This is a genomic window from Erythrobacter sp. JB3-1 (assembly GCF_057364995.1).
In genome coordinates this window covers 1,217,582-1,330,528 of sequence record NZ_CP200289.1, presented here as the reverse complement: position 1 = coordinate 1,330,528, position 112,947 = coordinate 1,217,582, and the positions used below count along the sequence as shown (strand labels likewise).

Annotated in this window: 108 protein-coding genes, 1 tRNA gene and 2 pseudogenes (2 of these 111 only partly in view); 50 read left to right on the top strand and 61 right to left on the bottom strand. The window is 58.3% G+C overall.

Annotation, left to right across the window (positions count from 1 at the left end; translation table 11 throughout):
- The 3 genes in view from AC0V6M_RS06315 to AC0V6M_RS06305 are tightly spaced (at most 54 nt apart) and all read left to right on the top strand, a layout consistent with a single transcriptional unit that may run on beyond the window.
- Positions 1-245 carry the 3' portion of a hypothetical protein gene (locus AC0V6M_RS06315; protein WP_486137986.1) on the top strand. The gene continues 304 nt to the left of window position 1, outside the view, so 245 of the gene's 549 nt are visible here — the last part of the coding sequence; its start codon lies beyond the left edge, outside the window; the stop codon is at positions 243-245.
- 39 nt (positions 246-284) lie between these two features.
- On the top strand, positions 285-986 hold the full coding sequence (gene trmB, locus AC0V6M_RS06310) for a tRNA (guanine(46)-N(7))-methyltransferase TrmB (protein WP_486137985.1): 702 nt from the start codon (positions 285-287) through the stop codon (positions 984-986).
- 54 nt (positions 987-1,040) lie between these two features.
- On the top strand, positions 1,041-2,282 hold the full coding sequence (locus AC0V6M_RS06305; protein WP_486137984.1) for an S-methyl thiohydantoin desulfurase family protein: 1,242 nt from the start codon (positions 1,041-1,043) through the stop codon (positions 2,280-2,282).
- Positions 2,283-2,341: 59 nt separating this feature from the next.
- On the opposite strand, the gene AC0V6M_RS06300 is transcribed toward AC0V6M_RS06305, so the two are convergent.
- Positions 2,342-4,603, bottom strand: a complete 2,262-nt coding sequence (locus AC0V6M_RS06300; protein WP_486137983.1) for an NADP-dependent malic enzyme — start codon at positions 4,601-4,603, stop codon at positions 2,342-2,344.
- Positions 4,604-4,720: 117 nt separating this feature from the next.
- On the opposite strand from AC0V6M_RS06300, the gene mutS reads away from it, so the two are divergent.
- Both mutS and AC0V6M_RS06290 read left to right on the top strand, forming a co-directional pair.
- Positions 4,721-7,357 (top strand): DNA mismatch repair protein MutS, encoded by a 2,637-nt coding sequence (mutS, locus tag AC0V6M_RS06295; RefSeq protein ID WP_486137982.1) that lies wholly within the window; start codon positions 4,721-4,723, stop codon positions 7,355-7,357.
- Between the two features lie 27 nt (positions 7,358-7,384).
- On the top strand, positions 7,385-7,780 hold the full coding sequence (locus AC0V6M_RS06290) for a hypothetical protein (protein WP_486137981.1): 396 nt from the start codon (positions 7,385-7,387) through the stop codon (positions 7,778-7,780).
- Positions 7,781-7,879: 99 nt separating this feature from the next.
- Here the strand turns inward: AC0V6M_RS06290 and AC0V6M_RS06285 are convergent, their stop codons facing one another.
- From AC0V6M_RS06285 to gluQRS, 4 genes are read right to left on the bottom strand one after another with little or no spacing between them, the layout of a single operon-like run.
- The gene (locus AC0V6M_RS06285; RefSeq protein WP_486137980.1) at positions 7,880-8,749 is read right to left on the bottom strand and encodes a 3-hydroxyacyl-CoA dehydrogenase NAD-binding domain-containing protein; all 870 of its coding nucleotides are present in this window, start codon (positions 8,747-8,749) and stop codon (positions 7,880-7,882) included.
- Positions 8,750-8,807: 58 nt separating this feature from the next.
- Positions 8,808-9,383 (bottom strand): cob(I)yrinic acid a,c-diamide adenosyltransferase, encoded by a 576-nt coding sequence (locus tag AC0V6M_RS06280; RefSeq protein WP_486137979.1) that lies wholly within the window; start codon positions 9,381-9,383, stop codon positions 8,808-8,810.
- A gap of 24 nt (positions 9,384-9,407) precedes the next feature.
- Positions 9,408-9,638, bottom strand: a complete 231-nt coding sequence (locus AC0V6M_RS06275) for a hypothetical protein (protein WP_472640395.1) — start codon at positions 9,636-9,638, stop codon at positions 9,408-9,410.
- Positions 9,639-9,647: 9 nt separating this feature from the next.
- Complete coding sequence (gene gluQRS / locus AC0V6M_RS06270; protein WP_486137978.1) at positions 9,648-10,481, bottom strand: tRNA glutamyl-Q(34) synthetase GluQRS; 834 nt, start codon at positions 10,479-10,481, stop codon at positions 9,648-9,650.
- 133 nt (positions 10,482-10,614) lie between these two features.
- Here gluQRS and AC0V6M_RS06265 point away from each other — a divergent pair, with 133 nt between their 5' ends.
- Complete coding sequence (locus AC0V6M_RS06265) at positions 10,615-11,235, top strand: HNH endonuclease (protein ID WP_486137977.1); 621 nt, start codon at positions 10,615-10,617, stop codon at positions 11,233-11,235.
- 36 nt (positions 11,236-11,271) lie between these two features.
- On the opposite strand, the gene AC0V6M_RS06260 is transcribed toward AC0V6M_RS06265, so the two are convergent.
- The 4 genes from AC0V6M_RS06260 to dksA all read right to left on the bottom strand — a co-directional run bounded on the left by AC0V6M_RS06260 (position 11,272) and on the right by dksA (position 14,280).
- The gene (locus AC0V6M_RS06260; protein ID WP_486137976.1) at positions 11,272-11,688 is read right to left on the bottom strand and encodes a DUF4112 domain-containing protein; all 417 of its coding nucleotides are present in this window, start codon (positions 11,686-11,688) and stop codon (positions 11,272-11,274) included.
- Positions 11,689-11,706: 18 nt separating this feature from the next.
- Positions 11,707-13,098, bottom strand: a complete 1,392-nt coding sequence (locus AC0V6M_RS06255) for an ABC transporter substrate-binding protein (RefSeq protein WP_486137975.1) — start codon at positions 13,096-13,098, stop codon at positions 11,707-11,709.
- Between the two features lie 138 nt (positions 13,099-13,236).
- Positions 13,237-13,614, bottom strand: coding sequence for a PilZ domain-containing protein (locus AC0V6M_RS06250; protein ID WP_486137974.1), 378 nt, complete (start codon positions 13,612-13,614; stop codon positions 13,237-13,239).
- Between the two features lie 207 nt (positions 13,615-13,821).
- Positions 13,822-14,280, bottom strand: coding sequence for an RNA polymerase-binding protein DksA (gene dksA, locus AC0V6M_RS06245; RefSeq protein WP_486137973.1), 459 nt, complete (start codon positions 14,278-14,280; stop codon positions 13,822-13,824).
- Positions 14,281-14,592: 312 nt separating this feature from the next.
- On the opposite strand from dksA, the gene AC0V6M_RS06240 reads away from it, so the two are divergent.
- Complete coding sequence (locus tag AC0V6M_RS06240; protein ID WP_486137972.1) at positions 14,593-14,922, top strand: SEL1-like repeat protein; 330 nt, start codon at positions 14,593-14,595, stop codon at positions 14,920-14,922.
- Here the strand turns inward: AC0V6M_RS06240 and AC0V6M_RS06235 are convergent.
- The 5 genes from AC0V6M_RS06235 to AC0V6M_RS06215 are packed head-to-tail and all read right to left on the bottom strand — an operon-like array spanning position 14,919 to position 18,204.
- Positions 14,919-16,055 carry a GNAT family N-acetyltransferase gene (locus AC0V6M_RS06235; RefSeq protein ID WP_486137971.1) on the bottom strand — a complete coding sequence of 379 codons (1,137 nt, stop codon included), beginning with the start codon at positions 16,053-16,055 and terminating at the stop codon, positions 14,919-14,921. The two genes, AC0V6M_RS06240 and AC0V6M_RS06235, sit on opposite strands and share 4 nt — an antisense overlap.
- Positions 16,052-16,780: a glycerophosphodiester phosphodiesterase family protein gene (locus AC0V6M_RS06230; protein WP_486137970.1), complete on the bottom strand. Its 729-nt coding sequence runs from the start codon at positions 16,778-16,780 to the stop codon at positions 16,052-16,054. Before AC0V6M_RS06230 ends, AC0V6M_RS06235 begins: the two co-directional genes overlap by 4 nt.
- Positions 16,773-17,234: a RidA family protein gene (locus AC0V6M_RS06225; RefSeq protein ID WP_486137969.1), complete on the bottom strand. Its 462-nt coding sequence runs from the start codon at positions 17,232-17,234 to the stop codon at positions 16,773-16,775. Before AC0V6M_RS06225 ends, AC0V6M_RS06230 begins: the two co-directional genes overlap by 8 nt.
- Positions 17,231-17,860: an HAD family hydrolase gene (locus tag AC0V6M_RS06220; RefSeq protein ID WP_486137968.1), complete on the bottom strand. Its 630-nt coding sequence runs from the start codon at positions 17,858-17,860 to the stop codon at positions 17,231-17,233. Before AC0V6M_RS06220 ends, AC0V6M_RS06225 begins: the two co-directional genes overlap by 4 nt.
- Complete coding sequence (locus AC0V6M_RS06215; protein WP_486137967.1) at positions 17,857-18,204, bottom strand: DUF3572 domain-containing protein; 348 nt, start codon at positions 18,202-18,204, stop codon at positions 17,857-17,859. Before AC0V6M_RS06215 ends, AC0V6M_RS06220 begins: the two co-directional genes overlap by 4 nt.
- On the opposite strand from AC0V6M_RS06215, the gene AC0V6M_RS06210 reads away from it, so the two are divergent.
- From AC0V6M_RS06210 to spt, 3 genes are all read left to right on the top strand, one after another.
- On the top strand, positions 18,198-18,560 hold the full coding sequence (locus AC0V6M_RS06210; protein ID WP_472643588.1) for a response regulator: 363 nt from the start codon (positions 18,198-18,200) through the stop codon (positions 18,558-18,560). The two genes, AC0V6M_RS06215 and AC0V6M_RS06210, sit on opposite strands and share 7 nt — an antisense overlap.
- A gap of 187 nt (positions 18,561-18,747) precedes the next feature.
- The gene (locus AC0V6M_RS06205) at positions 18,748-18,990 is read left to right on the top strand and encodes an acyl carrier protein (protein WP_472640382.1); all 243 of its coding nucleotides are present in this window, start codon (positions 18,748-18,750) and stop codon (positions 18,988-18,990) included.
- Positions 18,991-19,004: 14 nt separating this feature from the next.
- On the top strand, positions 19,005-20,234 hold the full coding sequence (gene spt / locus AC0V6M_RS06200) for a serine palmitoyltransferase (RefSeq protein WP_486137966.1): 1,230 nt from the start codon (positions 19,005-19,007) through the stop codon (positions 20,232-20,234).
- 3 nt (positions 20,235-20,237) lie between these two features.
- On the opposite strand, the gene AC0V6M_RS06195 is transcribed toward spt, so the two are convergent.
- Entirely contained in the window at positions 20,238-20,882 is a 645-nt protein-coding gene (locus tag AC0V6M_RS06195) for a YqaA family protein (protein ID WP_486139579.1), read from the bottom strand.
- Between the two features lie 264 nt (positions 20,883-21,146).
- Between AC0V6M_RS06195 and AC0V6M_RS06190 the strand changes: the two genes are divergently transcribed.
- The 7 genes from AC0V6M_RS06190 (at position 21,147) to AC0V6M_RS06160 (ending at position 27,464) form a co-directional block, all read left to right on the top strand.
- A complete protein-coding gene (locus AC0V6M_RS06190; protein WP_486137965.1) occupies positions 21,147-21,608 on the top strand; it encodes a hypothetical protein in 462 nt (153 codons plus the stop codon).
- Entirely contained in the window at positions 21,605-22,444 is an 840-nt protein-coding gene (locus tag AC0V6M_RS06185; protein ID WP_486137964.1) for a phage BR0599 family protein, read from the top strand. The genes AC0V6M_RS06190 and AC0V6M_RS06185 overlap by 4 nt, the downstream gene beginning before the upstream one ends.
- A complete protein-coding gene (locus tag AC0V6M_RS06180; RefSeq protein WP_486137963.1) occupies positions 22,441-22,863 on the top strand; it encodes a hypothetical protein in 423 nt (140 codons plus the stop codon). The genes AC0V6M_RS06185 and AC0V6M_RS06180 overlap by 4 nt, the downstream gene beginning before the upstream one ends.
- Positions 22,863-25,034: a phage tail protein gene (locus AC0V6M_RS06175; protein ID WP_486137962.1), complete on the top strand. Its 2,172-nt coding sequence runs from the start codon at positions 22,863-22,865 to the stop codon at positions 25,032-25,034. The genes AC0V6M_RS06180 and AC0V6M_RS06175 overlap by 1 nt, the downstream gene beginning before the upstream one ends.
- Positions 25,035-25,052: 18 nt before the next feature.
- Entirely contained in the window at positions 25,053-25,463 is a 411-nt protein-coding gene (locus tag AC0V6M_RS06170; RefSeq protein ID WP_486137961.1) for a DUF2793 domain-containing protein, read from the top strand.
- 227 nt (positions 25,464-25,690) lie between these two features.
- Complete coding sequence (locus tag AC0V6M_RS06165; protein WP_486137960.1) at positions 25,691-26,818, top strand: OmpA family protein; 1,128 nt, start codon at positions 25,691-25,693, stop codon at positions 26,816-26,818.
- A gap of 85 nt (positions 26,819-26,903) precedes the next feature.
- Positions 26,904-27,464 carry a superoxide dismutase family protein gene (locus tag AC0V6M_RS06160; protein WP_486137959.1) on the top strand — a complete coding sequence of 187 codons (561 nt, stop codon included), beginning with the start codon at positions 26,904-26,906 and terminating at the stop codon, positions 27,462-27,464.
- Positions 27,465-27,472: 8 nt separating this feature from the next.
- Here AC0V6M_RS06160 and AC0V6M_RS06155 read toward each other — a convergent pair whose 3' ends face one another.
- From AC0V6M_RS06155 to AC0V6M_RS06125, 7 genes are all read right to left on the bottom strand, one after another.
- Entirely contained in the window at positions 27,473-29,083 is a 1,611-nt protein-coding gene (locus AC0V6M_RS06155) for an MFS transporter (RefSeq protein ID WP_486137958.1), read from the bottom strand.
- A 29-nt stretch (positions 29,084-29,112) separates the two neighbouring features.
- The gene (gene queC, locus AC0V6M_RS06150) at positions 29,113-29,808 is read right to left on the bottom strand and encodes a 7-cyano-7-deazaguanine synthase QueC (RefSeq protein ID WP_486137957.1); all 696 of its coding nucleotides are present in this window, start codon (positions 29,806-29,808) and stop codon (positions 29,113-29,115) included.
- Between the two features lie 60 nt (positions 29,809-29,868).
- A complete protein-coding gene (locus AC0V6M_RS06145; protein WP_486137956.1) occupies positions 29,869-30,282 on the bottom strand; it encodes a hypothetical protein in 414 nt (137 codons plus the stop codon).
- Between the two features lie 85 nt (positions 30,283-30,367).
- The gene (gene hslO / locus AC0V6M_RS06140; protein ID WP_486137955.1) at positions 30,368-31,279 is read right to left on the bottom strand and encodes an Hsp33 family molecular chaperone HslO; all 912 of its coding nucleotides are present in this window, start codon (positions 31,277-31,279) and stop codon (positions 30,368-30,370) included.
- A gap of 56 nt (positions 31,280-31,335) precedes the next feature.
- Positions 31,336-32,268, bottom strand: a complete 933-nt coding sequence (gene argF, locus AC0V6M_RS06135; RefSeq protein ID WP_486137954.1) for an ornithine carbamoyltransferase — start codon at positions 32,266-32,268, stop codon at positions 31,336-31,338.
- Entirely contained in the window at positions 32,268-33,467 is a 1,200-nt protein-coding gene (locus tag AC0V6M_RS06130; RefSeq protein WP_486137953.1) for an acetylornithine transaminase, read from the bottom strand. Before AC0V6M_RS06130 ends, argF begins: the two co-directional genes overlap by 1 nt.
- 141 nt (positions 33,468-33,608) lie before the next feature.
- The gene (locus AC0V6M_RS06125; protein WP_486137952.1) at positions 33,609-34,403 is read right to left on the bottom strand and encodes a cold-shock protein; all 795 of its coding nucleotides are present in this window, start codon (positions 34,401-34,403) and stop codon (positions 33,609-33,611) included.
- Positions 34,404-34,709: 306 nt separating this feature from the next.
- On the opposite strand from AC0V6M_RS06125, the gene AC0V6M_RS06120 reads away from it, so the two are divergent.
- Positions 34,710-35,150, top strand: coding sequence for a protein tyrosine phosphatase family protein (locus AC0V6M_RS06120; protein ID WP_486137951.1), 441 nt, complete (start codon positions 34,710-34,712; stop codon positions 35,148-35,150).
- Between the two features lie 14 nt (positions 35,151-35,164).
- On the opposite strand, the gene AC0V6M_RS06115 is transcribed toward AC0V6M_RS06120, so the two are convergent.
- Complete coding sequence (locus tag AC0V6M_RS06115; protein ID WP_486137950.1) at positions 35,165-36,589, bottom strand: amidohydrolase; 1,425 nt, start codon at positions 36,587-36,589, stop codon at positions 35,165-35,167.
- 59 nt (positions 36,590-36,648) lie between these two features.
- On the opposite strand from AC0V6M_RS06115, the gene AC0V6M_RS06110 reads away from it, so the two are divergent.
- The 3 genes and pseudogenes from AC0V6M_RS06110 to AC0V6M_RS06100 all read left to right on the top strand — a co-directional run bounded on the left by AC0V6M_RS06110 (position 36,649) and on the right by AC0V6M_RS06100 (position 39,631).
- Positions 36,649-37,056, top strand: a complete 408-nt coding sequence (locus AC0V6M_RS06110) for a hypothetical protein (RefSeq protein ID WP_486137949.1) — start codon at positions 36,649-36,651, stop codon at positions 37,054-37,056.
- Positions 37,057-37,066: 10 nt separating this feature from the next.
- Positions 37,067-38,020: a sterol desaturase family protein gene (locus AC0V6M_RS06105; protein WP_486139578.1), complete on the top strand. Its 954-nt coding sequence runs from the start codon at positions 37,067-37,069 to the stop codon at positions 38,018-38,020.
- 26 nt (positions 38,021-38,046) lie between these two features.
- A pseudogene (locus AC0V6M_RS06100) lies at positions 38,047-39,631 on the top strand (GMC family oxidoreductase).
- A gap of 176 nt (positions 39,632-39,807) precedes the next feature.
- Here AC0V6M_RS06100 and amt read toward each other — a convergent pair.
- The 6 genes from amt to AC0V6M_RS06070 form a co-directional block, all read right to left on the bottom strand.
- Entirely contained in the window at positions 39,808-41,157 is a 1,350-nt protein-coding gene (amt, locus tag AC0V6M_RS06095) for an ammonium transporter (RefSeq protein WP_486137948.1), read from the bottom strand.
- 12 nt (positions 41,158-41,169) lie between these two features.
- Positions 41,170-41,508 carry a P-II family nitrogen regulator gene (locus AC0V6M_RS06090; protein ID WP_486137947.1) on the bottom strand — a complete coding sequence of 113 codons (339 nt, stop codon included), beginning with the start codon at positions 41,506-41,508 and terminating at the stop codon, positions 41,170-41,172.
- 183 nt (positions 41,509-41,691) lie between these two features.
- On the bottom strand, positions 41,692-42,249 hold the full coding sequence (locus tag AC0V6M_RS06085) for a pyridoxamine 5'-phosphate oxidase family protein (RefSeq protein ID WP_486137946.1): 558 nt from the start codon (positions 42,247-42,249) through the stop codon (positions 41,692-41,694).
- Positions 42,249-42,614: a GFA family protein gene (locus AC0V6M_RS06080; RefSeq protein ID WP_486137945.1), complete on the bottom strand. Its 366-nt coding sequence runs from the start codon at positions 42,612-42,614 to the stop codon at positions 42,249-42,251. Before AC0V6M_RS06080 ends, AC0V6M_RS06085 begins: the two co-directional genes overlap by 1 nt.
- On the bottom strand, positions 42,611-43,492 hold the full coding sequence (locus tag AC0V6M_RS06075; RefSeq protein WP_486137944.1) for an alpha/beta fold hydrolase: 882 nt from the start codon (positions 43,490-43,492) through the stop codon (positions 42,611-42,613). The genes AC0V6M_RS06080 and AC0V6M_RS06075 overlap by 4 nt, the downstream gene beginning before the upstream one ends.
- A gap of 49 nt (positions 43,493-43,541) precedes the next feature.
- Positions 43,542-45,074 (bottom strand): peptide chain release factor 3, encoded by a 1,533-nt coding sequence (locus tag AC0V6M_RS06070; protein WP_486137943.1) that lies wholly within the window; start codon positions 45,072-45,074, stop codon positions 43,542-43,544.
- A gap of 157 nt (positions 45,075-45,231) precedes the next feature.
- Here AC0V6M_RS06070 and AC0V6M_RS06065 point away from each other — a divergent pair, with 157 nt between their 5' ends.
- The gene (locus AC0V6M_RS06065) at positions 45,232-45,834 is read left to right on the top strand and encodes a hypothetical protein (protein ID WP_486137942.1); all 603 of its coding nucleotides are present in this window, start codon (positions 45,232-45,234) and stop codon (positions 45,832-45,834) included.
- 45 nt (positions 45,835-45,879) lie between these two features.
- Here the strand turns inward: AC0V6M_RS06065 and pheT are convergent, their stop codons facing one another.
- The 7 genes from pheT to hisN form a co-directional block, all read right to left on the bottom strand.
- On the bottom strand, positions 45,880-48,258 hold the full coding sequence (gene pheT, locus AC0V6M_RS06060; protein WP_486137941.1) for a phenylalanine--tRNA ligase subunit beta: 2,379 nt from the start codon (positions 48,256-48,258) through the stop codon (positions 45,880-45,882).
- Positions 48,255-49,388, bottom strand: coding sequence for a phenylalanine--tRNA ligase subunit alpha (gene pheS / locus AC0V6M_RS06055; protein WP_486137940.1), 1,134 nt, complete (start codon positions 49,386-49,388; stop codon positions 48,255-48,257). Before pheS ends, pheT begins: the two co-directional genes overlap by 4 nt.
- Before the next feature lie 105 nt (positions 49,389-49,493).
- Positions 49,494-50,399, bottom strand: coding sequence for a helix-turn-helix domain-containing protein (locus AC0V6M_RS06050; protein ID WP_486137939.1), 906 nt, complete (start codon positions 50,397-50,399; stop codon positions 49,494-49,496).
- A 131-nt stretch (positions 50,400-50,530) separates the two neighbouring features.
- Complete coding sequence (gene rplT, locus AC0V6M_RS06045; protein WP_472640353.1) at positions 50,531-50,890, bottom strand: 50S ribosomal protein L20; 360 nt, start codon at positions 50,888-50,890, stop codon at positions 50,531-50,533.
- 118 nt (positions 50,891-51,008) lie between these two features.
- Positions 51,009-51,212: a 50S ribosomal protein L35 gene (rpmI, locus tag AC0V6M_RS06040; RefSeq protein WP_472640352.1), complete on the bottom strand. Its 204-nt coding sequence runs from the start codon at positions 51,210-51,212 to the stop codon at positions 51,009-51,011.
- An 845-nt stretch (positions 51,213-52,057) separates the two neighbouring features.
- Positions 52,058-52,813: an imm11 family protein gene (locus tag AC0V6M_RS06035; RefSeq protein ID WP_486137938.1), complete on the bottom strand. Its 756-nt coding sequence runs from the start codon at positions 52,811-52,813 to the stop codon at positions 52,058-52,060.
- A 452-nt stretch (positions 52,814-53,265) separates the two neighbouring features.
- Positions 53,266-54,033, bottom strand: a complete 768-nt coding sequence (gene hisN, locus AC0V6M_RS06030; RefSeq protein WP_486137937.1) for a histidinol-phosphatase — start codon at positions 54,031-54,033, stop codon at positions 53,266-53,268.
- A gap of 248 nt (positions 54,034-54,281) precedes the next feature.
- Here hisN and AC0V6M_RS06025 point away from each other — a divergent pair, with 248 nt between their 5' ends.
- Positions 54,282-55,232, top strand: coding sequence for a helix-turn-helix domain-containing protein (locus AC0V6M_RS06025; RefSeq protein ID WP_486137936.1), 951 nt, complete (start codon positions 54,282-54,284; stop codon positions 55,230-55,232).
- Positions 55,233-55,249: 17 nt separating this feature from the next.
- Here the strand turns inward: AC0V6M_RS06025 and AC0V6M_RS06020 are convergent, their stop codons facing one another.
- Positions 55,250-56,185, bottom strand: a complete 936-nt coding sequence (locus tag AC0V6M_RS06020; protein WP_486137935.1) for a ribose-phosphate pyrophosphokinase — start codon at positions 56,183-56,185, stop codon at positions 55,250-55,252.
- 233 nt (positions 56,186-56,418) lie between these two features.
- On the opposite strand from AC0V6M_RS06020, the gene AC0V6M_RS06015 reads away from it, so the two are divergent.
- The 3 genes from AC0V6M_RS06015 to AC0V6M_RS06005 all read left to right on the top strand — a co-directional run bounded on the left by AC0V6M_RS06015 (position 56,419) and on the right by AC0V6M_RS06005 (position 58,618).
- Positions 56,419-57,060 (top strand): toxin-activating lysine-acyltransferase, encoded by a 642-nt coding sequence (locus AC0V6M_RS06015; RefSeq protein ID WP_486137934.1) that lies wholly within the window; start codon positions 56,419-56,421, stop codon positions 57,058-57,060.
- A gap of 63 nt (positions 57,061-57,123) precedes the next feature.
- Positions 57,124-57,885, top strand: a complete 762-nt coding sequence (locus AC0V6M_RS06010; protein ID WP_486137933.1) for an imm11 family protein — start codon at positions 57,124-57,126, stop codon at positions 57,883-57,885.
- Positions 57,886-57,916: 31 nt separating this feature from the next.
- Positions 57,917-58,618 carry a transposase gene (locus AC0V6M_RS06005; protein WP_486137932.1) on the top strand — a complete coding sequence of 234 codons (702 nt, stop codon included), beginning with the start codon at positions 57,917-57,919 and terminating at the stop codon, positions 58,616-58,618.
- A gap of 221 nt (positions 58,619-58,839) precedes the next feature.
- On the opposite strand, the gene glpX is transcribed toward AC0V6M_RS06005, so the two are convergent.
- Positions 58,840-59,859, bottom strand: a complete 1,020-nt coding sequence (glpX, locus tag AC0V6M_RS06000; RefSeq protein WP_486137931.1) for a class II fructose-bisphosphatase — start codon at positions 59,857-59,859, stop codon at positions 58,840-58,842.
- Positions 59,860-59,948: 89 nt separating this feature from the next.
- On the opposite strand from glpX, the gene AC0V6M_RS05995 reads away from it, so the two are divergent.
- Complete coding sequence (locus AC0V6M_RS05995; RefSeq protein ID WP_486137930.1) at positions 59,949-60,593, top strand: hypothetical protein; 645 nt, start codon at positions 59,949-59,951, stop codon at positions 60,591-60,593.
- 171 nt (positions 60,594-60,764) lie between these two features.
- Here AC0V6M_RS05995 and AC0V6M_RS05990 read toward each other — a convergent pair.
- Both AC0V6M_RS05990 and AC0V6M_RS05985 read right to left on the bottom strand, forming a co-directional pair.
- Positions 60,765-62,085: pseudogene (locus AC0V6M_RS05990) on the bottom strand (homoserine dehydrogenase).
- A gap of 144 nt (positions 62,086-62,229) precedes the next feature.
- The gene (locus tag AC0V6M_RS05985) at positions 62,230-63,090 is read right to left on the bottom strand and encodes a hypothetical protein (protein WP_486137929.1); all 861 of its coding nucleotides are present in this window, start codon (positions 63,088-63,090) and stop codon (positions 62,230-62,232) included.
- 338 nt (positions 63,091-63,428) lie between these two features.
- On the opposite strand from AC0V6M_RS05985, the gene AC0V6M_RS05980 reads away from it, so the two are divergent.
- The 16 genes from AC0V6M_RS05980 (at position 63,429) to mobA (ending at position 81,596) form a co-directional block, all read left to right on the top strand.
- Positions 63,429-64,100 (top strand): energy transducer TonB, encoded by a 672-nt coding sequence (locus tag AC0V6M_RS05980; protein WP_486137928.1) that lies wholly within the window; start codon positions 63,429-63,431, stop codon positions 64,098-64,100.
- 68 nt (positions 64,101-64,168) lie between these two features.
- The gene (locus AC0V6M_RS05975; RefSeq protein ID WP_486137927.1) at positions 64,169-64,939 is read left to right on the top strand and encodes a MotA/TolQ/ExbB proton channel family protein; all 771 of its coding nucleotides are present in this window, start codon (positions 64,169-64,171) and stop codon (positions 64,937-64,939) included.
- 136 nt (positions 64,940-65,075) lie between these two features.
- Complete coding sequence (locus AC0V6M_RS05970) at positions 65,076-65,603, top strand: ExbD/TolR family protein (RefSeq protein ID WP_486137926.1); 528 nt, start codon at positions 65,076-65,078, stop codon at positions 65,601-65,603.
- A 29-nt stretch (positions 65,604-65,632) separates the two neighbouring features.
- Positions 65,633-66,091 (top strand): ExbD/TolR family protein, encoded by a 459-nt coding sequence (locus AC0V6M_RS05965; RefSeq protein ID WP_486137925.1) that lies wholly within the window; start codon positions 65,633-65,635, stop codon positions 66,089-66,091.
- Positions 66,092-66,434: 343 nt separating this feature from the next.
- Positions 66,435-66,875, top strand: coding sequence for an ExbD/TolR family protein (locus AC0V6M_RS05960; RefSeq protein WP_486137924.1), 441 nt, complete (start codon positions 66,435-66,437; stop codon positions 66,873-66,875).
- 235 nt (positions 66,876-67,110) lie between these two features.
- Positions 67,111-67,692, top strand: coding sequence for an ANTAR domain-containing response regulator (locus AC0V6M_RS05955; RefSeq protein ID WP_486137923.1), 582 nt, complete (start codon positions 67,111-67,113; stop codon positions 67,690-67,692).
- Positions 67,692-68,897: an ABC transporter substrate-binding protein gene (locus tag AC0V6M_RS05950; protein ID WP_486137922.1), complete on the top strand. Its 1,206-nt coding sequence runs from the start codon at positions 67,692-67,694 to the stop codon at positions 68,895-68,897. Before AC0V6M_RS05955 ends, AC0V6M_RS05950 begins: the two co-directional genes overlap by 1 nt.
- A gap of 209 nt (positions 68,898-69,106) precedes the next feature.
- Positions 69,107-70,537, top strand: coding sequence for a CmpA/NrtA family ABC transporter substrate-binding protein (locus tag AC0V6M_RS05945; protein ID WP_486137921.1), 1,431 nt, complete (start codon positions 69,107-69,109; stop codon positions 70,535-70,537).
- Positions 70,538-70,559: 22 nt separating this feature from the next.
- Positions 70,560-71,624, top strand: coding sequence for an ABC transporter permease (locus AC0V6M_RS05940; RefSeq protein WP_486137920.1), 1,065 nt, complete (start codon positions 70,560-70,562; stop codon positions 71,622-71,624).
- Positions 71,625-71,635: 11 nt separating this feature from the next.
- Positions 71,636-73,321, top strand: a complete 1,686-nt coding sequence (locus tag AC0V6M_RS05935; RefSeq protein WP_486137919.1) for an ABC transporter ATP-binding protein — start codon at positions 71,636-71,638, stop codon at positions 73,319-73,321.
- Between the two features lie 160 nt (positions 73,322-73,481).
- Entirely contained in the window at positions 73,482-74,693 is a 1,212-nt protein-coding gene (locus AC0V6M_RS05930; protein WP_486137918.1) for an alginate export family protein, read from the top strand.
- Positions 74,694-74,732: 39 nt separating this feature from the next.
- Positions 74,733-77,252 carry a nitrite reductase large subunit NirB gene (gene nirB, locus AC0V6M_RS05925; protein ID WP_486137917.1) on the top strand — a complete coding sequence of 840 codons (2,520 nt, stop codon included), beginning with the start codon at positions 74,733-74,735 and terminating at the stop codon, positions 77,250-77,252.
- A complete protein-coding gene (nirD, locus tag AC0V6M_RS05920) occupies positions 77,249-77,593 on the top strand; it encodes a nitrite reductase small subunit NirD (RefSeq protein WP_486137916.1) in 345 nt (114 codons plus the stop codon). Before nirB ends, nirD begins: the two co-directional genes overlap by 4 nt.
- 10 nt (positions 77,594-77,603) lie before the next feature.
- On the top strand, positions 77,604-80,177 hold the full coding sequence (locus AC0V6M_RS05915) for a nitrate reductase (protein ID WP_486137915.1): 2,574 nt from the start codon (positions 77,604-77,606) through the stop codon (positions 80,175-80,177).
- Positions 80,174-80,977 carry a uroporphyrinogen-III C-methyltransferase gene (gene cobA, locus AC0V6M_RS05910; RefSeq protein ID WP_486137914.1) on the top strand — a complete coding sequence of 268 codons (804 nt, stop codon included), beginning with the start codon at positions 80,174-80,176 and terminating at the stop codon, positions 80,975-80,977. Before AC0V6M_RS05915 ends, cobA begins: the two co-directional genes overlap by 4 nt.
- A 37-nt stretch (positions 80,978-81,014) precedes the next feature.
- Complete coding sequence (gene mobA, locus AC0V6M_RS05905) at positions 81,015-81,596, top strand: molybdenum cofactor guanylyltransferase (RefSeq protein WP_486137913.1); 582 nt, start codon at positions 81,015-81,017, stop codon at positions 81,594-81,596.
- A gap of 145 nt (positions 81,597-81,741) precedes the next feature.
- On the opposite strand, the gene AC0V6M_RS05900 is transcribed toward mobA, so the two are convergent.
- The 6 genes from AC0V6M_RS05900 to AC0V6M_RS05875 all read right to left on the bottom strand — a co-directional run bounded on the left by AC0V6M_RS05900 (position 81,742) and on the right by AC0V6M_RS05875 (position 88,796).
- A complete protein-coding gene (locus AC0V6M_RS05900; RefSeq protein WP_486137912.1) occupies positions 81,742-84,258 on the bottom strand; it encodes a ligase-associated DNA damage response DEXH box helicase in 2,517 nt (838 codons plus the stop codon).
- Between the two features lie 43 nt (positions 84,259-84,301).
- Positions 84,302-85,150 carry a DUF2059 domain-containing protein gene (locus AC0V6M_RS05895; protein WP_486137911.1) on the bottom strand — a complete coding sequence of 283 codons (849 nt, stop codon included), beginning with the start codon at positions 85,148-85,150 and terminating at the stop codon, positions 84,302-84,304.
- Positions 85,151-85,232: 82 nt separating this feature from the next.
- Complete coding sequence (locus tag AC0V6M_RS05890; protein ID WP_486137910.1) at positions 85,233-86,075, bottom strand: DUF2059 domain-containing protein; 843 nt, start codon at positions 86,073-86,075, stop codon at positions 85,233-85,235.
- Positions 86,076-86,124: 49 nt separating this feature from the next.
- A complete protein-coding gene (gene pgmG, locus AC0V6M_RS05885; RefSeq protein ID WP_486137909.1) occupies positions 86,125-87,540 on the bottom strand; it encodes a phosphoglucomutase/phosphomannomutase PgmG in 1,416 nt (471 codons plus the stop codon).
- A 104-nt stretch (positions 87,541-87,644) separates the two neighbouring features.
- A complete protein-coding gene (locus AC0V6M_RS05880) occupies positions 87,645-87,980 on the bottom strand; it encodes a J domain-containing protein (protein WP_486137908.1) in 336 nt (111 codons plus the stop codon).
- A 3-nt stretch (positions 87,981-87,983) separates the two neighbouring features.
- On the bottom strand, positions 87,984-88,796 hold the full coding sequence (locus AC0V6M_RS05875) for a division plane positioning ATPase MipZ (RefSeq protein ID WP_486137907.1): 813 nt from the start codon (positions 88,794-88,796) through the stop codon (positions 87,984-87,986).
- Positions 88,797-88,913: 117 nt separating this feature from the next.
- Here AC0V6M_RS05875 and panC point away from each other — a divergent pair, with 117 nt between their 5' ends.
- Positions 88,914-89,804: a pantoate--beta-alanine ligase gene (gene panC, locus AC0V6M_RS05870; RefSeq protein ID WP_486139577.1), complete on the top strand. Its 891-nt coding sequence runs from the start codon at positions 88,914-88,916 to the stop codon at positions 89,802-89,804.
- Positions 89,805-89,854: 50 nt separating this feature from the next.
- Here the strand turns inward: panC and AC0V6M_RS05865 are convergent, their stop codons facing one another.
- Together AC0V6M_RS05865 and AC0V6M_RS05860 are read right to left on the bottom strand one after the other, a co-directional pair.
- The gene (locus tag AC0V6M_RS05865; RefSeq protein ID WP_486137906.1) at positions 89,855-91,237 is read right to left on the bottom strand and encodes a nicotinate phosphoribosyltransferase; all 1,383 of its coding nucleotides are present in this window, start codon (positions 91,235-91,237) and stop codon (positions 89,855-89,857) included.
- A gap of 74 nt (positions 91,238-91,311) precedes the next feature.
- A complete protein-coding gene (locus AC0V6M_RS05860) occupies positions 91,312-92,406 on the bottom strand; it encodes a bifunctional nicotinamide-nucleotide adenylyltransferase/Nudix hydroxylase (protein WP_486137905.1) in 1,095 nt (364 codons plus the stop codon).
- Between the two features lie 211 nt (positions 92,407-92,617).
- On the opposite strand from AC0V6M_RS05860, the gene AC0V6M_RS05855 reads away from it, so the two are divergent.
- The 4 genes from AC0V6M_RS05855 to AC0V6M_RS05840 all read left to right on the top strand — a co-directional run bounded on the left by AC0V6M_RS05855 (position 92,618) and on the right by AC0V6M_RS05840 (position 96,601).
- Positions 92,618-92,691 (top strand) — tRNA-Gly (locus AC0V6M_RS05855).
- 202 nt (positions 92,692-92,893) lie between these two features.
- On the top strand, positions 92,894-93,796 hold the full coding sequence (gene cysD, locus AC0V6M_RS05850; protein WP_486137904.1) for a sulfate adenylyltransferase subunit CysD: 903 nt from the start codon (positions 92,894-92,896) through the stop codon (positions 93,794-93,796).
- 112 nt (positions 93,797-93,908) lie between these two features.
- The gene (cysN, locus tag AC0V6M_RS05845) at positions 93,909-95,831 is read left to right on the top strand and encodes a sulfate adenylyltransferase subunit CysN (protein ID WP_486137903.1); all 1,923 of its coding nucleotides are present in this window, start codon (positions 93,909-93,911) and stop codon (positions 95,829-95,831) included.
- A gap of 11 nt (positions 95,832-95,842) precedes the next feature.
- Positions 95,843-96,601 carry a 3'(2'),5'-bisphosphate nucleotidase CysQ gene (locus tag AC0V6M_RS05840; RefSeq protein WP_486137902.1) on the top strand — a complete coding sequence of 253 codons (759 nt, stop codon included), beginning with the start codon at positions 95,843-95,845 and terminating at the stop codon, positions 96,599-96,601.
- On the opposite strand, the gene AC0V6M_RS05835 is transcribed toward AC0V6M_RS05840, so the two are convergent.
- From AC0V6M_RS05835 to pepN, 8 genes are all read right to left on the bottom strand, one after another.
- Positions 96,602-97,198, bottom strand: a complete 597-nt coding sequence (locus tag AC0V6M_RS05835; RefSeq protein ID WP_486137901.1) for an OmpA family protein — start codon at positions 97,196-97,198, stop codon at positions 96,602-96,604.
- Between the two features lie 30 nt (positions 97,199-97,228).
- Complete coding sequence (locus AC0V6M_RS05830) at positions 97,229-99,139, bottom strand: cation:proton antiporter (protein ID WP_486137900.1); 1,911 nt, start codon at positions 99,137-99,139, stop codon at positions 97,229-97,231.
- Positions 99,140-99,224: 85 nt separating this feature from the next.
- A complete protein-coding gene (locus AC0V6M_RS05825) occupies positions 99,225-99,761 on the bottom strand; it encodes an adenine phosphoribosyltransferase (protein ID WP_486137899.1) in 537 nt (178 codons plus the stop codon).
- A 119-nt stretch (positions 99,762-99,880) separates the two neighbouring features.
- Entirely contained in the window at positions 99,881-100,732 is an 852-nt protein-coding gene (locus AC0V6M_RS05820; RefSeq protein WP_486137898.1) for a cytochrome c1, read from the bottom strand.
- Between the two features lie 65 nt (positions 100,733-100,797).
- Positions 100,798-102,150 carry a cytochrome b gene (locus AC0V6M_RS05815; protein WP_486137897.1) on the bottom strand — a complete coding sequence of 451 codons (1,353 nt, stop codon included), beginning with the start codon at positions 102,148-102,150 and terminating at the stop codon, positions 100,798-100,800.
- A 45-nt stretch (positions 102,151-102,195) separates the two neighbouring features.
- Positions 102,196-102,741: a ubiquinol-cytochrome c reductase iron-sulfur subunit gene (petA, locus tag AC0V6M_RS05810; protein ID WP_486137896.1), complete on the bottom strand. Its 546-nt coding sequence runs from the start codon at positions 102,739-102,741 to the stop codon at positions 102,196-102,198.
- 234 nt (positions 102,742-102,975) lie between these two features.
- Positions 102,976-103,716 (bottom strand): peptidoglycan editing factor PgeF, encoded by a 741-nt coding sequence (pgeF, locus tag AC0V6M_RS05805; RefSeq protein WP_486137895.1) that lies wholly within the window; start codon positions 103,714-103,716, stop codon positions 102,976-102,978.
- 2 nt (positions 103,717-103,718) lie between these two features.
- Positions 103,719-106,385 (bottom strand): aminopeptidase N, encoded by a 2,667-nt coding sequence (pepN, locus tag AC0V6M_RS05800; protein ID WP_486137894.1) that lies wholly within the window; start codon positions 106,383-106,385, stop codon positions 103,719-103,721.
- A 52-nt stretch (positions 106,386-106,437) separates the two neighbouring features.
- Here pepN and AC0V6M_RS05795 point away from each other — a divergent pair, with 52 nt between their 5' ends.
- On the top strand, positions 106,438-107,232 hold the full coding sequence (locus AC0V6M_RS05795; protein WP_486137893.1) for an SDR family oxidoreductase: 795 nt from the start codon (positions 106,438-106,440) through the stop codon (positions 107,230-107,232).
- On the opposite strand, the gene AC0V6M_RS05790 is transcribed toward AC0V6M_RS05795, so the two are convergent.
- The 5 genes from AC0V6M_RS05790 to AC0V6M_RS05770 all read right to left on the bottom strand — a co-directional run bounded on the left by AC0V6M_RS05790 (position 107,216) and on the right by AC0V6M_RS05770 (position 112,618).
- A complete protein-coding gene (locus tag AC0V6M_RS05790; RefSeq protein ID WP_486137892.1) occupies positions 107,216-108,148 on the bottom strand; it encodes a DMT family transporter in 933 nt (310 codons plus the stop codon). The two genes, AC0V6M_RS05795 and AC0V6M_RS05790, sit on opposite strands and share 17 nt — an antisense overlap.
- Positions 108,145-109,164, bottom strand: a complete 1,020-nt coding sequence (locus AC0V6M_RS05785; protein ID WP_486137891.1) for a threonine aldolase family protein — start codon at positions 109,162-109,164, stop codon at positions 108,145-108,147. The genes AC0V6M_RS05790 and AC0V6M_RS05785 overlap by 4 nt, the downstream gene beginning before the upstream one ends.
- A gap of 97 nt (positions 109,165-109,261) precedes the next feature.
- Positions 109,262-110,842, bottom strand: coding sequence for a PH domain-containing protein (locus AC0V6M_RS05780; protein ID WP_486137890.1), 1,581 nt, complete (start codon positions 110,840-110,842; stop codon positions 109,262-109,264).
- The gene (locus AC0V6M_RS05775) at positions 110,839-111,405 is read right to left on the bottom strand and encodes a PH domain-containing protein (RefSeq protein ID WP_486137889.1); all 567 of its coding nucleotides are present in this window, start codon (positions 111,403-111,405) and stop codon (positions 110,839-110,841) included. Before AC0V6M_RS05775 ends, AC0V6M_RS05780 begins: the two co-directional genes overlap by 4 nt.
- Positions 111,406-111,448: 43 nt before the next feature.
- Entirely contained in the window at positions 111,449-112,618 is a 1,170-nt protein-coding gene (locus tag AC0V6M_RS05770; protein ID WP_486137888.1) for an acyl-CoA dehydrogenase family protein, read from the bottom strand.
- A 141-nt stretch (positions 112,619-112,759) separates the two neighbouring features.
- Between AC0V6M_RS05770 and AC0V6M_RS05765 the strand changes: the two genes are divergently transcribed.
- A protein-coding gene (locus tag AC0V6M_RS05765) for an SDR family NAD(P)-dependent oxidoreductase (RefSeq protein WP_486137887.1) crosses the window boundary here: on the top strand, positions 112,760-112,947 show its start. 565 nt of this gene lie beyond the right edge of the window; only the first 188 of its 753 coding nucleotides appear in the window; it begins with the start codon at positions 112,760-112,762; its stop codon lies off the right edge, out of view.

Below are 112,947 nucleotides of genomic sequence, written 5' to 3'. Positions count from 1 at the left end.
ATCCAGGCTATCCCGAACAGCAAGTCCTGTGGTTCGATGAGGCGTGCTCGGCCCTGAGCCCCAGCTTTATGGACCGGCCGAAGCTAGAGGCAGCCGGCCGCTGGCAGCGGATCGATGAATATGGCCAGATGCAAATTGCCAAACGCACCGGCGGCGTTGTGTTCTATGTCGAGGGACAATTCACCGCGTCTGTGTTCCCGATGGACTACAATAATGCGCCGATGGAAGTGACTGTCGCGGACTGAGCACTGGACATGGGCCTGCGCTCTTTCTAGCGGAGGCGCATGACTGCGCACAAAGAAGGCGATCCCACGACACTCAACCGTTTGTACGGCCGCAGCGTCGGCAAACCCCTGCGCGCGCGCCAGCAAGGCTTGGTGGATGATTTGCTGCCTCGCATTGCCGTGCCCGCGGAAGGTCCAGTCACTGCGGAGAGGCTGTTCGGCCAAGATTGTCCGATGCACTTTGAGATCGGTTTTGGCAGCGGAGAGCACCTTGCCTACCGCGCGGACTTATTGCCCAACCATGGACTAATCGGCGCCGAGCCATTCATGAACGGCGTGGCAGCCGCGCTTGGGCATGTCGATGATCAAGGGCTGACCAATGTCCGCCTGCACGCGGGCGATGCGCTCGATGTGCTGAGCCGAATTCCCGATGGCGCTCTGACCATGGTGTATCTGCTGCACCCTGATCCCTGGCCAAAGGCGCGCCACGCAAAGCGGCGCATGGTCAATGATGGCCCCATCGCCATGATCGCGGACAAGCTTAAACCCGGCGGCGAATTCCGCTTTGGGACCGACCATGCGATTTACCTGCGCCATGCGCTGATGGTGATGCAGCGCTTTTCAGATTGTCTGGAATGGGTGACCGATGGTCCGGAGAGCTTCCAAAACCGACCATCCGGCTGGCCAGAAACGCGCTATGAAAAGAAGGCGCGCGAAGTGTTCGAGCACGAAATTTGGTATTTCCGTTACCGCAAACGCTGAATTTGCTTTCATAGCTCCGCTGCGCCAGACTTGGCTCATAACCTAGGGGGCAACATGGTAGCGCGGCGACAATTTCTGGCAGGAGTGGCAATCGGTGCAAGTGCGCTTTCGGCTTGTAGTGAGATCACGAGCAGTTCGGGCGGCGATCGGATCGCAGCAGCGCTCGATCAAGGCGGCAGATTGCTAGACGCGGAAGCGCTGGAAGATGCGCTGGTCGGCAGCTCCTATCTTGGCACTGGCGGCGGCGGTAGTCTCTCCGAAGCGCGCGAATTGATCGCCTCAGACCTGGCGGCTGGCCACAAGTTCAGCGCGATTCCAGTCTCTGGCCTCGCTGATGATGATCGGGTCGCCTGCCCCTATGGCTTGGCCAGCCTCGCGCCAACAAGTGAAGACATGCAGGCGCGGTTGGATGCGATCGACAACAAGATCGAAGAACCCGTGCAGGCAGCGTTCGAGACGTTAGAACGCCATCTGGATCAAAAGTTTGCAGGAGTCATCCTTGGGGAAATTGGCCCGCTAAGCCTGGCCGAAGGTCTTTCAATCGCAGCGCGGCTGGGCGTACCTGCGCTGGACGCCGACACGGTCGGCCGCGCAGTGCCAGAGATCAACCAGCATTCGGTGAAGGTCGCAGGCGTTCCGCTCACACCAATTGGCGCAGCCACTCCGTTTGGTGATGAGATGGTCATCGGCACTTTGGGCGATCCCACCCGTGCGGAGGACATTTTGCGAAGCGTAGCCGTGGTAAGCCGCGAGTGCGGCGTCGCAGACTCGCCCATCACGGGCGAGCAAGCCAAAACGGAAGGCACGCTGGTGACTGGCAGCCTAACCTTAGCGATATCGATCGGCAAAGCGGTGCGCGAAGCTAAGGTCGCCGGTAATGATCCTATCGAAGCCGCGAGGGTGGCAGGTGATGGTTACCTGCTGTTCACAGGCGTAGTCGCGAGCACCGAATGGGCCGATGAGGACGGATTTCTCCAAGGCAAAGTGACACTGGCCGGAACCGGCGATTTCGAAAGCCAATCCTTTGAAACTGACGTGAAGAACGAACATCTCGTCGCCCGCCGAGATGGCGTCGTCGTCGCGACATGCCCGGACCTCATCAGCCTGATCGACCTCGAGAGCGGCGATGGAGTGGTCAATCCGGGCTATGAGAATGGGCAGTCTGTTGCTGTGCTGGGTTTTAAGAGCGATCCGATCTGGCGCAGCGAAGCGGGCCTAGCGGTCTTCAGCCCGCGCTACTTTGGCTATGATCTGGACTATGTACCGATCGAGGAGCTCGTGTCGAGCGCTGCGTAAAGCAGGTACCCAACACTGAAGTGAGAATATCGGAATCGGCATAAGAGTCAGGAATGGTCCTAGCCCACCACGCCAGCACTCGCGAGTACAGCTAAGGTCAGAACATCCGGGGCAATGGCGGTCATCGGCACGATCTGCACCGGCTTTTCCATACCGATCAGCATTGGCCCAATCGTGTCATTCCCAGCCAGCTCTCTGAGCAATTTGGCGGAGAGATTGGCTGATTGCAGGCCCGGCATGATCAGCACATTGGCAGGTGCAGACAGGCGGCTGAACGGATAGAGCTCCATAACCTTCGGATTAAGCGCTGCATCCGGCGCCATCTCGCCCTCATATTCAAAGCCGGGGTCTTCTCTGTCGAGAATAGCAACAGCTTCGCGAATACTGCCTAACCATTGGCCCGACGGGTTCCCGAACGTCGAGTAGGAAAGGAAAGCGACCCGGGGCTCATGCCCCATGCGCCGCGCCACTGCGGCCGTTTCCTTGGCGATATGCGCCAATTCTTCCGCGCCAGGTCGCTCATTGATGGTTGTGTCGGCGAGGAACGTCGTGTGGTTCTTGCCGATCATCATGTGCACGCCAAACGGCAATGCACCCGGCTTTTTATCGAGCACCAGGTTCACTTCGCGGGCCGTCTGAGCGAATGTTCGGGTCAGACCAGAAATCACTCCATCCCCGTGGCCAAGTGCAACCAATAGAGCCGCAAAGACATTGCGCTCTTGGTTGACCATCCGGCGCACGTCACGCTCTGTGTAGCCTTTGCGCTGCAAGCGTTTGTAGAGATAGTCCACCATCGCCGGCACATGTTCCGACGTAGCAGAGTTCTGTATTTCAAAACTGCCGGGATCAGACACTGACAATTGATGCAGCTTGTCGATCACCGCTTTTGTACGGCCCACCAAAACCGGGGTGCCATATCCGAAATCGCGGAACTGAATCGCCGCGCGCAGAACCACATCCTCTTCCGCCTCGGCGAACACCATCCGCTTTGGATTGGCTTTCGCCTCGTTATAGGTTCCTGTGAGGACTGCGGTTGTGGGGTTAAGGCGTGACTTCAGCGCATGGCGATAGGCGTCTAGATCTTCAATCTTAGCCTGCGCGACGCCGGAATCCATTGCGGCCTTTGCGACAGCGGAGGAGACCACCTCAATCAGACGCGGATCAAATGGCGCAGGGATGATGTAGTCTTTGCCGAACTTCTGGTTCTTGCCATAGGCGCTAGAGACCTCTTCAGGCACTTGCTTACGAGCCAGCTCAGCAATCGCATTGGCCGCAGCGATTTTCATTTCCTCGTTGATTGTGGTCGCCTGCACATCGAGGGCGCCGCGAAAAATGAAGGGGAAACCCAGCACATTGTTCACTTGGTTTGGAAAGTCTGACCGGCCCGTGGCAATGATCGCGTCAGGGCGCACGGCCTGCGCCTCATCGGGCATGATTTCTGGAACGGGATTGGCCATAGCGAAAATGATGGGTTTGTCCGCCATCTTCTTCACCCATTCCGGCTTCAAAGCGCCAGCGGCCGATAGGCCGAGGAAAATGTCGGCTCCGACCAAGGCCTCTTCCAAATTGGTCGCACCTGTCTCAACCGCGTGTGCGCTCTTCCACTGATCCACATTTTCACGCCCAGGCGTGATCGGACCAGTGCGGTCGCACATGATTACATTCTCATGCGCAACACCCATTGCCTTCATCAGCGCGGTGCAAGCAATCGCCGCGGCCCCGGCGCCATTGACGACGATCTTTACGTCTTTCACGTCTCGGTCGGTCAAATGGCAAGCGTTGAGCAAGCCAGCGGCGGTGATAATCGCGGTGCCGTGCTGGTCATCATGCATCACCGGGATGTTCATCCGCTCGCGCAGCGCCTGCTCGATGATAAAGCACTCAGGCGCCTTGATATCTTCCAGATTGATCCCGCCAAAAGTAGGTTCCATCAACGCAACGGCATCAATGAACGCCTGAGGATCTTCGGTCGCGAGTTCGATATCAATCGAATCCACATCCGCAAAACGTTTGAAGAGCACAGCCTTGCCCTCCATCACCGGCTTGGAAGCCAACGCGCCAAGGTTGCCAAGCCCAAGGATTGCGGTGCCGTTTGAAATGACTGCGACCAGGTTTGACCGAGCTGTGTAGCGGGCCGCGAGGCTGGGATCAGCCGCAATCGCCTCAACCGGCGCAGCAACGCCTGGCGAATAAGCGAGACTGAGATCACGCTGCGATGCCATCGGCTTTGACGCCACAATTTCAATTTTGCCCGGGCGGATTGTCTCGTGATAAAACAGGGCTTCGCGGGTCGTGAATGTGACTTGCCGGTCATCGGCCATCTGGAGGTCTCCCAAATCGATTTCTACCCAGCGCTTAGCGACCTAAAGATGCAAACGATAGGGGAAAGGGACCTAGGGACCGTTCCGAATCGCTTAAGGGGTAGCTAGGCCTTACGAATGGCCGGAAAAACGACACCAATGATGGAGCAATTCCTCGCCCTCAAACAAGAGGCGGGAGACTGCTTGCTGTTCTATCGGATGGGCGATTTTTTCGAGCTGTTCTTTGATGACGCCAAGACTGCATCCGCAATCCTCGATATCGCCCTCACCACACGCGGAGAACATGACGGCGAGCCAGTGCCGATGTGCGGCGTTCCGGTACACTCTGCCGACAGCTATCTGGCACGCCTAATCAAAGGCGGTTGCCGGGTCGCGATTGCAGAGCAGGTGGAAACGCCAGAAGAGGCCAAAATTCGGGCTAAGAAGGAAGGCACTCCTTCCTCCAAAGCGCTCGTTAAACGCGACATTGTCCGGTTTGTGACTGCCGGTACGCTGACCGAAGAAGCCTTGCTGGAACCACGCAATGCCAATCTGCTCGTTGCTCTAGCGGATGTCCGGGGCGCGATTGGCTTGGCCGGCTGCGACATCTCCACCGGGATCGTGGTGCTGGAGGAATGCACACCGGATATGCTCGGCGCGCATTTGGCCCGCCTTGGCGCGAACGAAATTGTTACGCCGGAAGACTGGGCGCACGGCCCGGATGAAATCACGCCTCGCCCAAAAGGTGATTTTTCAAGCGACGATGGCTCGGAGCGGCTGCGCAAACTTCACGGCGTTGCAACACTGGATGGGTTCGGCGACTTCTCGCGCGCTATGCTGGCCGCGGCAGCCGGTCTGATCAGCTATCTTGAACATGTCGGCCGCGGCAATCTGCCTATGCTCCTTCCGCCAGTCTCACGGCGCGGTGCTGAAGGCATGGTGATGGACGAGGCGACCCGTGCGAGCCTCGAAATCCTGCAGTCTCAGGATGGCTCACGCAGCGGCAGCCTGATCGCCGCAATAGATCGCTGCGTAACTGGAGCTGGCGCTCGGCAATTGGCAGAAGACTTAGGCTCACCATTGCTTGATCAATCGGCGATTGAAGAGCGCCTGTCCCTGGTTCAGTTTTGGCACAGCCAGCCGATTGACCGCGCGGACCTACGCGAGGCTCTGCGCGCCCTACCCGATATTGGCCGCGCTCTGGGCCGGGTGGTGGCTGGCCGCGGAAGTCCGCGAGATTTGGGCCAGGTGCGCGATGGCCTGAGAGATGCCCGGCTGCTTCACGAAACGCTCGCAAGGCAAAGCGATCACCCGAACCTGCTGAAGCAGCTTATGCCGAACTTGACTGGCCACAGCGCCTTGGTCGATTTGCTGACCAATGCGCTCGTCGCCGCCCCTCCGACAGAGCGGTCTGGAGGTGGATATATCGCTGATGGCTATGACGCCGGATTGGACGAGCTGCGACAAGTCTCTGGCAATGCGCGCAAGGCAATTGCCGCAATGGAAGCACGATACCGCGAAGAGACCGGAATTGCCTCGCTCAAGATCAAGCACAACGGGGTGCTTGGCTATTTCATTGAGGTACCCAGCCGACATGGCGACGCTTTGATGGAGCAGGACAGCGGCTTTACCCATCGCCAAACAATGAAAGGTGCCGTGCGGTTCAACTCGGTGTCTCTCCACGAGGAAGCAACCCGGATTGCTGAGGCTGGGGGCCGTGCATTAACCGCTGAAGAAGCGCATTTTGAAGAGCTAACCGGTGCAGTGATCGCCTCGCAACAAGCGATTGCGCAAACAGCGGCAGCGCTGGCCCGGATTGATGTAGCAGCCGGTCAGGCGGAGCGTGCAGCGGAGGGCGATTGGTGCAAGCCTGAAATCGTCGATACGACCGAACTTTCGATCAAAGCTGGCCGCCACCCTGTGGTTGAAGCCGCTTTGACCAAGACCAACGACCGCTTCGTCGCGAACGATTGCAATCTGGCGCAGCAAGACCGCCTGTGGCTGATTGGCGGACCGAATATGGGCGGCAAATCCACTTTCCTGAGGCAAAACGCCCTGATTGTCCTGATGGCGCAGGCTGGCGGCTATGTTCCAGCACAGTCAACAACCATCGGCCTGGTGGATCGGCTCTTTAGCCGCGTCGGGGCGTCAGACAATCTCGCGCGCGGCCGCTCTACGTTTATGGTCGAGATGGTCGAAACCGCCGCAATCCTGTCGCAAGCGACCGAGCGCAGCTTTGTTATTCTGGATGAGGTGGGCCGCGGAACGTCGACCTACGATGGTTTGGCTCTTGCATGGTCAGTCGTCGAGGCGGTGCATTCCAAGATCGCTTGTCGCTGCTTATTCGCAACCCATTATCACGAGCTCGCTCGGCTCGCCGACAGCTGTGAAGCCTTGTCCTTACACCATGTGAAAGCGCGGGAATGGAAGGGTGATCTGGTGCTGCTCCATGAGGTATCTGAAGGTCCGGCCGACCGCTCTTACGGGCTTGCCGTCGCCAAACTGGCCGGCGTCCCTGCGCCAGTAGTGAAGCGAGCCAAGCAAGTGCTACAAAAACTGGAGGCGGCCCGGGCAGAAACGGGGGGCATAGCCGCTGGCCTAGGCGAACTGCCATTGTTCACCAATGCGGCTCTGGCCGACAAATCCGAAGAGCTTGAACCTGGCGACATCTTGAAAGAGAAATTGGAAGGCGCAGATCTTGATGCTTTGTCACCCCGGGAAGCGCTTGATTTTCTATATAATTTGAAGCGCGATTTAGCGTCTACCAAACCTTAACCAAGCTCGAGTATCTCTGGGTGGGTTATGGCTATACTTGATAACTACAAACCCGTCCTTGCTTTCGCCGCGATCATCGTAGGCGGAGTAGCGATTTTTGGCAGCTCACTCTCGACGAACACCAAAACACCCGAAAAGGATGGCTCGCAAAGCGTGGAGAGTTCAGACTCGCCGGCAGCGCCTATCCGTCGGCAGGCATCCAATCCAGTTTCGAGCGAACAGCCGGTAATCGGCGATTTTGCCTCTGACGCAGAGCTAATCGATAACGCTAGCGGTTTTGATCCATCACCTGCCCCCTCTCTTCCAGCGAGCGGCGCGGATGCAAACACTCAGTCAAGCCCAGCTAGGCCATCGAGCTCTATTGGCAATAGCAGCACCGTTCGCATTGAAGAAGTTCAAAATATTCAAGAGATTACCGAATAGCTCAGCAGCTATATTACGGCGCGGTCTCCTGACTTGCACACGACGCCCAATGCATGCCGCCACCGTCATCATTTTTGACGGTATTAGGTGATATCCATTTTATCGCGTGGGGACCGGTGCCTCACCTGAGTAATCATAGAAACCGCGACCGGTCTTGCGGCCCAGCCAACCTGCCTCGACATATTTCACGAGCAACGGCGCAGGCCGATATTTCGTATCGCGCGTCGTCTTGTAGAGCACCTTGATGATATCAAGACAGGTATCGAGCCCAACAAAGTCTGCAAGTTGCAACGGACCCATGGGGTGATTGAGCCCTAAGCGGCACCCTTTGTCGATGTCTTCAATGCCGGCTGTTGACTGACCCAGAACAAACACCGCTTCATTGATCATGGGAAGTAGAATGCGGTTGACGACGAAGCCTGGCTCGTCCTGGCTCAGAACCACTTCCTTGCCTAAACCTTTGGCAAATGCCGTGATTTGATCGGTAGTGTCCTGAGAGGTTGCAAGGCCCGGGATAACCTCAATCAGGCCCATTACCGGTACAGGGTTGAAGAAATGCAGCCCGATAAACCGCGCTGGATCAGGCGAGAAGTTAGCCATGCGCGTGATGGGGATAGAACTGGTGTTGCTCGCCATAATCGCATCATTTGCGAGGACTTTGCCGGCCCGTTCAAAGATGGCTTGTTTGATCGCCTCTTGCTCAGTCGCGGCCTCAATAATCAGGCCCGCTTCGACCATAGGCCCATACTCGCCAATTGGCGTAACCTTGGTGAGCAAGGCCTCGGCTGCGTCCGCTTCGATCTTTCCCCGTCCGACCAGCTTTACAAGAGCCTTCTCAATCGAGGCTTTACCAACTTCTGCGCGGGCTAAATCCACGTCAGACAGCATCACAGGTATTCCACGCTGAGCGATAGTCTGAGCAATGCCAGTGCCCATTTGCCCGGCTCCAATAACCGCTATCGTTCGCATGAATTTCCCTTCGCAAGTGCAGCAAAGGGCGGGTGTTAGCGGTGCAAATCCCGCTTGGCTAGCGATTCGCTCCTGGTACCCACTTTACATCGGCGCGGCCATTGTCGTTGAGCACACGGGCGAGCACAAACAGACAGTCGGACAGGCGGTTAATGTAGGCTAGCGCTGATGGGTTCACAGCATCATGCTCTGATAGCCGGGTCATCGCTCGCTCGGCCGCACGAGCCGAGGCCCGGGCGACGTGAGTGCGCGCGGCGGCTTCGCCACCACCGGGCAGCACGAAGCTGGTCAACGGCTCAAGCTCTTCGTTGAGAGCATCAATCTGATCCTCCAGCCATGTCACTTGAGCAGGAACAATCCGCAGCACCATTTCTGACGGCGTGAAATCACCATCTTCGCTTGGAGTGGCTAGATCGGCGCCAAGATCAAATAGATCGTTCTGAACTCGTGTGAGAAGCCGCTTATGCACTCCCTCAGCCAAATGGCATGCCGCAAGCCCTATTGCACTGTTGGCTTCATCCACGCGTCCTACGGCCGAGATTCTCGCTGAGTGCTTTGCCGCACGCGAGCCGTCAACTAGACCGGTGGTGCCATCGTCCCCAGTGCGGGTGTAAATCTTATTGAGTTTTACCACGTCTGTTGGCGTCCCTCGATTGGCCTAACGGGCCACAACCAAAATGATCGCCACGACCAAGATCGCAAGCGCTTGATATTTGATCCGCGCAAACATCGCTTTGTTCTGGAGCAATTGCATATCGGTGGCGGTTTCGCCCTCACCCGTTTCCAGGTCGATCTTTGTCGTCTTCAGGAAAGCGATAATACCGCGAACAAGTGAGACAAGCACCAGAACACTGAGAACGGCCAGAACAGCTATAAGAAAATATGTCATGCTCAGTATTTAGGCGCTTTCCAGTGAGATACCACCCGGCAAACGTTGCAACTGCAATTGCTCTGCCAGCAAGAGACCATCCTCGCCCTGCTCTCGCATGTCGGCAAGCGAAGGCGAACGGCGCCGTTTCGCAAGCTTTCTGCCTTGGTCGTCGAGCAGGAGCTGGTGATGATGCCAATGCGGCACTGGCAGGCCCAGAACCTCTTGCAACAGGCGATGAATATGCGTCGCTGAAAAGAGATCAGAGCCGCGCGTTACCAAAGTAACCCCGTCCGCTGCATCATCCAAAGTCGCGGCCAAATGATAGCTTGCAGGCTCATCCTTGCGCATGATCACGACATCACCAAAATCGCGCGGATCGGCGATCACTGATCCGGCATATTCATCCGTCCAGATCAATTCGCAGGCGCTCGCCATTGCTTTGTCCAGATCGAGCCGCAGGCAATGCGGCTTCTCCAAATCGAGATCGTCTCGACCTTTGCACGTTCCGGGATAAAGGCCGCTTTCGATCCCGGCCGCCTGCTGGGCGCGCTGTATCTCTGATCGGGTGCATGTGCACGGGTAGAGCAGCCCTGCGTCTTTCAATTTCTTTGCGGCGACTTGATAGCTTTCAATCCGCTGCGATTGCGCCGTCACCTCCTGCCATTCCAGCCCAAGCCATTCGAGATCACGGCGAAACTCATCCGCCAGCTCTGGCCGCGACCGAGCACCGTCGATATCCTCAATCCTCAACAGAAATGTCCCCCCGGCGTTCTTTGCCAAATCATGCGCGGTGATCGCAGAATAGGCATGGCCAAGGTGCAAGTGCCCATTGGGGCTAGGGGCAAATCGTGTGACAATCATCGCGGCAATTCACTGCCACAGTGGCGGCAGAAGCGCGAGGCCACTCAAAATCCTTGTGGAAACCCGGCACGTCATGGGTTTGACTCTTTCGCCTGCCACGGCATTCTCATGGCAATCGGAAAGGATCACAAACGTGTTCAAAGCCGAATTGATGGAGCGAGTGGCGCGGTTTCGCAGCGTCGATGAAGACCCGACATGCAATCCGTCGGCATGTCCGGCGCTCGTGCTGAACGCGGATTACACCCCGCTGTCCTATTACCCTTTAAGTCTGTGGCCGTGGCAAACAGCGATCAAAGCGGTGTTTCTCGACCGGGTAGATATTGTCGCGAGCTACGACCGCGAGGTTCATTCCCCCTCGCTGGATATGAAAATCCCGAGCGTCATCGCGCTCAGGCAATATGTGAAACAAAGCGAGTTTCCCGCCTTCACACGGTTCAATCTGTTCCTGCGCGACCGGTTTCAGTGCCAATATTGTGGGCAGGGCCAGGGGACCGGACAGAATCTGACGTTCGATCATGTTATCCCGCGTCGGCTAGGCGGAAAGACGACGTGGGAGAACATCACCACTGCTTGTGCGCCGTGCAATATGAAGAAAGGCGGCCGCACGCCTACGCAGGCGCATATGAGCCTGATGATGAAGCCAATTCGCCCGACCAGCTGGCATTTGCAGCAATATGGCAAAATGTTCCCGCCAAATTATCTCCATGAGACGTGGCGGGATTGGCTCTATTGGGATATCGAACTAGAGGCCTAACGGGCCCATCCAACACTCAAATCACGCTATCTTCTGTTAGCCCTCAATCACCCGGGTCTCTGGGTGATGCGTATCAAGGTGCTTGATAATGATGCGAAGGTTTTTCGAGTTCGAGCGGTAGAGGAAATCGGCCGCGTCCCCGACCACTGGCAACAAGCCAATAGCGGTATCGAATGCGACATTCGCGCCCATGCGCCAAAGCTTCCACTTGGGGATTTTCAGGTTGCGCGCTTCCCAAATTATGTAAGCACCAAGCGCCGTGGTGACGAGATCGCCAACCACTGGGATCAACCCTACCAGCGCGTCGAGCCCAATGGGCATATTAACGCCTGGCACGTGAAAAGTGCGCTCCAGAAGGTTTTCCATCGCGACCACGCGTTGGCGCACGGAATCGGGATCCGTGCCAGTTGGTAGGGCGAAATTCATCGCCTGTGGTCGTTCAGGCCCATCCATAGTGTCTCTCCTTACCACCTAAATGGTGGGTTGTGAGAGCGGGAACAAGGGGTGCACGCCCCATTGGTTGGGTTGATAGGCGTTGACGGTGCCCCGTACCAAGGACCAACGCACGGGCACGCCAAGCGGAATAAACACCTCTTCTGCCACCATGGTCGCGTGCGCTTGCGCCAACAACAGAGCCTTTTCGCGCGGGTCGCGCGCGGTCAGAGACTGCGCGACCAATTGGTCGGCTGCCTCGGAGCAAAGCCCGATTTCAAGCTCGCAGTTGAACTGATTAAGATACCAGCGCGGCGAGGAATAGCGCGCCAGCCGGTCTCGCAACTCTAGGTCTGCGCCTGTGCCAGGTTCCATCATTATCAGCCGAAGGCCCACTGTTTCCCAATCCGCCGCCAATTGGTTAAACAACAAATCACCGCCCGGCCCCTGGGGTAGCCCAACTCTCAGGACAGCCTCCGTTCCATTCTCGGTTTCCCAACTGGTAATCCGGCGCGACGCAACACTGCGGCGCTGAGCGAGCGAGAGGTCTTGCCAGCGCTCATCGCCGGCGGTGACGGCCTCCAGCAGGTCCAATGGCACAACCCGGCTGGTCGATTGCCATCCGCCCAGACTGAACGGCTCGATCAGCGCATCGCGATCAATCGACATCGACAGAGCTTCTCGTAAGGCAGGCGTTGCCAAGACGCCATCGTCATTGCGGATCGCAAACCCGAACAAACCGGCTGCCGGATCAACCTGAATGTTGCCGCGCGACAGCGGGCCAAGCTGCGCCAATGGAAAGCTAACCAATTGACCATTTAGCAAAATGTCGACATCGCCATTGGAGAAAGCAGCTACCGCACGCTCCTCCAGCATCGCGCGGACGAGGATTGGCCGTGCGTTTTCTTCCCAATCCTGACGTGCAGGCAGGCCCCGCTCCTGAGGCGGCAGAGCGTTCAAACGGGCCAGCAGCGGGGTCTCTTCGTCGCTCGAGACAATCATCGGTCCCATACCGCTATTGTCGCGCACAAAGCCAAGCTCGGGCTGAGCCATAAGCCTGAGAAACTCCGGCATGGGGCTGCTCAATCGTACTTCGATCACCCGGCCTGTCATAGCCCGGATCTCGGTGACTTTCGCCAGGTCGAGGCCAAGAGAAGTACCCTCGAGGCGGCGCATGAGATCGCGCAGCTGCAGCCTGATATCCTGCGCTGTAACCGTCTCGCCATCGGGCCAGGTCGCTCCTCTCAAGCGGAAAATATAGCTCAATCCGTCGTCAGTGACGATCCAGCGCTCTGCTATGGCCGGGAGAATTTGACCAGTTGGGTCGAGGGCAACCAAGCCTTCATGGGTTGACGCGCGCAAATGCTGCGCTGCAGGCGACAGGCGGACACCTTGCTCCAACAGGCTCTCTGGCTCGCCGATGATCACCACTTTTACAGGCCCGTCGTCCGCTGACGGACCACAGGCAAAAAGCGCAAAAAAGAAAGGTAAAAGCAGCAAGACTCGCATAATTGCCGCGAGCCTATCAGGTTGTTTCCATCCGGTCAGCGTTGAAGCTGACTGAAATCCTCAAACCTTACGAAAATCCCGTGGATCAGGCGCCGCAGGCCCCTTACGCGTGTGAGCAGTGCTCAAACCGGCTCCGTCTGATTGAGCGTCGCCATTGGCTGGCTTACGAGCGGACTGAGAATCAATCTCGTCATCGAAGGCAATACCGAAGCGGTCGTCTTGGACCCAAGCAACGGTTCCCGCCACTGAACCGATATTCTTCAGTTCAATATCCAGCCGGTTGCCAGGCTGAACGCGCAGATTGCCTTCGCCCATCATGCCGCCATCCGACAGATTGCGCACGCGCACGCGGTGTGTATCCCCGGCTTGTTCAACACGAATACCGGCGAGCAGAAAGAGACTGTCTCGCGACACGCTCCTAGTTTCAACACCAGTCATTCCAAGAAGTCTCCTGTGCCCACCACAAACAAAACTGCCATCTTCATCAGCCCCAGCACGCCAAGATAGCGCACAGGGATTTATCTATCGAGCCTACGGGCTATGCCGCGGTGCCTAATGATTGTTTAACATGCGCGCAGGAGCAGCCTTGAAAACGGACGCGTCCCAATCTGGCACTTATTCCAAGCTGTTCGTTAGCTTGGTTGATCAGTCGTCGCGTGAGATTTTCTCTTTGCGTTCATGCGCTTCTTGCGCCTCAACGGTCATGGTTGCGACTGGCCGTGCGATCAGCCGCTTCAAACCGATCGGATCACCGGTCACCTCGCAATAGCCATATTCGCCCTCGTCGATGCGGCGCAAGGCGGATTCAATCTTGGCCACGAGCTTTCGTTGACGGTCGCGAGTGCGCAGCTCAATGCCCCAATCGGTCTCGCTCGATGCGCGATCATTCAGATCGGCTTCTCTGATCGGGCCGTCTTGCAAGGATTGGAGCGTTTGATCAGCCGCATCGCGGATTGATCGTTTCCACTCAAGCAGGAGCATGCGGAAATAGTTCTGCTGCTGCTCGTTCATATACTCTTCGTCATCGGTAGGCACATAGCCCGCCTTGAGCATACTCTTCGCTTTGGCTAGAATATCGATATCGTCAGTCGACGCAGTGGCCATGTGGTCCTCTTACCCCAATCGCATTCGGCGAGACTATCCAATTCGCTTAGCGCGGAAATTCCAAACGCTTCGCAGGCCCCCTGAGTCTACGCATTGTGCGCGCCTATAGGCTTGCAGTCTGAGACGCACAAGCGGCTTTGCCCAACCCAGTGTCATCACGAAGCCAAAAAGTTCTGGATCTCGCGCACTTTGAGTTGCTCAATCACAAAAATTAACGTCGCCGTTAACCAATTGTTGACCACGAGGAGCGAGGACTTGGTTAGCGAACCAGCCGGGGGGCGTTGGTTTCGTGATTAACGGGGTAACCAAACAATGGAACTTAAACCAATCACTGGCGGCAAAGCCACCGAACTGGGCACAGACCTGAACAATGAAATCCTTGCCGAATATCTGGCAGCAGCATCTCAGGGCGACATTTCAGCGCACTTTGACCTAGGCGTGTCTTTTTCAACCGGCAGCAATGGCGCCGAATGCGACCTCATCGAGGCGCACAAATGGTTTAACCTTGCCGCTGCGCAGGGTCACGAAGAGGCGGCTTGGTGCCGCGCTGACATTTCTGATGAGATGACCGCTCGCGAAATCGCAGAAGCTCAGCGCCGCGCGCGCCAATGGCTTTCTGAAACTCGCCGCCAAGCTGCCTAATTCTGCTTGAAGGGCGTACGCCTGTCCAAAAGGACTTGGTCGGTCGCCACGCCATCGCGCTCGCGCTCCAGGAAGTCCGCGACCGCGTCACGAAAACCGGGGTCGGCAATCCAATGCGCCGACCAAGTTTGCACGGGCTCATAACCACGGGCGAGCTTGTGGCCGCCTTGCGCGCCAGCTTCTACCCGGTCCAGACCGCGTTCGATCGCAATCTCAATGGCTTGGTAGTAGCACAGCTCAAAGTGCAGGAAGCGCACATCGCGCGCGCATCCCCAATATCGGCCATAAAGCGCATCCTGGCCGATGAAATTAAGCGCGCCTGCAATCGGCATCCCCTCGTCCAAAGCGAGGATCATGACCAGGCTGTCGCCCATCCGCTCCTGCAGCAACGTGAATGCTTCGCGGGCCAGATAGGGCGTCCCCCATTTGCGCGCGCCGGTGTCTTGGTAGAACACCCAGAACGCGTCCCAATGTTCCGCCTTTATGTCGTCTCCCGAAAGGCGAGAGATTTGGAGGTCTTTCTGCGCCGCCGCCCGCTCTTTGCGCAAGTTTTTGCGCTTGCGGGACGAGAGAGCATCCAGAAAATCATCAAAAGTACTGTAGCCGCGGTTGATCCAATGAAATTGCAGATCACTTCGCTTCAACCAGCCGGCATCCTCGAACAACGGCATTTGCGTCTCATCGATGAAGGTCGCGTGCGCTGATGAAAGCCCGTTTTGCTCGCATACCAATTCTGCGCCCTTAAGCAGGTGCAGCGCCAATGACGGATCGGACAGCAGCAAGCGCGGACCGGTCGCAGGAGTAAACGGCGAGGCGATCTGAAGCTTCGGGTAATAGCGCCCACCGGCGCGCTGATAAGCGTCGGCCCACGAGTGGTCGAACACATATTCGCCCTGGCTGTGCCCTTTGGCATAGCTCGGCATAGCGGCGAGCAGTTTGCCATTCTCGCCAGTTATAGCGATTGGCACTGGGTCCCAGCCCGTGCCTTCACCCACGCTGCCGGAATCCTCCATCGCGGTCAGAAATTCATAGCTGACGAAAGGGTTTCCGCTTAGATTGAGCGCATTCCATTCGGCCGCATCGAATGAGCCAACGCTTGGCGCTAAACGCACAGTCAGCTCATCGCCGCTCACGCGATCCCCTCACCTTCAGCAATCGGCGCATCGATCAGCCCTAGCGATCGCTCGCGCAATTCCTTGCTGCGAATGGTCCAGCTGAGCAGTGGCCGCTGCGCCGCACGCCAAATTTCGCACAGCGCATTGGGAAGGTCGCGAATATCCATCGCGAGAAAATCTGGCTGAGCTTGCTCAAGCGCGCCGGGTTGCCGCCACACACCGAGAAATCCGAGGTCCAGCGTGTCTGTGCAGACCAAGCCTCGGGTTCTGTGAGGATCACGTTCGGCGAACCATTGCAGGGCGCGCGGATCAAAACTCATGACCGCATGATCGCCCCTATAATCTGCCAGTGCAGCCCTGACACATTCGCAGGTCAGACCCACATCATACCCAGACTTTGATTTTACCTCAATCAGCAGCGGCACTTTGCCGCCAATGATCTCAAGAAACTGAGCTAGCGGGACGGGATGCTCCCCTGTCCCTAACAAGCGCAGCTGAGCGAACTCGCCCATATTGAGCGCACCTGTTTTGCCATCTTGGTCTGTCAGCCGGGCAAGCTCCCAATCATGGAAAACAATTGGCTCATTGTCACAGCTGCGCTGGATATCGCATTCAATGCCCATGCCCGCTGCGATGGCGGCCTCTGCTGCGGCGACCGAATTCTCAGGGACACCTGGCCCATGCAGTCCGCGGTGGGCATAGGCCCACTCGGTCAGCCAATGCGGAGCGCGGCGCTCACTCACTGGCAATGGCGATAATCGCGTCCACCTCAACCGCAGCGCCTAGCGGCAGGGCTGGCACGCCGACGGCAGCACGTGCGTGGCGGCCAATGTCGCCAAACACCTCTTGCATCAAATCCGAAGCGCCATTGGCAACCTTCGGTTGGTCTGTGTATTCCGGCGTGCAATTGACAAACGCGCCGAGCTTTACGACCCGCATCACGCGGTCGAGATCGATCCCAGCAGTTTTCAGCTGCGCCAAAATCATCAACCCACAGGCTCGCGCAGCGGCCTGGCCATCTTCAAGCGAAACATCATCGCCCAACCGACCAGTTGCAAGCTGTCCCTCAATAAAAGGCAATTGGCCAGAGACATGCGCAAACCCATTCTGCAACACGACTGGAACATAGCTCGCAACAGGCGCAGCGGCCTCTGGCAAAGTGATACCAAGTTCCTTCAGGCGGGCTTCGATACTCATCGTGCTTCCTCTTCCAAACGCTCTAACAACCACGGTAACGCACGCGACCACTCATCGATCCTTGCATTGGCGTGACCCGCCTTGTGCGCGCAATCGATGTGCGGAGCGATCATAGGCTCCCCGCACAAGTGCAATCGCACAGTGTCCGGCACCACTTCTGATGCAGATGCGTGATGCTGCGCCAAGTCATCAATGAAAATCGCCCGGCTCGGCGAATATTCCTCCAAGATGGATTGTAGCGCTGGGCCTTTCGGGCCCTGATTGGTAAACACGCGGGCATTGAGACCGTGCGCCGCCAATTGCTGAGCGCGGTCATCGCGCCGCTCATCGACCAGATTAGTCAGGATCACTACGTCAGCTTGCTCTGACAAGTGGTTGAGGCCCTCGACCGCACCTGCAATCGGCATTTGACTGTCCATTTCGGTGTCGAAAAAGCTGCCAAGAAACCGCCAGATGTCTTTTTGGTCCAGCACATCTCTACTGTCCTGCCAACGCAAAGCGGTCGCGAAGCTGTTGCCCTCCAGCTCAAAATCCACGCCTTGGCTGCTCTCCAGCCACTGCTTGAATGGGGCGACCATGTGCAGGATGACTTCGTCACAATCGCTGATAATGAGAGGCCTGCTCATGATGCAAGCTCCTGGCGTGCAGCGATAAGTTCTTCAGGCGTCACTGCGAGCGCTTCAGCCGCTCTGATCAGGTCCGGTTCGTGGTTCGCGAGAAAATCAAAGACCGAGGCAAGGACCGTCGGATCGTTCAAACCGCCGCGCAAACTATCCGCATCAAGCCCGGTCAAATCGAGGTAGCGCTCCGCGCGTTCACCATCCTCCAACACCCACCCCAGCACTGCCAAGGCGAGGGTTTGCGGGCTGAGCTGCTGCGCTCCGGCATCGTGAATATTTGGATTTTGAATTGTCGTAACCTCATTGTCGGGGTAATCAGCCCACTTCGGGGGAGCATCGGTCAGTGGCAAAGCGAATCTTGGTTGTCGAGGATAATGACCTCAATCGAAAACTGTTCTGCGACGTGTTGAAGGCAAACGGCTTTGAAGTCGAGCCTGTCGCGGATGGTGATCAGGTGCTTGAAATGGCGCGCGGAACCGCTCCTGATCTGATCATTATGGATATTCAGCTGCCCGGCATTTCCGGTGTGGATCTGATTGAGGCGGCCAAGCGTGACACCTCGCTGTGCGAGATCCCGGTTCTGGCGGTAACGGCCTTTGCCGGAAAGGGTGACGAGGAGCGGATCCGCTCGGCAGGCGCCGCAGGTTATCTGGCTAAACCAGTTTCGATCATGCCGTTTATGAATGCTGTCAAAGCTCTGGTTTAGAGCCGAAACGCAGGCTTCGGCTTCAGCTTGAATTCTCGAAATTGAAGGCCAAATGGCCGTAAAGAGGCAATGATTTGAGCCGTTTGCCCCCCAAAAATGGTTTCATATGGGCTGGTCTGCGATTCCAAATACCTCTAGACTTCGTTTTTGAAGCTGAAATTGCACCGAGAAAGTGAGCGCCAACACCATGGATTCTGCCGCAGTTGATGAGCGTATCCGCGCTTTGATTGAGCCCTTCAACAAAAAGGGCGTTACTATTGAAGACGCAACCACATTTGCTGGTGATCTGGAATTCGACAGCCTGACCGTGATGGATTTCGTCGCTGAGATTGAAGACGAATTCGACATCATCATCAGCATGAACCAACAGGCCGAAATCGAAAATTACGGTCAGCTGGTCGCTGCTGTGCACAAAATGCAGGATAGCTGATATAGGCCTTGCCCATGACTGAGACCCTTACCGATATCGCGCCAACAGGCGATCTGCTGTCCAAGTTCGACGACCTCATCCAAACGCGCGAAACGCTGCTCGCGAGCGGTATTGAAGACCCCTTCAATCTCGTTATGGAAAATGTTCTCTCGCCAACCACTGCGATCTGCAATGGGCGCGAGACGATCTTGCTCGGCACTTACAATTACATGGGCATGACGTTCGATCCGGATGTGATCGATGCAGGCAAGCAGGCCTTGTCCGATTACGGCTCAGGCACCACCGGCAGCCGCGTTCTCAATGGCACCTATCAAGGGCACCGGGAATGCGAAGATGCATTGCGCGAATTTTACGCAATGGATCACGCGATGGTTTTCTCAACTGGCTATCAGGCCAATCTCGGAATCATCGCTACTCTTGCCGGTAAAGGCGACTACATCGTCCTTGATATCGATAGCCACGCCTCGATTTGGGATGGCTGCGCGATGGGCAATGCAGAGGTTGTTCCGTTCAAACATAATGATGTCGAAGCGATGGAAAAACGCCTGCGCCGCATTCCAGAAGGCGCTGGCAAGCTCGTTATCCTTGAAGGCGTCTATTCGATGCTGGGCGACGTTGCCCCGCTTAAAGAAATGGTTGCGATCGCGAAGAAATATGGCGCGATGGTGCTGGTCGACGAAGCGCATTCGATGGGCTTTATTGGCGAGAACGGCCGCGGCGTGTGCGAAGAGCAAGGCGTGATCGACGACGTTGATTTTGTCATCGGCACTTTCTCGAAAAGCGTTGGGACAGTTGGCGGGTTCTGCGTGTCCAACCACCCCAAATTCGACATCATGCGGCTTGTCTGCCGCCCCTATGTCTTCACCGCCAGCCTGCCGCCCAGCGTAGTAGCAACGGCTGCGACCTCTATTCGCAAATTGATGCATGGCGCGAACAAACGCGCGCACCTTTGGGAAAACTCCAAACGGCTTCATCGAGGTCTGACCGAGCTCGGCTTTGAGCTTGGGACCAGTGAGCCACAAAGCGCAATCGTGGCCGTCATCATGCCCGATCTGGAGCGTGGTGCGGCTATGTGGGAGGCGCTGCTGAAAGAGGGGCTCTACGTCAATCTGGCGCGCCCACCGGCAACACCGGCGAATATGACATTGCTGCGCTGCTCGCTATGCGCTGAGCATTCAGCGGAGGAAGTCGAAACCATCCTCGGAATGTTCGAACGCGCTGGCAAGGCAATGGGCATTATCTGAGCACTAAGCACGCACTTCGGTTGCGTTGTCACAGGCGTTCACTTCGCCTTCGTTGTCGCTGCCCGCGAGCTGCGTGAACACCACGAAGCCGCCGACCACCAGAATGACGAAGGCCGTGGTGACCCAGCCAAGGTATTTGTCGATGACCGCCTTGATCGGCGCGCCGAACAGTTGGAACAGCACACCGACGATCATAAAGATGAGCGCGCGCCCAGCGATGGCAGCGAGCGTGAACGTCATAAGGTTCATCTCGATAAAGCCCGCTGTGATTGTCATCAATTTGAACGGGACCGGCGTGCCAGCGGCAAAGAAGACGGCCAGGCCGCCCTGCTCGCGAATGTAGCAAGCGGCGACTGGGAAGCTCTCGGTAAGGCCGAGCACACCGATCACCCACGAGCCCACGGCGTCGTAAAGAAAGTATCCGATCGCATAGCCGAACAGCCCGCCAAGCACCGATGACACCGTTGCCACGACCGCAAAGCGGATCGCTTTCTTTGGCTCAGCAAGACACATCAGGCCAAGCAGGGGGTGCGGCGGAATGGGGAAGAAGCTCGATTCGATAAAGCAGAAGAAAGCCAGCCACCACACCGCGTTAGGGTGAGCGGCCTTGTCCATGGTCCAATTGTAGAGACCGCGCAGCAATTTCATCATGAGCTTGGGTGTCTTTCGCCAGTTCGCGCCCGATTGATTACCAGCGCTTAGCCGCGCCCTAGACGGGACGCAACTGAGATTAAATAACCTATTTGGTACTTTTATATTGACATTGTCACGATCATTGGTTAGAAGAAATCAACATCGCGATAGTGTGAGTCGAAACGAGGGGCTGAGACAAACCTCAGACCCGCTCCCGCGACTTTCCTATTTCGGTCCCCCTGGCGTTTCAGCTTCAGCCGGGCCGAGCGGAGACCAAAGATGCCAGACAATTCACGGTCGGATCATTCCGACCACGAAAAACGCCCGCGGATAAACTCGCGCTGGCGCGACCGATTTATTGAGTGCCTCGCGCAATCCTCAAACGTCAGCCGCTCTGCTGAGTTTGCGGGCGTATCAAACAGCTATGTCTACCGTGCCCGTGCCAACGAGCCCGAGTTTGCCCGGCGCTGGCTCGCCGCTTTGTGGGAAGGGTATGAACATTTGGAAATGGAAGTCCTTCGCCGCCTGCGTGAAGGCGATCTGCAAACAGATGATGCGTCAAAGTACGACTTCGCCAATGCCATTCGCCTGCTGAACGCACACCGCGACAACGCCGCCAGAGCGCAAGCGGAACAGCGCAATGTAAGCGCTGCGGAAATTCGCGGATCGATTGATCGCAAGGTGGAGGAGATCCGGCACAGAATACAGCAGGAGCGGGCCCGAGAAGCGAAAAATTCGTGATCGAGCGACATGATTGGCTGGCGAATGCGCCGGCCATGGTGCGCGAAGAATTGAGCCGCGTACTCAACGCTCAAGAACGCGCAGAATTTGACTATCACTGGGGGTTTTTTGCGCGGCTTGCGCAATTGCCGCCGGAAGGTGAGTGGCGCATCTGGCTGATCCTGGCTGGACGCGGTTTTGGCAAGACCCGCGCTGGTTCGGAATGGGTGCGATCAATCGCTGAAGGTAATCCTCAGGCGCGGATCGCATTGATCTCGTCTTCGCTGGCCGAAGCGCGCTCAGTCATGGTTGAGGGAGAAAGCGGAATTATGGCCTGCTGCCCGCCAGAGCGCAGGCCAATTTTTGAACCGTCACTAAGGCGGCTGCGCTTTCCCAACGGAGCGCAAGCGCAGCTTTTCTCAGCTGCGGAACCGGAATTACTAAGAGGTCCTCAGCACACCCATGCGTGCCGCGCGGAATTCTGCGGGCCTGGATGCACCTTGTCTGCGTTCGGACTAACCAGCGTTCAAGAAGTCTCGCAAATCGACTTTGACGCCAATCGCGTTTCCTTCGATGGCCTTAGCCACGATCTCTACATAGATGGAAAGCTACGGTTCTTGGCTGGACCTCAAACCGGGCTAACCTTCGGAATTGTAAGCGCGGATCCTCAAGGCCTCATCCTGGATCGTTCCCTTTCCGAGGGCACTCAGTTGGGCACACGCGCAGAATTGCTCGAGGGGTGCGACCACACTCTAGCAACATGCGCTGGACGCTTTAACAATGCGGCTAACTTTCGCGGTGAGCCCTTTCTGCCAGGTAACGATCTCTTGTCGCGCTATGGCAAACCGACCGAATGACACGCGCGCTTCTACTTGCTGAAGCGGCTGCATCTTTCGTGGGCGCGCCCTTTCGGCTTCACGGACGCGACCCGGCAAGCGGTATGGACTGCATTGGCCTATTGGGCTGCAGCTTGCGCAAAGCGGGTGTAAATCACCAGCTTCCTATCGGCTACAAACTGCGCAATGAAAGCGCCGACCCTTGGCTAGCCTGTGCATCCTTATCAGGCTTCAGCGAGACCTGCGGCACCATCGAAGCGGGCGATGTCCTTCTTGTCAGCCCGTCTCCCAGTCAGTTCCACATTATGATTGCTGAGCATTCAGCAAGCTTCATTCATGCTCACATCGGCCTCCAGCGCGTAATTCGCGAGCCCGCACCAGTGAGCATTTCGCTCATCAAGCACTGGCGACTTGAACCTGAAACCCAAGGAAAAACCTGATGGCAACGCTTCTCCTCACGGCAGTGGGAACGGCTATTGGTGGTCCGGTTGGTGGCGCAATAGGCGCTCTGATCGGTCAGCAAGCCGACCAAGCAATATTTGGTTCTGGAACAGTCGAGGGAGCTCGTCTCAAAGAACTCTCAGTGACCACCTCAAGCTATGGACAGCCGATTGCTCGAGTCTTCGGGCGCATGCGAGTGCCGGGAACGGTGATTTGGTCCACCGACTTGATTGAAAGTTCTGAGAAAAGCGGCGGAGGCAAGGGGCAGCCTTCAACCAAAACCTACAGCTATTCTGCCTCGTTTGCGGTGGCCCTGAGCAGCTTACCGGTTTCCACACTTGGACGGATCTGGGCGGATGGTGAGTTACTAAGAGGCGCATCCGGGGACTTGAAAACTGAGGGTATCCTCAGGTTCTATGATGGCCACGGGGATGATCCCGTCGACCCTATCATTGCGGCTGACAAGGGCGGTTCCGCCCCAGCTTTTCGAGACTGCGCTTACGTAGTCTTTGAAGACCTGCAATTGGCTGACTTTGGCAATCGTATTCCGGCGCTCACTTTTGAGATCATGGCAGAGAGCCCTACGTCCGTTGCACTGAATGACATTGTCCCTCAGTCGATCCCTGACGGCTCCACTCAAACCCTGCCTAATTTGCGCGGGTTTGCCGACGAAGGAGGACCCCTGACATCATCTCTATCGGCGCTGAACCGGATTTTTCCCCTTTCTTGTGTAACGAAGTACAGCGGATTGAGCCTCGCCCAAGTGGGCAGTTCCGAACTGGCGCTTCTCGCCCTTCCTGCAGAAGTGAGCCATGGCGAAGAAGAGCAGCGAAACAGGCGAAGAGCCGAGAGGTTTGAGCAAGAACCGTTTGCGCTGCGCTATTATGACGAAAACCGCGACTACCAGCCCGGTGTACAACGGGCGATAGGCTCAAGACCGAGTGGCCGCGAAGCAATGATCGACATTCCAGCGACCATGCAAGCAGACGGCGCGCGCGAGCTCGCGAATATGAATGCCAACCGGGTTAGATGGCAACACGAACAGATTACTTGGCGCACGGCTGATCTTGATCCTGAGCTCGAACCAGGATCACTTGTGAAAATTCCCGATATGCCTGGACGCTGGCTTGTCAAAGGTTGGGAATGGCTCGATCGCGGCATTGAACTGAATTTGGAGAGACTTGCGCCAGGACTAACTGGAAACGTTTCGTCAGATGCTGGCGCAGCGAACACGCCAGATGATGAACTGGTTGGCCCGACGCTGCTGACCCTGTTTGAAGTGCCCTCCGAGGGAACGGGCTCTTCTTCCGAACCGATGATACTCGCGGCGGCCTCATCAGCAACTTCAAGCTGGAAGGGTGCAGCCTTATACGTTGAGCGCGCAGGAGGCCTTGTTCCAATAGGCTCAACAGGATCACAGCGTGCTGTTTCAGGGACCATTGTGGCAGACCTCGGACCATCCAACGCCACCCATTTCGAAGCCGGTTCATCAATGCTAATTGAGCTTCCCGATGATGATCTGTCTTTCTCTGAAACCACAATTGCAGGGTTGGCGCTTGGCGAGAACCGCGTTCTCGTTGGTGATGAAGTCGTACAATTCCTGTCCGCCGATGCTGTGAGTCCAGGAAGATGGATGCTCTCAGGGCTATTGCGAGGCAGAGGGGGAACTGAGGCGGCTGCGCAAAATGGTCACGTGTCAGGCACTCCAGTGGCTTTGCTTGATGACCGGCTAACCGCGCTTAGGCCTTCGGATGTCCCATCGAATGCCAGCACTAGAATAGCTGCGATTGGTCTAGGCGACGACGAGCCAGTAATTGCGGATCTTTCTAATGCAGGGCTTTCAAGACGCCCATTGACGCCTGTCCACCCTCGCCGATCCATATTAGCGGACGGGACTTGGCATTTTTGCTGGACACGGCGCGCTCGCGGCCAGTGGCTGTGGGAGGATTTGATCGACACTGCACTCATCGAAGAACGAGAGGCTTATATTGTTGGATTTGGCCCAACTGACGATCCATTTCTTTCTCGGGAAACGACTGAGGCTGAGATGAGTTTTTCCGAAGCCGAGCGAAGCGATCTGCTGGCAAATTTCGGTCCGCAGGAACTTTGGGTCAAACAAGTCGGAACGTTTTCAAGCTCGCCAGCAATCCATCTGGCAACACTTTCCTAAAATTGATGGAGTCCTACTATGCCGACAGCCGCTTCTTTTCCGGCAACGACCTCAAATTACTCATTGCCCTTGCTCTTCTCAGGTCAAGCGCAAAAGGAATTCTTCGTCAACGAAGCGTTCTCTTTGATTGATAGCCTATTGCCGAAAACAGTTCTCGGCGTTCAAGATACGCCTCCAACCACACCTAGTACAGGCGACATCTATGTGGTCGGTGCTGGTTCAAGTGAATGGAGCGGCGAAGATAATAGTTTGGCTATTTTCCTGAATAATTCTTGGCATTTTGCGCCAGCAGTGCCCGGCATGATGGTGTTCAATCAAGATACGAGCCAAATCATGTTCTTCTCGTCTGTTTGGGCGAGCGCGACCGAACCGCTCCTCCCCGAAAATGGGAGCGTTGTAGACGCAGAAGCACGAGATCATGCTCGCTGAGATCGTCGATGTCTTAAAATCGGTTGGTATTCTTGCATAAGGCCGAAACAGCGGTCTTGCACGGCATGCAACCACGACAAGATATGACGAAGCCTGCCTTTTTTGGGACCAGCTTCGCCAATAGCGACTTTATTGCAACAGTTTGATCGATTGATTGCTTGCCACGGTTAAAGAGAAAAGTTAGAGAGAACGCTGCTCCAAATAACGCTAAAAAGGGGATTATTGGAATGCGCAAACTCGTCATAGGATTGGCGATGGCTTCAACGGCGCTCGCAGCGCCTGCTACGGCTCGTGATGGGCAGTGGTACATCCAAGGCGATGGTGGAGCCATGATTGTCGAGGACATCGACTTCGACGTTAATGGGAACTCAAACGACGTCCAAAGTGATTACGATTCCGGCTACGACTTCGGCGCGGCAGTCGGTTACGACTTCGGCGCTTTCCGTTTGGAGGCTGAGGCGAGCTACCGAGCTGCAGACCTTCAGAACCTAACGGTCGGTGCAGTTGGGGTGGCTTCGGCAAGCTCGGCTATTGTTCGTACTGCGGGTACATTTCCTGCATCGGGCGAAGTGAATGCGCTGAGCTTCATGCTCAACGGATTGTTCGACTTTGGTGAAGATGACGGCGTTCAAGGTTTCGCTGGAGGCGGCGTGGGTGTTGCTCGCGTAGACTTGGATGGAACGATCAATTCGAATGGGCCTGGAGCATATAGCGACTCAGATACAGGTCTTGCCTGGCAAATCCTCGCTGGTGTCCGTGCGCCACTAAATGATAGCTGGGACATTGGCCTAAAGTACCGGTACTTTAACGCTGTCGGTGTTGATATCGTCGATACGCTTGGTGCGCAGTATGAGACAGATGTAGCGACCCATTCGATCCTCGGTTCGATTATCTACAACTTTGGCGGCGACGTGGCACCTCCGCCACCTCCGCCACCACCTCCGGCACCTCCGGCACCACCGCCGCCACCACCACCTGCACCGCCAGCACCAACTGCGGCTCCGTGTAACACCGGCCCATACATCGTGTTCTTCGATTGGGACGAATCAGTCATTACACCTGAAGCAGCGACCATCTTGGATAGTGCGGTTACCGCCTATGCAGATTGTGGTACGGCGAATGTTATGCTTGCGGGCCACACTGACCGTTCGGGCAGCGTGACTTACAACATGGCGTTGGCTGAGCGTCGTAACGCTTCGGTTCGCGGCTACCTTGCCGGTCGCGGTGTTCCAGAAGGTCGCATCACTGGTGAAGCCTTTGGCGAATCTCAGCCTCGCGTACCTACCGCAGACGGTGTTCGCGAACTGCAAAACCGCCGCGTAGAAGTGACTTACGGCCCGGGTTCGGGCATGTAATCACGACTGACGTTGAAAAATTGAGAAAAGGGGTCGGCACAGTCCGACCCCTTTTTTTGCCAAAATTTCTGGTCTGGAACCTGTTATGCCTCGCCTCATCCCAACCGCTTTGCTTTTCTCATGCCTTGCACTGAGCGCATGTGGCTCTGGTCAAGAGAACAAAAAAACCGCTCCAGACAGTAAAAATGCTCAAGCGGAGCAAGTTGCTACGGCAACACTCTTCGACGCCAGCGGTGCCGAAATCGGCTCAGTGCAATTACTTAGACAGTCTGACACGCTTTCTGTTGAAGTGGCCATTGAGGATCTTACGCCTGGCCAGCGAGCTTTTCACCTCCACACGATGGGCGTCTGCGATGGCCCCGATTTCAAAACGGCAGGCGGCCACCTTAATCCATTCGAGAAAGCCCACGGCTCGCAAAGCGCCAATGGAGCACATCTGGGCGACCTGCCCAACCTAGCCATTGAAGAGCAATCGTCATTCGAAACTTCGTTTCAGCTGTCCGGAACGGCCGACGAATTGCTTCCGCTCATCTTCGACGAGGACGGCACCGCAGTTATGCTTCATGCGGGTCCAGACGATTATGTCAGCGACCCTGCAGGTGCAGCTGGACCACGCATTGCTTGCGGCGTCCTCGCCAAGAAATAAACGATAGTCTAGCTTTCCGGCGCTGGTTCCCCTGCAGCCTGAGCCCGCTCAAGCACCGTTGCATTCGCTCGCGGAACGAGACGAATAGCCGCAATTAGCAAAAGCAGACCAACCGGCGTAATCCAAAGCGTTGAGAGCACTCCCACACTCAAGCCGGCGTCGTCTTGTGCTGAAACATAGCCAGCGGTGTATGGACCGAGGGCCAAGCCCACCAGAGTCGTCGCCAAAAAGAATGTAGCAGTCGCGGCTCCCCGCATCCTAGGGAGGACCAGTGCCTGGCTGCTAGCCGCTGCGGCACCGAGTGCCGATGCGGCCAATGCACTAGTGATAACGTTCAAAATGAGAAACAGCGTGAAGCTGTCGGTTGTATATTGAACGAGTGCAAATGGGATCGGACTGACAAGTCCAAACAAAATCACCCAAATCCTGCCGGATGAGAAACGCGTAAACAACGCATCTGCCATTCTACCGCCGAGGATCACCCCCAAAAATCCGCCAGCCGCGCCGCCGCCGCCGAGCCAGAAGCCAAGCTCAGCTTTGGAGACTTCAAACGTTCTTTCGGCATATGGCGCGCCCCAATAAGAGGCTGCATAAGCCATAAATGCCACGGTCCCATACCCTAGGATCGTGCACAGAAAAGCCGGAGACCCCCAAGTCAAAGCAAACGTGGGATAGTCACGCTCTCGCAAAGCGCTCGCCCAACAAAAGACGGCATAGTAGCCAATCGCTAGCAGGAACCATTGATCCGTGATCGGCGCAAAGATGAACCCAGGACCCGAGCTTAGGATGTTCGTCAGACCATAGGCGACCGCAAGAGCGCCAATGAAAACCGCGATGTTGATCACCAGAGCTTTTCCGCCTCGGGCAGCGGCACCGAAAAAGGTAAAGCCCGGGATCACAGTGCAGAGCTCCCGCACAAAGCCTTTGAACGGATGCGGATCCTCAGCCGTTTCCAGGCCATCAATTGCTCCGCGAACCGGCTCCCGCAGGGTCACGACCCAAATGGCCAAAAGCAGGCCTGGCACCCCGACCGCAATAAAGGCGGCCTGCCAGCCCGCTAGGCCCAGCAATGGGTCCCCTTGCGGAAACGTCGCGTTCCAGCGGTCGACAACCAACCCACCAATAGCGAGCGAGATTCCCCCACCGATGTAAATGCCGGAGCTGTATATAGCGAGTGCGGTCGCCCTCAACCTCGCGGGAAACCAATCTGAAATGAGCGAGTATGCCGAAGGACTTGCAGTCGCCTCGCCAACACCAACGCCAATTCTTGCGACCGTCAAAGTGGCGGCATCTCGCGCAAAACCTGACACCGCTGTCATTGCCGACCAGAGGGCAAGCCCAATGGTCATAAGCCGCACCCGCTTCCAACTATCGGCTAATTTCCCAAGCGGGATACCGAAGAGCGCGTAAAAGATCGCGAACGCAGTACCGTACAAAAAGCCGAGATAGGCATCGTCAACGCCTAGGTCCGCTTTGATGTCATTGGCCAGGATCGATAAGATTTGCCGGTCAATAAAGTTGAGCACATAGACCACCACCAAGACGCTCAATGCGTACCAGGAATAGGCGGGTACCGGCTGGTCGGTATCGACCACTGGCTGGCTTTTGGTCTCGCTCAAGTCAGTTCCCCTATTGGAGCAGGCATTTCTTATGCTGCGTATTGCGTGTTGTCGGTTAGATTCGCCTCAGCAAAGCCCTTGCGCCTCAGCCGACATGAATCGCACTCACCACATGCCGCTCCATTAGGTGCGGGATCATAGCAAGACCAGCTCCAGGCAGGGTCGAGACCCAAGCGATCGCATTCGCTGGCAATGTCGGCTTTCGTCATGTGCTGAAGTGGGGCGTGGATCTCAAACGGAAACCCTTCCACACCGGCCTTCGTCCCAAGGCGAGCGGTCTCAGTAAAGCTGGCAATGAATTCCGGCCGGCAATCCGGATAGCCAGAATAATCAAGCGCGTTTACTCCGATGAAAACATCCTTGGCGCCCGCGGCTTCGGCGAATGCGATGGTCAGCGCGAGAAATACCAGGTTGCGAGCAGGCACATAAGTGACGGGAATATCTTCCGCGACACCTGTCTTGGGCACTTCGATATCGGCGGTCAGCGCCGATCCACCAAATGAACGCAGATCGAGCGACATTTGCACCTGTCGCTCAAGACTCAATTTTTCGGCAATATCCTTGGCTGATTGCAATTCCCGGCGATGGCGCTGGCCATAGTCGATCGTGAGCGCTTGGACGGCAAAACCGCGCTCTCTCGCAATTCCAGCTGATACCATTGAGTCGAGCCCGCCTGATAACAGGACCACGGCAGTGGGCTTCTTTTGCTCTTGTACGAAACTCATCGTCACTGAATTAGCGCGCTTACGATATTAAGCAATCCACCGTAGCCAATTCCTACGCAATCAGCACGTGCCTGTGCGGCGGGCCTCCGCGGTCACCTGGAATGGCAAGCCGCCAACAATCCCTTGGCTCTCGACCTGAACCAAAGAGGCCGTTTCACGGCGAATGTTTGTCCGCCCATATCCATCACCCGGGCAAGTGTATTGGACGGACACTTCAGACGCCCCATCCTCCACCACGAACCGGCTACAATTGTCTTGAGTATGGCGAAGCTGGATCAATTCGCGTCCACTGCGCACGCAAATCTTACGCGATGGAGAGCCGTCTCGCGGCTTCACAGTCCATTCGCCCTTTGCCAGCCCAGATAGCATCGCAAGCCCATCGGACTGTGCGGCCAGAGGCACGGCTCCGGCGACAGCAAACAGCCCCAAGGCCATCAGCTTTCGCTTACCAATCGGTGCGCTACATTTTTCCATCAGCATACCTCGCCACATATTTGCTGCACTGAGTTGTACGTATTGGACAACCCGCGATGAGCCGTTCCTGAATAGCGATGAACTGTTAAATTGCCAAGACATATTGCTGAGCGCAAAACTGGCAGTCGACCACAATCCGCCCTTCATCATCACGCATTGCATCCTGCTCATCGGCTGGAAAACGGGCGATGACGCTATGGTAATAGCCCGCACTGCAGCGGCAACCGCGCTTCAATCCCTTGCCGGGCTGAACCCGAATCTGATCCTCTTCGTGGAACAAACGCCACACGATGCTTTCCATGGATAGCTCGGGATCGAGCAGTTCTTCGTGACTGATCGTGCCGGCCAGCGCGACGATGTGTTCCCAATCCGGATGGTCAAGGCGAACGTGCAAACGCTCCCGTCCCTCTTCGCCATCGGCGAGATGCTGGATCAATACGCCGGCGGCGTGATGGCCGTTAGCGCCGGATCGGCTGGCAACTCGGATCAGCGTAGGCACTTGCTCTGACTGAACGAAATAGTTCTCGCACGCCTCAGACAGGTTGTCCCCTTCCAGCGGGACGATGCCCTGATAACGCTTGCCCGCACCTGTTTCGAAGGTGATCGCAAGATATCCCTCCCCAAACAAAGCTGCGAGCGCTGGATTAGCGCCAAGGCTCTCAACCTGAGCGCCATCAAACTCAGCATAGCCGCGCATTGTCCCGCCGCGATAATCACACACAAGCAATTGCACCGGGCCCGCCTTCGTCTGCGCCTGCATGGTCGGCTGGCCATCTTCGCCCTTGAGCAATCCGCCCATAAGGGCGCCCAGCACCAGCGCTTCGCCGAGCAGGTGCTGAATGGGAGCGGGGTAATCGTGCACCGCCAGAACATCGTTAAGCACTGCATCAAGGCGAACCACGCGGCCACGGGCGCTGCGCGAAGGCAGGGTGAAGCCAAGCAGTTTATCAGCGAAAGTCTCGGGCTCTTGCGTCTTGGGAGATTGGGCCTGTGTCATAGCTAGCTATATGGTGACTCTAACGCTAGCGGTAAGCCCCAATCGTGGGGCAAGCCTCACGCAAGCAGGCCAAAACTCCAAAGCAGAACAGATTTTTGTGCATGAATGCGGTTTTCTGCCTCGTCAAAGACGACCGACTGCGCCCCTTCAAACACCTCTTCGCTTACTTCTTCCCCGACGTGCGCAGGCAAGCAGTGAAGGAACAGAGCATCGGGTTTGGCCTCAGCCATGAGCGAGGCGTTGACCTGAAAGGGTTCCATAGCGCGGCGCTTCTCATCCGCATCCGCTTGTCCCATCGAAATCCAAGTGTCGGTGACCAGGACGTCCGCGCCGCGTGCCGCAACTGAGGCGTCATGCGTCAGAGCAACCTCTGCCCCTCCAGCCCGCGCCATTTCGACAAACTCACTGTCAGGTTCATAGCCGGCTGGTGTCGCCACCCGAACATTGAACTTCATCAGGCTGGCCGCTTCCAAGATGGAATGCAGCACATTGTTACCATCGCCGAACCAGGCGACCTCCAAGCCCGGCAGAGGCTTGCCATGTTCAATCACTGTGAGCAGGTCAGCAACGATCTGACACGGGTGCGAGCGATCAGTCAGCCCGTTGATCACAGGCACGGTCGCGTGGCGCGCCATTTCCTCGATCTTCGCATGGTCATCGGTCCGCAGCATGATTGCATCGACCATTCGGCTCAGGACGCGGGCGGTATCCGCAATGGTCTCGCCGCGTCCCAATTGGCTCGAGGCGCTATCTAGGATCAGCACCGAGCCGCCCAGCTGCCGCATCGCGATGTCAAAGCTCACGCGGGTCCGCGTGGAGTTCTTCTCAAACACCAAAGCCAGAACCTTGCCCGCCAGCGGAGCGTCGGCATCAGCCTGCCCCTTGCCCCAGCCTTTGCGCGCTGCTTTGCGATCAATCGCATCGCCGACCATCGCGGCCATTGCATTAGCCCCAGCATCGCTGAGATCGAGAAAATGTTGATACGTCATCAGGCTGGCTCTGGCACTTTATAACTCGCCGCACCGGCGGAAAGCTTTTCGAAGAACTCATCAATTTCAGCGTCGCCAATCACCAACGGCGGCAGCACACGCAACGTGTTGTCGCCCGCGGCAACAGTGAGCAGATCGTGATTCTCGCGCAGGTGCACAAAGAACGGACGGCTTTCGACCTTCATCTTAATGCCCAGCATCAGTCCCATGCCGCGGACCAGTTCAAACAGTTCTGGGTAATTGCCGATGAATTGCTCAAGCCGGGTGCGAATGCGCTCACCCTTCTCGCGAACTGAGCTCAAAAATTCCTCATTGGCCACGGCCTCCATGACGGCGCAGCCCGCCGCCATCGCAAGCGGGTTGCCGCCATAGGTCGAGCCGTGAGTCCCAAAGGTCATGCCCCGCGCGGCCTTTTCGGTCGCTAGGCAGGCGCCAAATGGGAAGCCGCCGCCAATGCCCTTTGCGGTCGCGACAATATCTGGCGTGACGCCATATTGTTCATAGGCATAGAGCGTGCCGGTGCGCGCGACCCCGCATTGCACCTCATCCAGAACGATCATTAGGTCATGCTCATCGGCCAAGTCTCTCAACCCCTGCATGAATTCCTGCGAAGCGGGGCGAATGCCGCCCTCTCCTTGGATTGGCTCGACTAGGAAGCCTGCCGTGTTCGGGCCCATCAACGCTTTGGCTGATTCCAAATCATCGAACTCAGCATATTTGAAACCATCAAGCATTGGCGAAAAGCCATGGTGCATCTTCGTCTGGTTTGATGCGCTGATAGTGGCCATTGTGCGGCCGTGAAAGGCGTTGGAGAATGTGATCAGTTCATGCTTGCTGGCATCACCGGCATCGCCTGCGTTCTGGTGGTAGGCACGCGCGGTTTTGATCGCGGCTTCCACTGCCTCCGCGCCTGAATTGGTGAAGAATACCGTGTCGGCAAAGGTGTTGTCGACCAGCATTTTCGCCAGCTTCTCACCCTGCGGGCTGCCATAGAGGTTGGAGACATGCATCAAGGTCGCGGCTTGCTCTTGGATCGCCTTGATCAGCCCCTCGTGTGAGTGGCCCAGCAAGTTCACTGCAATGCCGCTGGCAAAATCGAGGTAACGCGTACCATCCTCGTCAATCAGGTGGCAGTGCTCGCCTCGGACCGGACGGACACCGCACCGAGGATAGACAGGCATAAGCGGTGTGATCGACATGGTTTGATCCTTAAGAACTGAGTGAAGTCGAAAATTGAATTCAGGAATGGAAAAGGCGACCCTAAACAGAGCCGCCATTTCCCGAATTGATAAGGCCGCTCATGTTTCCGGTCAAACGGCCCTGATATGTGCTGGGGAGATTTATCCCTGCGCAGGCACCAAGTTGACAGCAGAATGCTTGCCTCGTCGGTCGACTTCAATGTCAAACTCGTAGCGTTCGCCTTCATTGATGCCTTGGAGCCCGGAACGCTCAACCGCGCTGATATGCACGAATGCGTCCGGCTGGCCGTCGTCGCGTACCAGGAAGCCAAACCCCTTCATGGAATTGAAGAACTTCACGGTCCCAGTCGCTTTTTCGCCGGTCAGCTCACGCTGAGGCGCTGCTTCTTTTTTCTCAACAGCGATCACATCGCCAACGACTTGGAGATCCTGAGCGGAGATTTTGCCGCCGCGATCAACCAGGTTGAACTCAAGCTCTTGACCTTCAGCCAGACCTTCCAGTCCAGCACGCTCAACTGCGCTGATGTGAATGAACACGTCTTCGCCGCCGCCTTCTTGCGCGACAAAGCCGAAGCCCTTCTGGCTGTTAAAGAATTTCACAGTGCCTTTGCCGGTGCCTACGACCTGTGCGGGCATGCGGTTGAATCCGCCGCCTCCACCGCCGCCGCCTGGGCCACCACGACCGCCACCGCTGCGATCACCGCCGCTGAAACGGTCACCACCGCCTCCGCCGCCGTAACGATCGCCACCGCCGCCGCCTGGTCCACCACGTCCACCGCCGCCGCCATAGCGATCACCGCCACCACCGCTTCGGTCATTTCCGTAATTGCCTGGAGGCGGAAATCCATCGCCGCCGCCGCCAAAAGGATCGTAGCTGTCCTCGCCGAATCCGTCGCGCTTGTCCCGGCCGCGCCGACGTCCTCTATCGTAACCCATAACTCAAAACGTACCTTACAAGACTGCCCATCCTCCTATGCGTCAGGGCGGGGACAGCAAGCCACCACTGACACAGGCAGAACACCGATATTGTTCGGAGTCCCACCTCGTAGAATCGGTACATAGCGCACAAACCATTGCTTTGCGAATGATTTAACCGATCCCCGCTGTTATCACTGAGAATTGTGACACTTTCGAACACGTCCAATACTTGCTTCGCATCAAAGTGTTGGCCATGAAATGCACGCGCGCACAGATATTCTGAGCATTCCCGCAGGCTTTCGCAGCATAAAGGCGATTAAAACCATGAGCGACTTTCGCGAACTCTCACCCGCCATTTTTGCCAGCCCGCAAATCACATTGGATGATGTTACTTCGGCCAAGGATGCGGGCGTCACCTTGATCATTAACAACCGGCCAGATGGCGAAGACCCTGAGGCGCCTCAGGGTGATGCAATCGAAGCGGCGGCCAAGGAAGCGGGCCTAGATTATTGCGCGATCCCGATCGGGCATTCCGGGTTCAGCCAGCCGCAGATTGACGAGATGGTTGGCGCGATGGCTAAAGCTGACGGCAAGGTGCTCGCCTATTGCCGTTCTGGCACGCGCTCGACCTTTCTGTGGGCGCTTGCCCAGGCAAAATCGGGCCACAGCCCTACTGGGATCGTAAATGCCGCATCACAAGCTGGCTATGATGTCAGCCCGGTCCGCCCCATGCTCGATATGCTTTCTGGCCAATCAGGCGAGTAGACCTGCACGCTCACTCACTTGCGGTAATCGAGCGGCGGTTCGCGGTCGCCCAACAGCGATTTGTACGTGTAATCCGGTCCGCGTGCGGCATCGAATTCGGCCTTCGCCGCGATGCGCAGCCCCGGATTGGTGTAAAGCTCCGCCGCCATCAAAGCCATCGCCTTGGCCGCGACCTGAGCGCCCTTGTGGCCAATCGAATGACCACTAGCGGCAACCGCTTGCCAAGTATGCGCGCTGGTGCCGGGCACCCAAGTGGCCGTGCGGACGCCCACTGTTGGCGTCGCCCAAGAGACATCGCCAACATCGGTTGAACCATAGCCAAGGCTCTTGTTGTATTCGCCGATTTCGCCCGCACTGCTGAGCGGTTTGGCCGCATCGCCGAGCGATTTTTGCACTTCTTCGGCCCATGCTCGCTCTTCAGCGGTGTACTCAACGCCGCCAACCATCCGCAATTTTGCGTCCATCATCTTGGCCAATGTCTCATTGACCAGCAGCGGGTTGTTCCCGTGGATCACTTCCCACTCGACATCGGTCCCGGTGCCGAGCGCAGCGCCCTTGGCCGCATTCTCCAGCCGCGCCCAAATCTCATCCACGCCGTCGGGATCAGGATGGCGGACATAATAAAACACCTCTGCAAAGTCCGGCACCACATTGGGCGCGTTGCCGCCGCTGGTGATGACGTAATGCATGCGCGCATCTTGCGGCATATGCTCGTGCAGCATGTTCGCCATCATGTTCATCGCTTCCGCCCCGTCCAGAGCAGAGCGGCCCCGCTCTGGCGCGCCAGCCGCATGTGCAGAGATGCCCTTGAAGCGAAACTTGGCAGAGCGATTGGCGAGGCTCGTCTGGGCCGCTGCGCTGTTTTCATCGTCCGCATGCCAGTGGATCGCAATGTCAACATCATCGAACAATCCGGCCCGCGTCATGTAAACTTTGCCAGAACCGCCCTCTTCCGCCGGCGTTCCATAGAAACGGATGCGGCCCGGCGTGCCGGTCGCCTCCAGCCATTGCTTCACTGCAATAGCGGCCGTGAGTGAGGCAGCGCCAAACAGATTGTGCCCGCAGGCATGCCCAGCATGTTTGCCGTCAACCATATCACGCGTTGCCAGCGCAGACTGGTTGATACCAGGCAGAGCGTCCATCTCGGCAAGGATCGCGATGATTGGACCGCCCTCGCCCCATTCGGCGACGAACGCAGTCGGAATCTCGGCGATACCCGCCTTGATCTCAAACCCTTCACCCGCAAGCTCCGATTGCAAGAGCCCGCTCGACTGAGTTTCAAGATAGCCAACCTCGGCCAGATCCCACAATTGCTGAGCCACTCTAGCGGTGCGCTCTTGCTGCGCGTCAACATTGGCGGCCGGGCCTTGAACCTGAGCGCTGAGCGGCGCCGCGCTAAGCAGCAGTCCAGCCAAAACGGTGCGAGCAACGAACTTCATGAGCAATCTCCCTTGCGCTCTGCTTGCCGCAAAGCTGCCGCCGTGCCAATCCTTTGCGGATGGAAATTGATCCGCTTCTTCTGCAATTTGGCGGTTCGCTGGTGGCTATTGTGCTGCTGGCGTGGATTGCCTCTGCACTGAAGCTGGGCGGTAAGCCAAAGTTGGCAAACCATAGCGAGGCCGCACGCGCAGCAAGCGAGGTGGCAGACGGCTTTGCGCCACTTGAAAGCGCAATTGCGCGTGATGGGGCCGGAGCGATCCTGAAAGACGCACAAGGCCAGATCATGCTGCTCAAGCCGCATGGCGTGCATTTTGCCGGACGCATTCTCAGCGCAGAAGCCAGCGCCACCGCTTCAGACAACATGCTCATCGTCGATACGGGTGAGGCACGCTTTGGCTCAGTCCGGCTGGTACTCGATAATGCAGACATTTGGGTGGCAGCCATCAATCAGCTAGACAGGCGTTAACATGATCGACCTGCCCGATTTCTCTGTTACTGAGCTGGCCGTGCCGCTGTTTATCGCGGCCATCCTCGGCGAGATGACCTGGGCAAAAATGCGCCAGCAAAGTGCCTACGAGCCCAAGGACACACTGGTCAGCCTTGGCTTCGGGCTCGGCTCCACGGTCGCAGGCGCACTCTTCGGCGGCTTCTTCCTCGCGATCTTCATCGCCGCCTATGAATACCGCTTGTTCGACATCAGCGAGAACTGGTGGGGCCCGCTTTGGGCATGGCCGGCCGTCTTTGTACTCGATGATTTGAAATATTACTGGGTGCACCGCGCGGGGCACCGTATCAGGTGGATGTGGGCCGCCCATGTGAACCATCATTCAAGCCAGCACTACAATCTCTCAACGGCCCTTAGGCAGACCTGGACAGGCTCGTTCACCTTTGGCTTTATCTTTGCGTTGCCATTGGTGCTGATCGGCTTTCACCCTGGTATGATCGCGGTGTGTGGCGGCATCAATCTGGTCTACCAGTTCTGGATCCACACCGAGGCGATTGGCAAAATGCCGCGCTGGTTCGAAGCGGTGATGAACACACCCAGCCATCACCGGGTCCACCACGCCACCAATCCGCGCTATCTTGATCGCAATTATGCAGGCGTTTTCATAATTTGGGACAGGATGTTCGGCACATTTGAAGCAGAGCAAGACGATGAACCCATCAGCTATGGCATCATCAAACAGCTCGGCAGCTTCAACCTGCTGTGGGCGGTATTCCATGAATGGATCGACATGCTACACGATATCGCCCGCGCGCCGTGGCGGCATAAGCTATCTTACCTGCTGCGCGAACCTGGCTGGACCCATGATGGCAGCCGCGAGACCTCCGATATGATCCGCAAACGCTGGCGCGAGCACACAGGCCGGTCACCACAAAATCCGGTAGCGGATCGAAACTCGATTGAAAGCCCGCACGAAGCTGCTTAAGCCTGTCACCTCCAAGAGGAGAGATCATGGAAAGCTTCGATTACATCGTCATCGGCGGTGGTAGCGGCGGCAGCGCAGCGGCAGGACGGCTCGCCGTCGATGGTACCAAGCGCGTGTGCTTGATCGAGGCAGGTGGGCGCAATGACAACGTCCTGATCAAGACCCCCGGCTTCATGCCCTTCATCCGCAATTCGTCGAATTATAAGTTCGACACCGTCCCGCAAAAGGGGCTGAATGGCCGGATCGGCTATCAACCGCGCGGCAAAGGCCTTGGCGGATCTTCGGCGATTAACGCGATGGTCTATATTCGCGGCAACGCCTGGGACTATGACAATTGGGCGGCGATGGGCTGCACCGGCTGGGCCTATGAGGACGTGCTGCCCTATTTCAAAAAGGCGGAAGCCAACGAACGCGGCGCGGATGATTATCACGGCGCGGGCGGACCGTTGTTTGTGTCCGACCTGATCTCACCCAACCCGACCAGCCATGCCTTCGTCGAAGCGGCTGGCGAGATGCAGCTGCGCCGCAATGATGATTTCAATGACGAGACCCAAGAGGGCTTTGGCCTCTACCAAGTGACACAGCGCAATGGCGAGCGTTGGTCCGCGGCCCGCGCCTACGTCGAGCCCATTCGCGAGCAGGGCAATTTCGCGATCCGCACGGGCACAGTGGTTGAGAAGCTGGTGATTGAGCAAGGCCGCGTGACAGGCGTTCGGGTCAAGCGCGGTCGGCGCAGCGAAATGCTCTATGCAAAACGCGGCGTCATCCTGTCCGCCGGAGCATTTAATAGCCCGCAAATCTTGATGCTGTCAGGTGTTGGTCCGGGTGCGCATTTGCAAGAGCGCGGCATCCCCGTAGCGCTCGACCGGCCAGAGGTTGGTGCCAATCTGCAAGACCATTTGGACTATGTCTCTGGCTGGGAAACCGAAAGCGATGTACCGATTGGCGGGACGCTGAAAGGCACATTGCGAATGGCCGCCGCCATGCTCGAGCATCGCCGCAGCCGCACTGGCGTGATGACCACCTGCTATGCCGAGGCGGGGGTTCTGGACGGTTATGCCAGACAGCCCCGCACCCGACGTGCAATGGCATTTTGTGCCTGCCATTCTGGAGGATCACGGCCGCGAGAAAATCAAAGAGCATGGCTTTTCTCTGCACGCCTGCGTCCTGCGCCCGGAAAGCCGGGGCACGGTGCGGTTGGCATCGCGCCGCGCAACCGACGCGCCAATGATCGATCCCAATTTCCTCGATGATGAGCGGGATCTCGCGGTCCTAAGAGCAGGCGTGCGTGTCTCTCATCGGATTGTGGATGCCCCTGCACTGCAAAAATATGGCCCCACGGATCGGCACCCAATTGACCTCGACAATGACGACGAGCTCGACAGTCTCATCAGAGAACGTTCCGACACCGTCTATCACCCGGTCGGCACCTGCCGCATGGGCAGCGACAAGGACAGCGTGGTTGACCCGACGCTCAAAGTGCGCGGGCTTGACGGACTATGGATCGCGGATGCCAGCGTGATGCCCAAAATCGTCAGCGGCAACACCAATGCACCGAGCATCATGATCGGCGAACGCTGCGCAGATTTTGTGAAGGCAGCGACCGCCTGAGCAACGCGGGCCAAGCAAGGCCACTCGCAAACCAGAGCTGCAAGTTAAGACAAAAAAGAGGCCGGAGCGCATTGGACGCTCCGGCCTATCAAAAGTTGTTTGTTCGCAGGAGGAACAAAGGTTAGCGGAGGGAGTGGGAGAGGAGAGTACTCCCCCGCTAAACTGGGTTGCGCGACTTAACTGCGCGCGAATTCTGGATAGGCTTCCACGCCAATCTCTGCCTTATCGAGGCCGTTCATTTCGTCTTCTTCGCTCGGACGCACGCCAATGGTGTACTTCAGGGCAAGCCAGACGATGGCCGAGGCTGCAGAAACAAAGAGCGCAGTAACAAGGACGCCAATACCTTGGACGCCGAATTGCTGGCCCATTGTGAGAGTGACGCCGTCAACTTCTGACTGAGTGTTGAAAGCAACTGCCAGCGTACCCCAGATCCCTGCGAACAGGTGAACCGGAATTGCGCCAACGACGTCGTCAATTTTCAGCTTATCAAGAAGCGGTACAGTGAACACTACGATGGCGCCGCCGACTGCACCGATCAGGATCGAAGATCCGACCGTTGGAGCCAGTGGTTCAGCAGTGATCGAGACCAATCCCGCCAATGCGCCGTTCAAAGCCATGGTTACATCGGCCTTCTTATAACGGATCAGCGTCAGCAGGATCGCCGTCACAACACCGCCGGCTGCGGCCATGTTGGTGTTGACGAAAATTTTCGACACATCAGACACGTCACCAACGGTGCCCATGGCAAGTTGAGACGCGCCGTTGAAGCCGAACCAACCTAGCCACAGAATGAACGTACCCAAGGTTGCCAGTGGCACATTCGCCCCTGGGAAAACGTTGACTTTGCCATCCGGGCCATAGCGGCCAGCGCGGGCACCAATGATGATAGCGCCTACCAAAGCCGCCCAGCCGCCGGTCGAGTGGACCAGAGTGGAGCCTGCGAAATCGGAGAAGCCCATCGCGTCAAGTGAACCTGCGCCCCATTCCCAGCCGACGACAACGGGATAGATGAAGCCAGTGAGCAAAAAGACGAAGATAAAGAATGGAACAATCTTCACGCGCTCTGCCACGGTGCCCGAAACAATCGAAGCGGTGGTGGCGCAGAACACCATTTGGAAGAACCAGTCGGAGGCGACCGAATAGCCAGTATCAAGGTCAGCCTCGCCGACACCCTGCATCGGGTAAATCGTGCCAGCCATTCCGAACCAGCCAGCGCCGTCAAATCCTGGGTAGGCAATGTTATAACCGACGACCCAGAACATCAGACCAGCGATCGAATAGAGACCGATATTCTTGAGGCACTGTGTTGAGGTGTTTTTCGAACGGACCAGACCAGCTTCCAACATGGCAAAGCCAGCGGCCATCCACATAACCAGAAAACCGCCAATCATGAACAACAAGGTGTTGAGGATGTAGGCAGTTCCGTCAGAAACAACTCCGGCAGCCGGAGCAGCGGCCATGGCAGGCGAAGCCAATGCCATGCTGCCCGTCGCAAGGGCTGCAAAAGATAGGAGAGTTCGCTTCATTTGATTGCCCCCTTAAAGCGCTGTTTCGCCGGCTTCGCCTGTGCGAATCCGGGTTGCCGATGCGAGATCGAGCATGAAAATCTTGCCATCGCCGATCGCGTCGGTGTTGGCGGTTTGCTGGATGGTCTCAACGACTTGCGCAGCGATCTCGTCGCTGGCTGCAATCTCGAGTTTCACCTTAGGCAGCATGTTGGTCGAATATTCTGCGCCGCGGTAAATTTCGGTCTGGCCTTTTTGGCGGCCAAATCCTTTGACTTCAGAAACGGTCATACCGGCGACACCGATGCTGCCCAGCGCTTCGCGGACTTCATCGAGTTTGAATGGTTTTATGATGGCGATGATGAACTTCATCCGTGCCCCCTCAATTTCCGCCGGTCAGCCCCGGCGCGTATTGAGCAGCAAAAGGCGTGCCAGTTTCGGCAGCAGAGCGGAATCGCGGAGAAGCGCGAGTTCTAGGGTTAACCACCTAAAGCGGCCTGCCTAATTTTTAACCTCTTGTTTATTTTTTAGGCAGTCAGGGCAACTGCAACGCAGTTATTCACCCGCGATATAGCGATCGGTTGGGCGCGTTGGCAGGCCATCAATGCTGCTGATGCGAGTCGCCATTTTTGCCTCCCATTCCGCCGGGTCAGATTGCCGATGCGCTTTCTTCAGCGTCTCCCGCTCTGTCTCCAGCGTCATCAGCGGGACGCCCCAGCCGCAGCCGGTCTGAACACTTTCGATATCAATCGCAAAGATTTGGCGCGTGCCTGGCAGCATCGTGAAATGGCTCGCCAAATTATCCCAGCCGTCATCCTGAGGCAGCACAGGGACACCGCGCCCATAAATCCGCAGGATATTCGCCGGCTGCTGAAAATTGCAGAACATGATCGTGATGCGCCCATCCGCGCCAAGATGCGCGTGCGTTTCATTGCCGGACCCGCCGAGATCGAGATAGGCAACGCGTTTAGGGCCAAGAATGCGAAAGGCATCATAGCCTTTTGGACTGAGGTTGATGCGCCCAATCGGCGCCGAGGTCGCCACGAAGAACACAGGCTGCGCTTCGATCATGGCGGTGTGCTTGTCATTCAGCGCATCAAAAAACTCAGCCATCAGTCCATATCCTTACCTATGGTTGCGCGCACCGGAATGCCCGCCGGGTCGAAATCTTCCAGACAAAACACATTGATCCCAATAAAGTCCGGTGTCACCCGCTTCCTATGGAACGGGTAGATACCGCATGCCCCGCAAAAAAAGTGCTGCGCAGTCATTGTGTGGAATTGATATTCACGGAGCGCCTCAGCGCCTGCGAGCAATTCAAAGTCGGTTTCGTGCACCTTCACCATCAAAGCGTTCTTGCGGGCGCAGATGGAGCAATCACAAGTGGTGAGTTCGGGAAAGTCTGTCTTGATTGCAAACTGCACGGCACCGCAATGACAGCCGCCTGAATGACGCTCCCTTGGCCTTCGCCCCGTCAAAGAAAGTCTCTTAGCACGTTCATAAACTTGTCGAACTGGTCATGGTGCAACCAATGCCCGGCCTTTTCAAATTCGATGACTTGAGCGGTGTTGAAATGCTTGAGCCGCCCGTCTTTCTCTGGATTGGAGGCCCGGCTGTCCGCGCCATAAAGCAGCAAAGTGGGGCATGTGATCGCGCCCCAAGTCTGCTCGATGAATTCATCCGCCACGTCTTCAACGCCCCAGACATTGAGATGCGGATCGAATTTCCAGCCGTAGGTGCCATCCTCATTGCGGTTGACCCCGTGCACGGTCAGGTGCCGCGCCTGCTCCTCGGTTAGGTAGGAGTTTTCCTCGATCATGCGCGCGAACGCGGCCTCGATGCTCTCGTATTTGCGCGGGGTTCGCCCAGCCGCTTTGCGCTTCTTCCCGATCCATTCCGCAAGGCGTTCTGGATATGGCGTTACACGCTGCTCGGCCTTCCATTCAGGGCTAGGACCAAGGCCTTCAATCGCGACCAGCTTCGTGACCATTTCAGGAAAGGTGCCCGCATAGCGAAGGGCGACATTGCCGCCCATGGAATGGCTGACAATGGTCACAGGCCCACTGCCCAATTGGTGGATCAGCTGCGCCAGATCATAGACCATATCGCCCGACTGGTAATTGCCATCAGACACCCAGTCACTGTCGCCATGCCCGCGGTGATCCATCGCCACCACGTGATAATCGGCGCACGGCTGCTCAGCCGTCCAGTCCCAGCTGCGCGCGTGGTCGCGCCCGCCGTGCACCAGCACCAGCTTGGGCTTTGCGCGGTCAGCATCGCTTTGCGCCCAATCGAAATAATTGAGCTTTATGCGCTGAGAGAAAAACGTCTGAGAGGTTGGGCCTGATACAGTCATGCAATGTCCCATGCCGCGAACATTGCTGCGCTGCAACCTCGAGCTGAGCCTAGCGTTCTTTGGTGGCAGAGAATTTGAGCTCTGGGTTCTTCTCTTCCTGATAATTCACGTCCCACGGGCTCTTAGCCATGAACACCAGATCACCGTCGCGGTCTTTGGCAAGGTTGGCTCGGTTGAAGCTCTCAAAGTCGGTAAGCGCCTGGCCTTCACCTTTGACCCAGCGGGCGGTGGCAAACGGCGCAGCCTCTAGTCCCGCCTCAACTTTATATTCCGCCAACAACCGCGAGATCAGCACCTCCAGCTGGAGCTGACCAACCACGCCGACAATATGCTGCGCGCCAAGCTCTGGGTAGAACACCTGGATCACACCTTCTTCACTGAGGTCATCCAAGGCCTTGCGCAGCTGCTTGGTCTTGGTCGGATCTTTGAGCTGGACCCGGCGCAGGATTTCTGGCGCAAAATTGGGTAGGCCGGTGAAGCGGACTTTGTTTTGCTCGCTAAGAGTGTCGCCCACGCGCAAAGTGCCGTGGTTTGGAATGCCAATAATATCGCCCGCCTCGGCGGTGTCGGCAATCTCTCGGTCCTGCGCGAAAAACAGGATCGGGGAATGGATCGCAATCGGCTTGCCCAGCCCAGAGGGGGTCAGTTTCATGCCGCGCTTAAAAGTGCCGGACACTTGGCGCATAAAGGCGATCCTGTCCCGGTGATTGGGGTCCATATTGGCCTGTACCTTGAAGATGAAGCCAGTAACCTCATCATGCTCGGGTGTGATCTGATCGTCGCCTGCTGGCTGCGGGCGCGGCGGCGGGGCATGCTTCGCAATCGCATCGATTAGTTCGGTAACGCCGAAATTCTTAAGCGCCGATCCGAAGTAGACCGGGGTCAAATCGCCATTGCGGTAAGCCTCAAGGTCAAACTCGGGATAGCCCACTTGCGCCAACTCAGCCTCTTCGGCCCATTCAGCGGGAATGTCCGCGTCTGCGTCACGGGTGCCGAGGAATTCCTTCGACGGGCCTTCCGGGCGGCTGACTGCGCCGCTTTCAAAATCGAGTACGCCTTCAAATTGGCCGCCCATGCCAATTGGCCAGCCTTGCGGGCTGACATCCAGCGCCAGCATCTCTGCAACCTCATCCATCAGTTCAAAGCCAGGGCGCCCTTCGCGGTCGACCTTGTTGATGAAGGTGATGATGGGCACGCTGCGCAGCCGGCAAACTTCAAACAATTTACGGGTCTGCGGCTCAATACCCTTGGCCGCATCGATCACCATCACCGCACTGTCGACCGCGGTCAGCGTCCGGTAGGTGTCCTCAGAAAAATCCTCGTGACCCGGCGTGTCGAGCAAGTTGAAGGTGATTTTCTCACCATCATACTCTTTTTCAAACGTCATCACTGACGAGGTGACCGAGATACCGCGCTGCTGCTCGATCTTCATCCAGTCAGAGCGCGCCCGCCGCGCTTGCCCGCGCGCCTTCACCTCGCCCGCCAAGTGGATCGCCCCGCCTTGCAGCAGCAGCTTTTCCGTCAGCGTGGTCTTACCCGCATCGGGGTGAGAGATGATCGCGAATGTGCGGCGGTTGGACATAGGTTTAGCTTAAAGCACCGTTGGACATGGAGCGCGCGCCTTAGCCGCAAGCGCTGAACCCGTCTACATCCCCCCTGAGCGTGCACCACTCGGCGGCATCAGTTTACCGACTGGTAAGATCAATCTGCGAAATCGGCTCCACAAATAGGGGGTGCAAATGGCGATTTACAGAATTCTTATTTCCGGTCTTTGTGCCCTCTTTCTGTCTGCATGCGGGGCATCGGGCCAATATTTCGAGAAATCTCCTGAACAAGTTGCAAAGGCTTTGAAGGGCGCCAAGCTGCCGGTGGCCATCATGGGAAGCAGTGTTGTCGGCGAGACTGTCACCAACCCCAGCCCCAACACTTTTGTGATCACCGCCAACGATGAGCTGGGCGGTGATGTCTTTCGGATCGTGGCGACCATTGCGCCAGATGGCGATGGCACCCGTGTCACTTCGAAGTTCGAACAGCTCCACAAAGGTGAAAGCGCACCTGCCGATGCAATGGCCCAAAAGGCGGCTGAGGAACAAATCGCCTCAACTATCGAAGGGCGCCCTTTCGACATGATGTTCGCCACATCCCCTGCCGCGAAAGCCATGCTCTCTGCCCAAGGCGGAGAAGTTCAAGAACGGATCAATGCCGCAAATGAGACCATGGTGGCCTTTAGCGAGATGGAACGCGAGATGGCCGCACAAGAAAAGCGCGAGAAGTTTGAGAAGGAATACGGCGAAGACTGGGGCGCAAGCGGCTCAGATAGCGCGGATGGCTGGGGCGACTAGCCCCGCCAACACGCGCCTGTCTATCCGAGCTGAAGCGCGCGGCGCTTAGCCGCGCAGCTCCGCTCCGTGCTTAGCCGCAGCTGCGACAATCTTGTCCGAAATCTCGGCCAGTTCCGCATCCTTGAAGCTCTTTTCGCCGGGCTGCAGAGTTACCTCAATCGCGAGTGACTTCTGACCCTCTGGGACATTGCCGCCGGTAAACAGGTCGAACACCCGCGCGCCCACAATGTTCGCCTTATCCGCGCCTTGAACCGCGCGCAGTAGGTCACCCGCCGCAAGCGCCTCTGGCACCAAAAACGCAAAATCGCGCGTCACCGATTGCAAGGCTGGCGGGGCAAAGCTTGGCCGCGCAAAGCTAATTGAATCTTTGCCCGCCTTTTTCGCCGGGATCGCATCGAGGTGAATGCCAAAAGCGGCGACAGGAACGCCAATCCCAAAAGCCTTAAGTACGGTCGGATGGACCATCCCAAAGCTGGCGATGCGGTTCTTTGGTCCTAGACGCAAAGTTGCAGACTGGCCGGGGTGATAAATATCGCCCGCCTCACCCATGACTTGCAATCTGTCGACTGGCGCGCCCGCTGCTTCGAGCAAGGCCAAGCACTTCGCCTTGGCATCATAAGCATCGAAACTGCGCGCTTTGCCATGTTGCCAAGAACGCGGCGCAGCATCGCCCGCCATCACGGCAACAAGCGCCGGATATTCTCCATCTGCCAGGTAGCGCCGGCCTATTTCGAACAAGCGGACGCTGGAAGAGCCATGATCAAAACTACGCCGTGCCGCCGACAAAAGGCCAGGCAACAGCGATGGGCGCATCACTTTCAAATCTTCGCTGATCGGATTGTCGAGCGACCAATGCCCGCCGCCAACCGCATCAGCCTCGTCCTCGGAAATAAACGACCACGTGATTGCTTCATCCAGCCCGCAGCCAGCCGCAGCGCGGCGCAATTTGCGCTCAAGCAGCCGAGCCGGTGTCGCGGTTGGCCGGGCGACTCCGTCCATGCGCGGCAAGGCCACGCTTTCCACCTTATCGAGGCCGTGAATACGCACGACTTCTTCGACCAGATCGGCTGCACCTTCGATATCATTGCGGCGCAAAGGACAGGTCACCTGCCAATCGTCGGACACCGTGAAATCCAGACTTTCGAGAATGCGGCGTTGTTCATCAACCGCGACTTCAACACCACCCAATTTTGCGGTGAGCTCCGTATCGAATGCAACCACTTTGGCCGTACTCGGCGGTGTGCCGGCACGCACTACCTCGCTTGGCGAACCACCCCCAAGCTCAACAATCAGACCAGTGAGTAGATCTAGGCCATCATCAAGAAATGCCGGGTCGACGCCGCGCTCAAACCGCGTGCGCGCATCCGAAGCGAGGCCAAGCTTCCGGCCCGTCACACCGATTTGCGCAGGATCAAAGTATGCGATCTCCAACAACACATCGCTCGTCTCATGCGAGCATCCCGTGTCCAGCCCGCCCATAATGCCAGCCAGATCGTGCACACCGTTATCGTCGGCAATCACGGTGACACTGGGATCAAGGGTGTAGGTTTTTTCGTTGAGCGTGGTGACTTGCTCGCCATCAACGGCTCGCCGCGCCACCATTGCGCCGGAAAGCTTGCCGTAGTCATAGACGTGTGCCGGCCGCCCATAGGCAAACATCAAGTAGTTTGTAAGGTCGACGAGCAACGAGATCGGTTTCTGGCCCGCACTGGCCAAACGTTGCTGGAGCCAGTCAGGCGATGGCCCGTTTTTCACTCCCTTGATGACGCGGGCATAGTAAGCGGGAACACCTTCGGCATCCTCGATCCGCACCGCCGCAGGGCATTCGCCCGCAGCGTCGAATTTAGGAAACGCAATCGGCTTCAGCGTGCCAAGGCCCGCCGCCGCTAGATCGCGCGCAATTCCGTATACGCCCATGCAATCAGGCCGGTTCGGCGTGATCGCGACATCAATGATCGGCGAGGAACCTTGGTAGTCGGCAAAGGCATGGCCGACGCTCGCATCGTCAGGCAGCTCAATGATGCCGTCATGCTCATCGCCGAGCTCTAGCTCGCGCACGGAGCACATCATGCCGTTGCTCTCCACGCCGCGGATCGCGCTTTTACGAAGCTGCATGCCATTGGCAGGCACCACCGCGCCCGGCAGGCCCAGCACACCCTTCATTCCCGCACGCGCATTGGGCGCGCCGCATACAACCTGCAGCGGATCGCCCTCGCCTGTGTCGACGCTCAGCACTTGCAGCTTGTCAGCGTCAGGATGCTTTTCAGCGGTCAGGACTTTGGCCACTTTGAAACCCGCGAGCCTTTCAGCCGGGTCTTCAACGCCTTCAACCTCAAGCCCGATTGCGGTCAGCGCATTGGTGATCTCGCTCAGCGTTGCGTCGGTTTCGAGGTGGTCTTTGAGCCATGTGACAGAGAACTTCATGCGCGCGCTCCTACACCAGCGGAGAGGGTCGGCTGATCAAACGGCGAGAAGCCATAATGCGCCAGCCAGCGCGGATCGCCATCGAAGAAAGCGCGCAGGTCGTTCATGCCATATTTCAGCATGGCGATGCGGTCGATCCCGAGGCCAAAAGCAAAGCCCTGATATTCGTCCGTGTCGATCCCGGCAAACTCAAGCACACGGCGGTTCACCATCCCGCTGCCGCCCAGCTCCATCCAGTCATAGCCCGGCTCATCGCCGTGCCCGCCGACAACGCGGCGATCGCCTTCGTTGGAGTAGCCAACATCAACCTCAACGCTGGGTTCAGTGAACGGGAAGTATGATGGGCGCAGACGCAAGGTGATGTCTTCGCGCTCAAAGAACGCCTTGAAGAATGTCTCCAGCGTCCATTTGAGATGGCCGAGGTGAATGTGCTTGTCGATCACCAGGCCCTCGACCTGATGGAACATTGGCGTGTGGGTCGCGTCGCTATCGCTGCGATAGACACGGCCCGGCGCGATCAAGCGGATCGGCGCGCCCTGTTCTTTCATGCTGCGGATCTGCACCGGTGAGGTGTGCGTCCTGAGCAGCATTTTATGGCCTACCGCTTCGCTACTTGAGGCCGATTGGCCACCATCCGCTGCCTTGTCTGGGAAGTAGAACGTATCGTGCATCGCGCGCGCAGGATGGCTCTCGTCCATGTTGAGCGCGGTGAAGTTGTGCCAATCGTCTTCGATCTCTGGGCCGGTTGCGACCGCAAAGCCGAGGTCGGCGAAGATCTCTGCCAGCTCGTCCATCACCTGGCTAACCGGGTGGACCGAACCCATGGCGATGTCAGGCGCTGGCAGCGTAAGGTCGAGCGTTTCGCTGGCCGGCTGCGCTTCGAGCTGAGCGGCCTCCAGCGCTTGCCTTTTCGCCGCAATCGCATCGGCCACCTCGGCGCGGATCGCCTGGATCGCGGGCGCTGCTTCGCTGCGCTCTTCCGGGCTCATCTGGCCCAAAGTCTTCAGCGCCAGGCTCACCCAGCCCTTTTTGCCCAGCGCACCAACGCGCTGTTCTTCCAGCGCATCGAGCGTATCGGCTGCAGAGATTGCCGCGAGTGCGGCGTCTTTTTGTGATGTCAATTCAGTCATGGTCTAGCCCAAAGGTTTGAGCCGGTCCGCTAGCGGGATTTCGCCGCCTTGGCAAAGCGCGAATTGCGCATTGCGGTGAAGATCGGCGCATCACTTGCTCGGTGTCTATCGCAGTGGCTTGTCCAGCGTCTGCGCCGCGCTGCCCCAAACCCGCGCCCGCGCCTCCATGAAAGAGGCCAGAATGGGATGCTCAAGAGCGGCATAGTCGCTTGGGTTCATCGTCATGAACTCGCGGAACTCTCGGGTGAACTGGGCTTGATCATGATAGTGATCGTCCATCGCCTCGGTCCACAGCCGTTTATCATGCAGCATCCAGTCCGACAGGCTGCGCATGAAGCGCTGGCGCCGGATCAGGAGCTTTGGAGCAAAGCCGAAATACCGCCGGCAAACCCGCTCAAGCGTGCGTACGCTGATCCCGCTTGCCTGCGCCAAGTCGTCTACCGTATTGAGCTCGGGTTCGACCAGAGCCTTGTGGACGCGGGCGATCTTGGGCTCATCGCGATTGGGCCGCATCAGCGCACGCATCGTGTCTTCAATCGCGGCCAATTGCTGCTCATCGCTCGCGCTTTCATCGCACAAGACGTCAGCCAGCCCTTCGAACTTCGCAAATGCAGGATGCGCTGAACCATCACAACCGACATTCGCAAGCTCGCGCGCGTCGACATCGATGAACCGCGCCCAACCCAGCGGCAGGAAGCCAATGCCCCACATGCGCGATGCGCCCAGCTCAAACTGGCATGGCAGCGAGCTTGGCCCAGTCGCCGTGAAGCGCGATCCAGAAAGCTGCGATGTGCCAATGCTGGCGTTTGGACGGCTGCCGCCGAAGAAGCGGATATTGGCCCATTCCGGCTGCAGGTGGTCGGTAACGGTTTTGTCGTCCTCGACCTCCAGCACCAATTGGTAGAAGGTCGTAAAGCAGCCATCGAACTCTGGCGAAGGCGAGTAGAACTGGCTGCGGACGCTGTAGTCCGCACTACTGGTGCTTGCGCGTTTTGTCCTCTGCCCACCCATCCTCTGGGTTTGGCCGATGTGTCGCGTTTTTACAAGCGAAAGGGCGCCAGCCTCTACGGCCAGCGCCCTATCCGTTTTGCGTTTCCTACACGGCTCTGCGCGGCTGCGCATGCCATGCGTGGAGCGCTGGCTTAAGCTGGCAATGCCGCCTTCGCCTGAGTGATGATCGACTTGAACGCCGCTTCTTCGTTCATGGCGAGGTCCGCCATGACTTTGCGGTCAAGCTCAATACCCGCCAGTTTCACGCCGTGCATGAACTGAGAGTAGGTCAGGCCTTCAGCGCGGACAGCCGCGTTGATGCGCTGGATCCAGATCGCGCGGAAGCTGCGCTTCTTCGCTTTACGGTCGCGGTAGGCGTACTGGCCGGCCTTCTCGACCGCTTGGCGCGCGACGCGAATGGTGTTCTTGCGGCGACCGCGATAGCCCTTGGCTTGTTCGAGTAGACGCTTGTGCTTTTGGCGTGTAGTGACGCCGCGTTTAATGCGAGGCATATGTAGTATCCTTTGTAGAGTTCTGCACCAGCCCGCTCCCTCCATCCTTCCACCCGGATGATCACCCGGTAGGTTCCGGGTGGAAGGGTGGAGGGAGTGGGCGGTCTAGCCCATCAAATCAATCAAGCCCGTAAGGCGCCCATTTCTTGATCGTCCGTGCATCCGGGTCTGAAGCGACCGAGGTGCCACGGTTTTGGCGGATATACTTCGCATTGTGGCTCATCAGACGGTGACGCTTACCAGCGACGCCGTGCTTGACCTTGCCAGTTGCGGTGATTTTGAAGCGTTTCTTCACACCGCTTTTGGTCTTCAGCTTGGGCATTTCGTTCTCCTTTATCAGAGACACGTTCTAATCGACCCTGGCAGCCCTAATGAGCCAGGCCAATCGCTTGATTCGTGTCGTTGAAGTCGCGCCACATAAGGGCCGCGGCGCGTGTAGGCAAGCGTTTTGGTGGGATTGGAAGGGAGTCTTTGTGTTCCGCACACCATCCGGTGTGCGTTCTTGTCTTGCGCACTCGCATCCGCGAGCGCGATGTCCTCGGCTGGTTTGTTGGGCCTCAAGCGCCGGCGTTCGCATCCGCTCACTTGGCTATCCTCGCTCATGCGATCTGGCGATCGCGTCGCTGCGGGCGGGCGTGCGCCCTTGCGAGACCTGCGGTCTCGACCCATTCCCGGCCAGCGACCTCGCGCCAAGCTTCTTGGAGCTTTGCATTTGGCTTGGTCGCGGAGCACGGTCGGCGATCAGCCGACCGCAAGGCCCTTGCGGCCGCCCGCAGGCCCGACAGGGCCGAGGACATCGCAGCACGGATGTGCTGCGGAACCACAAACGACTCCTCTTCCCTCCCCACTCCGTCCGTCGCTACTGAAGCACGCTTGGAACGGCTGGAACACAGTACAGGGCCAAAAAACCAATCGATCACAGACGCGCCGATTGATCGATTTAGTTGATTAGTGGGAGGTTGGAGGACGCGGAGCAAAAGCATGCGCTATCCTTAGCGGGCGGGCGCTGAGTAGGAAAATTGATAGCACCCAATTACCGCTGCGTCGCCATGCTAAGATTGCGAGCATTTTATGCCATTAATTAAGTATATTGCCCCCGGAAATCGTCAAAAACTGCTCTTGGAAGGGTATCCAAACCCTGCTGCGGAGTGGTTGCATTTGCCATGCTTACGCCTCCTTCAGCTTATAGTGTTTGGGAAGACGGAGGCCCTGGGATTGGACCTCAGCAATCAATTCATCAGAGAAACAAGTAAGCCCCTCTTCAAAAGTGCGATCCCTCCAAAGATGCGCACCTCCTAGCACTGAGCCCTTCATGGCCAAGCCATTAAGAGCCTTCTTTGTCGTGTTAAGCCGAATCCTTTCTGGGAGGGTTTGGTAAGCAGGTAAAATCCTGAAGGAGTCGTCAGAACTCGCCTCCCTAGAAAACGCATCAAAATATTGTCGGATGCGCAGGATATAATACTGCTCCGGGTATGGCTTCCCTTTCGGCATCATCAGCGCGAATGGAAAGAACTCATGGACTTGGGGTTCTAAACGCTCAATGATCGCTTTGAACGACTCATCGACGGCGAGAATTTTGTCATTGAGCGAAATGAGTGACGCTAAAGAGTTATAGGTTTTATCAGCATCAAATGAGCGTGGAACCTCATGAGACTCCACGTCGCCCAACTTACAAGTCGCACTATTTCTCCAGCTCTGCCCCGGTTCCTTCTTAAACTTCCCGACCGGGTATGTGCCATAGATCCAAGCTGCATCCTCTCCCGAATAGGCAAATATTCGCCGCTGTTCTTCTGGGCTTTGCTCAGCGTAGTGCTGCCTTAACCGACCGTACCAACCTGTGTCACGTTTCTTGCGATCATATTCAAACTCCCCTGACGGCCAATACTCGCCAAAACCGCTCGGCAGTGCCATTCCCCAAACCATCACATCATCTCCTGCACGTTTGTGCGCACATCCCAATTTCTTGCCAGAACGCCTGCCGCAACAAGCACCGCTTCCCTACTCGCCCTTAACCCGCATTTTCTCCAGCACTTCTGGATCGACGCTGCGCGCTACAATCGGGTGCATTGGAAGGCTCCAGTGATGGCGCAATTGATAGACCGACTTTCTTACTGTTTCGTTTGGGAGTTTGACCGTCCAACGTCATCCCAGCGAAAGCTGGGATCTCATGCGGCCATGCGATGCACTGTATGGCTCTAGACCCCAGCTTCCGCTGGGGTGACGTCTCACTGCAAACACTCGTTATGCTTTACCTTAAGACGTCATCCCGGACTTGATCCGGGATAACACCCTCGGTCTCGCGCTCATTGTGACGGTTATCCTGAACCAAGTTCAGGATGACGTTTCCGGATAGAGCGTACCGAGCAACAAAACCCCTACCCCATCGCCTCAAGCGCTTCTTCCAGCCGTGCGGGCTCGCCTAGGGCCAGCACGGTGCCGTCGGAATTCGCGTCCAGCGGGTTGCCTTGCCAATCGCTCATCATGCCGCCTGCGCCTTCGACAATTGGGACCAGCGCGGCGTAGTCATAAAGCTTCAGCCCAGCCTCGCACACGACGTCCAAATGGCCGCTCGCCAGCAACCCGTAATTGTAGCAGTCCCCGCCCCACACCACGATTTGCGATGTTTGCGCGGCCAGTGACATGAACGCGCCGCCTTGGTCGTCGGTGAAATATTGCGGGCCGGAGGAGGCAATGGTCGCCTCTGACAGTTCCTTGCAAGACCGCGTGCGCACCGGCAGGCCGTTGAAGGTCGTGCCCTCGCCAATGCGGCCGACCCAGCGTTCTGCGGCGATAGGCTGATCAATCACGCCCAGCACCGGCCAGCCATCCTGCAGCAAAGCGATCAGCGTGCCAAAGATGGGGCGGCCCGCCATAAAGCTGATCGTGCCATCGATTGGATCGAGCACCCATTGCCGGCCCGCGCCTTCATTATGGGTGCCATATTCCTCGCCGATGATCCCGTCATCGGGACATTCCGCCTCGATAATTGCGCGCATCGCGGCTTCGACTGCGCGGTCGGCCTCTGTCACGGGCGAGGCATCGGCCTTGCGCTCCTGCGACCAGCCCCCGCGAAACAGGGGGCGGATGGCATTGCCAGCCGCATCGGCCAGGCGCTGAGCGATTGCTACGTCTTTGTTTGTCATAATCCGCGCGCAGTCTCATCACAGGCGCGGCAATGCAAGGGGCCTGTTGGCACCGGCTTAGCTGACCGCTGATCGGGTATGTTGCAATTGACAGGGGCGCCGGGCGGTGCCTTATGGTTAAAGACGATTGGCTGTCCTGATGAGGATAGACCAGAGGGTGGGTGATAGGCTGCATAAGTGGTGCGGGTTGCACGTGGTTCAAACCGCAGCCCATTTGGGCAGTCGCAAGTCTTTTAAACGGGTCGGACATGGGCAAACAGGCAGGCGCAGATGCGCCGGTACACTTTGCGCCCCGCTCTGGGGTCAATCGCAGCGGAATGCCGCTCGCCGCCAGCCGTGCCCCCGCCGAAGATCTGGACCCTTGGATTGGGCGGCTGGTCGCCTCGAAACTGGTGGCAGACGAAGCCACCCATATCGCCTGCGGCATTTGCAATGATGTGGCCTTTGCTCGCATCGTGATGGGCGGCACATGGGACGCTCAAACCGCCGATGGGCCGATGGAGTTTCGCGATGAAGCCATCCTGTTTGGCCCGCAATCGCGCCATATGCCGGTGGGATGCAGCGGCCATGTGATCGCGATCGGCATTGGCTTTCGCCCCGGCGCGATCCCCTGCCTGCTCGGGCGCGAAATGGCGCCGCTGGTCGACCGGATTGAACGCTCTGATCCCTTTCGTCTGATCAGCAATAGCGCGGCACAGGACTATCCGCTTGATGCCGAGCCAGAGGACTGGCTGCAGACGGTTGAGGAGGCGATGCGCGCCTTTATCGCGCGGGTCCAGCCGGAAAAGCCCGATCCGCTGGCCGCCGCATTTGAGCATGCAAGCTTTGCCGATCCGACCATCACGCCGGGTGATTTCGCGGCGGAGCACGGCATGTCCTCGCGCAAGCTGGAGCGGCTGGTGCGGCGCGATTTCGGAATGACGGCGAGCACGGTTTTGCGCCGGGCAAAAGCGCTCGATCTGGCGGCGCAGCTGTGCGGGGTGGCGGATGAGGAGGAAGAAAGCGAGCTGCTGCTGCGCTATTTCGACCAATCGCATTTGATCCGCGATTTTAAGGCGTTTTTCGGGACAACCCCGGCCGCTTTCCGCTCTCAGCCGCGCCTATTCTTGCGGATCAATGTGGAGACGCGCCAAGCACGGCGCCTGGCCGAGCTCGACCGGATTAAGCCGGGGGCCGAGCCGCCATGGCGCGGTGAATGAGGCGGGCGCGGTCCGCCTTAATCGAACAAACTGCTCACGCTGCTTTCATCCGCGATCCGGCGGATCGCTTCGCCGACCAGCGGCGCCATAGTCAGCACCCTGATCCGGTCAGAAGCCGCGCAGGCCTCAGTCGGCAGGATCGAATCGGTGATCACCAGCTCTTTCAGCTTTGACCCGTCGATCCGCGCCACCGCGCCGCCCGATAGAACGCCGTGGGTAATATAGGCGGCGACCGATTTCGCCCCGCCCGCCAGCAACGCCTCCGCCGCATTGCACAGCGTGCCGCCGGAATCGACAATGTCATCGATCATGATGCAATGGCGACCAGAGACATCACCAATGATGTTCATCACCTCCGATTCCCCCGGGCGGTCACGGCGTTTATCGACGATCGCGAGCGGCGCATTGTCGAGCCGTTTGGCCAGCGCGCGGGCGCGCACCACGCCGCCAACATCGGGGGAGACAACCATCAGATCCTGATCGCCGTAGCGGGCCTGAATATCGGCCGCCATAACCGGGGCGGCGTAAAGGTTGTCGGTTGGGATATCGAAGAAGCCCTGAATCTGGCCAGCGTGCAAATCCACCGCCAGCACGCGGTCAGCGCCCGCCTCTGTAATAAGGTTCGCCACCAGCTTGGCCGAAATCGGCGTGCGCGGGCCGGGCTTCCGGTCCTGCCGGGCATAGCCGAAATACGGCACCACCGCCGTGATCCGCTTGGCCGAGGCGCGTTTCAGCGCATCGATGCAGATCAGCAACTCCATGAGATTGTCGTTCGCTGGAAAGCCGGTCGACTGGACAACAAACAGATCCTCGCCCCGCACGTTTTCGTGGATCTCGACAAAGATTTCCTCATCCGCGAACCGGCGCACGCTGGCATCGGTCAGAGGCATTTCGAGATAGGCGGCGATCGCCCGGGCGAGCGGCAGGTTTGAATTGCCGGACATGATTTTCATGGATGCGAATCCCCGCGTGCAGTTGGTGCCGCCTCACCTAGCCCAGAGTCATGGAAACGCAACAGAGGCAGCCGCCCATTTGTCCGCAATTGGGTGAGGGCGCGCTGCCAGTGATTGGCAACCCGCTTCACAAAGGCATAACGATACATCAACATCTGGCAGCATATACGATGCCAAGGGTGACAGCCCGTTACAGTCGGTCCGTAAGTCGTCGCTGCTAGGTGGGGTTCGCTATGTCAACTAAAGGAAAATCTGCCGCGGTCGGTAAGGCCAATGGATCGGCTAAGGCTGCTGACGCGGCGCAAGCTGAGGTCGCCGAAAACGCGGCGGCGGAAAAATCCGATGCTGAGAGCGCAGGGGGCAAGCCGGAAATTTCGCCGGAGATGCGCGAGAAGCTCGAGGGCCTGCGAGAGCGTGTTCAGATGAGCGTGGGGCAGGCGGTTCTCGCGATGATGAACCTGCCGCGTTATAAGGGGCAGTCGCTGGGCGATCTGAACCACCTTGTGATTGAGCCGCTGCTGCGTGACCGATTGGCCATTGCTTCGGCCAAGAAGAGAGGCGGTGAGGAAGGCGAAATTGACGCGACCACGACCGCGGGCATTGCCATCTGGGCGAGCGTTTCTGACGAGGTGGATGCAAAGATCCGCGAGCAGATTAAGGGCGGCGCCTTCCCAACCCGGCTTGGCGGAGAAGATTGGGCGAGCGGCGAGAAAATCTGGCTGCTCGATCTGATCGCGCCAAATCGCCAATTGGCAACCGCCGTGCTGACCAATTTCAAGCAGATTGCAGGCGATAAGCCGATTGCCATTCACCCGATTGTGGCGCGCAGCGTCGATCCTGAAGTGCTGGAGAAAATGCGGGTTAAGGGCGAGTAGGAAGATGGTTTTAAGCTTGGTGATGAAAAACGGCGCGCACAAACAAGCGCAGGAGATGATGTGATGGTTTGGGGTTTGTGCTTGCCTAGCGGCTTTGGGGATTTCTGGCCCAAGGCCTCGTTTGAAGATGGCAAAGGCAAGAACGGGCAAAAGTGGAGCGAGCGCCTTCGTGAGCATTATTGTGCACAGCCAATAGAAGCTCAGAAGGAGCTGTTTGGCGGTACAACTGCTGAGTACGGGCAAGGGTACGCGCGGTACGTCAGTGAGAAGTTTACGCAAGCAAAAGGCAGCCGAATTAACGATCATTTTCCACCTCTCAACGAGATCCAGCCGCACGAGCCGCCAAGATTCCTCCAGACAGATATCGGCTACAAGTCTCTAGGTTCCCTGATTAAGTGCAGCAGTATGATTGTTGCGGTCGATGAGGATTTAAAGTCAATCATTGAGACTTTGGAGCCAGGCGTTCACGGATTTTTCGAGATGGAAATTCGTATGCCAAAAGAACGCATCTATCCCAAGAAGTACTTTACTCTAAGCATTGGACATTATCTTGATAGTTTTTCGCCAGAAAATAGCGACGAAAAATCATATTTTGAACCAGATCCCGGTCGATTTAATATTAACGATACCAAGAAGGGATTGTCCGGATTAAGTTTTGATCGCTCTGTATTTGGTGATGCCCATATGTGGCGTGAGAACAGACTTGGCCCATACCTTACATGTTTTTCTGACGAACTTCATACCGCAATCAATGACGCAGGGTTAAAAATGCCTGCGAAGTTTTATCCAGTGAAGGAGGATTACGGTGACAGTGCACTTAATTGACATCTATTATCCTGCGATATAGCCAAATGCCATGGCCCGTCTTGCTCGCTTTGTGTTGCCCGGTATACCTCACCACGTGACACAGCGCGGCAATGGGCGCCAGCAGACGTTCTTTTGCGATGAGGACTATGCGGCTTACCGCGATCTGCTGGCCGAGCATTGCCCCGCCTATGGGGTCGCGGTGTGGAGCTGGGTCTTGATGCCCAATCACGTTCATCTCATTCTCGTGCCAGATCATGTCGACGCGCTGCGCGGAGCCATGGCCAAGGTGCACCGGGCCTATGCCGGCCGCATTCATGCTCGCGAAAAACGGACCGGGCATTTCTGGCAAGGGCGCTTTGGCAGTGTGGCGATGGACGAGCCGCATTTGCTGGCGGCATTGCGGTATGTCGCGATGAATCCAGTCCGGGCGCGGTTGGTTGATCGCGCACAGGACTGGCGTTGGTCGAGTGTGCATGCGCTGCTTGATCCTGCCAAAGGGGACGGCGTGACGCAGATAGCGCCTGTGCTTGAACGCGTGCCCGACTTTGCAGCTTTGTTGGCAGCCGGTGAGGAACAAGCGCTTAGCGAGGCACTACGCAAATCGGAGAGCACTGGCCGCCCGCTGGGTTCAAGCGACTTTCTCGATCAGGTTGAGAGGCTTGTCGGGCGTGATCCCAGACCGGGAAAGCGAGGGCCGAAGACATCGAAGACAAAGCGACCCGAGCCATTGGACATAGGTGAATTACGGTGACAGAATTACGGTGACAGTGCATGCCCAAGATGACAGCCCCGTGTCGGATGCGGAAGTTTCTCAAACGGATCAAACGGATGAGGATTACGGGATTACGGTGAGGATTACGGTGACAGTGCACTTAACTGGAGAGTTCAGGGACTTTCCCGTGAGCGCGCCGTCTCATGCACCGTGCAAAGGACCGCCGAGAGCCAGGAAAGCTCAGCGCTCTCCCAACTCCCTCAAACCTTATGCTCGCCCCGGATCCAGCGCACGGTGCCGCTGCTCGCGCGCATCACCACGCTGTCGGTCGTCATGATCGTCTCGCCGGTTGGCTTTCGGCGGCGCTTTACTCCGTCGAGCAGCGAGCCCTGCGTCACGCCGGTTGCGGCAAAAATGCAATCGCCGCTCGCCAGTTCTTCCAGCTTATAAATGCGGTCAAATTCGGTGATGCCCCATTTGCGGGCGCGGGCCTTTTCATCCTCGTTGCGGAACACCAGGCGGCCGTTGAACTGACCCCCGACACAGCGCAATGCGGCGGCAGCCAGCACGCCCTCTGGCGCGCCGCCCTGACCCATATACATGTCGATATTGGTTTCCTCATCGGTCACCGCGATCACGCCAGCAACGTCGCCGTCGCCGATCAGCACGACGCCGCATCCAAGCCCGCGCAGCTCCGCAATCATATCGGCATGGCGCGGACGGTCGAGCACGCAGATGATGATATCACCCGGCTCCACCCCTTTGGCCGCTGCAACCGCTTTCACATTCTCAGTCGGCGATTTGGCCAGATCAATCACGCCCTCGGGATAGCCGGGGCCGACCGCGATCTTGTCCATATAGGTGTCAGGCGCGTTGAGCAGACAGCCTTCTTCTGCCGCCGCCAACACGGCCAGCGCATTGGGGCCAGCCTTGGCGGTGATGGTGGTTCCTTCCAGCGGATCGAGCGCGATGTCGATCTTAGGCCCCTTGCCGGGCGCGCCGCCAACCTTCTCGCCGATGTAAAGCATCGGGGCCTCGTCACGCTCGCCCTCACCGATCACCACGGTGCCGTCCATGTACAGCGTGTCAAACGCGCGGCGCATAGCCTCCACCGCGGCGGCATCGGCGGCTTTCTCATCGCCCCGGCCGACCAATTGCGCAGCGGCCACGGCGGCCGCCTCTGTCACGCGCACCATTTCCAGCACCAGCACCCGGTCGAGCGCGTTCTCTTGGCCCTCATCCTTGCTGGCGAGCATATCTGTTTCAGCGGGGGTGTTCATGACGAATTCATTCCTTACAGGGTGTGTGGCCGCCAAGCAGGTGGAACGCTTTGGCCTTGGGTCAAGCGCTTAGACAATAGGAGCAAGCCTTGTCGAGCAGCAGGTCGAGCCAATCGGCAAAGATTGTGCGCAATTGCCCGCATCTCTTGGCAATTTCTCCTGCTGCCGCTGCGCTGCTTTTTCTTACCGCCCCCGTGCATGCCCAAGATGACAGCCCCGTGTCGAATGCGGAAGTTTCTCAAACGGATCAAACGGATGAGGAGCCGCAAGGCGAGGATGAGCCCTTTCGGATCGACCTCACCGTGACAGTCCCGCGCGGCGAGGTGAACGAAAGCAATGTGCGCGCTTGCGAGGAAGAGGCCGATGCGGCGAGCATTTCTGGCGACATTATCGTGTGCCGCCAAATCGGCGAGGACAATTCCAATTACTACAGCGGCAGCCGCGAAGATGCGCAGCGGCGCTATGCGCAAGAGACCGCTTTCGAAGGCGATCCACAGGCACCTGAGGCGTTTGGCATTCCGAACCACGGCAACGCAATTGGCTTTGGATCCGTCCCACCGCCAGCTCTCATCATCGACGTTGAGGCCCTGCCAGAAGCGCCCGAGGGATCGGATGCAGACCGAATTGCGCGCGGCCTACCGCCACTGGGCGACCGTGAGCTGACCGAGGAAGAAGAAAAAGCCCGCCGCGCGGCGCTGGGCGTGCCCAGCTCCAGCTTGGATGGGCCTGAGTGATTCTTGAATTCCGCACATCATCCGATGTGCGATTTCCTCGCTCATGCGATCAAAGATCGCGTCGCTGCGGGCGGCCATGCGGCCTTGCGAACCCTGCCGGGTTCGAACTGGCTCGGTCCACCAGCGGACAGACCGCAACCGCGCCCAGCGCTTGAGGGTCAACAATCAAAATCAACTCTTCAGAATTGGCATCACCAATGGCGGCGCGGTGAGGCTGTCTGAGCCTTCGAGCAGGTCGAGCGCTTTGTGCACGCAGCGCTCCTGCCCCTCATGCGTGACCATCGCGACCAGTACATCATCGCCCTGCGATGGCCGGCCCTTTTGAATGAGGCTCTCAATCGAGACATCGCCGTCGCGCATCGCCGCGGTGATCTCGGCCAGCACGCCGGGGCGATCGGCCACGGTGAAGCGCAGATAAGTCCGCTCCATCCGGTGCCCGGGTTCCGCTGGCGCCAGCTTTTTGAGCTGATCGGCGGGCACAGAGAACGGCGCGCCCGTATCGCCGCGCGCAATATCAATAAGGTCGGCCACCACAGCGCTCGCCGTGGGGCCATCGCCCGCGCCCGCGCCCTGGAACAGTAAGCGGCCTGAGAAATTGCCTTCCGCAACCACGGCATTGGTTGGCCCATCAACAGGGGCGAGCGGGTGATCCTTAGGCACCAGGCACGGGCGAACCCGCTGGAGCAAATGCGGCGCATCCGCCTCGCCGCCATCGACATCGGCCTGAGCGATCAAGCGGATGACATAACCAAGCGCATCGGCCTGAGCGATGTCGGCGCTGCGCACTTGAGTGATGCCGGTCGTGCGCACGGCGTCAAAATCAACCTCAGCGCCAAAGCCAATACCGGCCAGGATCGCGAGCTTATGCGCCGCGTCAACGCCCTCGATATCAAAGGTCGGGTCGGCTTCCGCGTAACCCAGTTTTTGCGCCTCGGCTAAGGTCTCGCCAAAGTCCGCGCCGGTCTGCTCCATCTCTGACAGGATGTAATTGCAGGTGCCGTTGAGAATGCCATAGATCCGGGTGATGGCATTGGCCGCCGCGCCTTCGCGCAGGCCCTTTACCACCGGAATGCCGCCCGCAACCGCGGCTTCAAACTTGAGCGCAGCCGCATTGCCGTCAGCCAAATTGGCCAGCGCCATGCCGTGATGGGCAATCATCGCCTTGTTCGCCGTGACAAAGCCTTTGCCGCCTTCCAGAGCAGACTTCGCGAGCGCCAAGGCGGGGCCGTCAGAGCCGCCGATCAGCTCGACCACGACATCCACGTCAGCCGCGCTGCTCATCGTCATCATATCGTCGGTCCGGCTGTAGGCCGACATATCGATGCCGCGATCCTTGTGCCGGTCGCGCGCGCTCACGCTGGTCACTTCGATACTGCGCCCAGCGCGCGCCGTGATCAGATCGCGATTGGTTTCAAGCAGGCGAGATCACGCCCGCACCGACTGTGCCCAAACCGGCAATTGCAATGCGTAATGGCTGCTGTGTCTGCGCCATGCTCAACGCTTCCCTTCAAGATTCGCGCGCTCACCGACCCCTTCGGATGAGCATTTGCGTCGCGCATCGCTGTAGCCGCCGCGAAACGCAAGCTGAAAGCAGTTTGTCTTGGGCAGGGTCAGCCTAGACTTTAGGGCCGGGGCCCTAGCTGGTGGTGATTTGGCGGTTACACGGTCCGAGCTGCGACAGGATGAACCCATAGTCCGCTGCGGCGAGCCGCCGAGCAGAGGGATCGCGCGTCAGATTGGCCGAGCTTGGCAGTTCGCGCGGCAAGGCGCAGGCGAGCCGGTACCACCGCAGCGTATTCGGCTGAGGCGCGCGCGCGGATGAATCGATAATCTCGCCCCACGACACGCCCCAGACCGGGGTTTGGCCCGGTCTGCGCAGCACGGTGAGCGAGACCGGCGAGCGGTCAGTGGTCTCAAGGAAAATCTGCGTTTCCGATTCGCCCACCAGATTGCCAGCCACCGCCAGCGCATCGCGCACCCCGGTGACGGTCGCAGGCGCATCGGCCGCGACCAATTGCGTCAGGATCGGGCGCAGGCGCGCCTCCAATGTCGGGGTGTAATCAAGCTGAGCGCCCTTACCCACCAATTGCACTGCGCCAGGGCGGCCCGGCACGCCGCGAGCAAACAGCAGCATCTCGCGCTTTTTTAGTTTCGGCGGCTTACCTTTCGCAGTGAGCGGCACATCGACCAGATAATTGAGCGATTCGCCGATCGAGGTGCGGCCAGACAGCAAAGCGATTGTCTCTGCCTCTATGTAAAGACGCACGAATCCGGGTGCGAGACCCGGTGCGCGTTCCGGCTCAACAGCGATTTGACGCCGAATCTTCGCGCGTATGACCAGGTCAGACCGGTCAGCAAGGGTGGTTAGATCAGCAAAAGTTGCAATTTCGCTTTGCGGCGCGACAGCATCTTGCGCCAGCACCAGAACGGGATTTGCAAAAAGACCCAGCAAAAGCACCAGAGCACTGATTTTATTTGTTAAAAAATGCTTAAACATCTGATCAGTCCGTATATCTAAAACGCGCTAAATCGCGAGCCAATTGCGCCGGGCCGTTCCACCCCCGCGACACTGAATCGCCCCTGAATGGATAAAGGGTTTGATTGCCCCACGCATGACCGTTAAAGCCTGCGATCACCAGAGGCGAGGATGGGGACATAGTCGCTTTTGGTCACGGCTGTAATGTGCGGGACAAATCACATTGATAGCCTATCGGGTGAAAAAACCTGTTCCCATATTGGGATGGTATGAGATAACGAGTTTCATTCGCAGTTCAGACTGCGCATGAGGAGCGGACCGGTTTTTGCCGGTTGAAACGACGGAGAGAAAGCAACTGGATGGCCTACGCTGACCAACAGATGAGCAATAACAGGATTATTGCTCTGATCATCGTGGCGATAATTCATGTGGCTGTCGGCTACATGCTGGTAACGGGCTTGGCCATTTCGGCGGTCAAGAACGTTGTTGAGCGCGTGACCACAATCGACATTGAGGAACCACCACCCCCAGAACCAGAAGACGAGCCGCCACCCCCTGAGCCTCAGGATGTCGCGCCTCCTCCACCGGTAGCACCACCGCCACCAATTAGCGTGGCGACATCGCCGCCGGACGTTCAGACGCAACAGACGATCCCGCCGACATCGCCACCAGCGCTGGTGGTTCCGCCGCCAGCACCGGTCGCGCCTCCAGCGCCGCCGCCCCCGCCGCCATCACAGGCTCGCGGTGCGACGACCCGGAACGAGGGACGCTGGGCACGTCGGATCCAGGAAAACTATCCGTCACGCGCGCTGCGTGAAGAAGTTGAAGGGACCGTTGGTGTCGCTGTGACTGTTACAGCCAACGGCCGGGCAACCGGATGCTCTGTAACGGCCTCCAGCGGATCGAGCGTGCTTGATCAGGCCGCCTGCCGCGGGATGGAACGCTATGCGCGCTTCAATCCCGCACTTGATGATGCGGGCAATCCGACTTCGGGCCGCTATTCGACACGGATTACCTACCGTTTGAACTAAGATTTATATTTCGGCCATGATCGAGATAAACATCATGGTTCGGGGACTTTTAAAGAGGACTTTTCGCAATGATTATTCAACTCCTTACTGCTGCTGGTGAAGCGGCTCCGGAAAACCAGTTTGGCTTCGTCAAAGCGATGGAAGAAGGCGGCCCTGTCGCTTGGTTCATTCTTGCTGTGATGATCATTATGAGCGTCGGCTCATTCTACATCCTCATCACCAAGCTGCTCGAGCAGAACAAGGTTATGAAGCAAGCAAAGGGCTTGCAAAACTTCTGGCGCACCAACTCGCTGAAAGAAGGCGCGACCAAGCTTGAGAAGAACAGTGCATGGCGCCAGGTCGCAGACGATGCGATTACCGCTGAAGAGAAGCACGCGAAAATGACCGACAGCCTTGAAGCGCATGATTACATGCATGGTTCGCTTCAGCGTTCAGAAGATTCGATCAACTCGAAGCTTGCTGGCGGCCTGCCATTCCTCGCATCGGTTGGTGCAACCGCACCGTTTATCGGTCTGCTCGGTACGGTGATCGGTATTTACCGCGCACTGATCAACATCGGTATCGCCGGTTCGGCATCGATCGATAAGGTTGCTGGCCCAGTTGGTGAAGCCCTGATCATGACCGCGATTGGTCTGCTCGTGGCTGTGCCTGCCGTGCTTGCGTTTAACTGGCTCCAGAGCCGTAACCGCCGCATTGCTGAGCTGCTCAACAGCTTCTCAACCGACATTCTGGCCTACATCAGCTCAGATGGCGCGGTTAAGCCAAACGTTGCTCCGGTTGCTAAAAAGCCGGCTGCTGCAGCTAAGCCTGCTGCGAAGCCTGCCGCTGCCCGGTCCTAATCGTATTGCGTGACGGGCGTCTATGCCCTTTGGCCTCGCGCCAAAAACTGGCCGCCCTCACGCTAACCGCTCTGTTAAGAGCACAATACGATTACCAGCCCGGATTTTCGGGCGAAGTTTAGGATAGGAATACACAATGGCGATTTCGATGGGAGGGGGTGAGACCCCCATGTCAGAGATCAACACCACGCCCCTCGTGGACGTGATGCTGGTTCTTCTGATCATCTTCCTTATCGCGGTTCCAGTGGCGATTCAGACGATCGAGAAACTCGAAATTCCAGTTTTCGAGTCAATCGAATCTGACGACAAGGTGGAAAACCTGCTGCTAACGGTCAGCACGACCGATGGCGCTGGCAACAGTGCAGGTGAGCCTGGGTTTGATGGCGCTGCCCGACAGGGTGAGTGCCGGGTCTATTTCAACAACATCACTCCAGTGACCTCAGAAGAGCTGTACGATCGGGCGTTTGAACGCCTTGACGCAATCGTTCAGCGCGCTGGCGGCGTGGAAGCGATTATGGATGACCCAGATCAGATCCCGCAGGTTCACATTCGCGGCGACGTGAATGCACCTTGGCGCTGTATCGCTGGCGCGATTTATAACGTGCAGGCTGCTGGTTACCCAACGGTCGGCTTCATCTCGAACCCGGTCGATCCAAACGGCTAAGCCGACCAGAAAGAACTAGGAGATAACCTATGGCAATGGCTGGAGGCGCAGACGACGGCGAACCGATGATCGCAATGAACATGACGCCGCTCATCGACGTTTTGCTCGTGCTGCTCATTATGTTCATCATCACCATTCCGGTGGCGACCCACTCGGTTGATATCGATCTGCCGCAACCTTCTGAGACGGATACTCCACCGCCGGTCGACCCGGTAAAGAACAAGCTGGTCCTGACACAGGGCGGTGAAATTCTTTGGAATGCGGTTCCGATCTCGCAAGGCGAGCTGGTGTCCAATCTGCAGCAATCGCTGACCTTCGCGGTTGAGCCTGAGCTGCAGTTCGAACCAGAACCGCTTGCCGGCTATGACCTGACAGCGCGCGTGCTGCAGATCATAAAAGGCTCGGGGATCACCAAATTCGGATTTGTCGGCAACGAGAAATACCGCACATTTGGCACTGGCGGACCGCCAGTTGGCGGATCGCAGTAACGATCACGCGATCACACAGACACTCGAAGAGGGCGGGCCGTATATGCGGACCCGCCCTTTTCTTTTGGGCGACGCAGAGACGTATGGAGTAGAGAGGCGCACCAGCCTTGAAGGCGCTTAGCCCCGTGACGTGAGCTTAGCGCAGAACTCCGCGGGCTGACACGAGTGCGCCCCTTCGGCCCCCCGACGCATGACCCAATGAAAGCCCCAAACAAGGTACGCGTTTGGCAACCTAATTGTTATGATATACAGTCTTACATCTAACGCGAACATCGAACGGAAAAGCACCCACCGCAACGCAGACATCACCCAGCCAAGCCATCATCATAAAGGAGATGAAACCATGCCAATGACAATGCGCCGCCCGAACGGATTTGCGAGCCGCAAAGAGACCATGGGCGAGATGAATGTCACTCCCTTTATCGATGTACTCTTGGTTTTGCTGATCATGCTGATGCTGGCGATCCCAATTCAGACCAATACCACCGAGATCGACTTGCCAGTGGGGCCATGCGTGGACTGCACCGCCAATCCGAAAATCAACATTGTCCATATCGACGCCTCAGACCAATTGTTCTGGAACGGCGAGGCCGTGAACCGCGACAGACTGCGCGCATCGCTAGAACTCGCCAGCGCTATGCCCGAAGAACCAGAGCTGCGCTTCGATCCGGATGCCTATGCGAGCTATGACCAATCCTCACGCACAATCGCGCTGATCAAAGACAGCGGCGCGACCAAATTCGCCTTCGTCGGCAACGAGAGGCACCAAGACTTCACGCGATGAGCGGCATGGGGGCGCGTTCTGAAAATGATTGGCAAGTGCACAGTCCAATCCAAGACCTAAGCGGACCCAAGACAGAAGTAGATTTCACAATCAGTGAATGACAACTAACGATCCATTCGCAGATCTCAGCCGAACTGGTGATCAATCGAATGCCGTCACCATGCACCTGTAAAGTGCGCTGCAAGTCCATAATTGGCACTTGCACAATAGCCCTGCTGCGTTGCACAATAGCGTAATGCGGATCGCTATTGTCGATGAAAGCGCTGCGCGCGCCACCATAATTGAAGAAGGTTTGGCGACGCTCGATCAGTGCGAGATCTTTACCGTCACCTCTCGCGAAGGTTTGCTGTCCCGGATTGCCGAGATTGCGCCGGACGTGGTGCTTATGGACCTGGGCAACCCTTCACGCGACATGCTCGAGGAATACTTCGCCGTTAGCCGGGCGCTGGACCGTCCGATTGCCATGTTCGTTGACAAGAGCGACGACGATTCCATCGCGGCATCAATTGATGCAGGGGTTTCCGCCTATGTGGTGGATGGTCTCGCTGCCAATCGCATCCGCCCGCTCCTCGACCTTACCATGCGGCGCTTTAATGCGTTTGCGAGGCTGGAGGCGGATCTAGCGGAGGCAAAAGGGAAGTTGGCAGAACGCGAAACCGTGGACAAAGCCAAGCGCATTTTGATGGACAGTAAGGGCTTAAGCGAGCCGGACGCCTACCGCGAACTGAGACGCAAGGCGATGTCTTCCAATCGCCGTATTGTCGAGATTGCCGACGCGCTTGTCACGGCCCATGACTTGATGAAGGACACCGATTGATGAAGCGCCTTTCCATTGGTTTCCTGCCGCTGGTCGATGCGTGCCTCCCAATTCTGGCGCATGAGCACGGGTTTGCGCAGGAGCAAGGGCTCGAGCTTACCTTTGTGCGCGATGTGTCGTGGGCAACTGTGCTGGATCGCTTGCTGTATGGGCACACCGATGCCGCTCATATGCTGGCACCATTGGCCATCGCAACCACGCTGGGGCGCGGCCGGCCAGCTCAGCAGCTCGCAGCGCCCTTTGTGCTTGGCCTAAATGGCAATGCTATTACGCTCTCCAATACGCTTGCAGAGGCGATTGGAACCGGTGGTTCGCTTGGCGACCCGAAGGAAGTTGGCGCGAAGCTCAAGGCCGAAGCGATCAAAGCGAAAGCGGCAGGTAAAAAGCTGCGCTTCGGTGTTGTGCACCGCTATTCGAGCCATAATTACATGCTGCGCTATTGGTTGGCGGCTTGTGACATTACCCCTGATGAAGAGGTGGAGATCGTCACCGTGGCGCCGCCGTTCAGCGCAGATGCTCTGGAAGCTGGCGAGATCGACGGATCCTGCGTGGGCGAACCTTGGAACAGCATCGCAGTTGATCGCGGCGCGGGCCAGATCGTTCTGGCGACGGCGCAAATCTGGCGCCGCGGCGTTGAAAAAGTGCTCGCGATGCGCGCCGATCATCTCGATGAAAAACGCGAAGAGGTGAAAGCCCTGATCCGAGCTATGCGGCAGGCAGGCGCGCATTTTGTCAACCCGGACAATTGGCAGACAAACGCCGCTATCCTCTCACGCCCTGAATATTGTGATGCTCCATCCGATTTGATCCTGAGGGCCATTTCTGATCAATTGGTTCTGCGACAAGGCGGAGAGCCCACCCAATATCCTGACTTTATGTTCCAGCACCGCGAGGCCGCGAACTTTCCCTGGGTTAGCCAGGCAGAATGGCTCTACACGCAAATGGTCCGGTGGGACGGGCTGAAATACAGCGCAGAAGACGCTGCGGCGGCTGCCCGAGTCTTTAGACCCAACGTCTATCGAGAAGCGCAAAAGGGAACCGGAGACTCATTACCTGGGGCCAGTTCCAAGGTTGAAGGAAGCGTAACCTTGCCCCTTGCGACGACGGCGCAGCAAGGCTCTATCACACTGACAAACAACAGCTTTTTTGACGGTGAAAGTTTTGATCCAGATAAGATTGAAGCGTACATTACTGGGCAAAAGTGATGCTGCACTGCAAAAAAACGCTTTACCTTTGATAGCAATGTGCAGTACTTGATTCGTGGACGGGGCGAGCTTCCAATGATGTGAAGCTCACAGAAAGCCTCGTAATTCTTATTTCAATATGCGTGGCAACGGTGCCGCCCGAATTCAGGCTTTTTGGTCTGTTCGTGGCGGCTTTTTTGCGTTGTCCGCATCACTAAAGGGAACGAGCAATGGCAGTGATGGCGGGATTTGAATTTAACCGACGTGGGGTTTTGACTGCGGTTTTGGCTAGCCTGGCCTTGGCGGGCTGTGGTGGTTCGCCAAGCGAGGGATCAGGCGAGACTGTTACCGCCGCCACACTCGATGGAGAGATTGAAAAACCCAATCTGAAATTTGGGTTTATCAAACTTACCGACATGGCTCCTCTCGCGATTGCGAAAGAAAAAGGGTTTTTTGCGGATGAAGGACTCAACGTAACGCTTGAGCCGCAGGCAAACTGGAAGGTTCTGCTTGATGGAGTGATTGGCGGGCAACTTGACGGCGCGCACATGCTGGCCGGTCAACCGCTGGCCGCGACCATCGGCTACGGCACCAAAGCGGATCTCATCGCACCGCTTAGCCTCGATCTCAATGGCAATGCCATCACCCTATCGAACAGGGTGTGGGACATGATTAAAGCTGATCTGCCCAAGCGAGCAGATGGCAAGCCGCAGCACCCGATCTCGGCTGAACACCTTAAACCAGTGGTCGCTGCGTTTGAGGAGCAGGGCAAGCCGTTCAATATGGGCATGGTCTTCCCGGTCAGCACACACAATTACGAGCTTCGCTATTGGTTGGCTGCGGGCGGACTGAAGCCTGGATATTATGCCGATGGCGATGTGCAGGGTGTGATTGATGCGGACGTCAAACTGTCCGTTACCCCGCCCCCGCAAATGCCGGCAACGCTCGAAGCTGGCACAATCGAAGGGTATTGCGTCGGCGAACCATGGAACCAAGCGGCGGTATTCAAGAAGATCGGTGTGCCGGTCATCACTGATGATCAGATCTGGAATGACAATCCTGAGAAAGTCTTCGGCCTGCGCGAGGATTTTGCCGAGCAATATCCGGCAACGACAGCAGCAATGCTGCGCGCGATTATCAAGGCGCAGCAATGGCTTGATGCCGATGGCGGTGCCAATCGCAAAGAGGCCGTCGAGATCCTGTCTCGCCCCAATTATGTTGGCGCTGACGCGGAAGTGATCGCTGCATCGATGACAGGCGTGTTTACATTCGAGCCGGGCGACACACGCGAGGCCGAAGGGTTTAACATCTTCTTCGAAAAGTTCGCGGGTTACCCCTATTATTCCGACGCTATTTGGTACCTAACTCAAATGCGTCGCTGGGGACAGATCTCTCAGGACAAGAGCGACGAGTGGTATTTCGAAACCGCTAAGTCAGTCTACCGCCCAGACCTCTATCTCGCCGCTGCCAACAAGCTGGTCGAAGATGGTGTGATCCCCGCTGCAAGCGTGCCGGAAACAGATGGCTTTAAGGGTGAACAAGAAGGTTTCATCGATGGCATCACCTATGATGGCAAAAAGCCAAATGACTACCTCGGCAAGTTTTCGATCGGTCTGAAACAAGGCCAAACCGTCACCGCCTCTGGCGTGTCGAGCAAGTAATCAGAGCGATTGGAGAAGCCAAATGGCAACTGCATATGTAGACGGAGAGGCGGCAGCGGGGTCAGAAGTGACCCCGCCAGCCGACGGCTCAACGACATCTAGCGCAGCATCTGATGCCGCTGAGAAAAACGCAGAAGCTGCGGCAAGCCCCAATCCAATTGCGGCAAAGGTCGCTGATTTTGCCAAATCCCTGCTTTGGCCAACAATCGGTATCTTCGGGTTTCTGGCACTGTGGGCTGTGTTGGCACCGCAAGTGGATACCTCGCTTGGTACATTGCCAGGTCCAGTGGAAGTGGGTGAGCAAGGCATTGCACTGTATGATGAATACTCCGCTGCCAAAGAGGCGGAGGGTCAGTTCTATGCCGATCAGGATGCGCGCAATGAAGCCGCAATTGCTGCCGGAAATTCAGGCGCAGTGCGAGACTTTGAATATGCGGGGCCACCTACATTCCTCGATCAGATTGTGACTTCGCTGCAAACGGTTGCTTTGGGCTTTATTCTGGCGACAATCTTTGCCGTACCGATTGGTCTGTTGGCTGGGCTTTCCACGCGCTTTAACGCAGCGATCAACCCGCTCATTCAGATCATGAAACCGGTTAGCCCGCTCGCTTGGCTGCCGATTGTGACAATGGTGATCTCAGCGATGATCACGAGCGCAGACCCGCTTTTACCCAAAGCCTTTGTTATCTCGGCGCTCGTGGTGATGCTGTGCTCGCTCTGGCCAACACTCATCAACACCGCCGTTGGCACAAGCTCAATCGACAAAGACTTGCTCAATGTAGGTAAAGTGCTGCGGCTTGGCTGGTTTGCAAAGCTCACGCGGCTCGTTTTGCCAGCGTCCCTGCCCTATATCTTCACCGGAATGCGGCTCTCGTTAGGTGTTGGCTGGATGGTTCTGATCGCCGCAGAAATGCTGGCGCAGAATCCCGGCCTTGGCAAATTCGTCTGGGATGAGTTCCAAAACGGAAGCTCGCAAAGCCTTGCACGGATCATGTTCGCAGTGGTCGTCATTGGCCTCATCGGCTTCATGCTCGACCGGATAATGATGAGCCTGCAATCACTCGTTTCCAAGAACCGTACAGTCTGAGGGGAATTGTGATGAGCGATACTGCATTTCTTTCTCTCGCCGGGGTGACCAAGTCTTACAAGGGTAAGAACGGTGAAACGACCGATGTCCTTGCTGGCATCGACCTGGATGTCCGCGAGGGGGAATTCATCGCCATTCTGGGCTTCTCGGGCGCCGGCAAAACGACTTTGATTTCCAGTGTCGCCGGTCTGGTTCAGCCTGATGGGGGATCAATCACCCTGCGCGGCAAACCGATTAATGGCCCTGACCGAGAGCGCGGGCTGGTGTTTCAGTCCTACTCCCTGTTCCCCTGGCTGTCGGTCAAACAGAACGTCGCTCTGGCTGTAGATGCGGTGCATAAAGATCGCAGCAAGGCGGATCGTGAGGCGCTGATAAAGCAGAAAGTCGAGCTGGTCGGGCTTGATCACGCGATGGATCGCAAACCCGCCCAACTTTCCGGCGGCATGCGTCAACGTGTGGCGGTTGCGCGTGCGCTCGCTATGGAGCCGGAAATTCTTTTGCTGGACGAGCCGCTCTCTGCGCTCGATGCGCTGACCCGCGCGAAGCTTCAGGACGAAATTGAGCGTATCCGCAAGGAAGAAGGACGGACGATTGTCCTGGTCACTAATGACGTGGACGAGGCGCTGCTGCTGGCAGACCGCATCGCAGTTCTGACGCCCGCCCCCGCGGCAAAGATCGGTAAGATGTTCGATGTTGATGTGGCGCGGCCACGTGAGCGTGAGGCGGTCAATGATGACCTGCAATATCAATCGCTGCGCAAGGAAATTGTCGGTTATCTAAGCGCGTTGAATTCAGACGCTGGCGCGGCTGGTGAGAGCAGCATTGACTTGCCAAATGTCACGCCGCTCGATCTCGCGCCGCCACCGCAAGCGTACCGCGAGGCAGCATTCAGCCCCGTCGAAAAACGCTATCTTGAGTTTTACAAGCTCGACAAGGTCTATCCGACACCGAAGGGGCCGCTCAAAGTGGTCGAGAACTTCGACCTGCTGATGGATAGAGGCGAGTTCATCTCGCTGATTGGCCATTCGGGTTGCGGTAAATCGACCGTGCTCACCATGGCGGCGGGCCTGAATGAAATTACCGGCGGCGGCATTGTGCTGGACAACCGCGAGATTAGCGCCGCCGGGCCGGACAAGGCCGTGGTGTTTCAGGCGCCCAGCCTGATGCCATGGCTGACCGCGCGGCAGAATGTCGAGCTAGGCGTCGAGCGCGTCTACCCGCATGCCGAAAAGTCGGAACGGCGCGACATCGTTGAATATTACCTCGAACGGGTCGGTTTGGGCGATGCAATGGACAAGATGGCGGCAGAAATGTCGAACGGCATGCGTCAAAGGGTCGGCATTGCCCGCGCCTTTGCTTTGTCGCCGCGCCTGCTCTTGCTGGATGAGCCATTTGGCATGCTGGACAGTCTCACGCGCTGGGACTTGCAGGACGTGCTGGTGGACGTATGGAACCGTACCAAGGTGACAGCAATCATGGTCACGCATGATGTCGATGAGGCAATCCTGCTCGCGGACAAGGTGGTGATGATGACCAACGGTCCGCGCGCGACAATCGGAAAGGTACTCGAGGTAGATTTGCCGCGCCCGCGCGATCGCAAAGAGCTGCTCGAGCACCCCAAATTCTATCAATACCGTCAGGAAGTCCTGCATTTCTTGGCGGAATATGATCACGGTCCGGCTGCAAAAGTGGCCTGATCACAACCTATTTGCAGGGCGGGATAGCAACGGCGCTATCTCACACAGCCCTGTCTAAATTTGCGGCCCTTAATCGGGTCGTGCTTCGCGGGCAGCGGCGCTCGCCTTCCAACTCTCCAGCAAGGGACGCTCGCGTCCGAACAATCAAAGGAAGGTCTTCATGCGTAAAACTCTAGGAATCGCCGCGCTGCTCACGTCAACAATGTTCGCCGCTCCAGCCTTGGCGGATGCTGGCGATCCTATCGAGATTGGTGAAGGCGTGACGCTTGATCCGATCCTCGATGTGCGGTTTCGGGTTGAAACGGCCGATCAACCAACTTTCCCAGACAATGCAAGCTCGGTCACAGTTCGCGCACGGGCAGGCGCTCAGATCGCCAGTGGAGGGTTCTCTTTCCTCGCCGAAGCGGAAGGGACCGTCGCGCTGGATGACAATTACAACGATACGATCCCGGGTAATGGGATTGAACCATTTCCGGTCATCGCGGACCCGGACAGTTTCGACCTAAACCGGCTGCAAGTGGCCTATAAGGGCGACAATTTCGGCGTAACCCTTGGTCGCCAGCGGGTCATCCTTGGCGACGCGCGCTTTGTCGGCAATGTCGGCTGGCGTCAGAACGAACAGACCTTTGATGCCGTGCGCGGAACCGCGAAATTCGGCCCGGTCTCGCTCGATGCGACCTATGCCATTCAGCAAAATACGATCTTTGGCAGCGAAAGCCCGAACAGCGATTTCGACGGCGACTTCGTTTTCCTGAACGGGAGTCTCGACCTCGACGTGGTGAAGGCAACCGCATATTCCTACACCATCGATTACGACACGCGGCTGGCGTTCTCCAGCCAGACCTTTGGCGGCGTGGTATCCACGAGTATTCCGGCTGGCCCGCTCAAAATCGGTCTTCGCGCAGGAGTAGCGACACAGTCGGACATCGGCGGAAATCCTATCGTTTATGATGCTGGATACCTCGTCGGCGAAGCAAGCGCACAATTCGCAGGCTTTACCCTGCGCCTGCAATATGAAGAGCTTGGCAGTGATAATGGGATCGCCGCGTTCCAAACTCCGCTTGCGACAGCGCACAAGTTTAACGGCTTTGCGGATCTGTTCCTTGTGACGCCTGCCACGGGCCTGCGCGATAGCAATGTGCGCCTGGCCAAGAAGTTCACCATCCCAGGGCTCACCACTTTCACAGCGGCCGTGACCTATCATGAATTCGACAGCGATTTTGGCGGTATCGACTACGGGACGGAGTTTGACGCGGTCGTAAGTTTCAAGGCCGGGCCGTTCGGCATCCTTGCCAAATATGGCAGCTACAACGCCGATAATTTCGCCGTCGATACCGACCGCTTCACGCTGCAGGCCGGCATCAGTTTTTGATCCTCAGACACACGCAAACAAGCAAACGGAGAGAGCAAAGTGAACGCGCAAACAAGCTTTGAAAGCGGCGCAGGTTTGGAAGGCCGCGAACGTCTGGTCGTGATCGGCAATGGTATGGCTGGCTGCCGCGCGGTGGAGGAAATCCTTGCCGCTTGCCCGGATCGCTATGCCATTACGATCTTCGGCGCAGAGCCTCGGGTCAACTACAACCGCATCATGCTCTCTCCGGTTCTGGCTGGCGAGAAGACCTTCGATGAAATCGTTATCAACACCGAAGAATGGTACACTGAAAACGCGATCAAGCTGATTGCAGGCGACCCCGTGGTTCATATCGACCGGGAGGCACAGCAAGTCGTATCGCGCGGCGGAGTGATCGAGAGTTTTGACAAGCTGTTGATCGCCACCGGCTCTGATCCTTTCGTCATCCCGGTGCCCGGCAAGGACTTGGACGGTGTCGTCACTTTCCGCGATCTTGATGATGTCGAAACAATGCTGGCCGCCGCCAACACCAACACAAAAGCCGTCGTGATCGGCGGCGGTTTGCTGGGGCTGGAGGCGGCGCACGGGCTTTCATTGCGCGGTATGGAAGTGACCGTTTTGCACCTGATGCCAACGCTGATGGAGCGGCAGCTTGATGAAGCGGCCGGTTTCTTGCTCAAGTCCGAGCTGGAAGGCCGGGGCATGACCATCCTTACTGGCGCGGACACGGGTGAAATCGTCGAAGCGGATGGCAAGGTCGCTGGCGTCAAGCTGAAAGACGGCACTGAGATTGAGGCCGATCTGGTCGTCATGGCGGTTGGCATCAGGCCCAATGGCACCTTGGCAAAGGCATCCGGGATCGACGTCGAGCGCGGCATTGTTGTCGATGACCATATGGTCACATCGGACCCCAATGTGCTCGCCGTGGGCGAATGCGTTCAGCATCGCGGCGCGTGCTATGGTCTGGTCGCACCGCTTTGGGATATGTGCCGTTCACTGGCAGCCGGACTGGCTGAGCAGCCTAAGGGGTATGAGGGGTCCGTCACCTCCACCAAGCTAAAAGTCTCCGGCGTTGACCTGTTTTCCGCTGGTGACTTTTCCGGCGGCGAGGATTGCGAAGACATCGTCATGCGCGATGCCTCTCGCGGGATATACAAACGCGTTGTCGTCAAAGACGACAAGGTCATCGGTGCCGTCCTTTACGGCGACACCCAAGACGGCAATTGGTATTTTGATCTTCTCAAAAAAGAAGAAGATGTCTCGGATATCCGTGAAGCCCTGATCTTTGGTCAGGCCTTCGCATCAGGGGGCGTATCGCTGGACCCTAAAGCCGCCGTTGCAGCATTGTCCGACGACGCAGAAATCTGCGGCTGCAACGGCGTATCAAAAGCTCAGGTCGTCGGATGTATCAATGATGGCGCAAACAGCGTCGATGCGGTGCGCTCCACTTGCAAGGCCTCGGCCAGCTGCGGATCGTGCACCGATCTGGTCGAGAGCCTGCTCGCGCTGACATTGGGTGATGAGGTTGAGGAAAGCGCTAACACGATGTGCGGCTGCACCTCGTTTGGCCATGACCATGTGCGCCAATCGATTGTCGAGCGTGAATTCAAATCCATCCCAGAGGTCATGCAGGAACTGCATTGGTCGACGCCTGATGGCTGCTCCAAATGCCGCCCGGCGCTCAATTACTATCTGCTGTGCGCATGGCCGGGCGAGTATATTGACGATCAGAAAAGCCGCTTCGTCAACGAGCGCCTGCACGCCAATATCCAAAAGGACGGCACCTATTCGGTTGTCCCGCGCATGTGGGGCGGCGTCACCAATCCGCGAGAGCTGCGCGCGATTGCTGACGTGACCGAGAAATACAATGCCCGCATGGTGAAAGTCACCGGGGGTCAGCGGCTCGACATCTTTGGGATCAAGAAGGAAGACCTGCCTGCTGTTTGGGCCGATCTCAACGCCGCAGGTATGGTATCAGGCCATGCCTACGGCAAGTCGCTTCGCACGGTCAAAACCTGCGTGGGGTCCGAATGGTGCCGCTTTGGAACGCAGGATTCCACTGGGCTTGGCATTAAGCTGGAACAGATGAGCTGGGGCAGTTGGATGCCTCATAAGTTCAAGATGGCTGTATCTGGCTGTCCAAGGAACTGCGCCGAGGCGACGATCAAAGACTTTGGCGTGATCTGTGTCGATTCTGGCTACGAAATCCATATTGGCGGCAATGGCGGCATCAAAGTGCGCGTCACCGACCTGATTGGTCGCGTCGAAACCGAAGAGGAAGCGTTGGAACTGAGCGCCGCCTTTATCCAGCTTTATCGGGAAGACGCCTGGTATCTGGAACGCACGGCACCTTGGGTGGAGCGCAAGGGTCTGGAATGGGTCAAATCGCAGCTGTTTGATGATCCCGCGACCGTGCCTGCTTTGGCTAAACGGTTCCGCTTTTCACAAAGCTTTAGCCAAGATGATCCGTGGGCGCAGCGTGCCTCTGGTGATCGCGCTGATCTACACAGCCATGTTGGCTCTATTGGCGCAGGCCCGCCGACCGATGGCGCGATCAAGCAAGTGGAGCCGGCAGAATGAGCGCGCCAGATTGGGTAAGCGTTTGCGCCAGCAGCGCCATTGAGCCGGGCATGGCTGGCACAGTGCCGGTTGATGGCGGGCCAGAGATTGCGGTCTTCCACACAATCGGCGGCGATTTTTACGCGCTCGTCAATTCCTGTCCGCATAAAGGCGGTCCGCTCAGCCAAGGTATCGTCCATGGCGACAGCGTTTCGTGCCCCTTGCACAATTGGCGCATTTCGCTCCGCTCCGGCGAGGCGCTTGGGGAAGATGAAGGTTGTACGCCAACCATCCCGCTGAAAGTTGAAGACGAGCTGATTTGGCTTGACCGGGCGGCGATAATGGCCCGGCAAGGGGCCTGAGTTACAGCCGATGGGATCGATCAAAACCACTTGTGCCTATTGCGGTGTCGGATGCGGCATCCGCGCTGAGGTCACAGAGGAACGGTCGGTCACGATTGCAGGCGATAAGACGCACCCCGCCAATCACGGTTCGCTGTGCTCAAAGGGCACGCATCTGGGCGAAACGGTTGGGCTGGACGGGCGCCTGCTGCACCCCATGATCAATGGTGAGCGCGCCGCTTGGGACACAGCAACCGCCGAAGTGGCCGCTCGCATGCAGGCCTGCATTGACGAACACGGCCCCGATAGCGTCGCGTTCTATGTCTCAGGGCAATTGCTTACCGAAGACTATTACGTCGCCAACAAGCTGATGAAGGGCTTTGTTGGTAGCGCCAATATCGACACCAATTCCCGACTTTGCATGGCGAGCGCAGTGGCGGCGCATAACCGCGCCTTTGGTGAGGATGTGGTTCCTTGCACGTATGACGATCTGGATGCGGCTGATCTGGTCCTGCTGGTCGGATCGAACACCGCTTGGTGTCACCCTGTCATCTGGCAGAGGTTGGAAAAAGCGCGGGACGAGCGCGGCACAAAGCTGGTTGTTATTGACCCACGCCGCACCGAGACCGCTGAACGGGCTGACCTGCATGTACCCGTTGCTCCAGATGGCGATATTGCATTGTTTAATGGTCTGTTGGCGGCGCTGCATGATCGCGGGCTGATCGACCAAGCGGGGCTTGAGCAAACGTGTGAAGCGCCCGGCAACTTGTGGGACGATCTGGCATGCGACCCCGGGATTGACCCGGAATTGTTCGAAAAGCTGATTGATCTCGTCGCCGCGCATCCGCGCATGATTACCCTGTTCAGTCAGGGCGCCAATCAATCTGTTTGCGGAACGGATAAAGGCAATGCGATCATCAATCTTCACCTTGCCACGGGGCGGATCAACGCGCCCGGCATGGGACCGCTCAGCATAACCGGACAGCCTAATGCGATGGGCGGACGTGAAGTGGGCGGGCTTGCCAATATGCTGGCATGCCATCTTGGCTTTTCGGCCCCTGAACGCAAAGGTGTCGCTGAGTTTTGGCAGACTGACCAATTGTGCAGTGGCCCGGGCCTGAAGGCAGTCGACCTGTTCGAGGCAGTGCATCGCGGTGATGTGAAGTTCATCTGGGTCATGGCCACCAATCCGGCGGTTTCGATGCCCAATGCTGGCCGTGTGCGAGAGGCTTTGGCGAAATGCCCGACGGTGGTGGTATCCGATGTTATGGCCGATACGGATACGGGCAAGTTTGCACATATCAATCTGCCAGCTCTCGCGTGGGGCGAGAAAGATGGCACTGTGACCAATTCAGAGCGGATGGTGAGCCGTCAGCGCGCCCTCTTCGCGCCTCCGGGTGAGGCGCGCGCCGATTGGCGCATCATATGCGATGTGGCGAGCGCGATGGGTCACGCATCGGCATTCGATTTCCCGACCAATGCGGATGTTTTCCGCGAATATGCGGCCATGACCGCCCTCGCCCAGCAGCATAGCCGCAAGCTGGACCTCACGGCATGGGCGGAGTGTTCCCATACGCAATATGATGCGATGGAGCCGTTCCGATGGGGCGGTGAGCACCCGTTCAGCTCGTGCTATTCCACTCCTAGCGGCAAGGCTCGGCTGCTTGCCGTTAGCCCACCTGCGCAGCGCCAGGTCGACCCTGAATTCCCGCTCCGGCTCAATACGGGTCGTTACCGCGATCAATGGCACACAATGACGCGCACTGCGCTTAGCCCCACGCTCTCCCTGCATCGCCGCGAACCGCTGGTCGAAGTCCATCCCGAGGATGCGCAGAAATTTGCGCTGACGGACAAAGGATTGGCCGAAGTCAAAACGCCTTATGGTGTGTCACTTTTTCGTGTTCAGATCACGGACACCCAAGCACCCGGCACGATCTTCACACCAATGCACTGGACGGATATCTTTTCGGCTGCGGGACGGACTGGTTATCTTGCGAAGCCAGAATGCGATCCATACTCCAGCCAACCGGGGTTTAAGGATACGCCCGCAACGCTCGCCTCGTTTGAACCCGAATGGCGAGCCTTTCTCGTCAGCAAAGATGCAGCTGCGCCAGAGTGTGAATACTGGACCACCAGCGCTGTTAAGGGCGGCTATCTCACTGAATTGGCGGGCACCGGATCAATCGATCTGGAGGGATTATTGCCAGCCGGAGAACGTTCAGAAGTGTCTGACATGGCCCGCGGCATGCGGCGCGTCGCGGTATGTGACAGGGATGGCCAATTACTGGCCGCTGCGTATCTCACGCGTTCTGGCGAGCTGCCCGAGCGGGACTGGGTCGCTGCACAATTGGGCCAAAAGGGCAGCGTGCTTGCCGAATTGCTGGCTGCACGGCCAGCCAAACCACTTCCGCCGACGGGACCGATTGTGTGTGTGTGCCACGGCATAGGGGAACAACAGATCCTGGCCGCAATTGATGGCGGCGCGCACAGCGTCTCGGACATTGGCAGCCGCACCAAAGCTGGCACCAATTGTGGCTCATGCCGCCCGGAAATCGCTCGCATGCTGGGACAGATACAACCGGCAATCAAGGAAGCTGCGCAATGAGCAATATCGCCATGAATGACTTTCCCAAAGGAAGCGTTTGGCTGGTCGGTGCCGGGCCGGGTGATCCAGAGCTGTTGACGCGAAAGGCAGAGCGTCTGCTGAAACGCGCAGATATCGTGTTTTACGATGCTTTGGTTAGTGACGGGATACGCGCCCTCATCCCGGATCAGACACCGCAGCATTCGGTTGGCAAGCGCTCTGGCAGGCATTCTGTCCCACAACCGATGATCTGCGACTATATTGTCAAAGCGGCCCTGTCTGGCAAACGCGTGGTCCGTTTAAAAGGCGGCGATCCTTCAATTTTCGGCAGAGCCAACGAAGAAATTGACGCCTGCCACGATGCGGGAATACCGATCCAAGTCTGCGCCGGTGTTACCACCGCGAGCGCAGCGGCGGCATCGCTTACCACATCTCTCACCACACGCGGGCTCGCCCGCCGGCTCACTTTTGTGACCGCGCATACAAAAAATGGTGCTGTTCCTGATTTGGATTGGGCGGCCCTTGCCGACCCGCAGGCAACAATTGCGGTCTACATGGGCAAAGCCGCCGCTCCGCACATATCCGGCGGCCTGATAAGCGCCGGACTAGCGCCCGATACGCCCGTAGTGCTTGTCGAAAACGTCAGCCTGCCGAGCGCGCGTGAATTTCACACGCGGCTCGACATGCTGCCCATCGCGGCCACATCGGCGCTGGGCGATGGTCCGGCAATCATCCTGATCGGGGAAGCCATGCGGTGCAGCGCAGAACGTGCACCAGCACGCGCACACGCAATCGCAGAATTGACGGAAAATTCGGCTTAGTGCTTGCGCTGCCAGTGCGCACCTGCACAATCATTCCATGACACAGCTTGTCGATATTCCCGTGTGCATCTTGGCTGGTGGTTCGGCGCGGCGTTTTGGTTCTCCCAAGGGCCTCGCCAATCTCAATGGCGAGCAACTGATAGATGTTGTGATCAATCGATTGCGGGAACAGACATCTGGTCCAATTGTCATCAATGGAGAAGCTGGTGGTCCCTACGCCGAACTTGGACTGCCCATCATTGCTGACCGCTTGAAAGAAGTCGGCCCATTGGCCGGAATACATGCCGCCATGGTCTGGGCAGGCGGATCCGGTTTTGATCACGTGGCAACCTGCACTATCGACGTACCGTTTCTGCCGACCAATACCCTCGCCCAATTGGCCGAGGGCGCAGGGCCATCAATTTGCTCCAGCGCAGGCCGCTGGCATCCGCTTATAGGGTATTGGCCAGTTGAACTGGCTGGCAAGCTTGAGGCGTTCGTTGGCTCTGGACCGCGTTCCGCACATGCATGGGCCGAGCATTGCATGGCAATTGTGAGGGAATTCCCCTTGGATGCAGCTGAGCAGGACCCCTTCTTCAATATCAACACCAAAGCGGACTTGGCAAAAGCTGGCAATTAGATGTTCGCTTAGCATGCCCAATTGACGACATAACGAGCAAGTGCAAACTGCATCCGCTTTTGACGAACAAACTGCTTAGCGTTGATGACCGAAAAATGAGATCACTGTCAGGCTGTTCGCCCCTCGGCCTGTATAGCTGCACCCCCTAATCCCCCTCGAGCGGCTCATCCACCCGCCCATCAATTCTCATAGCCTCGCCCGCCAGCGTCTCTGCCTCCAGCAGCAGTTCGTCATCCACCGCGCCCTGCGGCACAGCTTCGCGCCCGATCATTGTCATCACCGGCACGGCCAGCGGGCTGACCCGGTCGAGTTCGACATGCACCAATTCTCGTTCTGAACGCTCGAGCAAATCCGCCAGCCGCCCGACATCCGTCATCCGCGCGCGGGCATCGGCCCAGGCCGCCTCGAGCAGCACGTGGTCCGGCTCGTACTTCTTCAGCACATCGTAAATGAGGTCGGTTGAAAATGTGACCTGCTTACCAGTCTTGCGCTTGCCCGGATGTTGGCGTTCCACCAGCCCGCTGATCACGGCAACCTCGCGGAAAGCGCGGCGCAACAGGTGGGATTCCTGGACCCAATCGACAAACTCATCGGTCAGAATATCGGGCGAGAGCAGCGGCGCGGGGGTCGTTACCGGCTTTAACCCCCACACACCGAGCGAATAATCATTCGCCACAAACCCGCCGGGCGACAGCCCCAGATCCTCCATCCGCCGCGTGATCAGCATGCCCAGGCTCTGGTTCGCGTTCCAACCCTCAAACGTATAATAAACGCTGTAATGCTTCTTCGCGTGGGGGAAGCTCTCGACCAGCAGCTTGCCTGGCCCCGGCATTTCGCTGCGCCAATCCTGCACCTCCAGCCATTCGCGCACATCATCGGGAAAGCGCGCCCAGCTGACCCTGTCGGTCAGCATTTGCTGCACCCGGCTAGCCAAATGGGTGGTGAGCGGCAGGCGCAGGCCGCCATAGCTTGGGATGGTCGCGCTTTTCTTCGCCGCGCGCACGATCACATCCATACCCTTGAGGCTCTCCACCTCCAGGCTCATGCCCGCAAAGAAGAATGTGTCGCCGGGCGAGAGCTGAGCGGCAAAGCGCTCCTCCACCTTGCCGAGCTTGCGGCCATTCTTGAACCGCACCATCAACATTTCACTGTCGACGATGATCCCGGCGTTCATCCGGTGGCGCTGCGCATGACTGGGATGGGTCAGCCGCCACGTGCCCTCGCCAAAGGGCAGTTTTGCCAGCGGCTTATCGCGCGTGATCCGCTTAAACTTGTCATAGGCTTTCAGCGCATATCCGCCGTTCTCAACAAAGTTCAGCACCCGGGCGAGCACGGCCTCATCGACCCAGGCATAGGCAAGGCTGCTGCGGATTTCGGCAAGCAGGGCGTCTTCGCGAAAATCGCCCGCACAGGCGCAGGCCATCACATGTTGGGCGAGTACGTCGAGGCCGCCTGCACGAAAATCCTCGCCATCGCGCTGTCCCTCATCCACCGCATCCTTGGCCGCCGTCGCCTCCAAAAATTCAAAGCGATTGCCCGGGACCAGGATGGCGCGGCTGGGCGCATCGAGGCGGTGATTGGCGCGGCCAATGCGTTGGAGCAGGCGGGAACTGCCCTTGGGCGCGCCCATCTGCACCACGCAATCAATATCGCCCCAGTCGACGCCCAGATCGAGGCTGGCGGTGCACACTAGGCCGCGCAGACGCCCCTGCGCCATTGCATCCTCAACCTTGCGCCGCGCCTCTTTCGACAGGCTGCCGTGGTGCACGCCGATCGGCAGATTGTCCTCGTTCACATCCCACAGACATTGGAAAATGAACTCCGCCAGAAAGCGGGTGTTGGTGAAGACCAAGGTCGTCTTATTGGCTTTGATCTGCTCGTATAGCTGATCCACCGCCCAGCGCCCGGCATGCCCGCCCCACGGCACACGCGCATCAATCGGCAACAGGATTTCCACCTCTGCTGGCGCGCCATCCTCGCCCAGCACCAGCTCCGCCGCCGCGATCTCCCCCGTGCCGTCATCGGCCTGCGGGGCGAGCCATTCGCGAAAGGCCAGCGGGTTGGCGAGCGTTGCCGACAAAGCCACCCGCTGCATATCGGGTGCTAGCGTCTGAAGCCGCGCCAGAGCCAGCGCGAGCAGGTCTCCGCGCTTGCCCGTGGCGAAGGCATGAACCTCGTCGATCACCACGCGCTTTAGGCCGCGAAACAGCTCCAGACTTTCCGGGTACGACAGCAACAGAGAAAGGCTTTCCGGCGTGGTCAGCATCACATGCGGCGGCTTCGTCCGCTGACGCTTCTTCTTGTCGGAAGACGTATCGCCGCTGCGCGTCTCGACCACGATGTCGAGGCCGATCTCCTCAACCGGGGTCAGCAGGTTGCGCTGCACATCATGGGCCAGCGCCTTGAGCGGCGAGACATAGAGTGTGTGCAGCCCCTCTGGCGGCTTGGCGCCATTCAGGGCCGAGGGCGCGAAGGCTGCCAATGTCGGCAAAAACCCGGCCAGCGTCTTACCCGCACCCGTATCCGCGACCAGCAAGGCATGATTGCCCGCCTCCGCCTGAGCCAGCATATCGAGCTGGTGCCGCCGCACACGCCACCCGCGCGCATCGAACCACGCCTGGATCTCAGTTGGAAGCGTTGGGGAAGGCGCGCTGGCTGTCACGCCTCACACAATGGAGATCGACGCGCCCTCTCGCAAGCGCGCTTCACAGATCGCTGGTGTCCATCGTCTCGACTTCGCCTTCTTCAAAATCTCTTTCTTCGACCTGAAAGCGGTTGCGGTCCAATTCGGCCAGCCCTTCCGTGGTCATACCGATCAACGCGGCAAGCCGTTCCTGCTCGCCCTCGGTTAAATCAGAAAAGGACCGTGGTTCTGGCAACTCAACCGGTAGATCATCCACGACCGCGGCCAATTGCGACATCATTGCCATCATGGTCGGTGTCATCTCGTTCATCGCTGGCACCATCTGAGGATCCGCTTGGATCGCCAACGATTCACCAGCATATTTGCGCCCAGTCGGAGTCGCAAAAAATGCGCTTAAGTCGGTTAGTTCCGACTGGGTAAAGCGCGCTGCATAGGCTCGCTCTAATCCTGCGCGATAGCTTGGCTCAAGCTTCGCCAGAGCGGCAGATATGATTTCACGCGACATCTCTTCCATCAGGGCAAGTCGTTGAATACGCGCAGGATCAAGTATCTGGAGCGCCTCAGCAACGTCATTATCCTCAACACCCTCAAGTTGTGTAGCATAAACGCCGGTCAGAGCGCGCAATTCACGCTTAGGTGATCCTGGTAACTTGCCAAGCACATTGCCGACCATGACCTCGATGCTTTCGCCGGTCATCCTGGCATATGTGCCAGCAGGAAATATCCGCTCGACAACCGCCTTCGCGGCGGGCAGGCGCGCCTCTTGCTCCGCCGTGAGTGGCTCTGCATCGCCGAACATCTCGGCTAGGTATTCAGGCGAAGGCACATTATCCTGCGCTGTGAGCGGAGCGGAAAACACCACTGCGAACGCGCTCAGCGAGAGGGCCATATGCTTAAACGAGCGCCTCATTGTAATATCCTTCGCTGCTCTATCCGATCTCATATTGGTCAGAGAAGCAAGGCGCGATCGCGCGCCCTCTCGCAAGCGCGGATCAGAACGGCAAGCTGCCGCCCGCGCGTGGTGGCTGCACGGTGTCTGCCAGCTCGCTCTCGGACAGGCCGAGCAATTGCGCCATGCGCGCGCGCTCATCAGCGCTCAGGTCCTCGTAAGTGCGCTCTGCGGGAAGCTCCGCCATTTTCTCAGTCACGCGCGCTTCCATATCGGCAAACTGCCCCATCATCGCGGGCATCGCCTCCATGCTGGCCGACATCACCTGGGGATCGGTGAACAATGCCATGGTTTGCTGCGCGTAAATCTCGCCGGTTGGTGTCGCGTAAAAGGCCGAGATATCGGCCAGCTGATCGGCGGTGAAACGCACCGCATAGGCGCGCGCCATGCCTTGGCGAAAGCCTGGCTCAATAAGCGTGGCGACCTCAGTCATCATGTCGCCAAACACGCCGCCCATGGCCTCGCCGCGCTGGTCAAATCCGGGATCTAGCAAAGCCACCAGCTCGCTGCGCTCCTCCGCGCTCAAGGCCTCTACCTTGGCCGGATCGGTCGCCAGACGGGTGGACAGCATCATTTGCGCGCCCGTCTCGCCAGAAAACATCGCCATGATCGGGGCGAAGGTGTCGCCCATTATATCGCTCATCAGTTCCGCATAGAAACCCTCGGGCATCATGGTGGCAACAATTGCCTCCGCCGCGGGCAAACGCGCCTCTTGCTCCGCCGTCAGCGGCTCTGCCTGGAACATGCCGGTCAGCGCGCCCATGATCTGGTCCAGCTCTGCTGCCGTCGGTTCTGACGAGGCTGCGTCCTGAGCCGCGAGCGGGGCGGTGAATACCAGGCTGGCTGCGCTAAGTGAAAGGGCAATGTGCTGAAACGGGCGCTTCATTGGTTCGTCCTCGTGCGTCTGATGGTTCCAAATTCGTGTGGTCGCAGTGCTAATGCCCCACGCTTTCGCCGCGCTCAAGGCCGGATAAAGCCAATTGTTCATCGATCTGCGCCATCAAACGCTCCAGGCCTTCCTCGGTGTCGCTTTCTGCGCGCGCTACCAGCACGTCCTGCGTGTTTGAGGCGCGCAGCAACCACCAGCCATCGGCGGTGTTCACGCGTACGCCGTCGGTTGCATTGACCTCTTCCACGCCGGGTCCGGGACAGGTCGTCATCCGCTCGACAATCTCTGCCATCGCGGGGAATTTGCGCACTTCATCGACTTGGAAGCGCATTTCCGGCGTGTTCAGCATGTCTGGCATGGCGCCGCGCAGTTCCGTTACCGATTTGCCGAGTCGCGCAGAGGCCGCGATCAGCCGCAAACCGGCATACAGAGCGTCGTCAAACCCGTAATATGTGTCTGCAAAGAACACATGGCCGCTCATTTCTCCGGCCAGAGGAGAACCCGTCTCCTTCATTTTGGACTTAATCAGGCTGTGTCCGGTCTTCCACATCAGCGGCTGTCCGCCATGCGCCGCGACATGATCAAACAACGCGCGGCTGGCCTTCACATCGGCAATAATCGTCGCGTTTTCGTGGGTTTTGAGGACATCCTCAGCATAAATCATTAGCAATTGATCGCCCCAAATCACCCGGCCCGACCCGTCGATCGCGCCGATCCGGTCACCATCACCATCGAAAGCCACACCAAAGTCGAGGTTCTTCTCCGCGACCAACGCGCGAAGATCGGCCAAATTGGCTTCCACAGTCGGATCAGGGTGATGATTGGGAAAATGTCCATCAACGTCAGTAAACAGCAGATGATGTTCTCCGGGCAGCCGCGCGGCCAGCGCCTCCAAAGCGGGCCCAGCGGCGCCATTGCCAGCGTCCCATCCGACCTTGAGGTCAGCGAGGGCTTCCCCCTCAATCCCGGTGACAGCCTCGAGCAAGCGCTCGACGTACTCGCTGAGGATATCGCTCTCGCTGACCTCCCCGTTTCCGTCGGCCCAGCGGCCAGCGGCGGCCATTTCGCCGATCGCCAGGATGTCTTTTCCAAAGAACGGACGCCCTTGAAATACCATTTTGAAGCCATTGTAATTGGCGGGATTGTGGCTGCCAGTTATCTGTATGCCGCCATCAATCTGTTCGGATGACGCCTCAGCATAGTAAAGCATAGGGGTGGCGCTCATCCCGATCTTTACAACGTCGCAGCCGCTGGCTGTGAGCCCTTCGGAAAGGGCGTGTTCGAGCATGGGTGAGCTGACCCTACCATCATAGCCCACCGCCACTGTTTTGCCGCCCGCCTCGCGCAGCATGGTGCCAAAACTGCGCCCGATGGCCCGCGCATCATCCGCGCCCAGCGTCTCACCAATGATCCCGCGAATGTCATATTCACGCAGGACCGTGGAATGAAATTGGTGGCTCATGAGAAGATCATCCTGAATTGGGTTTGGGGTGGTTGATTGGGTGATGGGCGGGAGCGCGCTTTAAAGTCCGTTATCTTATCACGCGGCTTGATCTTCAACGGGCATCACTCGGGCGGGGTCTCAGCAGTGTCATCGCCGTCACGCGCCTTCACCTGCACGGGCCCGGGCAATTCTGCATACAGCAGGTCGCGCGCCGCGTTCGCCTCATACACTTGCTCGGCTGAGCCGCCTTTATCGGGATGCACCACCGCAATCAGGCGCTTATGCGCGGCGGCAATCTCTTCGTAACTAGCGTCCTCTGCCACGCGCAGCAATTGCCGCGCCTTGGCCAGCTCTCGGTCCCTGCTGGAGGGGCCCTTCGCCATATCCCACGGCCATTTGCCCAGCGCCCAGCGGAACAGGACGCATATCAGTACAAGAATAACCGCGATCTTTAGCATGGCTCAGGCGAGCTCCATCTGCGATTGCCCACGTTCAAAATCGGGCAGGTTGAGGGCTTTTAACAGCGAACGCAGCTCTTGCCGCGCAATCAGATGGCTGGTGCCCAGCTCACCCAAGTGTCCCTTATCAAGCAAAGTGAGCCCGGAGGGAAACAGTTCCCGATAAATCACCCGCTCGGATAGGCCGTGGGCGATCCGAAAGCCCACGCGTTTCGACATTTCAGTGAGCGCCTGTTCGATCCGCGCCATATTGCGCGCCTCAACGTGCCCAGTGCGGTTGCGCACCACGATCCAGTCCATTTCGGGGCGCTTTTCCGCCAGAGTGGCGCGGCTGCGCTTCATCCGCGCCTCCCAGATCAGCTCTGCGAAGAAGGACAATTTCTTGACCTTGAACGTCTCCGAATCCACTTGGCCGATCAGGTCAAAATCGACGAAACTGTCGTTCATCGGGGTGACCAATGTGTCGGCATTTTCCGCCGCGGTGCGCGCCAGCGGATCGTCGCGCCCCGGATTGTCGATGATCAGGAAATCGGCGTCTTTCTCTAGCCGGTCAATCGCCACCAGCAGTGCATTATCGCTACGCCCCTTGAACACCTCACACCTCGGTGTGGGCAGTTTGATCCCGCGCCGTTCAGCGGTCGCCGCGCGATTTTCCATATAACGGTCCATCGTGCGCTGGCGCGGATCAAGGTCGATCGCAACCACCCGCGCGCCCAAATAGGACAGCGCCACGGCAATATGCACCGCAGTGGTGGATTTGCCGGTCCCGCCTTTTTCATTCGCAAAGACGATGCGGTGTGCGCTTTTCTGGGCCATGGGCCGGGTCCTTTATTGCGAACGTTTGGGCGAAGGTCTTGGCGAACGGGCGATCTTGTCTCCGCTCGCCGTGAGCGGCTAAAGATGTGTCACAGCGCATACCGAAAGGGCAAACCACTGCAAACCGTAAGCACACTCGAGATGTTGAGAAAATCCATCGCGGCGCTGCGCCGGGAGCCGGTCGCAGAGGGCAGCATCAGCGCGCCCGCCAGCATTGGCCTGGTCCCGACCATGGGCGCGCTGCACGAGGGGCATCTCACCTTGATGCGGGCGGCGCGCGATCAATGCGACCATGTGGTGGCGTCGATCTTCGTCAATCCAACCCAATTTGGCGAAGGCGAGGATTTGGACGCCTATCCCCGGCAATTGGCCGAGGATTCAGCCATGCTTGAAAGTGTTGGGGTCTCTTTGCTGTGGGCGCCCACGGTCGAGGCAATGTATCCCGGCGGGCCGCAAAACTTCGCCAGCAGCATTTCGGTGAGCGGGGTGAGCGCGAACTTTTGCGGTGCGGACAGGCCGGGTCATTTTGACGGGGTCGCCACGGTGGTGTGCAAACTGTTCAATCAGGTTCAGCCCGATATGGCATTCTTTGGCGAGAAAGATTTTCAGCAGCTCGCCGTGATCCGCACCATGGCCCGCGACCTAGATCTGACCCAGCCGCCTGCAGAGCAGATTATCGGCGTGCCAACCGTGCGAGAAGCAGATGGCCTCGCGATGAGCAGCCGCAACCGCTACCTCTCACCCAGCGACCGCGCAGCCGCCGCGACCCTGCCTGCGGCGATGAAGGTGGCGATTGCAGAGATCGAGAGCGGCGGGCCGGTGGATGCGGCGCTAAGCACGCTCAAATCCGCCCTGCTGGATGTGGGCTTCTCCAACGTGGATTACGCATCACTGGCAGACGCAAGCACGCTGGCAGAGATCACTGCCCTAAGCGGCGGCCCCGCCCGCCTGCTGGTCGCAGCGCGAATTGGCGGCACGCGGCTGATCGACAATATGGCGGTGGACTAGGCAGGGCGCAGCGAATGGCGGGGCTGCTACACCCGCCATTCGCCCTGCAATTAGCGCTTTGCGCGTGTCCGCACTTCGTCAAAGCTACGGTTGACCAGCAGCTTGCCATTGCGCCAGACCGGCTCAAGCAAGTCCTTTGCGCCATCAAGAGCGTCTGCGCGCCGAGCAACCATCTGCCCGTTTTCGAGCACCACCGCTTGACGTCCAGCCTTGCTGGCTTTGCTCGGATCGGTTGCAGGCTTCTTTGAAACATCGTGCCACTCACCATCGGCATCGCGCATCGCATTGGCCTTCATCGCAAATCGCAGGGTGTCGCGATTGACCGATTGCAGCAGCCCCCCGCCCATTCCGAACGCGATATTGTCGAGCGCGAAGCCATCCTGGATCACCCGGTCGACCAATCGGCCAATGCTGGCGATGTTCATCCCATCGCCCTGGATTACCCGGACATTGGGGTGCAGCACGCGGTAGCCTTTGGCATTGACCGTGCCGCCAAAGATGTCCCACAATTTGGCGAGGACTCGCGCAGGGGTCTCAACCGGATCGCCGCTATCCGGGCGGACAACCAGAGTACCTTTGCGCGCCAGCACCTTGTCTTTCAGGCTGCCGCCCCAGATGTTCTCGACCGCATTGTCGAGGTCATAACTGTCTGAAACGACGGCGACGATTTTGCCTTCACCCTCGAACGCATCGAGCATGTTTTCATAGGCGTCCGCCTCGCCCTCTCGGCCCCAGCCGGTCATTGTGCTGTGCTCCGCCGCAGGGATCGAAAAGCCGGGCATGTCCGCGCCGTAATAACGGCGCGCAGCCATGATCCCTTCCAGAGTATCGGTGCCCGCGAAATTCACGAGGTGCGCCATTCCGCCCAGCGCGGCGCTTTCACCAGAGCTGACCCCGCGAGCGCCAAAATCGTGCAGCTTGAACGGCAATTGACCCGCAGGATCATCAGAGCTGCGCTCCAGCCCCGCGCCAATTACTTGCGCGCATTTCCAGCTCAGTGTTGCGACCGTGGTCGGATACCAGATCGCTCTGAGGAGGGCCGTTTCGATGAAAGTGGTGAGCCATGGCATGCGGTCATCCGTGTTCACCACTTGAAACAAGGGCACACCTGCTGGGGCGACCAAGCCCTCTGGCAATGCGCTGATTTCAATCGGCAGAAAACCGTCGTAGTCGGCAAGAATGGCATCCCAGCCAGCGCGGTTAAACGGCACGCCGTGCGCTTCGCATATCGCCTCCGCTTCCTCGATATCCGCCTCAGATATCGGTTTGCCGAGATAGTCGATCAGAAACGGCTGAAGGCCAAAGAACACGACTTCGTCTGATAAGTCATTGGGCCGGCTCTCGCCATAAGCGCTGATCGCGCGGGCCTGAGGTGGATATTGGAGAAAGTGGCTCTGTTTGTAACTGTCAGTCGCCAGAATGATATTGGTCATAATGTGAACTCCTCACATGGATTTGCCTCGGTTTTTTGAGGCTTATGAACGGCGGGACTCCCCCGCCGGTGGTTTCAAAGGTCTGCCATCTGCTCGATGATGGACCAGTGATCTTCAAACAGCATTTCTGGGGCCAGTTCGCCTAGCTGATACCAGCGCGCATGCGCCGCATCATCGCCGCCCTTCACTTTGAACAGCTTGCGCCGTTCCGGTAGGCGAAACAGGAATGCATGGGTGATGATCCGCCCGCGCAAAGAACGCTGCGGCGCATCAAACACTTGCGTCCGGCTGTCCTCAATAAAGCTCGCGAGCATGGCCGGGGGGATCTGCCCCTTGGCATCAGAGATTTCGGTCTCTTCCCGCAGCTCCCGAATGGCCGCATCGCGCAGCCTTTCGCCTTGATCGACAAAGCCGCCCGGCAGCGCGAGCAAGCCTGTGCCAGGCAAACGGCCGCGCTCAACCAGCAGGATATGGCCCGCCTGGATCACCACAGCATCAGCAGTCACAAATGGTCCAGAGCCCCATTCTTGCGGATAGGCGTCAAGATATTCGCGTTCCGCCAGCAGCGCCTTGAATTCTTCTGACGGCTGAAATTCTTTGAGCTGCTCTGCAACCCCTGGCGACAGCACCTGAGCAGGTACATCGGACAGGCGCGCAAAATAGCGTTCGCGAATGTCGGAGCTGCTAAAAGTGCCGAATTGGCTGTCGATCTGGATATTGCCCCATGACGGGAACAATTTGAGATAAAACGACGAATTGTCTTTGCCAAAACCAGCAAGCGAAATCTCAAAATCATCGAGGCCGTTTGAGGCAAAACCGTTATTGCCTTCCTTTAGGACAATATCGTGCACGCGCCGCTGAACCTCGGCGACCCAAGCAGTGTCGGAATACAGATGGTCGTCCAGCGGCTCGACGATCACACGGCCCTGCGCAATTTCATATGCGAAGGCTGAGCGGATCATGTGCTCGCGCTCTGCAAAGGTGAAGGGGTTGCGCGGATCGCGCGCAATATTGGCCGAGCCGACCAGAACGATGACGCGGTCAACCTGCTCCAGCGATTGCCGGATTACATATTCGTGTCCGATGTGAAGGGGTTGGAAGCGTCCAATGAAGACGCCGAAAGAAGCTTTTGCCTGTTTGGCTCCGCGGCGAGCGGATAATTTTGCCATGATCGAGACTCCCTCGATTGATGTAAACGGCAATTGGACTCCCCAATCGCCTATGCTTGGTATGTGCTGAGAGCAGCAACGGGTCAAACGCGAAGTTTGCAGCCAAATGTTGCAAAATATGCATGCCGCTCGATTTCACCGATGCGGATTTCGCGTTGACCTATGCCACCCACCCGTGGCAATGGCGCTGCGCCCAACGGCAAAAACGTGGGCGGGTATAGCATAGTGGTAATGCTCTAGCCTTCCAAGCTAGCTAGAGGGGTTCGATTCCCCTTACCCGCTCCATTTTTTGTTCGCTCACGCTCATTCCCAAGCCACCCGCGCCCTCCACCCGGATCATACTCCGGTGTGACAATCCGGGTGGAAGGGTGGAGGGCGCGGATGGCCTGGAGCTTTACAGAACTTGACGCGCGCACAACAAAATTTCCCCGCGCCATAGGTTTTCTAGGTTTGATGCAAGGCTTTCAGCTATTAGCTGCCCAGAACCATGAAAAGCCTTACCCATCTTGAGCGGCTCGAAGCCGAAAGCATCCATATTTTCCGCGAAGTCGTGGCCGAGACTGAAAAGCCGGTCATGCTGTATTCGGTCGGCAAGGATTCCTCGGTCATGCTGCACCTTGCGCGTAAGGCCTTTTACCCTGCGCCGCCGCCCTTCCCGATGCTGCATGTCGCCAGCGGGTGGGATTTTCAGGCGCTGCTAGATCACCGTGACAAGACGGTGAAGGAATATAATCTCGACCTCATCGTGGCTGAAAACGAGCATGCTGAGGAACAAGGCATCAATCCGTTCGACACCGGCAGCGCGCTCTATTCTCAGGCGCAGCTGACCGATCCTTTGAAGGCGGCGCTCACCAAGCACGGGTTCGACGCGGCCTTTGGCGGCGGGCGGCGCGATGAGGAAAAGGCCCGCGCGAAAGAGCGCGTGTTCTCATTCCGCACCGCATCGCACCGCTGGGATCCCAAGAACCAGCGGCCAGAGCTGTGGAACCTCTACAACACCAAAAAGGCCGATGATGAGAGCATTCGCGTGTTCCCGATCAGCAATTGGACCGAGCTCGATATCTGGCAATATATTGCGCTGGAAAAGATCGATATCGTGCCGCTCTATATGTCGCAGAAACGCCCTACTGTGGAGCGCGATGGCATGTTGCTGGTCGTGGATGATGACCGTTTCCGGTTGGAAGAAGGCGAAAAGCCGGTGGAGCGCTCCGTCCGTTTCCGCACGCTGGGCTGCTATCCGCTGACCGGCGCGACAGAGAGCGATGCGACCGACATGAACCTGATCATTCAGGAAATGCTGCTCGCCACCGGGTCTGAGCGGCAGGGCCGCGCGATCGACAAGGGACAATCCGCATCGATGGAAGATAAGAAGCAGGAGGGGTACTTCTGATGGTATACTCTTCCGCTTGGGCTGAGCTTGCCGAAGCCCTACACTCCCCTTCTTGCGCAACACCAAAAATCAAGGCAGCCCTTCGACAAGCTCAGGGCGAACGGAATTGATTATGCATAGCTCTGCGAAAGACAGTTCATTCCAAACCGACGCGCTGATCGCGGAGGATATCGACGCCTATCTCGACCAGCATCAGCATAAGAGCCTGCTGCGCTTCATCACCTGCGGCAGTGTGGATGATGGCAAATCGACCCTGATCGGACGGTTGCTGTACGATTCGAAAATGATCTTCGAAGATCAGCTGACCGCGCTGGAAAGTGACAGCAAGAAGGTCGGCACTCAGGGCGATGAGATCGACTTTGCCCTGCTGGTCGATGGCCTAGCGGCAGAGCGCGAACAGGGCATCACCATCGATGTCGCCTATCGCTTCTTCACGACCGAGAAACGCAAGTTCATCGTCGCCGATACGCCGGGGCACGAGCAATACACCCGCAATATGGTCACTGGGGCCTCAACCGCCGATCTGGCGGTTATCCTGATCGACGCACGCAAAGGCGTGCTCGAACAGACGCGGCGGCACTCTTTCCTGGTCCACCTGCTGGGCATCAAGCATTTGGTGCTGGCGGTGAACAAGATGGATCTGGTCGATTATGATCAGGCCCGGTTTGAGGAAATCCTGGCCGATTACAGCCAGTTTGCCGAGCAGATCGGCATTGAAGACTTCACCGCGATCCCGATCTCCGGCTTTAAGGGCGACAACATCACCGCCGCCCCTTCGGCCAACACGCCTTGGTATGGTGGCCCCTCGCTGATCCAACATCTGGAAACGGTTGAGCTCGCCAATACCGCCGCGCAGGAGCGCAGTTTCCGCATGCCCGTGCAATGGGTCAACCGGCCCAATTTGGATTTTCGCGGGTTCACCGGCCTGATCGCAAGCGGCACAATCAAACCCGGCGACAAGGTGCGCATTGTCCCTGCGGGCAAGACCAGCACGGTCAAATCGATCCTGACCTTTGATGGAGAGCTTGATGAGGCCGTCGCCGGCCAATCGGTCACCATCACTTTGGCGGATGAGGTTGATTGCAGCCGCGGCGACGTGATCGCGGCGGCGGACAATCCGCCTGAGGCGTCGGATCAGTTTGAAAGCACCTTGGTGTGGATGGACGAGGCGGCGCTGAAACCCGGCCGCGCCTATTGGCTCAAGATCGGCAGCCAAATGGTCAGCGCGACCATCGCTGAGCCAAAATATGAGATCTGCATCAACCGGTTTGAACATCTGGCGGCGAAAACGCTGGATCTGAACGGTATTGGCGTGGCGGAGCTGCGCACGGATCGGCCGATCACGTTTGAACCGTATGAGACGAGCCGCGCGCTTGGCGGGTTCATCCTGATCGACAAGTTCACCAATGCGACCGTGGGCGCTGGCATGCTGCATTTCAGCCTGCGCCGCGCGCAAAACGTGCATTGGCAGCCGACCACGATCACCCGCGATGATCATTCTGGCCTGAAAAACCAGCGCCCACGCGTGCTGTGGTTCACCGGGCTTTCCGGCTCGGGCAAAAGCACAATCGCCAATGAGGTGGAGAAGCGCCTCGCGCTGATGAACCGCCACACGTTCCTGCTCGACGGGGACAATGTGCGCCACGGGCTGAACAAGGATCTGGGCTTCACCGAGGCGGACCGGATTGAGAACATTCGCCGCATTGGTGAGGTGGCGAAGCTGATGACGGATGCCGGACTGATCGTGATGACCGCGTTTATCTCGCCATTCCGGGCCGAGCGCCAGATGGTGCGCGAAATGATGCCGGAAGGCGAGTTCATCGAGATCTTCGTCGACACGCCATTGGAAGTCGCCGAACAGCGCGATGTGAAGGGCCTTTACAAAAAGGCGCGCGATGGGGAGCTTAAGAACTTCACTGGGATCGACAGCCCCTATGAAGCGCCAGAGAACCCGGAAATCCGCGTGAACACGGTGGAGATGTCCATTGAAGAAGCCGCCGACCACATCATTGCCGCGATCCTGCCGCTGAAATGACAGACCAAGCAATGAACTCCGATCCCGCCGCAATGTCCGATGCCGAATTGGCCGCGCACCTCGCGGAGGTGGCTGGCCGCATCCTGCTGGATGTCCGCAGCAGCGGTATGTTCACCGGCAAAGCGCTGGGCGCGGCAGGCGATGCCACCGCCAACCAATTCTTATGCCACGCCATCCGCGCGGCGCGGCCGAACGATGGCTTGCTCTCCGAAGAGGAAAAGGACGACACCGCCCGCTGCTCCATGAGCCGCGTGTGGATCGTCGACCCCGTGGATGGCACGCGCGAATATGGCGAGGAGCGCAGCGATTGGGCTGTGCATGTCGGCCTGTCAGTGGATGGCGCAGCCAGCGTCGGCGCGGTCGCTCTGCCGGGCCTGGACGGCGGGATTGTGCTGAGCTCTGATCAGCCGGCTGCCCTGCCCGAAGCGGCGGCAAAACCGCGTCTGGTCGTCAGCCGCACTCGCCCCGCCAAAGAAGCGGTTGCGCTGGCAGATGCAATTGGCGGCGAATTACTCCCCATGGGCAGCGCGGGCGCAAAAGCCATGGCAATCGTGCGCGGCGAGGCAGAGATTTACCTGCATTCCGGCGGGCAATATGAATGGGACGGCTGCGCACCGATTGCGGTCGCAGCGGCGCACGGCCTGCATTGCAGCCGGATTGATGGCTCGCCGATGGTCTATAACCAAGCGGACACGTACCTGCCCGACCTGCTCATCTGCCGCCCGGAATACGCGCAGGCCGCTTTGGAGCTAGTCGCTAGCTTCGACTGATCAGTCCGCCGCGGCATCTGGCGGCGGCGTGCTGCGCGCAGAGCCGACTAGCACTTCCACCCGGCGATTGGCCGCTCGGCCCGCTTCATTCGGCGCGCCATTGGGCAGAGCATTGGGCTCTATCGGGTTTTGCTCCCCAAAGACGATTACGCGCACGCGGTCATCGGGAATTCCATTCTCGATCAGCCATGCGGCAACCGCCAGCCCCCGCGCCTCCGAAGCGCGCGCGTTCACGGCATCACTTCCGCCAGCATCGCTGTGCGCGCGCAAGACAATCGGCAGACCGCGTGCAACCTGCTCTGAGGCGAGCACTTCGTTGAGCGCAGCCACAGCCTCTGAGCTGAGGTCTGATCCGCCGTCTGGAAAACCAATCGTGGCGTTGAGCGGCTCCAGCGGAGCCTCCACTTCAGGCTGCTCAATATCGCTACGCAGGATTGAGACGGGTTCTTCTTCGCCCGTGCCGTCTTCGGCATTCTCACCGTCGGCGCCATCCGCAGTGCTAACGTCCGCGCCCGCATCCGTGTCGCCACGCTCAGAAGCGCAGGCGGATAGGCCCATCATTAATGATGCTGCGATCAAGACTGTCGTCGTTCTCATCACTTCCTCGTGTACCTTTGCCCACCTGAATCAGGCCGTTTGCGGGCCAGCATCGCCCTCGCCGTCAGGCTTGGATTTGTCTTTCGCCCGCTCTTTTCCGCTCTCTTTATTGGCGCGCTTGGCCGCATGTTCTTCCGCGCTCTTCAATGAAGGCGGGGTGAAGGAGATGATCGTATCGCCCGCACGCGGCTCTGGCCGGGCGGCATGGGTGAAGAACCTCAGCGTGCCGCTCTTGCGCACCAGCATCAGCATGTTGGCACTATCCGGGAGCACTTCCTGTGCGTCTTCAAAATTGAACTCGTCAGACAGCTTGGTCTTGCGGAAGACCCAGCCTTGCTCCTGGCGTTCGTTGGTGTCGGACACACCAAATCCAGATTCGAACAGAGCGCGCCCGCGAATGCTCTCTGGCAGGGCGTGCTTGTCGTCCTCATCCGCGCTTTCGCCCGGCTGATAGACGGAATCGCGCCCCACCTCATGCGCGAATTCATTGCAGACGAGTGCATTGTAAGCCTCGTTATCGGTCGCCGCGACGAGCACTTGGAACGGCGCAAGGTCGAGATTGTGCTCCGTCGCCTCGTTCAAAATCTCGCCGTGGTAAAACGGCAGACCTTCGCGCCGCGCCGCACCAAGCCTCTGCCAGCTGGGATCGACGATCATCACCGGGGTCTTGAGCGCCTTCATCTCTCGCGCGAGCGCAATCGTCCACGGAGTCGCCCCGACGATCAGCAGGCCGGGTCGCGATTCGCCCTTCACCTTCAGCAATTTGGCCGCCCATTCGACAGTAAAGCCGTGAGCGATAACCGTGATTACGACCACGGCAAAGCTGAGGCCGGTGAGCAATTGCCCGCCTTCAATCCCAAGCTCATCCAGGCGCAGCGCGAACAGGCCAGAGATCGCCACCAGCACAATGCCGCGCGGCGCAATCCAGGCGATGAACAATCGCTCGTTCCACGGCACGGCGGTGCCCAGCAGGCTGAGCAGGACGGTGGCCGGACGCACAAGGAACAGCAGAGCGAGCAGGAAGGCGAGCGGGCGCCAGCTCGTCTGCAGATAGGTCAGCTCCTCCCATTTCAGCGAGGCTGAGAGCAGGATGAAGATGCCCGAGACGAGGAGCACCGCAATGTTCTCTTTGAACGGGTGGATCGAGCGCAGGCTGGAGACGCCAAGGTTGGCGAGCGTAATGCCCATCACCGTGACCGCGACGAGGCCGGCTTCGTGCTCAATCTTGTTCGACAAGACGAACACGCCGATCACCGCGCTGAACAGCACCGGTACCTTGAGATATTCCGGGATCGCGCCGCGCGGGAACAGGAAGGCGATCAGGCGCGCGGCTGCATAGCCGATCAAACCCGCCATAATCGCTGCAATGATGAGCGGCGGCACGACTTCTATAAGAGACGCCCCAGGACTCTCAGCGACCTTGCGGAAATATTCATAGGCGATGACCGCGCACAGCGCCCCGGTCGGATCGTTGACAATCCCCTCCCATTTGAGGATCGAGGCTGGCCGGGTCTGGATGTTGGATTGCCTCAGCAGCGGGATCACCACCGTCGGCCCGGTGACGATCAAGATGCCGCCAAACAGGACCGCGACCGGCCACACCAGGCCAGCAATGTAGTATCCTGCCGCGGCGCCCAACGCCCAACCGATAAACACGCCGATCGTGGCCAGGCGGATCACCGCTTGGCCGGAATGCCTAAGCTCTCGGTAATCGAGGCTGAGCCCCCCTTCAAACAGGATCAGCGCAACGCCAATGCTGACCATCGGGTCGAGCAAATCGCCAAAGGCCGCCTCAGGATCGATCAGTCCGGTGATTGGGCCGGCGATAAATCCCGCAGCCAGCATCAGGACAATCGCCGGCCAGCCCGTTCGCCAAGCGACCCATTGCGCGCCGATACCGAGCACGCCGACCGTGGCGATTACAAGAGCTTGCGAGTCCATACCGGCTGCCGGGTGCGCGCTTACGGGGGCGAAATCAAGCCTTATGACAATCGTTTACAGCGCCGCAAACCTACACTGTGGAGTGTTAGTCGCCCTCGAAATCCAGCAATGTCTGCACTTCAAGGCCCGCCGAGGCCAGTTTCGTCGCCCCGCCCAGGTCCGGCAGATCAATCACGAACAGCGCATGATCAATCCGTGCGCCCGCCATGCGCAGCAGCTTGGCGGCCGCGATGGCCGTGCCGCCGGTCGCGATCAAATCATCGACGATCACCACATGCTCGCCCTCGCTGACGGCGGCGGGATCCATCTCCAACCGATCAGTGCCATATTCGAGGGCATAGTCGATGCCGATCGTCTCAATCGGTAGCTTGCCCGGCTTGCGCACCGGGACAAAGCCGACACCGAGCTCAACGGCGACCGCTGCGCCAAATATAAAGCCGCGCGCCTCCATTCCGGCGATCTTCTGAGCACCGCAGGCACGCGCCATTTCCGCCAAATGCCGCACGCTGGCCGCCAAACCCTCAGGGTGGCCGATCAGCGTGGTGATGTCACGAAACTGGATGCCGGGCTTGGGAAAGTCTGGGACCGTGCGGATCAGCGCGCGCAATTCTTCGGGGGTCATATCCAGTTCCTCATCATGCGCCGCGCCCGATGGGCATAGGCCTCAAACGAAAAGCGCCCCGCCATCGCATGTGGATGGAGAGGCGCTGTTTCAAACATGGGGTTGTTGTACCCGTCTGCTTATTTCTTCTTCGGCTTGAGCCCTGCCCATATCTGTTTCTTCGAGAGATAGGCAAGGATCGTTGCGAACAGCAGGAAGCCAAGAACTGGCCAACCGGTCTGCTTGCGCTTCACCAGTGTTGGCTCAGCGGTCCAGGTCAGGAAGGCCGCAACGTCGGCTGACATTTGATTGACGGTCGCCTCGGTGCCGTCGGCATAGGTCACCTGGCCGTCGATCACGATTGGCGGCGCCATCGCAATGTTCACATTGGAAAAGTACTTGTTGAAGTACAGGCCCGCTGGCGTCTCAAACTCTGGAACGGTAGCCGCGATCTCTGGATCAGGTTCCCCATAACCCGACAGCAGCGAATACAGGTAGTTCGTGCCGTCTTTGCGCGCCTTGGTCATCAGCGAGAGATCAGGCGGGATCGCATTGTTGTTAGCCGCCGCCGCAGCCACATCGTTTGCAAACGGTGATGGGAACTGGTCGGTCGGCTTGCCCGGACGCGTGGTTGCTTCGCCCGTGTTGGGGTCGATGCCTGGGACTGTCCAATTGGCCGCCTCGGCCTGAACTTCTGCTTCGGAATAACCCAGCTCGCTCAAGTTGCGGAAAGCGACAAATTTCAGGCCGTGGCAGGCCGCACAGACCTCTTTGTAGACCTGATAGCCGCGTTGCGGCTGAGCATTGTCCCAGCGGCCGAACGGGCCCTCGAATGAGAACCCGCCCTCTGGCGCGATGGGCTTTTCCTTGAAGGCATAATAGTCAGGCTTTTCTGGCGGCGCATAATTGATCGCGCCTGGCAGCAGGGACCAGAAAAACAGGATCCCCACGATCCCTAAACCTGCAATGATCGCTCCGAGACGAATGCTCATACGCTTAGACTTTCAACTTAAACTAGAGTTCACTGGGCCAGACGGGCGGCGTTGCCAATGGCGGACTATTCGGCCGGCTGCAAGGAACCGGCTTCGCCAGCGTCCTTTGCACCCGAACTTGCGGAGTTTCCAGGAGCCGCATCATCCGACCCAAGCACCGATTCGGTGATCGAATAAGGCAGCGGCTTGGGCACTTCGATCTGACTGACGATCGGCAGGATCACCAGGAAGTGCAGGAAGTAATAGGCCGTCGCAATCTGGCTTAGCAAAACATAAGGCTGCTCTGCCGGGGCACCGCCTGCGATGAACAATGCGATCATGCAGGGGATGAAACCGAACCAGAAGAACTTCTTGAACATCGGGCGATAATGGCCGGAGCGAACCGGGCTCTTATCGAGCCATGGCAGGAAGAACCACAGTAGGATCGAACCGAACATCGCGATCACGCCCAACAACTTCGCCTGGATCAATACGATGCCGGTGAACGGGATCGTCAGGTCGTCCGTGAAGGCGCGCAGGATCGCGTAGAACGGCAGGAAGTACCATTCCGGAACGATCAAGGCCGGCGTCGAAAGCGGGTTTGCCTCGATATAGTTATCCGGGTGACCCAGCATGTTCGGCAGGAAGAACACCATGAAGGTGAACGCCAGCAGGAAGATGCCGAGGCCAAAGCCGTCCTTCGCCGTGTAATACGGGTGGAACGGCACAGTGTCGCTCTCCTGCTTCACTTCGATGCCTGTCGGGTTCGAAGAACCAGGAATGTGCAGCGCCCAAATGTGCAGGATAACAACACCGGCAATCACGAATGGCAGCAGGAAGTGCAACGAGAAGAAGCGGTTGAGCGCGGCGTTATCTGGCGCAAATCCGCCAACCAGCCACACTTGCAGCGATTCGCCGACCAGCGGGATCGCCCCGAACAGGCCGGTAATCACTTTCGCGCCCCAGAAGCTCATTTGGCCCCAAGGCAATACATAGCCCATAAAGGCCGTTGCCATCATCAGCAGGAAGATAACCACGCCCAGCAGCCAGATCATCTCGCGCGGCGCTTTATAAGAGGAGTAGAACAACCCGCGGAAGATGTGCAGGTAGATCACGATGAAGAAGAAGCTTGCCCCGTTGGCGTGCGCATAGCGCATCAGCCAGCCGGAGTTGACGTTGCGCATGATGTGCTCAGTCGTAGCAAAAGCAACCTCAGTGTTGGCAGCATAGTGCATCGCCAATATCACACCGGTGACGATCTGGATCATCAGACAGAACCCGGCGAGCACGCCAAAATTCCACATGTAATTGAGATTGCGCGGGACCGGGTAACCGGCACCTACCGCATTATAGACCAGCCGCGGCAATGGCAGCTTTTCATCAATCCATTTCGTGAAACCGGTTTGCGGTTCGTATGGTTTTGCCCAGGCGAAGCTCATGGCGTTCTCTCGTGAGTGTTCAACAGATAGATCAGTTACGCAGGATTACCCGACGCGGATGACCGATTCAGAGGTAAATGCGAAATCTGGGACGACCAGATTGGTTGGCGCTGGGCCTTTGCGAATGCGGCCAGCGGTGTCGTAGTGCGAGCCATGGCACGGACAGAAATAGCCGCCATATTCGCCCTTGTTTTCACCTTCAGCCGCCCCCAGCGGCACACAGCCGAGGTGGGTGCAAACGCCCATTGTGACGAGAATGTCTTCATTGCCCTCGCCCAGCCGGTCCGCCAGGCTTTCCTGATCGCGCAGATCAGCGATACTAACTTCGTTTGCCTCTGCGATCTCTTCCGGCGTGAGACGTTTCACGAACAATGGTTGCTTGCGAAAAACCGTTTTAATGCTTTGACCCGCTTCGATTGCAGAGACATCGACATCGGTGGTGCTTTCAGCAAGCACATCAGCCGATGGAGCCATTTGGGAAACCAGCGGCAGCGCGCTAGCCGCAGCACCAACGCCCGCGGTCGAAAGCGCTGCTACGTGAATAAAATCACGCCGCCGTACGCCCTCATTTGCTTGGTTTGCATCAGCCATCGTTCAAAAACCCTGTCTTCTTTGCCGCATTGGATACGTGCCCTTGCGGCGGTAACGTTGATTGTTTGTCTAGCCAGTCCAGCGGAGGTTTACGCAGTCAGCGAAAGCCCAAACCTGCATTCACCCCATGCCGGATTACAACTCGTGCGCGCTCCTAGCCCCAATGGCCGGGGATTCCAACACTGTTTTCAGCATTGCTTGTTCGCTTTCCTGCAAGCCTATGGCCAAACGGACTCAGGACGCAGCGATCATACTGATTTGACGCCCATAATTTGCCTCGCCGTGCTGAGACGCACGGCGATAGGAATAGTAACGCTCGGAAAGCGAAAAGGTGTCCAAATCGAGCAATTGGACGGTTTCGAGCCCAGATTTGGCGAGCCGCGCGGCGACAAAACCTGGCAAATCAAACTGCCAGTGCTCATAGCCCCCGGCGGAAAAGTGGCGTTCATCCTCGTGCGTGAAATTGGCCCTAAAGGGCGCATCGACCTCGTAGCTCGCCTGAGCGATTGTCGGGCCGATAGCGGCTGCGATGTTCTGACGCACTGCGCCCAGTGCCTCCATTGCGGCAAGCGTGTTTTCGAGCACGCCGCCGACCGCGCCGCGCCATCCTGCATGGGCTGCACCGACCACCCCAGCCTGCTCGTCCGCAAACAACACCGGCGCGCAATCCGCCGTCACAATGCCCAGCACAATGCCGGGTGTTGACGTAACGACAGCGTCACCTACCGGGCGGCCAGTGGGATCATCCGCCCATGCCTGATTCACTGTGACAACATCGGGCGAATGAACCTGATGCGGAGCGGCGAACGCGGCGCCCTCCACAAGAGCCTGCGCCCCGTCCAGCCGGTCCCGCGCGATCAGGGCGCTGTCACCATCCCCGCCATAGCCGAATTGATGCGCGCCATTGGCGTGTCCGAAAAAGCCGTGCGGAATATGCCTAAGCGCATCTGCGCGCGTTATGTCGAACGCGCCCATGCTCAGCCTTCCAGACTGCGGGTGACCTGCTCAGATGTATCGCGCGACAGGCCGGATGCGGCGGCAATCCGCTCCAGCTCTGCCTTCATCATGGCTGCGCGTTTAGGCTCGATTCGGCGCCATTTGCCCAAAGGCGACACAAACCGCGCCGCCGTGTGGGGATTGATCGGATCAAGCGCCAGAATGAGGTCGGCGATCAGGCGGTAACCGTCTCCGCTCGGATCGTGGAAGCCCGCCGGATTGCCGGCAAAGGCCATGTAGAGCGAGCGCACACGGTTAGGGTTTTTGATCGTAAAGTCATCATGCTCGGCCAGCGCCTTCACATGATCGATCACGTCCGCATGCGGCGCAAGCGCTTGCAGCGTGAACCATTTGTCGATCACCAGATCATTGCCGGTGTAGCGATCATAAAACGCTTTCAATGCCTCGGCACGCTGCGGACAGTCGATACCGCACAGCACCATCAGCGCGCCTTGGCGGTCGGTCATATTGTCCGCTGCATCAAATTGCTGCGCCGCCATACCTGCCGCTTGCTCTGGATCGCTCGCCGCGAGCAGCGCCAGCACCTGAGTCTTCACCTTGCGCGCGCCGCGCCCGGCAGGATCGCCAAAGCCAACCGAGGCCGTGCGGGCATAGAGCCCTTCAAGCTCGCGTTTCAGCACGGTGCCCAGCGCAGTCTTCAGCGCCTCTCGCTCGGCATGGATCGCGCCCGGATCGGCCAGCCGCGTGCCGCTCGCCATTTGCTCAAACAAATAGGTCTCGCTCGGCAGCATCATCAGCTCGCCGCGCATATTGTCGTCCAGCGCATCGTCAGTCAGGATTGCGGCCAGAGCATCGCCGATTGCGGTCTTGCCCTCCGCCCGCTGCGCCTCATCAAGCTCGCCAGAGGCCGCCGCGACGAGGTGACCGACGCTCGGCTGCTGCATCGCCTCGTAGCGCGCAAAGGGATCATCATCATGCGCGGCAAGAAAACCGAGGTCTTCGAGCGGTACATCATGCTCGATCACCACAGGCGCGGTGTAGCCGCGGTTGATCGAGACCACGGGATCTGGCCCGACCATTGGCAGGGAAAAGCTCTGCTCACCCTCGGTAAGGACAATCAGCTCCTCTTCGCCAAGCTGGCTGGTCGCGCGGCTGTGCACCGCGACCCGTAATGGGATCGGCATGGCCTGCTTATCCGGTTGGCCCGGCGTCGGCGGCACGGTTTGTGACAGCGTCAGGGTAAGTCCATCGCTCGCATCCTCTTGGCGAACCGTCACGCGCGGCGTGCCTGCTTGGCGGTACCACAGGCGGAACTGCTCCAGATCGAGCCCAGCCCCATCCTCAATGGATGTGATGAAATCCTCACAGGTCGCTGCTTCGCCGTCGTGACGATTGAAATAGAGATCAGTCCCGGCGCGGAACCGCTCTAGACCCGCCATATTGCGCATCATGCGGATAACCTCAGCGCCTTTGTTATAGACGGTGGCGGTGTAGAAATTGCTGATTTCGCGGTAACTGTCCGGGCGGATTGGGTGCGCTAGCGGCCCTGCGTCCTCTGGGAATTGGGCGGCGCGCAGGATGCGCACATCTTCGATCCGCTTCACCGCATGCCCACGCATATCCTGGCTGAACAGCTGATCGCGCAGAACGGTAAAGCCCTCTTTCAAGGACAGCTGGAACCAGTCGCGGCAGGTGATGCGATTGCCGGACCAATTGTGGAAGTACTCATGCGCGATCACGCCCTCAACGCCGTCATAATCGGCATCGGTGGCGGTATCGGGATCGGCCAGTACATATTTGGTGTTGAAGACGTTGAGACCTTTGTTCTCCATCGCGCCCATGTTGAAATCTGACACGGCAACGATGTTGTAGAGGTCGAGATCATACTCGCGCCCAAAAGTCTCCTCATCCCACTTCATCGAATGATGGAGCGATGCGAGCGCATGATCCGTGCGGCTTAAGTCTTCGGCGCGGACCCAGATGTTGCACTCAACCTCGCGGCCAGACATCGTCGTGAACGGCGCGGAATTGGCGACCAGATCGCCCGCGACGAGCGCGAAGAGATAGCTCGGTTTGGGCCATGGATCATGCCATTCTGCAAAATGCTGGCCATTCTCGCTTTCGCCCTCGGCCATTTTGTTGCCATTGCACAGCAGAACCGGGAACAGCTCCTTGGGTCCGCTCATATGCACCCAGTATGTCGACAGCACATCAGGCCGGTCAGGGAAGAAAGTAATCCGGCGAAAGCCCTCCGCCTCACATTGAGTGCACAGCATGCCGTTTGAGGCATAGAGCCCCATCAGCGTGGTGTTCGCGCTCGGATCGATTTCGGTCTCGATCATGATTGAGTGGCTGTCACCGGGCAGCGTCAGGATCAGATCCGGCCCGTCCATCGCAAAATCGTCAACCGTCACATCGTCGACGGTAACGCGCGCCGGTGTCAGGCTGTCGCCATTGAGCCTTAGCTCGTTGGAGGCCTCAGCAGCAGGATTGCGCTCCACTTTAAAACTGGCCAGCACGCGTGTTGTCTCAAGGCCTAGATTGAACACGAGCTTAGTTTCTGGGAGCAGCCAAGGGAACGGCTTATAATCTGCGCGCAGGATCACCGGCGGTTCCGCTGGGACCGGCGGCGCATCGGCCAGTTGAGGGTTGCCATCCGGGGTCGAGGGGGTCGTTGCAATATCCATAGGCTCAGATTTAGGTTGATTTGCCTCAGCGTCCAGCGATTAGGTGGCGCGCATGACAAATTTGCTGATCTTTGGGCTTGGCTACACCGCAAAACGCATCGCTGAACAAATGCGAACGCGCGGCTGGCAAGTGGACGCCACGGGCAGCGCGGGCAATGTGGATTTTGCCGACCGCGATGCTGTGGCAGCAGCGCTGGAGCGCGCAAGCCATGTGCTCTCTTCCGTCCCGCCGGATCGCAAGGCCGGGCTGGATCCTGTTTTGGACACCTATGGCCGCGATTTTGGCAAAACTTGGTTTGGCTATCTCTCCTCCACCGGCGTTTATGGCGATCAGCAGGGTGCTTGGGTCGACGAAAGCACACCGACGATTGCCGAAACCGGGGCAGGCCGCCGCAATGCCCGCGCCGAAGCCGATGCTTTATGGATGAAACTGGGCGCGAGAGTGTTCCGCTTGCCCGGCATTTATGGGCCGGGTCGCAGCGCGCTGGACCGCGTGCGCGACGGCCGCGCGCGCCGGATCGATATGCCGGATCAAGTCTTCAGCCGGGTGCATGTCGATGACATCGTCAGCGGCGTGGTTGCCGCTCTCACCAGCGGCGCGCCAGCGGGGGCTTACAACCTTGCCGATGATCTGCCCGCGAGCGGCAATGCGGTGACCGAACATGCTTGCCAATTGCTCGGGATCGAGCCGCCCTCTTTGGAGACGCTGGAGGAAGCAAACCTGTCAGAAATGGCACGCGGATTTTATGCAGAAAACCGCCGAGTTGCGAATGGCAAGGCCAAGCGGGTGCTGGGATGGCAACCGGAATATCCGACCTATGTGGAGGGGCTCAACTCGCTTCTTTGACCTGCCGGGCGCGCAGCGCGACGACCAATCCCAGCATGGCAAGGGCAGCCCCGCCAGCCGCCATCGCCGTCCATATGTAGCCTTCGAACACGGTCGAGATAATCATCGCGACAACAACCACGAGCACCCCGTTATAAGCGGCCCGACCCGCGCCCAACTCGCGCACAAGCCCGTAATAAATAGGGAAGGTCACAACCGAACCGGCCAGTGCAAGCCATACCGTTCCCAGCCAGTAACTCGCCGAACTGGGAAAGGTCGGCGGCCCGCTGATCGCAAACGCAAGCGCGCCATCCATGACCGTGCCATACAGCATCGCCCATGCCAGCAGCGTCACCAGCTTCACACCGTTACCAGCGGGTCCAGCCTGAATGACGTTCGCAATGGATGCCGACAGCATTGCGATCAGGGCAAGCACAGTCCCGAGCACAACGTCTCCGCCCAGATGCTCCACCGCGCTGCCTTCCAGCGCTTCATTCCACAACAGCAGCCCAATCCCCACCAGCGCAATGCCGCTCCCTGCGACGAAGCGCCCGGTTATCGGCTGTTTCAACAACAACCAGCCAAGGATCGCATTGGGCACCAACATCATCCCAATCAGCAAGGCGACAATACCCGAGGTGAGGTGAAGCTCGGCGAGATAGACGAAGGTGTAATTACCGCAGAATTGGAACACTCCCATGGCCAAGGCGAGCCGGTGTGCGCGCTTCGGCATGCGCAAACCGCCGCCCATAAACAGGGCCAGCGCAAACATCGCCGGGGTCGCCAAGGCAAATCGAAATGCGACCGACCAATGCGGCGAAACATCGGTGACCTGCCCGACAATGACAACCCAGGTCGACCCCCAGATAAAGGCGACCAGAAGAAAAGGCAGGGCAATGCGCGGACGCAGCATCGCATGTGGGGGCAATTCACTCATAGAGTGGAGATCGCCGTAGCCAGCGCGCTCGCATCGTCATCGCGGGTGCTCCACGCGGTCACAAACCGGGCGGCATCGGCGCCCCAATCGTAAAAGGCAAAGCCTTGCGCGCGCAGCGTCTCTCGCTCAGCCTCAGTCAGTCGCACGAACAGTTCATTGGCCTCGACAGTGTGCATCAAGCGATCGCCGCAAGCCCCGGCGATTTCCGCCGCCGCTGCGTTCGCATGGCTCGCATTCGCCAGCCATAGATCACCATCAAGCATCGCGAGAATTTGCGCCGCTAAATAGCGCCCCTTGCATTGCAAATGGCCGGCGCGTTTGCGGCGATAGCGCACCAGATCGGCTTGGCTCTCGTCAAACAGCACCACAGCCTCTGCGCCCATGCCGCCGTTCTTAATGAAGCCAAAGGCCAAGCTATCAACCGGGCCGCACGCCGCACGCGCGGCTGCCTGAGCCGAGCCGCCTGCATTCGCCGCAGCATTGGCAAAGCGCGCGCCGTCCATATGCAGGCCAAGTTTGCGCGCCGCCGCAAATTCTTTGAGCGCGGCGAGTTCCTCGCTGGAATAGACGCACCCATATTCGCTTGCCTGTGTAATCGCGATGGCGTGGGCTTGTACCTGATGCACATCATCGCGGATCGGATCGAGCAGCGCGGCAATGCCTTCCGGCGTCAGCTTCGCGCCTTCGCCGCCCGCCAGCATCAGCTTCGCGCCGTGCAGGTAAAAGCCGGGCGCGCCGCCCTCATCGACTTCGATATGCGCCTCTTCATGGCACACGACCCCGCCATGGGGTCCGCATATGGTGGCCAGCGCCAGACAATTGGCCGCCGTACCTGTGGCGATCCATTCCGCCGCGCATTCGCGCCCAAACAGATCGCTAAAGCGCTCGTCCAGCTGCGCCGACAGCGCGTCGCCATCATAGGGATTGTCAGCATGATCCGCCGCGCGCATCGCTTCCCACACATTGGGGTGGACCGGCGCGGCATTGTCGGACAGGAAAGGCATTAGCGTTGTCATCACCGCCCGCGTCTAAAGCGCGCAGCCACATTCGCAAGCCGCTTCAAGCGACTTGAGTTTGAATTTCGTGACTTGGTGGACGACTTAATCCCGCGAGCTATGCCCGTTCGAGCTGAGAGAAATCCTTGCTGGCGATCGTTTCGAGCACTGCTGCACGGACCTCGCGTGCACGCTCCAAGGGGACGCCTGCAATCGAGAGGCTGCCTCCTGCCAATCCAAAGTCCAAACTCGCATAGCCGCGCCTTTGCGCAATCGGGCCCTGGCTGATCTCGACCGAATGCAGTTTCACGCGGTTGGCGATCATGCTGCTGGGTGAGAACAGCCCACTGACCGACATGATCTGACTGTCATCAAGAGCATGGCGCTTAAATTGCCAAGAATAGAGCGCGGCAAAGGCAAACACCGCCGCCATCACCAGCGGAATCAGCACGAAGTATGGCGGCGCAAATATCGCCACTGGCACGGCGATAAGCAGGAACACGCCGCCATCGATCAGCGCGCCGTCAAAGCGGTATTTCTTCGCGGCCCGGTGCCATTGCGCATCCTCGCTCGGCAGATGAAAGCCGGAGGCCTCAACGATTGGCGCGATCTCATCCGGCTGCGCGAACGGCGCAACATCATGATTCGATGCCCCTGCATCCTGCGCGAGGCTGATGAATTTGAGGCCATGCCAACCGAACCGGTAACGGATGAAACGCGTGCCGATTTTGATGCCCTGCACCCGGTGAACCGGCATTACGACGTCAGTTTTGGTCAGCAGTCCGCGACGACGCCGGAACCCGCGGGGCGTTTTTTCCAGCAGGAAGTCCCATTCGCGCAAAGCCGTGCGGATCATGCCCGTCGCGATCCCTAAGATGATCAGCGAGAGGACCGCAATTATCCCGCCGACAATCTGCGCGCTGCGCCCAAGGCTGGAGAGCGCATCGCTTTGTCCGATCAGCCGCTCTTCCCAAGCTTCAAAATCCCACAGATCAAACGGCAACAGGAATTCAAATTGCTGGGTCAAACCGAACAGGACAGCAACCACGGCAAGCGAGAAACTGAACAATCCGAAAATGAAAATACGGCGAGGGCCCATGGTGAAGAGCGCCTCGGCGGTCTCATCCTGCGGGGCCTCAGCGGCGGCAGCTTGCTCGCTAGCACCTTTCGCCGCCACAGGGGCCGTTTCAGCGGCGCGGCGTTCGCGCACCACTTGGCGCAAACGCTCACCTTCATCTTCAGTCAGGAAGGAAAGCGACAAATCCTCGCCGCCGCCTGCGCCGGTTTCAAACTTGACCGAGACCAGACCGAACAAGCGGGGCAGCAATTTCTGCTCTAGGCTGACGTCTTGAATGCGCTCAAACGGGACCGAGCGCGCCGTGCGCGACACCAGTCCGCTTTCGACCCGAATGTCTTCCACGCCGACGGTGTAGGTCAGCTTGCGCCAGCGGATATAGCCCAGCGCAAAACTGACCGCGAAGATCAGCGCGGCGAGCCCCAGCGCGATAAGAATGGCGTAATTGCTGCTACTGCTAAATGCGACAAAGGCCGCCGGCAGAACGGCGTTTTTAAGCCCGCTGACCACGCCCAAGGCGACGCTGAGCGGGGCGGTGCGCTGAGGCACTATCCCGGCGGATTGTGTATCTGCAGGTGCGGCTGCAGAAGCGCCGCTGGCCTCGCTGACCACCTCGCCGCTCACATTGTATCCCGCTTGATATGCGCGCGAATATCCTCGCGCATGTCGTCGGCCAGCGCCTTGTTGAGCCCTGGCAAATGCACCGATGCATTGTGGCTGCCCGCCGTGTGCACGGTAAGCGTCGCGAGATCGAAGAACCGTTCAATCGGGCCCTGATCCACATCAATGTGCTGAACCCGGCCAAATGGCACAACCGTGTCAGAATTCCACAAGATCCCGCGCACGACGCGCAGCCGGTCGGCGCTCATATTGTATCCGCGCGCCTGAAAGCGACGCATCGGCACGCGAATGATGAAGATGAGCGAGAGGACCAGCAAAACGCTCATCACCACACCAGCCGGAATTGGCGTTTCTTCGACAATCACGGCCTCAAACACCAGTCCACCAATTAGAACCGGAATCGACGTCAGGATCGCGGTCAAACGCAGGGAATGGACGTAATTCGGGTGCGGCTGAGTCAGCGCCGCGTCATCATGCAGAGCGACCTCTTGCGCGGCAGCAGGCGCGGCAGGATTGCCGGCCGGTACAGGCGTAGCAGGGGTCAGAATTGTATCGGGTGTGTCCATAGTGCCTTAGATGCGCAATACAGCCGCGCCGCACAAGTCCCAATTACGCCCTTTGATTGAATCGGCGGCCCACCATTGCGCTGGCGATATTGGTCTTTTGCACATCGATTGCGCCCCCCGCGATCCCCCAAGCATAGGCATCGCGCAGCCGCTGCTCCATCCCGTAATCCTTGTGATAGCCATATCCACCCATCACTTGCATGCCGAGCGCGGCGACATCGCGCACGATCTCATTGGCGTAGCATTTGGCGAGGCTGCTTTCATAAACGCTCGGCAGGCCGTCGGGATTGCTGGAGGCGTTCACTGCCGCCCGGTGGATGAGCAGACGCGCCGCATCGACCTTCATCGCCATTTCAGCCAGCTTCATCTGCACGGCTTGAAAATCCACGATTGGTTTGCCGAACGCCTCGCGCTCCTGCGTGTAGGCGAGCGCTTGTTCCAGCGCCGCCGCCGCAACGCCCAGGCTTTGCGTCGCATTGCCGCAGCGCTCCAGCCCGAACGCGCTCATCAATTTGCCGAAACCGCCCGCGCCGATAATCACGTTCTCGCCGGGTACTTTCACATCTTCAATCGCATAATCGGCGGTCGGGATGCCGCGAAAACCCATCAGCTCCTCGCGCTTGCCAAATTGCAGGCCCGGCATGTCTTTTTCGAGCAGGATCGCGCCGATCCCTTTTGCGCCTGGTTCATCGGTGAAGCGGCAATAGGTGACGTAATAGTCAGAATGCCCGCCGCCGCTGGTCCAGCGTTTGTAGCCATTGACGACATAACCGTTTCCGTCCGGTACGGCTTTGGTTGTGAGGTCCGTCAACGCCGTGCCAGCGTCCGGCTCTGACATAGAAACTGCAACAATCTTCTCGCCCTTGATCACCTCTGGCAGGATGCGCGCCTTCATCTCTGGCGAGCCAAACCGGTCAATTGTGCGCACTGGCCCGGTCAGCGCCTCAAACACTGGAAAGGCAACCGCGTTGGAAACCTGTGCAAACTCCTCCAGCACGATCAGCGCCTCAATATGGCCAAGGCCCAGTCCGCCATATTCCTCTGGAAGATTGACGCCCAGAAACCCCATGTCACCAAATGTCCGCAGCATCTCTGGCGGCACGGGATAATCATTGGCCTCCATGTCGCGGGCCAGCTCTGGCAATTCAGCGCGGGCAAATTTGCGCGCGGTTTCCTGCAGTTCGCGCTGCTGATCGGTAAAATTAAAGTCCATGGCTGTCCTCAAAGATGGTGATCGCGTTTGCTGCTTCCTAGCGCATGGGAGCGGCTCTTGCGCAAGATATGCCTTGCAAACAGCCGGACACCTAAAAAAATCTGTAGACGGCCATCCGCCTCTATCGCCATAGTCCGCTGCATGAGCATTTCTGCAGATTTGAGCGGGCGCAATGCGCTGATTACTGGGGCATCATCGGGTTTGGGCATGCGCTTTGGCCGAATCTTGGCCGCGAGCGACGCGAATGTTGCACTGGGTGCGAGGCGCAAGGACCGGCTCGAGGCCTTGGCCAGCGAAATCGGTGATAAGGCGACCCCGATCACGATGGA

What these genes read in the sequence shown, in the direction of transcription:
- trmB (WP_486137985.1), top strand. Translation starts at nt 285, where the DNA reads ATGACTGCGCACAAAGAAGGCGATCCCACGACACTCAACCGTTTGTAC.
- AC0V6M_RS06305 (WP_486137984.1), top strand. Translation starts at nt 1,041, where the DNA reads ATGGTAGCGCGGCGACAATTTCTGGCAGGAGTGGCAATCGGTGCAAGT.
- AC0V6M_RS06300 (WP_486137983.1), bottom strand. Translation starts at nt 4,603, where the DNA reads ATGGCCGATGACCGGCAAGTCACATTCACGACCCGCGAAGCCCTGTTT.
- mutS (WP_486137982.1), top strand. Translation starts at nt 4,721, where the DNA reads ATGGCCGGAAAAACGACACCAATGATGGAGCAATTCCTCGCCCTCAAA.
- AC0V6M_RS06290 (WP_486137981.1), top strand. Translation starts at nt 7,385, where the DNA reads ATGGCTATACTTGATAACTACAAACCCGTCCTTGCTTTCGCCGCGATC.
- AC0V6M_RS06285 (WP_486137980.1), bottom strand. Translation starts at nt 8,749, where the DNA reads ATGCGAACGATAGCGGTTATTGGAGCCGGGCAAATGGGCACTGGCATT.
- AC0V6M_RS06275 (WP_472640395.1), bottom strand. Translation starts at nt 9,638, where the DNA reads ATGACATATTTTCTTATAGCTGTTCTGGCCGTTCTCAGTGTTCTGGTG.
- gluQRS (WP_486137978.1), bottom strand. Translation starts at nt 10,481, where the DNA reads ATGATTGTCACACGATTTGCCCCTAGCCCCAATGGGCACTTGCACCTT.
- AC0V6M_RS06260 (WP_486137976.1), bottom strand. Translation starts at nt 11,688, where the DNA reads ATGGATGGGCCTGAACGACCACAGGCGATGAATTTCGCCCTACCAACT.
- AC0V6M_RS06250 (WP_486137974.1), bottom strand. Translation starts at nt 13,614, where the DNA reads ATGACTGGTGTTGAAACTAGGAGCGTGTCGCGAGACAGTCTCTTTCTG.
- dksA (WP_486137973.1), bottom strand. Translation starts at nt 14,280, where the DNA reads ATGGCCACTGCGTCGACTGACGATATCGATATTCTAGCCAAAGCGAAG.
- AC0V6M_RS06240 (WP_486137972.1), top strand. Translation starts at nt 14,593, where the DNA reads ATGGAACTTAAACCAATCACTGGCGGCAAAGCCACCGAACTGGGCACA.
- AC0V6M_RS06225 (WP_486137969.1), bottom strand. Translation starts at nt 17,234, where the DNA reads ATGAGTATCGAAGCCCGCCTGAAGGAACTTGGTATCACTTTGCCAGAG.
- AC0V6M_RS06220 (WP_486137968.1), bottom strand. Translation starts at nt 17,860, where the DNA reads ATGAGCAGGCCTCTCATTATCAGCGATTGTGACGAAGTCATCCTGCAC.
- AC0V6M_RS06205 (WP_472640382.1), top strand. Translation starts at nt 18,748, where the DNA reads ATGGATTCTGCCGCAGTTGATGAGCGTATCCGCGCTTTGATTGAGCCC.
- spt (WP_486137966.1), top strand. Translation starts at nt 19,005, where the DNA reads ATGACTGAGACCCTTACCGATATCGCGCCAACAGGCGATCTGCTGTCC.
- AC0V6M_RS06195 (WP_486139579.1), bottom strand. Translation starts at nt 20,882, where the DNA reads ATGAAATTGCTGCGCGGTCTCTACAATTGGACCATGGACAAGGCCGCT.
- AC0V6M_RS06190 (WP_486137965.1), top strand. Translation starts at nt 21,147, where the DNA reads ATGCCAGACAATTCACGGTCGGATCATTCCGACCACGAAAAACGCCCG.
- AC0V6M_RS06180 (WP_486137963.1), top strand. Translation starts at nt 22,441, where the DNA reads ATGACACGCGCGCTTCTACTTGCTGAAGCGGCTGCATCTTTCGTGGGC.
- AC0V6M_RS06175 (WP_486137962.1), top strand. Translation starts at nt 22,863, where the DNA reads ATGGCAACGCTTCTCCTCACGGCAGTGGGAACGGCTATTGGTGGTCCG.
- AC0V6M_RS06170 (WP_486137961.1), top strand. Translation starts at nt 25,053, where the DNA reads ATGCCGACAGCCGCTTCTTTTCCGGCAACGACCTCAAATTACTCATTG.
- AC0V6M_RS06165 (WP_486137960.1), top strand. Translation starts at nt 25,691, where the DNA reads ATGCGCAAACTCGTCATAGGATTGGCGATGGCTTCAACGGCGCTCGCA.
- AC0V6M_RS06160 (WP_486137959.1), top strand. Translation starts at nt 26,904, where the DNA reads ATGCCTCGCCTCATCCCAACCGCTTTGCTTTTCTCATGCCTTGCACTG.
- queC (WP_486137957.1), bottom strand. Translation starts at nt 29,808, where the DNA reads ATGAGTTTCGTACAAGAGCAAAAGAAGCCCACTGCCGTGGTCCTGTTA.
- AC0V6M_RS06145 (WP_486137956.1), bottom strand. Translation starts at nt 30,282, where the DNA reads ATGGAAAAATGTAGCGCACCGATTGGTAAGCGAAAGCTGATGGCCTTG.
- hslO (WP_486137955.1), bottom strand. Translation starts at nt 31,279, where the DNA reads ATGACACAGGCCCAATCTCCCAAGACGCAAGAGCCCGAGACTTTCGCT.
- argF (WP_486137954.1), bottom strand. Translation starts at nt 32,268, where the DNA reads ATGACGTATCAACATTTTCTCGATCTCAGCGATGCTGGGGCTAATGCA.
- AC0V6M_RS06130 (WP_486137953.1), bottom strand. Translation starts at nt 33,467, where the DNA reads ATGTCGATCACACCGCTTATGCCTGTCTATCCTCGGTGCGGTGTCCGT.
- AC0V6M_RS06125 (WP_486137952.1), bottom strand. Translation starts at nt 34,403, where the DNA reads ATGGGTTACGATAGAGGACGTCGGCGCGGCCGGGACAAGCGCGACGGA.
- AC0V6M_RS06120 (WP_486137951.1), top strand. Translation starts at nt 34,710, where the DNA reads ATGAGCGACTTTCGCGAACTCTCACCCGCCATTTTTGCCAGCCCGCAA.
- AC0V6M_RS06115 (WP_486137950.1), bottom strand. Translation starts at nt 36,589, where the DNA reads ATGAAGTTCGTTGCTCGCACCGTTTTGGCTGGACTGCTGCTTAGCGCG.
- AC0V6M_RS06110 (WP_486137949.1), top strand. Translation starts at nt 36,649, where the DNA reads ATGGAAATTGATCCGCTTCTTCTGCAATTTGGCGGTTCGCTGGTGGCT.
- amt (WP_486137948.1), bottom strand. Translation starts at nt 41,157, where the DNA reads ATGAAGCGAACTCTCCTATCTTTTGCAGCCCTTGCGACGGGCAGCATG.
- AC0V6M_RS06090 (WP_486137947.1), bottom strand. Translation starts at nt 41,508, where the DNA reads ATGAAGTTCATCATCGCCATCATAAAACCATTCAAACTCGATGAAGTC.
- AC0V6M_RS06085 (WP_486137946.1), bottom strand. Translation starts at nt 42,249, where the DNA reads ATGGCTGAGTTTTTTGATGCGCTGAATGACAAGCACACCGCCATGATC.
- AC0V6M_RS06075 (WP_486137944.1), bottom strand. Translation starts at nt 43,492, where the DNA reads ATGACTGTATCAGGCCCAACCTCTCAGACGTTTTTCTCTCAGCGCATA.
- AC0V6M_RS06070 (WP_486137943.1), bottom strand. Translation starts at nt 45,074, where the DNA reads ATGTCCAACCGCCGCACATTCGCGATCATCTCTCACCCCGATGCGGGT.
- AC0V6M_RS06065 (WP_486137942.1), top strand. Translation starts at nt 45,232, where the DNA reads ATGGCGATTTACAGAATTCTTATTTCCGGTCTTTGTGCCCTCTTTCTG.
- pheT (WP_486137941.1), bottom strand. Translation starts at nt 48,258, where the DNA reads ATGAAGTTCTCTGTCACATGGCTCAAAGACCACCTCGAAACCGACGCA.
- pheS (WP_486137940.1), bottom strand. Translation starts at nt 49,388, where the DNA reads ATGACTGAATTGACATCACAAAAAGACGCCGCACTCGCGGCAATCTCT.
- AC0V6M_RS06050 (WP_486137939.1), bottom strand. Translation starts at nt 50,399, where the DNA reads ATGGGTGGGCAGAGGACAAAACGCGCAAGCACCAGTAGTGCGGACTAC.
- rplT (WP_472640353.1), bottom strand. Translation starts at nt 50,890, where the DNA reads ATGCCTCGCATTAAACGCGGCGTCACTACACGCCAAAAGCACAAGCGT.
- rpmI (WP_472640352.1), bottom strand. Translation starts at nt 51,212, where the DNA reads ATGCCCAAGCTGAAGACCAAAAGCGGTGTGAAGAAACGCTTCAAAATC.
- AC0V6M_RS06035 (WP_486137938.1), bottom strand. Translation starts at nt 52,813, where the DNA reads ATGGTTTGGGGAATGGCACTGCCGAGCGGTTTTGGCGAGTATTGGCCG.
- hisN (WP_486137937.1), bottom strand. Translation starts at nt 54,033, where the DNA reads ATGACAAACAAAGACGTAGCAATCGCTCAGCGCCTGGCCGATGCGGCT.
- AC0V6M_RS06025 (WP_486137936.1), top strand. Translation starts at nt 54,282, where the DNA reads ATGGGCAAACAGGCAGGCGCAGATGCGCCGGTACACTTTGCGCCCCGC.
- AC0V6M_RS06020 (WP_486137935.1), bottom strand. Translation starts at nt 56,185, where the DNA reads ATGAAAATCATGTCCGGCAATTCAAACCTGCCGCTCGCCCGGGCGATC.
- AC0V6M_RS06015 (WP_486137934.1), top strand. Translation starts at nt 56,419, where the DNA reads ATGTCAACTAAAGGAAAATCTGCCGCGGTCGGTAAGGCCAATGGATCG.
- AC0V6M_RS06010 (WP_486137933.1), top strand. Translation starts at nt 57,124, where the DNA reads ATGGTTTGGGGTTTGTGCTTGCCTAGCGGCTTTGGGGATTTCTGGCCC.
- AC0V6M_RS06005 (WP_486137932.1), top strand. Translation starts at nt 57,917, where the DNA reads ATGGCCCGTCTTGCTCGCTTTGTGTTGCCCGGTATACCTCACCACGTG.
- glpX (WP_486137931.1), bottom strand. Translation starts at nt 59,859, where the DNA reads ATGAACACCCCCGCTGAAACAGATATGCTCGCCAGCAAGGATGAGGGC.
- AC0V6M_RS05985 (WP_486137929.1), bottom strand. Translation starts at nt 63,090, where the DNA reads ATGTTTAAGCATTTTTTAACAAATAAAATCAGTGCTCTGGTGCTTTTG.
- AC0V6M_RS05980 (WP_486137928.1), top strand. Translation starts at nt 63,429, where the DNA reads ATGGCCTACGCTGACCAACAGATGAGCAATAACAGGATTATTGCTCTG.
- AC0V6M_RS05975 (WP_486137927.1), top strand. Translation starts at nt 64,169, where the DNA reads ATGATTATTCAACTCCTTACTGCTGCTGGTGAAGCGGCTCCGGAAAAC.
- AC0V6M_RS05970 (WP_486137926.1), top strand. Translation starts at nt 65,076, where the DNA reads ATGGCGATTTCGATGGGAGGGGGTGAGACCCCCATGTCAGAGATCAAC.
- AC0V6M_RS05965 (WP_486137925.1), top strand. Translation starts at nt 65,633, where the DNA reads ATGGCAATGGCTGGAGGCGCAGACGACGGCGAACCGATGATCGCAATG.
- AC0V6M_RS05960 (WP_486137924.1), top strand. Translation starts at nt 66,435, where the DNA reads ATGCCAATGACAATGCGCCGCCCGAACGGATTTGCGAGCCGCAAAGAG.
- AC0V6M_RS05955 (WP_486137923.1), top strand. Translation starts at nt 67,111, where the DNA reads ATGCGGATCGCTATTGTCGATGAAAGCGCTGCGCGCGCCACCATAATT.
- AC0V6M_RS05950 (WP_486137922.1), top strand. Translation starts at nt 67,692, where the DNA reads ATGAAGCGCCTTTCCATTGGTTTCCTGCCGCTGGTCGATGCGTGCCTC.
- AC0V6M_RS05945 (WP_486137921.1), top strand. Translation starts at nt 69,107, where the DNA reads ATGGCAGTGATGGCGGGATTTGAATTTAACCGACGTGGGGTTTTGACT.
- AC0V6M_RS05940 (WP_486137920.1), top strand. Translation starts at nt 70,560, where the DNA reads ATGGCAACTGCATATGTAGACGGAGAGGCGGCAGCGGGGTCAGAAGTG.
- AC0V6M_RS05935 (WP_486137919.1), top strand. Translation starts at nt 71,636, where the DNA reads ATGAGCGATACTGCATTTCTTTCTCTCGCCGGGGTGACCAAGTCTTAC.
- AC0V6M_RS05930 (WP_486137918.1), top strand. Translation starts at nt 73,482, where the DNA reads ATGCGTAAAACTCTAGGAATCGCCGCGCTGCTCACGTCAACAATGTTC.
- nirD (WP_486137916.1), top strand. Translation starts at nt 77,249, where the DNA reads ATGAGCGCGCCAGATTGGGTAAGCGTTTGCGCCAGCAGCGCCATTGAG.
- AC0V6M_RS05915 (WP_486137915.1), top strand. Translation starts at nt 77,604, where the DNA reads ATGGGATCGATCAAAACCACTTGTGCCTATTGCGGTGTCGGATGCGGC.
- cobA (WP_486137914.1), top strand. Translation starts at nt 80,174, where the DNA reads ATGAGCAATATCGCCATGAATGACTTTCCCAAAGGAAGCGTTTGGCTG.
- mobA (WP_486137913.1), top strand. Translation starts at nt 81,015, where the DNA reads ATGACACAGCTTGTCGATATTCCCGTGTGCATCTTGGCTGGTGGTTCG.
- AC0V6M_RS05895 (WP_486137911.1), bottom strand. Translation starts at nt 85,150, where the DNA reads ATGAGGCGCTCGTTTAAGCATATGGCCCTCTCGCTGAGCGCGTTCGCA.
- AC0V6M_RS05890 (WP_486137910.1), bottom strand. Translation starts at nt 86,075, where the DNA reads ATGAAGCGCCCGTTTCAGCACATTGCCCTTTCACTTAGCGCAGCCAGC.
- pgmG (WP_486137909.1), bottom strand. Translation starts at nt 87,540, where the DNA reads ATGAGCCACCAATTTCATTCCACGGTCCTGCGTGAATATGACATTCGC.
- AC0V6M_RS05880 (WP_486137908.1), bottom strand. Translation starts at nt 87,980, where the DNA reads ATGCTAAAGATCGCGGTTATTCTTGTACTGATATGCGTCCTGTTCCGC.
- AC0V6M_RS05875 (WP_486137907.1), bottom strand. Translation starts at nt 88,796, where the DNA reads ATGGCCCAGAAAAGCGCACACCGCATCGTCTTTGCGAATGAAAAAGGC.
- AC0V6M_RS05865 (WP_486137906.1), bottom strand. Translation starts at nt 91,237, where the DNA reads ATGACCAATATCATTCTGGCGACTGACAGTTACAAACAGAGCCACTTT.
- AC0V6M_RS05860 (WP_486137905.1), bottom strand. Translation starts at nt 92,406, where the DNA reads ATGGCAAAATTATCCGCTCGCCGCGGAGCCAAACAGGCAAAAGCTTCT.
- cysD (WP_486137904.1), top strand. Translation starts at nt 92,894, where the DNA reads ATGAAAAGCCTTACCCATCTTGAGCGGCTCGAAGCCGAAAGCATCCAT.
- cysN (WP_486137903.1), top strand. Translation starts at nt 93,909, where the DNA reads ATGCATAGCTCTGCGAAAGACAGTTCATTCCAAACCGACGCGCTGATC.
- AC0V6M_RS05840 (WP_486137902.1), top strand. Translation starts at nt 95,843, where the DNA reads ATGAACTCCGATCCCGCCGCAATGTCCGATGCCGAATTGGCCGCGCAC.
- AC0V6M_RS05835 (WP_486137901.1), bottom strand. Translation starts at nt 97,198, where the DNA reads ATGAGAACGACGACAGTCTTGATCGCAGCATCATTAATGATGGGCCTA.
- AC0V6M_RS05830 (WP_486137900.1), bottom strand. Translation starts at nt 99,139, where the DNA reads ATGGACTCGCAAGCTCTTGTAATCGCCACGGTCGGCGTGCTCGGTATC.
- AC0V6M_RS05825 (WP_486137899.1), bottom strand. Translation starts at nt 99,761, where the DNA reads ATGACCCCCGAAGAATTGCGCGCGCTGATCCGCACGGTCCCAGACTTT.
- AC0V6M_RS05820 (WP_486137898.1), bottom strand. Translation starts at nt 100,732, where the DNA reads ATGAGCATTCGTCTCGGAGCGATCATTGCAGGTTTAGGGATCGTGGGG.
- AC0V6M_RS05815 (WP_486137897.1), bottom strand. Translation starts at nt 102,150, where the DNA reads ATGAGCTTCGCCTGGGCAAAACCATACGAACCGCAAACCGGTTTCACG.
- petA (WP_486137896.1), bottom strand. Translation starts at nt 102,741, where the DNA reads ATGGCTGATGCAAACCAAGCAAATGAGGGCGTACGGCGGCGTGATTTT.
- pgeF (WP_486137895.1), bottom strand. Translation starts at nt 103,716, where the DNA reads ATGGGCGCGTTCGACATAACGCGCGCAGATGCGCTTAGGCATATTCCG.
- pepN (WP_486137894.1), bottom strand. Translation starts at nt 106,385, where the DNA reads ATGGATATTGCAACGACCCCCTCGACCCCGGATGGCAACCCTCAACTG.
- AC0V6M_RS05795 (WP_486137893.1), top strand. Translation starts at nt 106,438, where the DNA reads ATGACAAATTTGCTGATCTTTGGGCTTGGCTACACCGCAAAACGCATC.
- AC0V6M_RS05790 (WP_486137892.1), bottom strand. Translation starts at nt 108,148, where the DNA reads ATGAGTGAATTGCCCCCACATGCGATGCTGCGTCCGCGCATTGCCCTG.
- AC0V6M_RS05785 (WP_486137891.1), bottom strand. Translation starts at nt 109,164, where the DNA reads ATGACAACGCTAATGCCTTTCCTGTCCGACAATGCCGCGCCGGTCCAC.
- AC0V6M_RS05775 (WP_486137889.1), bottom strand. Translation starts at nt 111,405, where the DNA reads ATGGACACACCCGATACAATTCTGACCCCTGCTACGCCTGTACCGGCC.
- AC0V6M_RS05770 (WP_486137888.1), bottom strand. Translation starts at nt 112,618, where the DNA reads ATGGACTTTAATTTTACCGATCAGCAGCGCGAACTGCAGGAAACCGCG.